Source organism: Ruegeria profundi (assembly GCF_020171505.1).
Lineage (GTDB): Bacteria > Pseudomonadota > Alphaproteobacteria > Rhodobacterales > Rhodobacteraceae > Ruegeria > Ruegeria profundi.
In genome coordinates this window covers 57,672-170,255 of sequence record NZ_JAIUZS010000008.1, presented here as the reverse complement: position 1 = coordinate 170,255, position 112,584 = coordinate 57,672, and the positions used below count along the sequence as shown (strand labels likewise).

At 56.5% G+C, this 112,584-nt stretch carries 113 protein-coding genes and 2 tRNA genes (2 of these 115 running past the window's edge); 72 read left to right on the top strand and 43 right to left on the bottom strand.

All coding sequences use genetic code 11. The annotated features are described in order from the left end of the window. The 5 genes in view from bluB to trmD are tightly spaced (at most 2 nt apart) and all read left to right on the top strand, a layout consistent with a single transcriptional unit that may run on beyond the window. Positions 1-231 carry the final stretch of a 5,6-dimethylbenzimidazole synthase gene (bluB, locus tag LCM21_RS17605; protein ID WP_224891768.1) on the top strand. 405 nt of this gene lie to the left of the window's left edge, so the window shows 231 of its 636 coding nt (coding positions 406-636); its start codon lies beyond the left edge, outside the window; the stop codon is at positions 229-231. 2 nt (positions 232-233) lie between these two features. Beyond that, complete coding sequence (locus LCM21_RS17600; RefSeq protein ID WP_224891767.1) at positions 234-383, top strand: hypothetical protein; 150 nt, start codon at positions 234-236, stop codon at positions 381-383. Further along, entirely contained in the window at positions 376-879 is a 504-nt protein-coding gene (gene rimM / locus LCM21_RS17595) for a ribosome maturation factor RimM (RefSeq protein ID WP_224891766.1), read from the top strand. The genes LCM21_RS17600 and rimM overlap by 8 nt, the downstream gene beginning before the upstream one ends. Then, positions 879-1,694, top strand: a complete 816-nt coding sequence (locus LCM21_RS17590) for a hypothetical protein (protein WP_224891765.1) — start codon at positions 879-881, stop codon at positions 1,692-1,694. Before rimM ends, LCM21_RS17590 begins: the two co-directional genes overlap by 1 nt. Further along, positions 1,691-2,488 (top strand): tRNA (guanosine(37)-N1)-methyltransferase TrmD, encoded by a 798-nt coding sequence (gene trmD, locus LCM21_RS17585; protein ID WP_224891764.1) that lies wholly within the window; start codon positions 1,691-1,693, stop codon positions 2,486-2,488. The genes LCM21_RS17590 and trmD overlap by 4 nt, the downstream gene beginning before the upstream one ends. On the opposite strand, the gene LCM21_RS17580 is transcribed toward trmD, so the two are convergent. Beyond that, positions 2,485-3,285: a glycoside hydrolase family 25 protein gene (locus LCM21_RS17580; protein WP_224891763.1), complete on the bottom strand. Its 801-nt coding sequence runs from the start codon at positions 3,283-3,285 to the stop codon at positions 2,485-2,487. The genes trmD and LCM21_RS17580 overlap by 4 nt on opposite strands. 381 nt (positions 3,286-3,666) lie before the next feature. Here LCM21_RS17580 and rplS point away from each other — a divergent pair, with 381 nt between their 5' ends. The 4 genes from rplS (at position 3,667) to LCM21_RS17560 (ending at position 5,803) form a co-directional block, all read left to right on the top strand. After that, the gene (gene rplS / locus LCM21_RS17575; protein ID WP_068339209.1) at positions 3,667-4,050 is read left to right on the top strand and encodes a 50S ribosomal protein L19; all 384 of its coding nucleotides are present in this window, start codon (positions 3,667-3,669) and stop codon (positions 4,048-4,050) included. 11 nt (positions 4,051-4,061) lie between these two features. Continuing rightward, positions 4,062-4,283 carry a 50S ribosomal protein L31 gene (gene rpmE, locus LCM21_RS17570; RefSeq protein WP_068339212.1) on the top strand — a complete coding sequence of 74 codons (222 nt, stop codon included), beginning with the start codon at positions 4,062-4,064 and terminating at the stop codon, positions 4,281-4,283. Between the two features lie 179 nt (positions 4,284-4,462). Then, positions 4,463-4,690 carry a hypothetical protein gene (locus LCM21_RS17565; RefSeq protein WP_224891762.1) on the top strand — a complete coding sequence of 76 codons (228 nt, stop codon included), beginning with the start codon at positions 4,463-4,465 and terminating at the stop codon, positions 4,688-4,690. Between the two features lie 303 nt (positions 4,691-4,993). Next, complete coding sequence (locus LCM21_RS17560) at positions 4,994-5,803, top strand: division plane positioning ATPase MipZ (protein ID WP_224891761.1); 810 nt, start codon at positions 4,994-4,996, stop codon at positions 5,801-5,803. A 92-nt stretch (positions 5,804-5,895) separates the two neighbouring features. Here LCM21_RS17560 and LCM21_RS17555 read toward each other — a convergent pair whose 3' ends face one another. Further along, a complete protein-coding gene (locus LCM21_RS17555; protein WP_224891759.1) occupies positions 5,896-7,131 on the bottom strand; it encodes an adenylate/guanylate cyclase domain-containing protein in 1,236 nt (411 codons plus the stop codon). A gap of 311 nt (positions 7,132-7,442) precedes the next feature. Here LCM21_RS17555 and LCM21_RS17550 point away from each other — a divergent pair, with 311 nt between their 5' ends. The 3 genes from LCM21_RS17550 (at position 7,443) to LCM21_RS17540 (ending at position 9,737) form a co-directional block, all read left to right on the top strand. Then, entirely contained in the window at positions 7,443-9,053 is a 1,611-nt protein-coding gene (locus LCM21_RS17550; RefSeq protein WP_224891758.1) for an FAD-dependent oxidoreductase, read from the top strand. A gap of 5 nt (positions 9,054-9,058) precedes the next feature. Further along, on the top strand, positions 9,059-9,256 hold the full coding sequence (locus LCM21_RS17545) for a DUF2783 domain-containing protein (RefSeq protein ID WP_068339226.1): 198 nt from the start codon (positions 9,059-9,061) through the stop codon (positions 9,254-9,256). A gap of 139 nt (positions 9,257-9,395) precedes the next feature. Further along, positions 9,396-9,737, top strand: coding sequence for a DOPA 4,5-dioxygenase family protein (locus LCM21_RS17540; protein WP_224891757.1), 342 nt, complete (start codon positions 9,396-9,398; stop codon positions 9,735-9,737). On the opposite strand, the gene LCM21_RS17535 is transcribed toward LCM21_RS17540, so the two are convergent. Further along, positions 9,734-11,362: an acyl-CoA synthetase gene (locus LCM21_RS17535; protein WP_224891756.1), complete on the bottom strand. Its 1,629-nt coding sequence runs from the start codon at positions 11,360-11,362 to the stop codon at positions 9,734-9,736. The two genes, LCM21_RS17540 and LCM21_RS17535, sit on opposite strands and share 4 nt — an antisense overlap. A 222-nt stretch (positions 11,363-11,584) precedes the next feature. Here LCM21_RS17535 and LCM21_RS17530 point away from each other — a divergent pair, with 222 nt between their 5' ends. Then, positions 11,585-12,976, top strand: coding sequence for an aminotransferase family protein (locus tag LCM21_RS17530; protein WP_224891755.1), 1,392 nt, complete (start codon positions 11,585-11,587; stop codon positions 12,974-12,976). A 98-nt stretch (positions 12,977-13,074) separates the two neighbouring features. Here the strand turns inward: LCM21_RS17530 and LCM21_RS17525 are convergent, their stop codons facing one another. The 6 genes from LCM21_RS17525 to pyk all read right to left on the bottom strand — a co-directional run bounded on the left by LCM21_RS17525 (position 13,075) and on the right by pyk (position 18,449). Further along, on the bottom strand, positions 13,075-13,758 hold the full coding sequence (locus tag LCM21_RS17525; RefSeq protein WP_319003926.1) for a methyltransferase domain-containing protein: 684 nt from the start codon (positions 13,756-13,758) through the stop codon (positions 13,075-13,077). A gap of 245 nt (positions 13,759-14,003) precedes the next feature. Beyond that, complete coding sequence (rplT, locus tag LCM21_RS17520; protein ID WP_039523695.1) at positions 14,004-14,369, bottom strand: 50S ribosomal protein L20; 366 nt, start codon at positions 14,367-14,369, stop codon at positions 14,004-14,006. A 14-nt stretch (positions 14,370-14,383) separates the two neighbouring features. After that, positions 14,384-14,584: a 50S ribosomal protein L35 gene (gene rpmI, locus LCM21_RS17515; RefSeq protein ID WP_010443552.1), complete on the bottom strand. Its 201-nt coding sequence runs from the start codon at positions 14,582-14,584 to the stop codon at positions 14,384-14,386. A 182-nt stretch (positions 14,585-14,766) separates the two neighbouring features. Then, on the bottom strand, positions 14,767-16,317 hold the full coding sequence (locus LCM21_RS17510) for an alanine/glycine:cation symporter family protein (protein ID WP_068339238.1): 1,551 nt from the start codon (positions 16,315-16,317) through the stop codon (positions 14,767-14,769). A gap of 14 nt (positions 16,318-16,331) precedes the next feature. Continuing rightward, entirely contained in the window at positions 16,332-16,769 is a 438-nt protein-coding gene (locus tag LCM21_RS17505) for a universal stress protein (RefSeq protein WP_224891753.1), read from the bottom strand. 234 nt (positions 16,770-17,003) lie between these two features. Beyond that, complete coding sequence (gene pyk / locus LCM21_RS17500) at positions 17,004-18,449, bottom strand: pyruvate kinase (protein ID WP_224891752.1); 1,446 nt, start codon at positions 18,447-18,449, stop codon at positions 17,004-17,006. A 133-nt stretch (positions 18,450-18,582) separates the two neighbouring features. On the opposite strand from pyk, the gene LCM21_RS17495 reads away from it, so the two are divergent. The 3 genes from LCM21_RS17495 to LCM21_RS17485 all read left to right on the top strand — a co-directional run bounded on the left by LCM21_RS17495 (position 18,583) and on the right by LCM21_RS17485 (position 20,028). Further along, positions 18,583-19,320, top strand: a complete 738-nt coding sequence (locus LCM21_RS17495; RefSeq protein WP_068339247.1) for an N-formylglutamate amidohydrolase — start codon at positions 18,583-18,585, stop codon at positions 19,318-19,320. A gap of 76 nt (positions 19,321-19,396) precedes the next feature. Beyond that, on the top strand, positions 19,397-19,636 hold the full coding sequence (locus tag LCM21_RS17490) for a DUF6868 family protein (protein ID WP_068339250.1): 240 nt from the start codon (positions 19,397-19,399) through the stop codon (positions 19,634-19,636). 77 nt (positions 19,637-19,713) lie between these two features. Next, on the top strand, positions 19,714-20,028 hold the full coding sequence (locus tag LCM21_RS17485; RefSeq protein ID WP_224891751.1) for a DUF1244 domain-containing protein: 315 nt from the start codon (positions 19,714-19,716) through the stop codon (positions 20,026-20,028). A 43-nt stretch (positions 20,029-20,071) separates the two neighbouring features. Here LCM21_RS17485 and LCM21_RS17480 read toward each other — a convergent pair whose 3' ends face one another. The 3 genes from LCM21_RS17480 to dgcN all read right to left on the bottom strand — a co-directional run bounded on the left by LCM21_RS17480 (position 20,072) and on the right by dgcN (position 22,973). Next, a complete protein-coding gene (locus LCM21_RS17480; protein WP_224891750.1) occupies positions 20,072-20,932 on the bottom strand; it encodes a D-amino-acid transaminase in 861 nt (286 codons plus the stop codon). Positions 20,933-20,942: 10 nt separating this feature from the next. Then, complete coding sequence (gene dgcA, locus LCM21_RS17475) at positions 20,943-21,908, bottom strand: N-acetyl-D-Glu racemase DgcA (RefSeq protein ID WP_224891749.1); 966 nt, start codon at positions 21,906-21,908, stop codon at positions 20,943-20,945. A gap of 63 nt (positions 21,909-21,971) precedes the next feature. Beyond that, positions 21,972-22,973, bottom strand: coding sequence for an N-acetyltransferase DgcN (dgcN, locus tag LCM21_RS17470; RefSeq protein ID WP_224891748.1), 1,002 nt, complete (start codon positions 22,971-22,973; stop codon positions 21,972-21,974). A 296-nt stretch (positions 22,974-23,269) separates the two neighbouring features. On the opposite strand from dgcN, the gene LCM21_RS17465 reads away from it, so the two are divergent. Beyond that, entirely contained in the window at positions 23,270-24,232 is a 963-nt protein-coding gene (locus tag LCM21_RS17465; protein ID WP_068339262.1) for an L-malyl-CoA/beta-methylmalyl-CoA lyase, read from the top strand. A gap of 29 nt (positions 24,233-24,261) precedes the next feature. On the opposite strand, the gene LCM21_RS17460 is transcribed toward LCM21_RS17465, so the two are convergent. Together LCM21_RS17460 and LCM21_RS17455 are read right to left on the bottom strand one after the other, a co-directional pair. After that, positions 24,262-24,837, bottom strand: a complete 576-nt coding sequence (locus tag LCM21_RS17460) for a PA14 domain-containing protein (protein WP_068339265.1) — start codon at positions 24,835-24,837, stop codon at positions 24,262-24,264. 117 nt (positions 24,838-24,954) lie between these two features. After that, entirely contained in the window at positions 24,955-25,407 is a 453-nt protein-coding gene (locus tag LCM21_RS17455) for an Lrp/AsnC family transcriptional regulator (RefSeq protein ID WP_224891747.1), read from the bottom strand. Between the two features lie 73 nt (positions 25,408-25,480). Between LCM21_RS17455 and LCM21_RS17450 the strand changes: the two genes are divergently transcribed. Both LCM21_RS17450 and LCM21_RS17445 read left to right on the top strand, forming a co-directional pair. Next, positions 25,481-26,077, top strand: a complete 597-nt coding sequence (locus tag LCM21_RS17450) for a LysE family translocator (protein ID WP_068339268.1) — start codon at positions 25,481-25,483, stop codon at positions 26,075-26,077. 168 nt (positions 26,078-26,245) lie between these two features. Continuing rightward, positions 26,246-27,208 (top strand): acetyl-CoA carboxylase carboxyltransferase subunit alpha, encoded by a 963-nt coding sequence (locus LCM21_RS17445; RefSeq protein ID WP_224891746.1) that lies wholly within the window; start codon positions 26,246-26,248, stop codon positions 27,206-27,208. Between the two features lie 4 nt (positions 27,209-27,212). Here the strand turns inward: LCM21_RS17445 and LCM21_RS17440 are convergent, their stop codons facing one another. The 3 genes from LCM21_RS17440 to LCM21_RS17430 all read right to left on the bottom strand — a co-directional run bounded on the left by LCM21_RS17440 (position 27,213) and on the right by LCM21_RS17430 (position 29,825). Further along, complete coding sequence (locus LCM21_RS17440) at positions 27,213-28,340, bottom strand: lytic murein transglycosylase (protein ID WP_224891745.1); 1,128 nt, start codon at positions 28,338-28,340, stop codon at positions 27,213-27,215. 111 nt (positions 28,341-28,451) lie between these two features. Further along, a complete protein-coding gene (locus LCM21_RS17435; protein WP_068339278.1) occupies positions 28,452-29,099 on the bottom strand; it encodes a GntR family transcriptional regulator in 648 nt (215 codons plus the stop codon). A gap of 30 nt (positions 29,100-29,129) precedes the next feature. After that, positions 29,130-29,825, bottom strand: coding sequence for a M48 family metallopeptidase (locus LCM21_RS17430; RefSeq protein ID WP_224891743.1), 696 nt, complete (start codon positions 29,823-29,825; stop codon positions 29,130-29,132). A 100-nt stretch (positions 29,826-29,925) separates the two neighbouring features. Between LCM21_RS17430 and LCM21_RS17425 the strand changes: the two genes are divergently transcribed. The 15 genes from LCM21_RS17425 to LCM21_RS17355 all read left to right on the top strand — a co-directional run bounded on the left by LCM21_RS17425 (position 29,926) and on the right by LCM21_RS17355 (position 46,679). Next, positions 29,926-30,252 (top strand): TIGR02300 family protein, encoded by a 327-nt coding sequence (locus LCM21_RS17425; RefSeq protein ID WP_068339284.1) that lies wholly within the window; start codon positions 29,926-29,928, stop codon positions 30,250-30,252. A 141-nt stretch (positions 30,253-30,393) separates the two neighbouring features. After that, positions 30,394-30,469, top strand: a tRNA-Ala gene (locus tag LCM21_RS17420). Between the two features lie 155 nt (positions 30,470-30,624). Beyond that, a complete protein-coding gene (locus LCM21_RS17415; RefSeq protein WP_224891742.1) occupies positions 30,625-31,839 on the top strand; it encodes a tyrosine-type recombinase/integrase in 1,215 nt (404 codons plus the stop codon). Continuing rightward, positions 31,836-32,384, top strand: coding sequence for a hypothetical protein (locus LCM21_RS17410; RefSeq protein ID WP_224891741.1), 549 nt, complete (start codon positions 31,836-31,838; stop codon positions 32,382-32,384). The genes LCM21_RS17415 and LCM21_RS17410 overlap by 4 nt, the downstream gene beginning before the upstream one ends. Before the next feature lie 153 nt (positions 32,385-32,537). Beyond that, a complete protein-coding gene (locus LCM21_RS17405; RefSeq protein ID WP_224891740.1) occupies positions 32,538-32,792 on the top strand; it encodes a hypothetical protein in 255 nt (84 codons plus the stop codon). After that, positions 32,789-33,067: a hypothetical protein gene (locus LCM21_RS17400; protein WP_224891739.1), complete on the top strand. Its 279-nt coding sequence runs from the start codon at positions 32,789-32,791 to the stop codon at positions 33,065-33,067. Before LCM21_RS17405 ends, LCM21_RS17400 begins: the two co-directional genes overlap by 4 nt. Positions 33,068-33,111: 44 nt before the next feature. Further along, entirely contained in the window at positions 33,112-33,426 is a 315-nt protein-coding gene (locus tag LCM21_RS17395; protein WP_224891738.1) for a hypothetical protein, read from the top strand. Then, on the top strand, positions 33,419-35,917 hold the full coding sequence (locus tag LCM21_RS17390) for a TOPRIM and DUF927 domain-containing protein (protein ID WP_224891737.1): 2,499 nt from the start codon (positions 33,419-33,421) through the stop codon (positions 35,915-35,917). The genes LCM21_RS17395 and LCM21_RS17390 overlap by 8 nt, the downstream gene beginning before the upstream one ends. Positions 35,918-37,440: 1,523 nt before the next feature. After that, positions 37,441-38,949: a type I restriction-modification system subunit M gene (locus tag LCM21_RS17385; RefSeq protein ID WP_224891736.1), complete on the top strand. Its 1,509-nt coding sequence runs from the start codon at positions 37,441-37,443 to the stop codon at positions 38,947-38,949. Further along, positions 38,939-40,144 carry a restriction endonuclease subunit S gene (locus LCM21_RS17380; protein ID WP_224891735.1) on the top strand — a complete coding sequence of 402 codons (1,206 nt, stop codon included), beginning with the start codon at positions 38,939-38,941 and terminating at the stop codon, positions 40,142-40,144. The genes LCM21_RS17385 and LCM21_RS17380 overlap by 11 nt, the downstream gene beginning before the upstream one ends. 33 nt (positions 40,145-40,177) lie before the next feature. After that, the gene (locus LCM21_RS17375; protein WP_224891734.1) at positions 40,178-41,635 is read left to right on the top strand and encodes an anti-phage deoxyguanosine triphosphatase; all 1,458 of its coding nucleotides are present in this window, start codon (positions 40,178-40,180) and stop codon (positions 41,633-41,635) included. A gap of 3 nt (positions 41,636-41,638) precedes the next feature. Further along, positions 41,639-44,917 (top strand): type I restriction endonuclease subunit R, encoded by a 3,279-nt coding sequence (locus LCM21_RS17370; RefSeq protein WP_224891733.1) that lies wholly within the window; start codon positions 41,639-41,641, stop codon positions 44,915-44,917. Further along, positions 44,917-45,645, top strand: coding sequence for a M48 family metallopeptidase (locus LCM21_RS17365; RefSeq protein WP_224891732.1), 729 nt, complete (start codon positions 44,917-44,919; stop codon positions 45,643-45,645). Before LCM21_RS17370 ends, LCM21_RS17365 begins: the two co-directional genes overlap by 1 nt. 496 nt (positions 45,646-46,141) lie before the next feature. Next, positions 46,142-46,414: a hypothetical protein gene (locus LCM21_RS17360; protein WP_224891731.1), complete on the top strand. Its 273-nt coding sequence runs from the start codon at positions 46,142-46,144 to the stop codon at positions 46,412-46,414. Between the two features lie 73 nt (positions 46,415-46,487). Beyond that, on the top strand, positions 46,488-46,679 hold the full coding sequence (locus LCM21_RS17355; protein WP_224891730.1) for a hypothetical protein: 192 nt from the start codon (positions 46,488-46,490) through the stop codon (positions 46,677-46,679). Between the two features lie 148 nt (positions 46,680-46,827). Here the strand turns inward: LCM21_RS17355 and LCM21_RS17350 are convergent, their stop codons facing one another. Together LCM21_RS17350 and LCM21_RS17345 are read right to left on the bottom strand one after the other, a co-directional pair. Next, entirely contained in the window at positions 46,828-47,304 is a 477-nt protein-coding gene (locus tag LCM21_RS17350; RefSeq protein ID WP_224891729.1) for a hypothetical protein, read from the bottom strand. A gap of 154 nt (positions 47,305-47,458) precedes the next feature. Further along, positions 47,459-47,674, bottom strand: a complete 216-nt coding sequence (locus tag LCM21_RS17345; protein WP_224891728.1) for a hypothetical protein — start codon at positions 47,672-47,674, stop codon at positions 47,459-47,461. Between the two features lie 445 nt (positions 47,675-48,119). Here LCM21_RS17345 and LCM21_RS17340 point away from each other — a divergent pair, with 445 nt between their 5' ends. Then, positions 48,120-48,857, top strand: a complete 738-nt coding sequence (locus LCM21_RS17340) for a hypothetical protein (protein ID WP_224891727.1) — start codon at positions 48,120-48,122, stop codon at positions 48,855-48,857. Here LCM21_RS17340 and LCM21_RS17335 read toward each other — a convergent pair. Continuing rightward, a protein-coding gene (locus LCM21_RS17335) for an IS5 family transposase (RefSeq protein ID WP_371813448.1) occupies positions 48,788-49,542 on the bottom strand; the annotation gives its coding sequence in 2 pieces (ribosomal slippage) (positions 48,788-49,204 and positions 49,207-49,542; 753 coding nt in all). The two genes, LCM21_RS17340 and LCM21_RS17335, sit on opposite strands and share 70 nt — an antisense overlap. 42 nt (positions 49,543-49,584) lie before the next feature. Here LCM21_RS17335 and LCM21_RS17330 point away from each other — a divergent pair. Continuing rightward, positions 49,585-49,833, top strand: coding sequence for a hypothetical protein (locus LCM21_RS17330; protein WP_224891725.1), 249 nt, complete (start codon positions 49,585-49,587; stop codon positions 49,831-49,833). A 25-nt stretch (positions 49,834-49,858) separates the two neighbouring features. Here LCM21_RS17330 and LCM21_RS17325 read toward each other — a convergent pair whose 3' ends face one another. After that, a complete protein-coding gene (locus LCM21_RS17325) occupies positions 49,859-50,602 on the bottom strand; it encodes a DUF3299 domain-containing protein (protein ID WP_224891724.1) in 744 nt (247 codons plus the stop codon). A gap of 22 nt (positions 50,603-50,624) precedes the next feature. After that, positions 50,625-52,253, bottom strand: coding sequence for an amidohydrolase family protein (locus LCM21_RS17320; RefSeq protein WP_224891723.1), 1,629 nt, complete (start codon positions 52,251-52,253; stop codon positions 50,625-50,627). A gap of 798 nt (positions 52,254-53,051) precedes the next feature. Between LCM21_RS17320 and LCM21_RS17315 the strand changes: the two genes are divergently transcribed. Both LCM21_RS17315 and LCM21_RS17310 read left to right on the top strand, forming a co-directional pair. Further along, complete coding sequence (locus tag LCM21_RS17315; protein WP_224891722.1) at positions 53,052-53,219, top strand: hypothetical protein; 168 nt, start codon at positions 53,052-53,054, stop codon at positions 53,217-53,219. A gap of 346 nt (positions 53,220-53,565) precedes the next feature. After that, positions 53,566-55,092, top strand: a complete 1,527-nt coding sequence (locus LCM21_RS17310) for a site-specific integrase (protein ID WP_224891721.1) — start codon at positions 53,566-53,568, stop codon at positions 55,090-55,092. Between the two features lie 47 nt (positions 55,093-55,139). Here the strand turns inward: LCM21_RS17310 and LCM21_RS17305 are convergent, their stop codons facing one another. The 3 genes from LCM21_RS17305 to LCM21_RS17295 all read right to left on the bottom strand — a co-directional run bounded on the left by LCM21_RS17305 (position 55,140) and on the right by LCM21_RS17295 (position 58,095). After that, a complete protein-coding gene (locus tag LCM21_RS17305) occupies positions 55,140-55,907 on the bottom strand; it encodes a DUF5131 family protein (protein WP_224891720.1) in 768 nt (255 codons plus the stop codon). After that, entirely contained in the window at positions 55,904-57,010 is a 1,107-nt protein-coding gene (locus tag LCM21_RS17300) for a three-Cys-motif partner protein TcmP (protein WP_224891719.1), read from the bottom strand. Before LCM21_RS17300 ends, LCM21_RS17305 begins: the two co-directional genes overlap by 4 nt. Before the next feature lie 212 nt (positions 57,011-57,222). Next, complete coding sequence (locus LCM21_RS17295; protein ID WP_224891718.1) at positions 57,223-58,095, bottom strand: pPIWI-associating nuclease domain-containing protein; 873 nt, start codon at positions 58,093-58,095, stop codon at positions 57,223-57,225. A 282-nt stretch (positions 58,096-58,377) separates the two neighbouring features. Here LCM21_RS17295 and LCM21_RS17290 point away from each other — a divergent pair, with 282 nt between their 5' ends. Next, positions 58,378-58,938, top strand: coding sequence for a recombinase family protein (locus LCM21_RS17290; protein WP_224891717.1), 561 nt, complete (start codon positions 58,378-58,380; stop codon positions 58,936-58,938). A 931-nt stretch (positions 58,939-59,869) separates the two neighbouring features. Here LCM21_RS17290 and LCM21_RS17285 read toward each other — a convergent pair. Beyond that, entirely contained in the window at positions 59,870-60,622 is a 753-nt protein-coding gene (locus LCM21_RS17285) for a nuclease-related domain-containing protein (protein ID WP_224891716.1), read from the bottom strand. Between the two features lie 44 nt (positions 60,623-60,666). Here LCM21_RS17285 and LCM21_RS17280 point away from each other — a divergent pair, with 44 nt between their 5' ends. Beyond that, positions 60,667-60,921 (top strand): cytochrome c, encoded by a 255-nt coding sequence (locus LCM21_RS17280; protein WP_224891715.1) that lies wholly within the window; start codon positions 60,667-60,669, stop codon positions 60,919-60,921. 237 nt (positions 60,922-61,158) lie between these two features. Here the strand turns inward: LCM21_RS17280 and LCM21_RS17275 are convergent, their stop codons facing one another. Next, positions 61,159-61,689, bottom strand: a complete 531-nt coding sequence (locus LCM21_RS17275; RefSeq protein WP_224891714.1) for a ZrgA family zinc uptake protein — start codon at positions 61,687-61,689, stop codon at positions 61,159-61,161. A gap of 250 nt (positions 61,690-61,939) precedes the next feature. Here LCM21_RS17275 and LCM21_RS17270 point away from each other — a divergent pair, with 250 nt between their 5' ends. The 8 genes from LCM21_RS17270 to speB all read left to right on the top strand — a co-directional run bounded on the left by LCM21_RS17270 (position 61,940) and on the right by speB (position 70,936). After that, positions 61,940-63,211 (top strand): imelysin family protein, encoded by a 1,272-nt coding sequence (locus LCM21_RS17270; protein WP_224891713.1) that lies wholly within the window; start codon positions 61,940-61,942, stop codon positions 63,209-63,211. Between the two features lie 136 nt (positions 63,212-63,347). Then, positions 63,348-63,641: a (2Fe-2S)-binding protein gene (locus tag LCM21_RS17265; RefSeq protein ID WP_082677527.1), complete on the top strand. Its 294-nt coding sequence runs from the start codon at positions 63,348-63,350 to the stop codon at positions 63,639-63,641. Continuing rightward, positions 63,589-64,074, top strand: a complete 486-nt coding sequence (gene bfr / locus LCM21_RS17260) for a bacterioferritin (protein WP_224891711.1) — start codon at positions 63,589-63,591, stop codon at positions 64,072-64,074. The genes LCM21_RS17265 and bfr overlap by 53 nt, the downstream gene beginning before the upstream one ends. Beyond that, the gene (locus tag LCM21_RS17255; RefSeq protein ID WP_263619045.1) at positions 64,034-65,575 is read left to right on the top strand and encodes a di-heme oxidoreductase family protein; all 1,542 of its coding nucleotides are present in this window, start codon (positions 64,034-64,036) and stop codon (positions 65,573-65,575) included. The genes bfr and LCM21_RS17255 overlap by 41 nt, the downstream gene beginning before the upstream one ends. 120 nt (positions 65,576-65,695) lie before the next feature. Further along, positions 65,696-67,585, top strand: a complete 1,890-nt coding sequence (speA, locus tag LCM21_RS17250) for a biosynthetic arginine decarboxylase (protein ID WP_224891710.1) — start codon at positions 65,696-65,698, stop codon at positions 67,583-67,585. Positions 67,586-67,609: 24 nt separating this feature from the next. After that, a complete protein-coding gene (locus tag LCM21_RS17245; protein WP_224891709.1) occupies positions 67,610-68,821 on the top strand; it encodes a saccharopine dehydrogenase family protein in 1,212 nt (403 codons plus the stop codon). Positions 68,822-68,927: 106 nt separating this feature from the next. Then, positions 68,928-70,097 carry a carboxynorspermidine decarboxylase gene (nspC, locus tag LCM21_RS17240; RefSeq protein ID WP_224891708.1) on the top strand — a complete coding sequence of 390 codons (1,170 nt, stop codon included), beginning with the start codon at positions 68,928-68,930 and terminating at the stop codon, positions 70,095-70,097. Next, on the top strand, positions 70,094-70,936 hold the full coding sequence (speB, locus tag LCM21_RS17235) for an agmatinase (protein ID WP_224891707.1): 843 nt from the start codon (positions 70,094-70,096) through the stop codon (positions 70,934-70,936). Before nspC ends, speB begins: the two co-directional genes overlap by 4 nt. On the opposite strand, the gene LCM21_RS17230 is transcribed toward speB, so the two are convergent. After that, positions 70,933-71,523 (bottom strand): HD domain-containing protein, encoded by a 591-nt coding sequence (locus tag LCM21_RS17230; RefSeq protein ID WP_224891706.1) that lies wholly within the window; start codon positions 71,521-71,523, stop codon positions 70,933-70,935. The two genes, speB and LCM21_RS17230, sit on opposite strands and share 4 nt — an antisense overlap. A gap of 101 nt (positions 71,524-71,624) precedes the next feature. On the opposite strand from LCM21_RS17230, the gene LCM21_RS17225 reads away from it, so the two are divergent. Then, the gene (locus tag LCM21_RS17225) at positions 71,625-72,452 is read left to right on the top strand and encodes a LysR family transcriptional regulator (protein ID WP_224891705.1); all 828 of its coding nucleotides are present in this window, start codon (positions 71,625-71,627) and stop codon (positions 72,450-72,452) included. On the opposite strand, the gene lptF is transcribed toward LCM21_RS17225, so the two are convergent. Then, entirely contained in the window at positions 72,449-73,588 is a 1,140-nt protein-coding gene (lptF, locus tag LCM21_RS17220) for an LPS export ABC transporter permease LptF (protein ID WP_224891704.1), read from the bottom strand. The two genes, LCM21_RS17225 and lptF, sit on opposite strands and share 4 nt — an antisense overlap. Before the next feature lie 108 nt (positions 73,589-73,696). Then, a tRNA-Trp gene (locus tag LCM21_RS17215) sits at positions 73,697-73,772 on the bottom strand. Positions 73,773-73,914: 142 nt separating this feature from the next. Here LCM21_RS17215 and LCM21_RS17210 point away from each other — a divergent pair. Next, the gene (locus LCM21_RS17210) at positions 73,915-74,622 is read left to right on the top strand and encodes a lysophospholipid acyltransferase family protein (protein ID WP_068339337.1); all 708 of its coding nucleotides are present in this window, start codon (positions 73,915-73,917) and stop codon (positions 74,620-74,622) included. Here LCM21_RS17210 and LCM21_RS17205 read toward each other — a convergent pair. From LCM21_RS17205 to LCM21_RS17185, 5 genes are all read right to left on the bottom strand, one after another. After that, complete coding sequence (locus LCM21_RS17205) at positions 74,619-74,864, bottom strand: MoaD/ThiS family protein (RefSeq protein ID WP_068339341.1); 246 nt, start codon at positions 74,862-74,864, stop codon at positions 74,619-74,621. The genes LCM21_RS17210 and LCM21_RS17205 overlap by 4 nt on opposite strands. Next, entirely contained in the window at positions 74,857-77,112 is a 2,256-nt protein-coding gene (locus LCM21_RS17200; protein WP_224891703.1) for a xanthine dehydrogenase family protein molybdopterin-binding subunit, read from the bottom strand. The genes LCM21_RS17205 and LCM21_RS17200 overlap by 8 nt, the downstream gene beginning before the upstream one ends. Beyond that, on the bottom strand, positions 77,112-77,591 hold the full coding sequence (locus LCM21_RS17195; RefSeq protein WP_224891702.1) for a (2Fe-2S)-binding protein: 480 nt from the start codon (positions 77,589-77,591) through the stop codon (positions 77,112-77,114). The genes LCM21_RS17200 and LCM21_RS17195 overlap by 1 nt, the downstream gene beginning before the upstream one ends. Further along, a complete protein-coding gene (locus LCM21_RS17190) occupies positions 77,588-78,454 on the bottom strand; it encodes an FAD binding domain-containing protein (protein WP_224891701.1) in 867 nt (288 codons plus the stop codon). The genes LCM21_RS17195 and LCM21_RS17190 overlap by 4 nt, the downstream gene beginning before the upstream one ends. A 126-nt stretch (positions 78,455-78,580) precedes the next feature. Beyond that, positions 78,581-81,793, bottom strand: a complete 3,213-nt coding sequence (locus tag LCM21_RS17185) for a reductive dehalogenase (RefSeq protein ID WP_224891700.1) — start codon at positions 81,791-81,793, stop codon at positions 78,581-78,583. A 76-nt stretch (positions 81,794-81,869) separates the two neighbouring features. On the opposite strand from LCM21_RS17185, the gene LCM21_RS17180 reads away from it, so the two are divergent. Then, the gene (locus LCM21_RS17180; RefSeq protein ID WP_224891699.1) at positions 81,870-82,772 is read left to right on the top strand and encodes a LysR family transcriptional regulator; all 903 of its coding nucleotides are present in this window, start codon (positions 81,870-81,872) and stop codon (positions 82,770-82,772) included. A 12-nt stretch (positions 82,773-82,784) separates the two neighbouring features. Here the strand turns inward: LCM21_RS17180 and LCM21_RS17175 are convergent, their stop codons facing one another. Genes LCM21_RS17175 through LCM21_RS17165 form a run of 3 tightly spaced genes read right to left on the bottom strand, consistent with a single transcriptional unit; the run spans position 82,785 to position 87,319 of the window. After that, positions 82,785-84,056 (bottom strand): NAD(P)/FAD-dependent oxidoreductase, encoded by a 1,272-nt coding sequence (locus LCM21_RS17175; RefSeq protein ID WP_224891698.1) that lies wholly within the window; start codon positions 84,054-84,056, stop codon positions 82,785-82,787. Between the two features lie 39 nt (positions 84,057-84,095). After that, positions 84,096-85,130 (bottom strand): ACP S-malonyltransferase, encoded by a 1,035-nt coding sequence (locus tag LCM21_RS17170; RefSeq protein ID WP_224891697.1) that lies wholly within the window; start codon positions 85,128-85,130, stop codon positions 84,096-84,098. Next, entirely contained in the window at positions 85,127-87,319 is a 2,193-nt protein-coding gene (locus tag LCM21_RS17165; protein WP_224891696.1) for a dehydrogenase E1 component subunit alpha/beta, read from the bottom strand. Before LCM21_RS17165 ends, LCM21_RS17170 begins: the two co-directional genes overlap by 4 nt. A gap of 161 nt (positions 87,320-87,480) precedes the next feature. On the opposite strand from LCM21_RS17165, the gene LCM21_RS17160 reads away from it, so the two are divergent. After that, positions 87,481-88,380: a LysR substrate-binding domain-containing protein gene (locus LCM21_RS17160; protein WP_224891695.1), complete on the top strand. Its 900-nt coding sequence runs from the start codon at positions 87,481-87,483 to the stop codon at positions 88,378-88,380. Between the two features lie 160 nt (positions 88,381-88,540). Here the strand turns inward: LCM21_RS17160 and LCM21_RS17155 are convergent, their stop codons facing one another. Both LCM21_RS17155 and LCM21_RS17150 read right to left on the bottom strand, forming a co-directional pair. Beyond that, positions 88,541-89,698 carry an acyl-CoA dehydrogenase family protein gene (locus LCM21_RS17155; protein ID WP_224891694.1) on the bottom strand — a complete coding sequence of 386 codons (1,158 nt, stop codon included), beginning with the start codon at positions 89,696-89,698 and terminating at the stop codon, positions 88,541-88,543. 109 nt (positions 89,699-89,807) lie between these two features. Next, on the bottom strand, positions 89,808-90,371 hold the full coding sequence (locus LCM21_RS17150; RefSeq protein ID WP_224891693.1) for a TetR/AcrR family transcriptional regulator: 564 nt from the start codon (positions 90,369-90,371) through the stop codon (positions 89,808-89,810). A 257-nt stretch (positions 90,372-90,628) separates the two neighbouring features. Here LCM21_RS17150 and LCM21_RS17145 point away from each other — a divergent pair, with 257 nt between their 5' ends. The 7 genes from LCM21_RS17145 to LCM21_RS17115 all read left to right on the top strand — a co-directional run bounded on the left by LCM21_RS17145 (position 90,629) and on the right by LCM21_RS17115 (position 98,953). Next, positions 90,629-91,039 (top strand): DUF1348 family protein, encoded by a 411-nt coding sequence (locus LCM21_RS17145; protein WP_224891692.1) that lies wholly within the window; start codon positions 90,629-90,631, stop codon positions 91,037-91,039. A gap of 11 nt (positions 91,040-91,050) precedes the next feature. Then, positions 91,051-91,671 (top strand): pyridoxamine 5'-phosphate oxidase family protein, encoded by a 621-nt coding sequence (locus LCM21_RS17140; protein ID WP_224891691.1) that lies wholly within the window; start codon positions 91,051-91,053, stop codon positions 91,669-91,671. 50 nt (positions 91,672-91,721) lie between these two features. After that, on the top strand, positions 91,722-91,883 hold the full coding sequence (locus LCM21_RS17135) for a hypothetical protein (protein WP_224891690.1): 162 nt from the start codon (positions 91,722-91,724) through the stop codon (positions 91,881-91,883). A 98-nt stretch (positions 91,884-91,981) separates the two neighbouring features. Continuing rightward, a complete protein-coding gene (locus LCM21_RS17130; protein WP_224891689.1) occupies positions 91,982-94,459 on the top strand; it encodes a heavy metal translocating P-type ATPase in 2,478 nt (825 codons plus the stop codon). Beyond that, a complete protein-coding gene (cueR, locus tag LCM21_RS17125; protein ID WP_068339383.1) occupies positions 94,456-94,845 on the top strand; it encodes a Cu(I)-responsive transcriptional regulator in 390 nt (129 codons plus the stop codon). Before LCM21_RS17130 ends, cueR begins: the two co-directional genes overlap by 4 nt. Beyond that, the gene (locus LCM21_RS17120; protein WP_263619043.1) at positions 94,796-95,815 is read left to right on the top strand and encodes an NAD(P)-dependent oxidoreductase; all 1,020 of its coding nucleotides are present in this window, start codon (positions 94,796-94,798) and stop codon (positions 95,813-95,815) included. The genes cueR and LCM21_RS17120 overlap by 50 nt, the downstream gene beginning before the upstream one ends. A gap of 72 nt (positions 95,816-95,887) precedes the next feature. Further along, positions 95,888-98,953 carry an aminotransferase class III-fold pyridoxal phosphate-dependent enzyme gene (locus tag LCM21_RS17115; protein WP_224891688.1) on the top strand — a complete coding sequence of 1,022 codons (3,066 nt, stop codon included), beginning with the start codon at positions 95,888-95,890 and terminating at the stop codon, positions 98,951-98,953. Between the two features lie 31 nt (positions 98,954-98,984). On the opposite strand, the gene hemP is transcribed toward LCM21_RS17115, so the two are convergent. Then, positions 98,985-99,152, bottom strand: coding sequence for a hemin uptake protein HemP (gene hemP, locus LCM21_RS17110; protein ID WP_082677529.1), 168 nt, complete (start codon positions 99,150-99,152; stop codon positions 98,985-98,987). A gap of 216 nt (positions 99,153-99,368) precedes the next feature. Here hemP and gph point away from each other — a divergent pair, with 216 nt between their 5' ends. The 12 genes from gph (at position 99,369) to LCM21_RS17050 (ending at position 107,705) form a co-directional block, all read left to right on the top strand. Continuing rightward, entirely contained in the window at positions 99,369-100,034 is a 666-nt protein-coding gene (gene gph, locus LCM21_RS17105; protein ID WP_224891687.1) for a phosphoglycolate phosphatase, read from the top strand. A 680-nt stretch (positions 100,035-100,714) separates the two neighbouring features. Then, positions 100,715-101,386 (top strand): urease accessory protein UreD, encoded by a 672-nt coding sequence (locus LCM21_RS17100; protein WP_224891686.1) that lies wholly within the window; start codon positions 100,715-100,717, stop codon positions 101,384-101,386. Between the two features lies 1 nt (position 101,387). Further along, positions 101,388-101,690 carry an urease subunit gamma gene (locus LCM21_RS17095; protein WP_068339396.1) on the top strand — a complete coding sequence of 101 codons (303 nt, stop codon included), beginning with the start codon at positions 101,388-101,390 and terminating at the stop codon, positions 101,688-101,690. A 14-nt stretch (positions 101,691-101,704) separates the two neighbouring features. Continuing rightward, positions 101,705-101,866, top strand: coding sequence for a hypothetical protein (locus LCM21_RS17090; RefSeq protein WP_224891685.1), 162 nt, complete (start codon positions 101,705-101,707; stop codon positions 101,864-101,866). Next, positions 101,863-102,168 carry an urease subunit beta gene (locus LCM21_RS17085; RefSeq protein WP_068339399.1) on the top strand — a complete coding sequence of 102 codons (306 nt, stop codon included), beginning with the start codon at positions 101,863-101,865 and terminating at the stop codon, positions 102,166-102,168. The genes LCM21_RS17090 and LCM21_RS17085 overlap by 4 nt, the downstream gene beginning before the upstream one ends. Next, the gene (gene ureC, locus LCM21_RS17080; RefSeq protein WP_224891684.1) at positions 102,168-103,877 is read left to right on the top strand and encodes an urease subunit alpha; all 1,710 of its coding nucleotides are present in this window, start codon (positions 102,168-102,170) and stop codon (positions 103,875-103,877) included. The genes LCM21_RS17085 and ureC overlap by 1 nt, the downstream gene beginning before the upstream one ends. Positions 103,878-103,894: 17 nt before the next feature. After that, positions 103,895-104,347: an urease accessory protein UreE gene (gene ureE, locus LCM21_RS17075; RefSeq protein ID WP_224891683.1), complete on the top strand. Its 453-nt coding sequence runs from the start codon at positions 103,895-103,897 to the stop codon at positions 104,345-104,347. Beyond that, positions 104,313-104,984 carry an urease accessory protein UreF gene (locus tag LCM21_RS17070; protein WP_224891682.1) on the top strand — a complete coding sequence of 224 codons (672 nt, stop codon included), beginning with the start codon at positions 104,313-104,315 and terminating at the stop codon, positions 104,982-104,984. Before ureE ends, LCM21_RS17070 begins: the two co-directional genes overlap by 35 nt. Then, positions 104,981-105,625, top strand: a complete 645-nt coding sequence (gene ureG, locus LCM21_RS17065) for an urease accessory protein UreG (protein ID WP_224891681.1) — start codon at positions 104,981-104,983, stop codon at positions 105,623-105,625. The genes LCM21_RS17070 and ureG overlap by 4 nt, the downstream gene beginning before the upstream one ends. A 169-nt stretch (positions 105,626-105,794) precedes the next feature. Next, positions 105,795-106,379 carry a TetR/AcrR family transcriptional regulator gene (locus LCM21_RS17060; RefSeq protein ID WP_224891680.1) on the top strand — a complete coding sequence of 195 codons (585 nt, stop codon included), beginning with the start codon at positions 105,795-105,797 and terminating at the stop codon, positions 106,377-106,379. 133 nt (positions 106,380-106,512) lie between these two features. Then, positions 106,513-107,079, top strand: coding sequence for a carboxymuconolactone decarboxylase family protein (locus tag LCM21_RS17055; protein WP_224891679.1), 567 nt, complete (start codon positions 106,513-106,515; stop codon positions 107,077-107,079). A 74-nt stretch (positions 107,080-107,153) separates the two neighbouring features. Then, positions 107,154-107,705, top strand: a complete 552-nt coding sequence (locus tag LCM21_RS17050; RefSeq protein WP_224891678.1) for a thioredoxin family protein — start codon at positions 107,154-107,156, stop codon at positions 107,703-107,705. A 441-nt stretch (positions 107,706-108,146) separates the two neighbouring features. Here the strand turns inward: LCM21_RS17050 and LCM21_RS17045 are convergent, their stop codons facing one another. Beyond that, positions 108,147-109,772, bottom strand: a complete 1,626-nt coding sequence (locus LCM21_RS17045; RefSeq protein ID WP_224891677.1) for a Na/Pi cotransporter family protein — start codon at positions 109,770-109,772, stop codon at positions 108,147-108,149. Between the two features lie 179 nt (positions 109,773-109,951). Beyond that, entirely contained in the window at positions 109,952-111,118 is a 1,167-nt protein-coding gene (locus tag LCM21_RS17040) for a cation:proton antiporter (protein ID WP_224891676.1), read from the bottom strand. A 212-nt stretch (positions 111,119-111,330) separates the two neighbouring features. Between LCM21_RS17040 and LCM21_RS17035 the strand changes: the two genes are divergently transcribed. Further along, positions 111,331-112,584, top strand: the 5' portion of a protein-coding gene (locus tag LCM21_RS17035; protein ID WP_224891675.1) for an adenylate/guanylate cyclase domain-containing protein. It continues 462 nt past the right edge of the window; only the first 1,254 of its 1,716 coding nucleotides appear in the window; its start codon is at positions 111,331-111,333; its stop codon lies beyond the right edge, outside the window.

Genomic DNA, 112,584 nt, shown 5'->3' with positions numbered 1-112,584 from the left:
GTTTGTGCCGTAACTCTTTTCTGGCTCGCCCTTCGGGCAGAGGGGCTGGGGCTTGGCTGGGTGTCCATTCTGAACCCCGAACAGTTGGCGCGTGACCTGCGCGTAGCCGATAGCTGGCGCCTTATTGGCTATTTCTGCATCGGCTGGCCCGAAGACTTTTCCGACACGCCAGAACTGGAACGTGTCGGCTGGGAAGACCGGGAAGACGCACTGCCGATCGAGGTGCGTTGAGGATGTTTGGCCTTATTCGACTTCCCATACTGCTGATGATCGCATTTATTGTGGGCGTGTTCTTTGAACGCTCGAACCAACGTGAAGCATGCGAGCTGCGCGGTGATTGGCAAGATGGGCTATGTGTGACGGTGGACAAGCCAAATGAGTGATCTGATTTGCGTGGGCAGCATTGCGGGCTCTTACGGTGTGCGCGGCGAAGTACGTCTTAAAAGCTATTGCGCGATCCCGGAGGATATCGAAGCCTATTCGCCCCTGACGGATGAAAGCGGGGCCGAACGCTATCCTCTGGTTTTGACCCGCCCGATCAAAAACGGCTTTGCCGCTCGGATGGGCGGTGTTGAAACCAAAGAAGAGGCGGACGCCCTCAAAGGGTTGCGCTTGTTCGCACGTCGCGCGCAACTGCCATCGCTGCCGGATGACGAATTCTATCACACCGACCTGATCGGGCTTGAGGTTTATGACACTGGCGGCATTCTGTTGGGCAGGGTTAAATCGGTGCAGAACCATGGCGCGGCGGATCTGCTGGAGTTGCATGGGCCGGGTATGAAAGCCACCGTATTGTTACCCTTCACACGTGACGCCGTGCCAACCGTCGATCTGGACACAGGCCGCATCATCGCCGACCCGCCAGAAGGGCTGATCTGATGCGGCGGGTTTTGCTGCATTTGGGGCTGCACAAAACCGGCACCACTGCGGCGCAATCGTTCCTCTACGACAATCGGGAACTTATCTGGCCGCATTTTTCGCTGGCACTGCCCTATCGCACCCGAAAGTCCGGCCTGTCGCAAGCGGCGATCAGCCATTCCATCTATGGTACGGTTGGCACCCTGTCCGAGTTCGGCGCGCGGCTGCGCGCGTTTTTCGACACGCTGGATTTCGCCACCCGGCGCGGGTTGATCGTCAGCGAGGAAAACTTCGCGGGCCTACGTCCCAGCCGCAACATCGAACAGGGCTATGCCGCCACTCCAGAGCTTGCCGCTTGTCTGGTTGATGCGGTCCGTCACCGCTTTGCCGGGCAAGAGGTTCAGATCACCATCTACCTGTCTTTGCGCCAGCGCGGCAGTTGGTTGCGCAGTCTTTGGGCGCATGATCTGCAGCGCATGCGTCAGGTGCTGGATTTTGAAACGTTCAGGTTGCGCATGGATCATCTGCCCTCTCTGCAACACACGGTGGATCAGATCCGCGATAGGCTGCCCACCGTTACCGTAACAACAGGCTGGCTTGAAGACTTGCAATTGCAGCGCTTTGGCACTGGCACGCCATTTGCCGAGTTTTTGAACCTTCCGCGCGACAAAGCCAGACTTTTGGTGCCGCCGTCCAAGGTCAATACCCGCCTGCCCGAAGACGTTCTTCTAGAACTGCTGGATCTAAACCGTTCGCGTCTGGACGAGGCCGCCCTGATCGCGCAAAAGACGGCGACAATTGAACGCGCAAAAAAGGCGCTGATCGGCACGACATGACAGAAAAGCCCAGCAAATCCCACGGTCGCAAGGCGATCCGCCCGACCCTGAAACCGCGTGAGCTCTTGACCCCCACACCAGACCTGCACGGCGTTTGGAAAGCGAAGGTCATCACCCTGTTCCCGTCAGCCTTTCCCGGGGTCCTTGGCGAAAGCCTGACAGGCAAGGCGCTGCAAGAGGGGCTGTGGCAGCTGGAAACCGTCGATCTGCGCCAGTTCGGCATCGGCAAGCACCGCAACGTAGACGACACCCCTGCGGGCGGTGGCGCGGGCATGGTGCTGCGCGCGGATGTCTTGGGCGAAGCGATCGAACACACGATGGCCGGTGTGCAGGGGAACTGGCCGCTGATCTATCTCAGCCCGCGTGGTCGGCGGATGGACCAGCGTATGATGCAAAACCTTGCCCGCTGTGATGGCATGACCCTCCTGTGCGGCCGGTTCGAAGGCGTCGATGAACGGGTGCTGGAACATTACGGCGTTCAGGAGGTCTCGTTAGGAGATTTCGTCATGACCGGTGGCGAGATCGCGGCCCAGGCACTAATTGACGCGACGGTGCGGCTGATCCCGGGTGTACTGGGTAATCAGGCCTCGGCTGAAGAAGAAAGCTTTTCCTCGGGCCTGCTTGAGCATCCACAATACACCCGCCCCGCCGAATGGAAGGGCCGCGCGATCCCTGATATCCTGATGTCCGGTCATCATGGCCGCATCGCCGAGTGGCGGCACGAGATGTCGGAACAGATCACCCAAGAAAGACGACCTGATCTTTGGGATAGCTATCGCAAAACGCGGGGCTAGCCCCCCGCTTTCCAGCGCGCCCAAGTCTCGGGCTGTCCGTTGAACGTGTTAATATCCACCCTGCCCTGCACGCCCGGCACCAGCCCGGTGCCGGTATATTGCCAGAACCGCCAGGATGCCTTGGGGTAGACATTGCGCGGATGCCCCGCGACAGAGCGCAGCCAGAATTCGGTTCCGCGCAGCCGATCAATGTCTGTGTCGGCGTGGAAATCCACGGTCGTATAGACAATCGGACGACGCCCGTAATGACGCTCGAGAATATCGAGGAACCGCTTTGCTTCGGCGCGGACCTTTGCCCCGTCAGGGCGTAGCCGACAGGTCTTGGAGTGCGGCGTCCATTCCATGTCAAGCACGTGGGGCAGATCTGCGCCCTTAGGAACGTTCTTTATGAACCACCGCGCCTGTTCATGCGCAGGGCGGCAGAAATAGTAATAGTGGTATGCACCCCAAGGCACCCCAGCGGCCTGTGCGCCACGCCGATGGTCATCGAACATGGGATCGGCGACGTCGCCGCCCTCGGTCGCTTTGATAAAGACGAAACTGACACCCGAGGCTTTGGCCTTGCGCCAGTCGATTGGCCCCTGCCATCGCGACACGTCCAACCCGTGTACCGGATAATAGCCGGGGTGCCGCCCATCCCAGGCGTGCGGATCAGCGTCACCGAAGGCCGGGTATATGACTGCCGGGGACGTTGTGCGCAAAAACGCTTTGGCCTCGACCTGTTGTGGCGGAGGGGTGCCGCGACCGCAGGACAGCACGGCAAAGGCGATAGCTGTCAGTATCAATGCTAAACGCATGATCTGTTCCTGTTTTAAATGTCTGCTCTTATAATTGCTTTTCAGAATGCCTGATCAGACCAATAAGGCAACGGGCCAGAGTCCAATCGGCGCAATCCCACCGCCCAAACCTGAAAAACGTGGCTTTTTTGTCTTGATCACTGATCGCAAAGCCCGTAAATGAGCGCAATCCGGTGCCGCGAGACGCGACTCCGGTGTTTTGGTTTGCATCGTGGCGCAGCGCCCGGTTTTCTTCAGCCATGGCGTGTCAGGGCGAACCGAACCAAAGGAACATTCGATCTGACCTCTGGCGGGCTGTTCGCAGGACCCGGTAGAAGACCAAGAGCTCTCAGGCCGTGCTTAACTTCGTGAACAAACCACGAGCATATAGGAGTAACTGCGATGGACCTGATCGCACAGCTTGAGGCGGAACAGATTGCCGCCCTGGGGAAAGACATCCCCGATTTCAAAGCCGGTGACACCATCCGTGTCGGCTTTAAAGTGACCGAAGGATCGCGCACCCGTGTGCAGAACTACGAAGGTGTCTGCATCGCGCGCAAAGGCGGCAATGGCATTGCCGGTTCGTTCACTGTCCGCAAGATTTCGTTTGGCGAAGGCGTGGAGCGCGTGTTCCCGCTGCATTCGACCAACATCGACAGCATCACCGTTGTCCGCCGCGGTAAAGTTCGCCGCGCCAAACTCTACTACCTGCGCACCCGCCGTGGTAAATCCGCGCGTATCGCAGAGGTTACCAACTACAAGCCCAAGGCTGGCGCCGAGGCGTAAGGAGCGGAAAGATGAAAAAAGACATCCATCCCGACTACCACTTCATCGACGTCAAAATGACCGATGGCACCGTGGTTCAGATGAAATCGACCTGGGGCAGCGAAGGTGACACGCTGTCACTTGAAATCGACCCCTCTTCGCACCCCGCCTGGACTGGTGGCTCGTCCCGCCTGATGGACGCCGGCGGCCGCGTGTCCAAGTTCAAGAAGAAATACGAGGGTCTGGGCTTCTAAGCCTGACTTGGTTCAGATGCCAAAGGCCGTCCTTGTGGGCGGCCTTTTTTTATGCACCGCTCCCGCTCAGACATTGAATGCTGGCGCGGATACTGTGGTCCAATCCTATCGCGACACCATGGTGCGTCGGATGCTACACTGGCCTGGAACATCCCCTCAGCCTCACGGAGATCCTGAAGATGCCTAGGTACAATGATATGTTCGAGCTTTCCGTCGCAGATATGGACCTGATCGAAACCGCATTGCGAGATACGGCAGCGTCTTTGTCGCTTGGGGTGCTGGAGGAAGCCGAAGAAAACAGGACTGAACGCGAAGATAGGCTTCGCCAGGTTCACGAACTTCTGGGCAAGTTGCACGACCAGAAGGTGTTCTACCGCCCTAAAGACGGGGTCTACCTTGGAGGATAACGAAACCCGGTCCGAGGCACAGACCTACCTCAAAGTGAGGACGTATCAGCATCAGGAGTGTGGCAGTTTTCTGACCGATCGCTGCCAAAAGCTCCAACCGGTGCTCCAGCTACACCCTCCTGCGGCCAGCATTAAACAACTCTGCCTGTGTGTCATACATGCAGCCAAACCCGGTTCCGGGCCTTGGTTTTGCAACTAACAGCCTTAGTTCACTGCTTGAGGTCCTTCCCTTCCCGGCTTCCACAACATATAGTAGCTCACAACAACGTGTGGATAAACACGGCGGGACATGGGAATACAGGCATGGCACATATCATCGTAGTGGGGAACGAGAAGGGCGGCGCAGGCAAATCGACCGTCTCCATGCACGTGGCCACCGCGTTGGCGCGATTGGGGCACAAGGTCAGCACGCTGGATCTCGATCTACGGCAGCGCAGCCTTGGTCGGTATTTTGAGAACCGCGCCAATTTCCTGAAAAACTCGGGCCTGAGCCTGCCGAGCCCCCGCCACCACGACCTACCCGAAATTGATGCGACCAAGCTGAAACCGGGCGAGAATATCTATGACCATCGCCTGTCAGCCGCCGTGTCCGAATTGGAAAGCGACAGCGACTTTATCCTGATCGACTGCCCCGGGTCCCATACCCGTCTCAGCCAGGTGGCTCATTCGCTGGCGGACACGCTGATCACACCGCTTAACGACAGCTTTATTGATTTTGACCTGCTGGCGCGGATCGACTCAAAGGGCGAAAAAATACTTGGGCCCTCGGTATATTCAGAAATGGTTTGGAACGCACGCCAGTTGCGTGCGCAGGCGGGGCTGAAACCGATCGATTGGGTAGTGGTGCGCAACCGTGTCGGCACACAGCGTATGGTCAACAAGGAAAAGATGCAGCGCGCGATCGAGATGCTGTCGCAGCGCATCGGTTTCCGCGTGGCCTCGGGCTTTTCCGAACGGGTCATCTTCCGCGAGCTGTTCCCACGTGGCCTGACCCTGCTGGATCTCAAGGATATCGGCGTCAAGCAGTTGAACATCTCGAACATCGCTGCCCGGCAAGAGTTGCGCGACATGATGAAAGAATTGAACCTGCCGGGCGTGGAGATTGATTTTTAGGATCTTCTTGACCCGACATGCCCCTGCCCGGGCTGAGGGCCCCCCAGATCAGGTTGAAGGCACAGCCTGGCAACTGTCAGGAATACCAACTTTTATTGTCGGCCGTTATAGACCGTAAACAGCTCTTTCGGTTCCTGCACACCCCGAAGCATGTAACGCCCGACAGATACCAACTCCTGAGCGCACGGTTGGGCCGCGCGTGCCACGTCATCCGAGATCAGGATGCGCTGCCCCAGCGACCGGTGCATGCCGGCAATTCGCGCGGTCTGGTTTACTGCCGGGCCGATGACTGTGAAGTCCAACCGGGTTTCCGACCCGATATTGCCGTACAGAATTTCCCCCGCGTGCAAGGCAAGGGTAAAGCTGGCCACCGGCAGACCCGCGGCCTCACGCTGGGCATTCAGCGCCTCCATCCGCTGCTGCAGAACCGGCACCGACTTCAGCGCGGCGTGGGCGTCCTCATCAATGTCACCGACATCGAACATCGCCATTAGCCCGTCACCCATGAATTTCAGGATATTGCCGCCATTGTCATGCACGACACTGACAGCCACCGCCAGATAGTCGTTCAGCATGTCGATGATTTCGTTTCCCGGAAGGTCTTCTGACAGGCTGGTGAAACCTTCCAGATCAAAGTTCCACATCACGGCATCAATTTGTTGCAGCGAGCCGCGCCGGATTTCCCCCGACAATACCCGCCGCCCCGCGTCCCGGCCCAGATAGACCCTCATCAAGTCCTTTGACACCCGTGCACTGGCAGCGGATTTCAGCGCCAGCCCCAGATGCGGCAGTGCTGCATTGATAAGGTCCAGATCCGTATCCGCGAACCCATCGGGCGCATTAGACGTCCACGACATCAACACGCCGTCCACAGCCTTTTTTGCGGCTTTGGGTTCACTGTGTGTCGGGGCGTCAAAATTGACCCCAGTCGCGTAATAATCAGTCGCCCCGATCTGGCGCAGGTCGTTCAGCAGCGGAAAGCGGCTGGCCTCGTTTTGATCGATCAGACGTTCGCGGATGACCTCGATATCCTCGTTGAGGATTGCGTAAAGCGGGCTTTGCCGCCACTGTTCTATAGGCTCGTCAGAATACTCAAAAGACTCGGTTCTACCGCCCTGCCCCTGATACCAGCTAAACCCTGTGCCCCCATAAACCGGATGCAATGCGGATTGCGCTGCATGAAAACGCATCAGTGGCACACCCAAGTCCAACAATTTGTTGCAATACCCGTCCAGAAGCTCTTCTTTCGAGGCACCTTCCAGACCGCGTTCCACCAGCCAGTCACTTAGATCAATTGATTTTACCGTTCTGGCATTAGGGCTTGTCATGTTTTCTTTTCCAGTGTCCGCTCTGGGTGTCATCTGGGGACAGTATGCAGGAATTACCAGTCCCACCCCATGCGCGCCAGCTACCGCAAGCACGCCTTCATCGAATATGGAGCATCGGCACTCTTTCTACGTAAGCGACTTAGCCGCATCTTGGAATCAGAGACATTTTTTAAGAACAGAGAATTTCCACCGCATTTGATCCAGATCGTTTTCCGGCGGCTTTTTCGATGAAATTATAGGCAAAACCTCTGGCGAGAGGCTGCCAAGATCTTGCGCATTACCAGCGCCGGAAAATCAGGGGGGGGGAGCCGATGAACAAGATTTTCGAAGTCCCGGCTTATGCTTATGAACGCAGCCCAGATCAGGATTCGGCCAGTGCCGTACGCCACAAGGGAATCGTGATCGGCGCGGGTCCGATCGGGCTGGCCACGGCGATTGACCTTGCCCAACAAGGGGTCGAGGTCGTCGTTCTGGACGACAATGACAAGGTCAGTTTCGGCAGCCGCGCCATCTGTTTCTCGCAACGCACGCTGGATATCGCTGATCGTCTGGGCGCGGTACGGCCAATGGTGGACAAGGGTGTGCAATGGGATAAGGGCAAGATTTATTTCCACGACCGTCAGATTTATGAGTTCGATCTGCAACCGGATACCGGATATGCACATCCGGCTTTCATAAACCTGCAACAATACTATTTTGAGATGGCCCTTGTTGACCGAGTACGCGAATTACAGGCCAACGGCGCGTCGATCGAAATTCGTGGACGCAACAAGGTCGAAGCCATCGGCACGCATGACAGCCACGTCACGCTTGAGGTCGAAACACCCGAAGGTCCTTACAACATCGAGGCTGAATGGCTGATCGCCTGCGATGGGGCAAGCTCGCCCACACGGCGGATGCTTGGGTTGGATTTCGAAGGGCAAATCTTCGAAGATAACTTCCTGATCGCGGATGTGGTGATGGAAGCCGATTTCCCCTCAGAGCGTCTGTTCTGGTTCGATCCGCCCTTCAATCGCGGTCAGTCGGCGTTGATGCAAAAACAACCCGACAATGTCTGGCGGATTGATCTTCAATTGGGCTGGGATATTGACAGGGAACGCGAAAAACGGCCCGAGAATGTCATTCCTCGCCTCAAGGCAATGCTGGGCGACGACGTAGATTTTGAGTTGGAGTGGGTTTCGATCTACACTTTCCAGTGCCGCAGGATGGAGCGGTTCCGCCAAGGGCGTGTGCTGTTTGCAGGCGACAGCGCCCATCAGGTCAGCCCGTTCGGGGCGCTGGGGGCAAACTCCGGCATGCAGGACGCTGACAACCTGTGTTGGAAACTGAAGCTGGTTATTGATGGCAAAGCGCCCGAACTGCTGCTGGACAGCTACAGCCTTGAACGGACGCAGGCCGCAGATGAGAACATCACGAAATCCAGCCAGTCCACGAGTTTCATCACTCCGAAATCCGAAATGTCCCGGCTGCTTCGCGACGCGGTTCTTGACCTTAGTGCGCGGCATCAGTTCGCCAGGCCTCTGGTCAATTCCGGACGGTTGAGCACACCGTGTACCTACCACCGGTCGTCCCTGAATTCAGCGGATGCACTGAACGGGCCAGAATTCACACGACCCGGTTCAGCCTGCCCTGATGCGCCTTTGGGTGACGAATTCCTTTTGCCGAAACTGGCGGGCAAGTTCACCTTGCTGACGATTGACGCCGACGCGCCTGAACGAATCGAGGAAGACGGTGTCGAAGCCACGCGGCTTGCCCTTTCGGTCAAAGATGACGTGACACTGGATCTCAAGCGGCGGTATCTGGGCGACGCTACCAGCGCGGTCTATCTGATACGGCCTGATCAGCATGTCGCCGCGCGTCGCGATACATATGAAGAAAACGCATTTCGGCAGGCCATTCGTCGGGCCACCGGTAAGGAGTAGGCGATATGGCTGAACTGACCCTCATCCCAAATCTCGACGATGCCGATGGGTTTTATGCCCGCCTGCTGGCGGCCCATGACGGGTTGGAGAAATCAGACAGCGATGCGTTGAACGCGCGCCTTGTGTTTGTGCTTGCCAACCATATCGGCGACGCGGACGTTCTGGATCAGGCAATAAAACTGGCAACGCTTCGCGACGCATAGCCCGGTTGTCTTGATCTAACTCGCGAACCCTGCGGTTTTTTCTGATTGGAGGGTCCAGTACCGGAAATCGCAGGAGTATTTTGCGTGGAATAGCTGTAGGATAAGCGAAGATCATGCAGAACGGTTTGATGAGGTCGCCATGCCCGAGATCACTGGCTATCACGCCCATGTCTATTTTGACGCAGACACAGTTGATCTGGCGCGACAGGTGTGTGCCGAGGCCGCGCGCCTGTTCCCTGTTGAGATGGGCCGTGTGCACGAACGCAATGTCGGTCCGCATCCGCGCTGGAGCTGTCAATTGGCCTTTGCGCCCGATGCCTTGGATCAGGTCCTGCCCTGGCTGATGTTAAACCGGCGTGGGCTGACGATTTTCACCCACCCCGAGACCGGCGAACACCTTGAAGATCACCGGGACCGGGCCGTTTGGATGGGTGAGATGCTGGAGCTGAACCTGTCAATATTTGACAAGATGGGCGCCTAAGTCAGCGCCCGAGCCTGATCTCGCAGAACGAATTTCTGAATCTTGCCTGTCGATGTTTTGGGTAATGCCCCGAACACAACCGTTTTCGGGGCTTTGAAATGGGCCATGTTGTCCCGGCAAAAGGCAATCAACTCGGATTCGGTCACAGTCGCCTCTGGCTTGAGCTCAACAAAGGCACACGGGGTTTCGCCCCACTTGTCGTCTGGGCGCGCCACGACCGCGGCCTCCATCACGGCCGGATGTTTGTAAAGGACGTCTTCAACCTCCACGGATGAGATATTTTCGCCACCCGAAATGATGATGTCCTTGGACCGGTCTTTAAGCGCGATATAACCATCGGGATACATCACCCCCAGGTCGCCGGACGCAAACCACCCGCCCTTGAATGCCTTGTCCGTCGCGTCCGGGTTTTTCAGGTAACCCTTCATGACGACGTTGCCCTGCATGAAAATCTCACCCATGGTTTCGCCATCCGCAGGCACGGGCTCCATCGTCTCGGGGTCTGCCACCATCAGACCGGACAGCGCGGAATAAGGAACCCCCTGCCGGACTTTCAGCGCGGCACGCTCTTTCGCGTCCTTAGTGTTCCACTCGTCCTTCCAGGCGCAAACCACAGAGGGTCCATAGGTTTCGGTCAGGCCATATACATGGGTCACTTCGACCCCCATCGCCTCCATCGCTTCAATCACGGCAGCGGGCGGCGGAGCACCGGCTGTCATCACCTTAATCTGATGGTCGAAGTCTTTCAGGTGGTCCGGTGCATGGGCCAGCATGTTCAGCACAATCGGCGCGCCGCAGAAATGAGTTACCTTTTCATCGCGGAACGCAGCATAAATCGGCTCGGCCCGCACCGCGCGCAAACAGACTGAGACACCCGCATTGGCCGCCATCGCCCAGGGAAAACACCAGCCGTTGCAGTGGAACATCGGCAGTGTCCACAAATAGACGGCGTGTTTGGGCATGTCCCAGTCCAACAGATCGGACTGAGCGTTCAGCGCTGCCCCACGATGATGATAGACCACGCCCTTTGGGTTGCCCGTGGTGCCCGAGGTGTAGTTCAGCGTGATCGCGTCCCATTCATCTTGGGGCAAAGACCATGCGAAATCCGGATCGCCCTCTGCCAGCAGCGCATCATAGGTCAGGCTGCCCAGCTTTTCGCCCCCCTCAAAGCTGGAATCTTCGATGTCGATCACCAAAAGGTCGTGATCAACCTCTTTCAGCGCCTCTTTCACAACGCCCGAAAACTCGGGATCGACCATCAAAACCTTGGATTCCGCGTGTTTCAGGATAAAGGCGATAATCGGCGCGTCCAACCGCGTGTTGATCGCGTTCAGAACCGCCCCGGCCATTGGGATGCCAAAATGGGCCTCATACAGTTCAGGGATGTTTGCGGCGATGATCGACACCGTATCACCTCGCCCGATACCCCGCGCCGCCAATGCGCCGGCTAGTCGCCGACACCGGGTATAGGTTTCCGCCCAGCTATAGCGGCGATCCCCGTATACGACCGAAGGGTAATCCGGATACACCTGCGCCGTTCGCTCAATAAAGCTCAGCGGTGTCAAAGGCGTATAGTTTGCGCGGCATTTATCCAGATGACGCTCGTATATCTGCGTGGCTCCCATCCGCCGATCCTCCCAACTCGTGCTGTGCGCGACTTGATCATAAAGATGCGCGGGTGACAAATCCGTATTAATACGGCGCAGGGATGGACTGGTCATACGGGATGATGCAATCTGGCCCTATCTCCGGCAGGCCATTCGCGGTGATCTGTGCCATCGAAAACACCTGCCGGTTCGGGCATGAACCCGCATTCCGCGCACCGCATTTGACTGAAAGGACATGTCATGGACGGCACGTTCAACGAAAACGATCTTTCCCGCGTGGTCGAAGCCGACCGCGCCCACGTCTGGCACCACCTGATCCAGCATAAACCTTTTGAAACCAATGATCCCCGCATCATTGTCGAAGGCAAGGGCATGCGTGTCTGGGACCAGAAGGGCAAAGAGCATCTGGACGCCGTATCTGGCGGGGTTTGGACTGTGAACGTGGGCTATGGCCGCGAATCGATCTGCAAGGCGGTCTATGACCAGTTGATGAAGCTGTGCTATTTCGCCAATTCCGCGGGCTCGATACCGGGATCTATCTTTGCCGAGATGCTGATCGAAAAAATGCCGGGGATGAGCCGCGTCTACTATACGAACTCGGGGTCCGAGGCCAACGAGAAGGCGTTCAAGATGGTTCGTCAGATCGCACACAAGCGGTATGGCGGTAAAAAGACCAAGATTCTGTACCGTGACCGCGATTATCATGGGTCGACCTTGGCCGCCATGTCGGCAGGCGGTCAGGATGAGCGCAACGCACAATACGGACCGTTCGCGCCAGACTTTGCGCGCGTGCCCCATTGCATGGAGTACCGCAAGCACGAGCTGGACGGTGCGCCCAAAGAAAACTTTGGTGAATGGGCCGCAGATCAGATCGAACAGGTCATCCTGCGCGAAGGTCCTGACACTGTCGGCGCCCTGTGTCTTGAGCCGGTCACAGCAGGCGGCGGTGTGATCGAAGCGCCCGAGGGCTATTGGCAGCGCGTGCAGGAGATCTGCAAGAAATACGATATCCTGCTGCATATTGATGAGGTCGTCTGTGGCGTGGGCCGCACCGGCACCTGGTTCGGCTATCAGCAGTATGGCGTCAAGCCGGACTTCGTGACCATGGCAAAAGGCGTTGCCTCAGGCTATGCGGCGATTGCATGCATGGTGACGACCGAAGAAGTCTTTGACATGTTCAAGGATGATGCGTCCGATCCGCTGAACTATTTCCGCGACATCTCGACCTTCGGCGGTTGCACCGCCGGTCCGGCCGCGGCGATCGAGAATATGCGCATTATTCAGGATGAGAACCTGCTGCAAAACTGCACCGATATGGGTAACCGAATGGTCGGCAACCTGCAGGCGCTGATGGAGAAACACAAGGTCATCGGCGACGTACGCGGCAAGGGCCTGTTCCTTGGGGCTGAACTGGTGATGGATCGTTCGACAAAAGAACCGGTGGACGAAAAGATGGCGCAGGCTGTTGTTGCCGACTGCATGGCGCAGGGTGTGATCATCGGAGCAACCAACCGATCGGTTCCCGGTAAAAATAACACGCTGTGCTTCTCACCCGCGCTGATCGCAACTGCGGATGACATCGACCAGATCACCGACGCAGTCGATGGCGCGCTTGGGCGTGTGTTTGGGTAGACCAATCGTCGGTTTGATCTAAGAAACCGGTGCCCACCGCGCCGGTTTCAGTTTTTGTGAGTATCCCTTTCGAGGAAAAGGCCAAGCCAGGTCGACTGCTATAGCTTGCGACCGGTGATAACGAAATGCGTTAGCGAAAAGAAAAAGTTCCCTTTCTTTGCCAACAAGCTTTGCTCTTCCGCCCACTCCATGGCTTCCCGGTCCGGAACAAACCCGTTGGTTTCGGCGAACTTTTTCATCAAAATTATCATCATATTGGCTAGCCCATCTGGCCGGAGCTGGGTATCGCAAATTGTTATTGGCGTTACGCTTTCTACGGTGAACCCGGCCTCACGTAGAATTGGGGGCAAGACTGCAGGCACTGCTCTTTCTACAAAATGATTGTCCCAAGCTCTTATCATTCGCTCCATCCTCGCGGGGTCCTGGCTGAACCACACGAGGCTACCGAAATGGATGTCGCCTATGACAAGCCGACCGCCTTGCTTTAGGCTACGATAAGCCTCTGCCACAGCGCCGGGAATATCCTCCAAATATTCATAAACCTGTACTGATACAGCCTTATCAAACGCAGCGTCGTCCACAGGAAGTTGCCCGGCCTCACCGTCGATTATTTCGACCCAGTCATACGCGCGACAACGGCTTTTGGCCGAACGCCGCATGGGTTCACTGGGATCAATGCCCAGTATGCGACCAGTTGAACCTACCGCACGGGCAAGCTCAGCCGTCAAAAGGCCGTTTCCACATCCTATGTCCGCAATGACCTCTCCGGGTGCTGGTCTCAAGGCTTCGAATGATCCTTGGCGCCTCCGCGTGACGTCGGCACCTTCATATACGGTATCTAATAAACGAGTTGTCTCAGTATCAAATTCGAGCATGCCAACAACAAAGTACTAATTGATCAGTTTCGTACTTAGCATTTTTTAGCATGTATGTCTGCTTTGGGTTCCAAACCACAATTTTCGAATTTGCCAAAAAAAGGCCGCCCCAAACGGGACGGCCCTTCTTTCACTGTCTCTCTGAAAGAGGATCAGGCAGCCAGGGCGGCCTGTGCTTTGGCGACGATCGCGCCGAACGCTTCCGGTTCGTGCACGGCCAGGTCAGCCAGAACTTTGCGGTCTACTTCGATACCGGCCAGGTTCAGGCCGTTGATGAAGCGGGAATATGTCAGAGCCTCGTCATGGCTACGCACAGCTGCGTTGATCCGCTGGATCCACAGTGCGCGGAAATTGCGCTTGCGGTTCTTGCGGTCACGAGTTGCGTATTGGTTGGCCTTGTCGACGGCCTGTGTTGCAACTTTGAAGTTGCTCTTACGGCGACCATAATAGCCTTTTGCGGCTTTGATGATCTTCTTGTGACGGGCGTGAGTTACGGTTCCACCTTTAACGCGGGACATCTCTTAATCTCCTCTTAGCGGTCGTAGGGCATGTAGCCCTTGACGATCTTTGCGTCGGGGGCGGACAGTGTGGTGTTGCCACGGGCGTCGCGGATGAATTTCTTGGTCCGCTTGATCATGCCGTGCCGTTTGCCGGCTTGGCCAGCAAGGACCTTACCGGTTGCAGTCACCTTAAAGCGCTTCTTGGCGCTCGACTTTGTCTTCATCTTAGGCATTTCCGTCTCCTTTCAGGGTTCGGTACAAAACGCGACTCGGCATGCCATCTCGGCCGGTCACGCGATCAGATGCGCCGTTTACGCAAGTTCGTTCATACTGGCAAGGGGGTTTCGACCGGAATCTGCGCTTTTCGTACAGCGGTTGGGCGCCGGGGCAACCGCAGCTGCCCCGGTAGATTATTCTAGTGGCTGAATTTGCGGATCTCGCCGCTTTTCAGCCGCCCTGCATAGCTGGCCAGCTCTTGCCGCACCACTTTCATCAGGAAGTAAAGCGCAAAGACGTTCACAACCGCCATCGCAAAGATCGCCGCATCCGAGAAGTCGATGACCGGGCCAAGGTTGGCCGCCGCACCAATAACCACGAAGACGCAGAAGATGACCTTGAACACCAGTTCGGTAGTGTGACCTTCGCCAAACAGGTAGGTCCAGGCCTTCAGCCCATAGTAGGACCAACTGATCATGGTCGAAAATGCAAACAGAACGACCGCGACCGCCAGCACATAGGGGAACCAGCCAAAGGCGCTGGCAAAGGCGGCAGAGGTCAGACTAACACCCGAGTTACCATCGACGGTGGCAATCGCGTTGCCTGCTTCGTTCAGCATGTAATTGCCGGTTTCCGGATCAACGATCAGCTGTTGCGTAATGATGATCACCAGTGCGGTCATGGTACAGATCACCACCGTGTCAATGAACGGTTCAAGCAAGGATACGAACCCTTCGGTGATCGGCTCTTTGGTCCGAACGGCAGAGTGTGCAATAGCTGCTGAGCCAACGCCCGCCTCGTTCGAAAACGCCGCACGACGGAAGCCCTGGATCAGTGCGCCGACCATGCCGCCAGCAACTCCCAAACCTGTGAAGGCACCTGCGAAGATTTGACCGAATGCCCAACCGATCTGATCGGCGTGCATGATGATGATCACCAACGCGGCCAGCACATACATGATGCCCATGAACGGCACGACTTTCTCAGTCACACGCGCGATGGACTTCAGCCCGCCGACGATCACTGCAAAGACGATACCGGCAAAGATCAGACCCGTGATCCAGCCGGGAAAATCTCCAACAATGCCCGCAATCTGCTGGTGCGCCTGATTGGCCTGGAACATATTGCCGCCGCCCAGCGCGCCAAGGATACAGAAGATCGAGAACAGGACGGCCAGAATCTTGCCGCCTGGCAAGCCCAGCTCATTAAAGCCTTTGGACATATAATACATCGGTCCGCCCGAAACGGTGCCGTCTTCGTATTCGTTGCGATATTTCACGCCCAACGTGCATTCGGTGAATTTCGACGCCATGCCCAGCAGGCCCGCGACGATCATCCAAAAGGTGGCACCTGGTCCACCAATGCCGACAGCCACTGCCACACCAGCAATATTGCCAAGGCCAACAGTGCCCGACAGCGCCGTGGCAAGGGCTTGGAAATGGCTAACCTCTCCGGCGTCATTTGGATCGGAATAATCGCCTTTTACAAGGCTGATGGCGTGACCGAAAAAGCGGAACTGTACAAAAGCGAAATACAGCGAAAACACGGTTGCCGCGACGACCAGCCACCCAACGATCCAGGGAAAGCCGGTGCCCGGAAACGGGGCGAAGATAAAGCTGACAAACGGGCCGGTGAAATCGGCGAAGGCCTGATTGATCCTATCGTCCAGACCCGTCGCGTCTTGCGCGAGCACGGGGCTGGCGAACATGGACGCGATGGCAGCAAGGCTCAGATTGCGAAACATAGTCATTCTTGTCCCTCCCCTTAATTCACGACTGTGACGGGTACATCAGCGTGCATCACCAGATTCTGGGTTGAACTGCCAAACAGACGTTTCTTGAAACCGTCTGCAGAGGCGCGCCCAACGACGATCTGGTTGCCGCCATTTTCCACCGTGATTGCATTCAGCGTCTCGGCGACGTCGCCATGACGTACAATGCCATGAGCCGTGAAACCGGCGGCGTTCAATGCGTCCACCGCAGGGGTGACGATGCGCGTTGTAGCCAGTTCGATTTCTTCTTCGCGCCGCTTGTGCCGCTGCGCGTTTTCTTCGGGTGTCTGGAAAGTGAATGGGGACCATTCAATCACATAAACCACAAGCAACTCACATGAGCTGATGCGCCCGGCCAAATCCTTGGCAAATGCGATTGCGCGTTCCCCGGTTTCTGTCCCGTCCAGTCCAATGACAATCTTGGTTGTCATGACGTTCCTCCGTTTTTGTAGATTATACCGGAGCCCGCACTCCGGCGGGGCAGCCGGAACCTGGAACTTGTTGAGTAGACTGCCCCTACGGCGCCAGTATCGGGGAAAAACGCCAAAAAATAGAGGTAAATCTGAATAATTCACCCACTAACATCATAATTTATTGATATTACTGTTTTTATTATGCCTAAATTTTAATCTCAGCCAAGATTCAAGAAACCAAACTGACCCGGCTCAACCCGGATCAGTGTTATAGATCAGGCGCTCATCGCATGGCGCGATGCGTAGAATATTGGTCGTTCCGGGAACGTTGAACGGCACACCGGCTGTGACCACGATCTGGTCGGTCTCGGCCGCGAAACCACCGGAACGGGCGGCGCGGGCAGCATTTACCACGGCGCCTTTGAAACGCTCAAGCTCGGGCGTCATCACGCAATGGCACCCCCAGCTTAAACACAGACGCCGCGCGGTTCCGGTGGCGGGCGTCATTGCAATGATCGGCACACCGGGCCTTTCCCGCGCAGTCAACAGCGCCGTGGTGCCGCTTTGGGTAAAGCAGCAAATCGCCTTGATGTCGGTCTTTTCCGCGATCTCGCGCGCCGCTGCCACAATGCCGTCTGCGATCGTTGTCCCCTGTGCCGTCCGCGACGCCGCGATGATCTGCGTGTAGGTCGGATCAGCCTCGACCTCGATCGCGACCTTATTCATGGTTTGCACGGCCTCAATCGGATAGGCACCGGCCGCAGACTCGGCGCTGAGCATGATGGCGTCGGTGCCCTCGTAAATGGCGGTCGCCACGTCCGAAACCTCGGCCCGTGTCGGCATCGGGCTTTCGATCATGCTTTCCAGCATCTGAGTGGCCACGATAACGGGCTTGGCGGCACTTCTGCATTTGCGGACCAGGCGTTTCTGGATCGGAGGCACGGCAGAAACCGGCAACTCAACCCCCAGATCGCCCCGCGCAACCATGATCCCGTCCGATGCGTCAAGGATGTCGTCAAACGCTTCGACCGCTGCTGGCTTTTCGATCTTGGACAAGATCGAGGCGCGGCCATCAGCCAGCGCGCGGGCCTCAAAAACATCCTTGGCGCGCTGAACGAAGCTAAGCGCCAGCCAGTCAACACCCAGTTGGCAGACAAACTCCAGATCGTCGCGGTCCTTGGCCGATAGCGCCGCTAAGGGCAGTACGACATCAGGAACATTCACACCTTTGCGGTTCGAAATCGTTCCGCCGACCTCGACCGTGCAGCTGGCGAAGTCATGGCCGCAGTCCTGAACAATCAGGCGGATTTTCCCGTCGTTAACCAACAGACGCGCGCCCGGCTCCAGCGCTGCAAAAATCTCGGGGTGCGGCAAACACACACGACCCGCGTCACCCGGCGCCGGATCAAGGTCGAGGCGGAAAACAGCGCCCTCTTCCAATTCTTCCGCGTCATTTGCAAAAACACCCACTCGCAGTTTCGGCCCCTGAAGGTCCGCCAGAATCGCAATTGGGCTGTCGAGGTCCTTTTCCACCTGCCGAATGATCCGATGCCGTTCACGAATCTCATCGTGGCTACCGTGGCTCATGTTCAGGCGAAACACATCGGCACCTGCCTCGTGCAGGGCGCGAATGGTGTCATAGTCATTGGACGCCGGTCCCAGCGTCGCCACGATTTTTACATTTCTCAGGCGTCGCATTGGCGGTGCACTCCTTGGGTGTTTTCTTGATTTTGCAAAATTGTTACCGCAAACATTTCTTCCTGCCGCTTATTGCGCAATTCCATTTTCGAAGCAACTGCCCTAAACCTGCGACAAACAAGATGACAGGCTTATGACGTATTCTCCGTTTTTTATCCATGGGGCTGATCGCCCTTCGCGTTGGCTCATCACCTGCGACCACGCTACCAACACGGTGCCACCCGAAGTCAATGGCGGAGACCTTGGCCTGCCACGCGAGGATATGGAGCGCCACATTGCCTATGACGTGGGTGCGTATGAAGTGTCAAAGCATCTGGGCGAGATTTTGAATGCGCCTGTGATCGCAGCCAATTTTTCGCGCCTTGTGATTGATCCGAACCGGGGTGAGGACGACCCGACCCTTTTGATGAAGCTCTATGACGGCTCGATCATCCCCGGCAATCGCCATGCCGATGCGGTTGAGCGTGAACGGCGTCTGAACATGTATTACCGCCCCTACCACGCGGAATTGGAGCGTATGGCAGGTCTGCCGCACGCGGTGATCGTTTCAATGCATTCATTCACCCGCCAATTGCGCGGCCGCGACCCACGGCCTTGGCATGTTGGGGTTTTGCACACCCGGGACGAACGGTTCTCGCGCCCTTTGGTCAACCGACTAAAGGCTGAACCCGATCTGTGCGTAGGCGTCAACGAACCCTATACAGGCGTTCTGCCCGGGGATGCCATTGATCGGCACTGCACCGCCCACGGGCGGCCAAACGCCTTGATCGAACTGCGAAATGATCTGATCGCCGACCACACGCAACAACGCGCTTGGGCTGAACGGCTTGCTGTTATCCTGCAAGACGCCTTGGCGGATAGCGGTCTATAAGCCGAGGTGCCGCCAAGGCCGAAACCGTTGAGATTCAGGTCTGGGCTCCCCAGATATCAAAAGAAAGGAGGCGACGATGACACAAGAATTACTGACCTCTTTCTTTGGTTGGATGGCCGTGCTCAACATCGCTGTTCTGCTGTTTAGCACAGTAATGATTTTACTGATGCGGGACTGGATCGCAGATGTTCACGGCAGGATGTTCCAGATGGAGCGTTCAGATGTAAGACGAACGTATTTCCGATATCTTGCCACCTATAAAATCCTGACCCTGATCTTCTGCATCGTGCCTTGGCTGGCCTTGAGGCTTGCCTAACGTGCTGATTATTGAAACATCGCCTCCGGACCGCTAGGTCAGGTGCAGACCCTAGCAAAATCACCCGGAGCCAGCCCATGGACAAGCAAACCGAAATCGAACTTCAGGCCGCCGCGTTCCGCCGGTTGCAAAAGCACCTGATGGAAGATCGTACCGACGTGCAGAATATCGACATGATGAATCTGGCTGGGTTCTGCCGCAACTGCCTGTCGCGCTGGTATCAGGAAGCCGCTAATGAAAAAGGCATCGAGATGGGCAAAGAAGAAGCGCGCGAAATTTTCTATGGCATGACCATGGATGACTGGAAAGCCAATTACCAAACGGATGTCAGCCCGGAAAAGCAAGCCGCCTTCAAGGTTGCATTTGAAGAGAATGTCGGGAAAGCCGACTGAAGCCCCAGAAGGAAAAAGGCCCGCTGATCCGCGGGCCTGTTCTTTAGATCGCCGCCTTGCGGCTTTCATCCAAATAGATTTCGCGCAGCCGTTTGGCAATCGGGCCGGGCGCACCGTCACCCAGCGTGACACCGTCAATTTCAATTACAGGCATGACAAAGGCGCTGGCAGAGGTGGTAAAGGCCTCATCGGCCTCTTTGGCTTCGTCGATGGTGAACAGGCGTTCTTCGATTTCCATCTGCGCTTCGGCTGCCATGCGCAGCACAGCCTTACGCGTAATGCCGTGCAGGATGTCGTTTGACAGCGGGCGGGTAACGATCTTTCCGTTCTTGACGAAATACGCATTGTTGCTGGTGCCTTCGGTGACATAGCCGTCTTCGATCATCCACGCGTCGTCACACCCTGCGGCTTTAGCCATCATCTTGCCTAGCGAGGGGTACAGCAACTGCGTTGTCTTGATATCCCGGCGGCCCCAGCGGATATCGTCGATCGAGATGATCTTGGCACCCGTTCTTGATGCCGCGCTGTCGGCCAGACCCGGCTTGTTCTGAGTGAACAGAACCATCGTTGGTTTGGTGTCCGCAGGTGGGAACACGAAATCCCGGTCGCCGTCGCTGCCGCGGGTGACCTGTAAATAGATAAGACCCTCGTCGATACCGTTCAGTTCCACCAGCTTACGGTGAACCTCTAGCAGTTCATCCTTGCTGCAGGGTTCGGCCATCTGAAGCTCATTCAATGAACGCTTCAGTCGCACTGCATGCCCGTCGAAGTCGATCAGTTTGCCATCCAGAACGCTGGTGACCTCGTAAACGGCATCGGCCATCAGGAAACCGCGGTCGAAGATCGAAACTTTTGCCTCGGTCTCGGGCAGGTATTCGCCATTCACGTAAACGGTGCGGGTCATGTATGTCTCCTCAACCCCAGAGCGCCGCACTTGGCGGATGCACTCCGGCGTCATCAAAAATCAGCGGGGTGTCGCGGTCTTCGGCCAACAGAAGCGGGCCGTCAAGGTCCGTTACCATCGCACCCTGCGCCAACAATGTCGCAGGGGCCATGGCCAGAGAACTGCCAACCATGCATCCGACCATTACTTTATAGCCCTCGGCCAATGCCTGACTGCGCAGGGCCAGCGCCTCGGTCAAGCCGCCAGTCTTGTCGAGCTTGATGTTAACCACATCATATTTGCCCTTCAAAGCGGGCAAGCTTGCCCGGTCGTGGCAGGATTCGTCGGCGCAGACAGGCACAGGGCGATCCATCCCGATCAACGCGTCATCTTCCCCTGCGGGCAAAGGTTGCTCGACCAGTTCGACACCCAGCCGCAAAAGATGGGGCGCAAGATCGGCGTAAACCTCTGCCGACCAGCCTTCATTGGCGTCTATAATGATCTTGGCGCCGGGGGCACCTGTCCGGACAGCTTCGAGCCGTGGCATGTCGTCTGGTGTGCCCAGCTTGATCTTTAGCACGGGGCGATCCGCATTTGCTGCGGCCTGAGCCTGCATCGCCTCGGGCGTGTCCAGCGACAGGGTGTATGCAGTAATCTCCGGGCCGGGCACCGGTAGACCAGCCAGTTCCCACACCCGCTTACCCGCGCGTTTGCATTCCAGATCCCACAACGCACAATCCACGGCATTCCTGGCGGCACCGGCGGGCAGAAGGTCCATCAGCGATTGGCGGGTGAATTCTTCGGGCAAACCTGCGATCTCGGCCTCGACAGACCCGAGCGTTTCATCGTAGCGCGCATAGGGAACACATTCACCCCACCCCTGATGCGCACCACTTGAGACTCGCACGGTCAGCACCTTCGCTTCGGTCCGCGACCCGCGCGAGATCGTAAAGACCTGCGCCAGCCGGAACACATCACGCGTGACGTCAATCTTCACACAACCGCTCCTTCATCATTCCCTAAAAAGACCGCCAGACACATGTCGGGCAGGGCCTTTTCATCACATCGCAGCCAGCGCGTCGACCAGTTTGCCCGCACCGAAGCGGAATGGATCGGTCGCAGGCAGACCCATGTCGGCTTCCAGCTTGGCCAGATAGGCGGTCGCATCCTCGTCGCTCATGTGCTGAGTGTTAACCGAGATGCCGACGACCTGACAGTCCGGGTTGGCGACTTTCGCCAACTCTAGCGCGGTGTCACGCAGCGCCTCCAGCGACGGCAGTTGATAGGTCGGCAGGCCGCGCATGTGCTCTCGCGTCGGCTCATGACACAGGATCAGCGCATCTGGCTGACCGCCATGAACCAGCGCCATGGTCACGCCCGAAAACGACACGTGGAACAACGAACCCTGCCCTTCGATCAGGTCCCAGTGGTCGTCGTCATTGTCCGGTGTCAGCCACTCGATCGAGCCAGCCATAAAATCCGCGATCACAGCATCCAGCGGGACACCGTCGCCGGTGATCAGGATGCCGGTCTGACCAGTGGCACGGAACGTGGATTTCATGCCGCGCTTGCGCATCTCGGCATCCATCGCCATTGCCGTGTACATCTTGCCGACCGAGCAATCGGTGCCGACGCCAAGGCAACGCTTGCCCTTGCGCTTGATGCCGTTTGCAATCGGATAGTCCACTTCGGGCACGCGTACATCATGCAGCTTGCGACCGGTCGCCTCGGCCACGGCAACCAGATCGGGCTCATCGCGCAGCAGGTTGTGCAAGCCCGAGGCCAGATCGAAGCCCTCCTCCAGCGCCATCACCAGAACCTTTTTCCATTCCTGGCTGATGACCCCGCCACGATTGGCCACACCTATAACCAGGGTCTTTGCCCCGGCCTCTTTCGCTTCGGTCAACGACATGTCCGTCAGACCCAGATCAGCCTTGCAGCCGTCCATCCGGTATTGACCCACGGCATTTTCGGGACGCCAGTCTTTGATGCCAATTGCCACTTTGGCCGCCAATTGGTCGGGCGCATCGCCTAAAAACAGCAGGTACGGTGTCTCGATCATCGCGGTTTGCTCCTTTGTTTCCATCGCAACCTATGGGACATACCCGACGAGTGTTTCGCGTTTTCCTCTGGCATCTCCGGGTCATGCGGGAAAATTTTGCGTCAGATTTGAGTCTTTTGAAATTTTCTCTCAAGTTTTCAGAGCGATTAATCTTTAATCACCAGCCAAACACTCACTTCGCCGCAAATGCTGCAATTGCATTGCCGCACCTGCATATAGGCGCTTGCGCATGGTCGCGCAATTTAATACCTCAATGAGTGACAAAATTGTAATTTCATGTCTCGGAAGAGGTCCAGATGAGTTTTCGCCTTCAACCCGCCGCACCTGCGCGCCCCAACCGTTGTCAGTTGTTCGGGCCGGGATCCAACACCAAGCTGTTTCCGAAAATGGCAGCATCGGCTGCGGATGTGATCAACCTGGACCTTGAGGATTCGGTCGCCCCTTCGGACAAGGACATCGCCCGCGCCAACGTGATCGAGGCACTGAACAGCGTCGATTGGGGCACAAAATACATGTCGGTGCGGATCAACGGCCTCGACACGCCTTATTGGTACCGGGATGTGGTGGACCTGCTGGAACAGGCTGGTGACCGTCTGGATCAGATCATGATACCCAAGGTCGGCTGCGCGGCGGATGTTTACGCGGTTGACGCGCTGGTCACTGCGATCGAGCGCGCCAAAGGTCGGACCAAGCCGATCAGCTTCGAGGTTATCATTGAATCCGCCGCCGGTATCGCCCATGTCGAGGAAATCGCGGCCTCGTCCCCCCGAATGCAGGCGATGAGTCTCGGTGCGGCTGATTTTGCGGCTTCGATGGGGATGCAGACCACCGGGATCGGCGGAACGCAAGAGAACTACTACATGCTGCGCGAAGGTGAAAAACACTGGTCCGACCCATGGCACTGGGCGCAAGCCGCCATCGTCGCCGCTTGCCGGACCCATGGCGTGTTGCCGGTCGACGGGCCGTTCGGCGATTTTTCGGATGATGAGGGCTATATCGCCCAGGCCAAGCGTTCGGCCACGTTGGGCATGGTCGGCAAGTGGGCGATCCACCCCAAACAGATCGCCTTGGCCAATCAGGTTTTCACTCCATCGGACGAGGCCGTATCCGAAGCGCGCGAAATTCTCGCTGCAATGGAACAGGCCAAGGCCAATGGTGAAGGTGCCACCGTCTACAAAGGTCGTCTAGTCGATATCGCGTCGATCAAACAAGCCGAGGTGATCGTCGCACAGGCCGAACTGATTGCTGCAAATGGATAAAAAAAGGCGCCCTGCGGGGCGCCTTGCTGCTAACGCCCGAAGACGTTGTTTGGTGTCCAGGTGAACCGTTCACCTTTCTTGCCCGACTTCATCATCAGGCAGGATGTTCCAAGCTTTTGAAAATAGTATATTTTCAAAGGGTACCATCCGGCCTGCGGCACCTCGACCTCGGTTCTTTGGTTGGCTTCGCATCCCTGAATGCCCCGGACAAGGCCAATCTGCTGGCCACCAACCCACGCCTCGATCCCGTCATTCGACCAGGTTTCAATTTCATAGACTCCGGGGGAGTCGAACTTCATGTAACCGGTAATCTCGGCCGCGACATTGTAGGGGTCAGTGAAGGTCAGGACCGGCTCACCCTTGTTGGTGTCCCTGTAGTCCAACCCAATAAGCGGTTGCCCCGGCTTAGCGTCAGACAGAAGGCTTTTTGCCTGGCTTAGATCGCGGATTTTTCGCTGCGTTCCCTTGCCAATGTACTTCACATCCAACCCGGCCTTTGGGTTAGGCTGCGGATTGGCAGGCTGCAGTTTAAGCGGCGCGGAAAAAACTGCCCCGGCCAATAACGAAATGGCTGCGGCAATCACTGCGGTCCTAACAAATGTCATGGTCACCTCCCTGTGTGTGGCGTCGGTGGGGTTTGTCCTTTTTCGCGAGCCCGTTGAGATGACAGTAAGACCTGAGGATTTCACCCGCAAGTCGGTTAAAGGCGACATTTCCAACCTTCAGGCCCGCATATCCTTGGGCGATCCCATCACCACGTAAGATGTGATCGAAGTCACATGCGGCAGCGTACCCAGCACGTCAGTATGGAACGTTTTATAAGCGGGAAGATCGGCACACTCCACGCGCAACAGATATTCAATCGTTCCGGTTATATTGTGGCATTCGACGACTTCCGGCGCACGCTGCAACGCGCGTTCGAACCCCTCCTGCGCAGCCTTGGTATGCTCCCCCAGACCGACGCCGATGTAAGCCACAAACCCCACGCCCAGCGCGGCCGGGTTCAGCACCGCGCGATACCCTGCGATAACGCCTGTACGCTCAAGCTCCTGCACCCGGCGCAAACAGGCTGACGGCGACAGGCCCACACGATCCGCAAGTTCAAGGTTGCTGATACGCCCATCCCGCGTAAGTTCACGCAATATTCGTTTGTTTATCGGATCCATCTTCGTCATTAATTGCAAGATTATCGCAATCATGCACTAAAACGCAATTTCATTTGGCCAAACAGCGGTAAGTATCCGCACCATGACCTATGATATCCTACTGGCCCTAATCGCCTTTGCTTTTGTCTCTTCGATAACACCGGGGCCGAACAACCTGATGCTGATGGCGTCAGGTGCCAATTTCGGATTCCGTCGGACCATCCCGCATATGCTGGGTATCGGGCTGGGGTTCAGCTTTATGGTATTGCTGGTCGGCACTGGATTGGCGCAAATGTTCGACCGGTATCCGGTAAGTTACACAGTGCTGAAGGTCGTATCGGTCGTCTACCTGCTGTATCTGGCATGGAAAATTGCGCATGCGGCCCCCGTAAGGGGCGCGAATACAACAGGCAACCCCATGACCTTTCTGCAAGCTGCTGCGTTTCAGTGGGTGAACCCCAAGGCATGGGCAATGGCGCTGACGGCCACCACGGCCTATACGCCGGATCACACGCTGCAGGCTATTCTTGTTGTGGCCTTGGTTTTTGGCGCGGTGAACCTGCCGTCGGTCAGCACATGGACTGTGCTTGGGCAACAGATGGCGCGGGTCCTGACAAACCCGCGCCGGTTGGTGGCTTTCAATTGGACAATGGCCGCCTTGCTTGTCGCCTCGCTCTACCCCGTTGTATTGCCGAACTGAATTACGCCAAGGGTGGGCAGAATTTGGTCCGATAGCTGTTTGCCGCTGGCATCTCATCCTTCTCTTTGCGCAATCGTGGTCGTATATTCCACGCGCACAAATCTTGCTGAGTTGCATCCCGGGCGACGTCAGGTCATATAGCAGGGTAATTCCGCGTTAAGAGGCGTCATGACCCAGTATCTGGATTTCGAGAAACCCCTGGCCGAGATCGAAGGCAAGGCCGAGGAGTTGCGCGCGTTGGCCCGTGCCAACGAAGAAATGGATGTGTCCGAAGAGGCTGCGGCCCTGGATGCCAAAGCTGCCAAGCTGCTGGACGAGCTTTACGGCGATCTGACTCCGTGGCGGAAATGCCAGGTGGCGCGCCACCCGGAACGCCCCCACTGCAAGGATTATGTCGAGGCGCTGTTTACCGAGTTCACGCCCCTTGCGGGCGATCGGAACTTCGCCGACGATCTGGCAGTGATCGGCGGCTTGGCCCGGTTCAATGACCAACCTGTCATGGTCATCGGACACGAGAAAGGGTCAGACACGAAATCGCGCATCGAACGGAATTTCGGCATGGCCCGACCCGAAGGCTATCGCAAAGCCGTACGCCTTATGGAGATGGCCGGGCGTTTTGGCCTGCCCGTGATCACCCTGATCGACACGGCAGGTGCCTATCCCGGCAAAGGTGCTGAGGAACGCGGCCAGTCAGAGGCCATCGCACGCTCGACCGAGATGTGCCTGAAGATCGGTGTGCCTTTGGTATCAGTCATCATCGGCGAAGGCGGTTCAGGCGGGGCTGTGGCCTTTGCCACAGCGAACCGTGTCGCGATGCTGGAACACTCGGTCTACTCTGTGATTTCGCCCGAAGGCTGCGCATCGATCCTGTGGAAGGATGCAGAGAAAATGCGCGAGGCCGCCGAGGCGCTGCGCCTGACAGCGCAAGACCTGCACAAGCTGGGTGTTTGTGACCTTATCATCAAGGAACCAAAGGGCGGCGCCCATCGTGATCGCCCCGCCACTATGGACTCTGTCCGAGACGCAGTTACCCGGATGCTGAAAGAGTTGGACGGCAAAGACGCGGCGGCCCTGATCAAGGACCGCCGACAAAAGTTTCTGGATATCGGCTCAAAAGGGCTGGCGGCGTAACCCGTCAGCCGCCCAAACTGCGCAACAACGCGACCGAAGGTTCGCCAGTCACCGGAAGACCGGAGGCACGTTGATAGGCGCTGATGGCCGATTTGGTGTTGTTACCAATCACCCCGTCTGCACCCTGCGTGTCATAGCCAGCCGAAGTCAGGCGGCGCTGAAGGTCCTTACGATCTTCTAGCGTCAGACCCGTCGCATCCGGTCCGAACGAGGCTTGAAACGGCGGGCCACCGGCGATGCGGTCAGACAGATGTCCGACGCCTATCGCGTAGCTGTCCGAATTGTTGTAGCGCTTTATCACCTGGAAATTACGGAACACTGCAATGCGTGGCCCGGGCTTCTGTGGTTGCAACACTGCGGCAGGCGTGCCCGAAACCGTACCAACCTCGCCCCCCCAGGGCTGTCCGCGCACCCAACCCGCGCGGGACAGATAGGCGGCGGTCGAGGCCAGCGAATCTGTCGGGTCCTCAGACCAGATGTCGCGCCGCCCGTCACCGGTGAAATCCACGGCATAGGCCAGATAGGATGTCGGAATGAACTGCGTGTGCCCCATCGCCCCGGCCCAGCTACCGGTCATGTTCGCGGGGGTGGTGTCTCCGTCCTGAATGATCTTCAGGGCAGCCACCAACTGCTTTTCGAAAAACGCACCGCGCCGCCCATCATAAGCCAGCGTCGAAACTGCCGATACCACAGGCACATCCCCGCGCCGGGCGCCATACCGGCTTTCCAAACCCCATACGGCTACGATCACCTCTTTGTCGACGCCGTATTTCGCCTCGATCTGCGATAGGGTTCCGGCATGCCGCACCAGCATTTGTTTGCCGGTCTCGATCCGCTCATCCGAGGCCGCGATGGCCAGGTAATCCTCAAGCGATCGTTTGAATTCGACCTGATTGCGGTCCCGCTCGATCACATCGGGCAAATAACCAGCGCCCCGAAAGGCGGTGTTGATCGTTGTTTGCGAGATCCCCTGCGCCGCGGCCCGGCCCTTGAACCCGGCCACCCAAGCGTCCCATCCGGCGTTGGGAACGGCCTGCATCCGCGTGGCTGGTGTATTGGTTGAGCTTCCGGTGGAACAGGCGGCCAACAGGGTCGACCCAAGTCCCAAAGAAAAAATCCGTCGATTGATCATGGCTGAAATCTGCTCTTGTTTTGATTTGGTACAGCGTAACTCAGACCCGGCCTTCAAACCAGAACCACGACGCCAAACAGACGCAATCTCAGAGCTTCGGCAACAAGCCGCCTAGCTGACCAGCAAGCGCAGGCCCTGGGTCACGTCCGAACGGACCGCCAGACGCAATCCGGGCTCATCCCCGGCCTGAAGGGCGGCGATGATCAGCTTGTGGTTATGCGGCGGTTCGGTACGCCGCAACCGGCCGTAAAGAGCGCGCATCGTGGGGCCAAGTTGCAGCCAGACAGTTTCCGCAATCGCCAACATCGCTGGGGCTTGCGCCCGCAGATAAAGCGTGCGGTGAAACTCCAGATTGCTGCGGATATAGCCGACGGCATCCCGTTTGGTGACCATCTCAGCCACGGTTACGTTGATGCTTTGCAGGCGATCGATCAAAGCCATATGCGCCCGTGGCAGGGCACGGCTGGCCAGTTCGACCTCAAGCAGCGCGCGCAGGGCGGCAAGTTCTTCGATCCGGTCATTGGTCAACTCGGGCGTCGAAACACGGCCCGAGGAGGACAGGAACAGAGCCCCTTCGGCGGCCAACCGACGCACAGTCTCACGCGCCGGGGTCATCGACACGCCGAATTCCTTGCCGATCCCACGCAGCGTCAACGCCTGCCCCGGTGCAATCTCACCATGCATGATACGCGCGCGCAGGGTGCGATACACGCGGTCATGTGTGGCGGTCTGGGATTCAGAAGTGCGCGTGGTCAACATCCGCTTATGTGATCACAAATGACGGCAGGGTCAACTCATGACCGCGTCGAATCTGTATTGATGCAGCTTTGCCCCGTTGTCGCGCAACCATCGCCGCTGGGTGCTGTAGTCGCCGAAAAGCCGCTCGACCTGCGCCCAGAATGCGGGTGAATGATTCATCTCAATCAAGTGCGCGACCTCGTGCGCCGCCACGTAGTGCAGGATCTCGGACGGTGCCAGGATCAGACGCCATGAGAACATCAGCCCCCCGGCTGAGCTGCAAGACCCCCAGCGCGATCGCGTATCGCGGATGGTCAGGCCAGAGTAGGACCGGCCCAGCATTGCCGCATAGTCATCGCAGGCCCCGGTTAGACGATCCCGCGCCAATTCCTTGAGAAAACGCGCCAGACGCCGCGCTTCCGCGCCTTTCGGAACCGCAATCTCGTCGCCTTGCAGTTGGACACGTCGTCCCTGTGCGGGAACGATTCGTCGCTCCAGACCCTCAATGGGGATGGTTTGACCGAACTGAACCACAGCCGGGTCGGGTCGGTCGTCCAAATGTCTGCGTATCCACTCTTCTTTCGTGCGCGCAAAACTCAACGCTTCTGACTCAGGAACGCCTTGCGGATAGGTCAGCGTAACCCGCCCGTCCAATTGGGAAATCCGAAGGCTGATCCGCCGCGCTCGCGCCGATTTACGCAGCGTCAGCGGCACCGGAGGCGTTCCCGGCAATGCGTGATCTCCCATATGCCTGTTTCTCCTGCTCAAAGGCTTTGACAGTGCCCGCCGCATGTGGCACGTGACCTGAATCATTATTACGACTCACCTGATATCAAGGGGATTTGACATGCCCAAGGAAGAATGGGGCGTAAAGCGCGTTTGCCCGACCACTGGCAAGCGGTTTTACGACCTGAACAAGGACCCGATCATCAGCCCCTATACCGGCGAGATCGTGGAGCTTGAGACCGGCAAAAGCCGGATGATCGCCGCTGACGCGGAAGACGCCGCATCGGCCAAGGCGCGCAAAGAATCATCGGACGACGATCTGGTTCTGGATGATGACGACAATGTTGATGTCGATCTGGACGACGATCTGCTGGACGATGATGACGACGACAGTGACAACGTCTCGCTGGACGATATCACCGACATGTCGTCGGAAGACGAGAACTAAAACCGGTCAGAGGCGGCGCCTTGCCGCCTCATACCCACCCACGGACGCACAGCGGAAAGTTTTGCGGATTTCCATTTTTGGACTTGCACTCGTAGCCGCCGTCTCATAAACGTCCGTCCACTGCTTCGGCAGTACTTAAATGGGGCCTTAGCTCAGTTGGGAGAGCGCTTGCATGGCATGCAAGAGGTCAGGGGTTCGACTCCCCTAGGCTCCACCATTTTTCTCCTCAGTTCGAATTCACTCGCAGTCACAGGGCTTTGTAAATAAGGCCTTTGACGTGCCAGTCTTTCTCAACCCCAAGGAAACTTGGGCTTCGCCTGAATTCCCATTGTGGGGGTCTGTGTGGGGTTCTCCAATGAGAAAGTATGCAAGATGACCAAACTGACAGACAAACAGATCAAGGCTGCGAAACCCGGCGACAAGAAGATCAAGCTGGCAGATGGCGGTGGCCTGACGCTGATCGTTCACCCAAAGGGCAGCAAGACATGGGTCTGGCGCTACAGGGTCGACGGCAAGCAGCGTGAGATGACTTTGGGCAAATATCCCGCTATCAGCCTAAAAGCAGCGCGCCAGCGCGTCGAGGCGCAGAGAAACCTGCTTGAAGACAACATTACCCCTGACGTGGCAGAGATGCGCGCAGAGGTACAGGCTCGGTCAGGTCTGACGGACACCAACTTCACCGGGGTTGCGCGTGCATGGCTGGCAGAGGAGCGTCCGCACTGGGCAGAGAAGACTTATGTCCGTGCCCGCAACCGGATCGAAAAGGATGCCATCCCTCTACTGGGAACCGTGGAGGTCGCGGACATAACCGCAGTCGATATCAAGGCCGTTGCGCTCAAGATCGCGGATCGTGGGAGCCATGAGACTGCGCGCCGGGTCATTCGCATCCTGCGGCAGGTTCTGGGTTTCGCGGAGGCCGAGGGCCTGATCTCTGTCGTGCCGGGTGCGAACGTGATCGACCGCTTCAAACCCCAGCCCAAGAAGCATCACCCCGCCATCGTTGAGCCGGAGCGGTTAGCGCTGTTCCTGCAGGCGCTGGATGCGTGGCCACATCAGACGCTGGGTAAGCCTCTGGTGCAGATCATTGCGCATACGGGCCAGCGTGCCGGTGAGGTGCGCCGAATGAAGTGGAGCGACATCAAAATGGGCGAGCGGGTCTGGAACAACGTGGTGACCAAGACAGGTATCACGATTGCCATACCCCTTACGGACCCAGTGATCGATATCCTGAATGAGATGTACAAGTTGAACGGCCACCGCGAGTTCGTTTTCGCATCGGAGAACGGACCAGTGTCTGAACCCGCCACAATGAACATGATCCGCAGGATCGGATTTGCCGGTGAGACTGACGCCCACGGCCTGCGGGCAACGCTGCGCACGCTGGTGACCGAGCATCTCGGGTTCGAGGAAAAGCTGGCAGAGGCACAGTTGAGCCACGCGTCGAAGGAACAGCATGGCCGCGCATATGACCGCACCAACTTCCTCGCCCAGCGCCGCGCGATGATGGAGGCCTATTCGCAGTTTCTGGTTAAGCTTCAGGAGGGCCGTGCTAACGTGGTGCCGATGATTGCGGGGACCAAGTTATGAGCAGTGAAGAACTGATCCGGAACGTACTGGGAAGCAGCCAGATACAGTTGGTCCACAGGCTCATAATGATTGAGCAGAACAAGGACATGTCGGCAGAGGCACGGCAGATTGCCGCGTTAAAAGCGGTTCTCGCGCACCTTCATGACATCCCCATTCTCAATGCCCGAGGAAGTTTGCTCAATCCACTGCAATTGATCCTGAACAGCTTGGTCGGAAATGTTGTTTCGGGCGGCAAAGACGCACCACATTACGAACTGAAAATGATGTCCGAGGCTGTTGTGAATGTTATGCATGCCAACGGTACGACCAAAAAGGAAGCGCGAAAGTTTGTGGCGGATACACTGACGACAAATGGCAGGCCGGTCACACCCGAGACAGTGCGGGACTGGGCGACCGGGGGGAAGTCAAGGGACCATATTGTCATCGTCAAAGGCTACGAGGCCGTAATGGTGCAGCACGTTCCTCTGAAGCAAGATCCCGACCTGACGCCGATGGGTCGCGCAAAGGACTTCTTCACCGAACAGGCCGCGTTCTTCGCAAGGTAAAGCGGTAACGCGCGACTGGTATGAGAAACCTCGGATTTCGTATCCGGGGTTTTTTTTCCGAATGATGCAGAATGCGGAACCCCCCCTATTGCTTTCCGCACACGAGGGGTGATCGTTATTTGAGCCAAAGAGATCACCTGCTCGGAGGCCCGTATGTCAAGTGCCCAGACATTGCTGGATCAGAAGCCGTACATCACTGGCGGACGGATCATTCCTGATCGCTTCTACACCCATCGTGAAGCCGCCATCATGTGTGGCCTGAAGGGTCCGGAGTACCGCGAGTTCATGATATATGCTGGAATTGAGCCGACTGTCGTCAAAGGCCGCGAATACTGGCTTGGCCGGGAAATCCTGCTAGCACAAAACGTGGATGTGCTGAACGGCCTCATTCTTAAGGTGCAAGAATGAGTGTAGCCCGTATGCCCATCTCACCTGACAGCTTCCCGAAGACAGGTCTCGTAACCCTGAAGCAGCTATCCACCCACAGCGGTCAGTTGGGCATGTTCCCCGGATCGCCCAGCACGTGGCTGAGGATGGTTGATAGCGGCGATGCACCTGAGCCAACCAAGATCGGTCGGCAGCACTTCTGGCGCTGTGAACACATCCGCGCCATCGCAGCAGGGATCGATTGGCGGCTGGTTCGGATCGACACGCCCGGTCTTAAGGCTACTGCAGCGGAATAGCCAAAAGAGAACCCCCTTCGTACGGAGTGCGCAACGAGGTGAGCATGGCAAGATTTGATAACGACTTCCTGTTCCAGCGCGTCAACGATGCCGCGCTGCCAAGGATCACGGTCATACTCGACCGGCTAGGTATCACGTACCGGCGGCGTGGTGCAGAGATCGAAATGCTCAACCCCATCCGCAACGACCAGAGTTTTGGGTCATTCCTGATGAACATGCGTACCGGACGCTGGTCCGAGTTCGCCACCGAAGACAAGGGTGGTGATGTGATCAGCCTTGTTGCCTACCTGCGCGGATGCAAGCAGATCGAAGCTGCCACGGACTTGGCCGAGATGCTGGGGGTGATCGTCAATGGCTGACTGGAATAATGCGCCCATTACTTGTGAAGAAGAGGCCCGCGCTTCACGTGATGCAAAAGACGTCGATGACCACAAGCGCTGGGCGCGGGATGAAGTTGTCGAAAACTGGAACAAGGCCAGTCTGGATCGCGGCCTTCTCGCCAACGGCTACATGGAGCAGCGTGGTCTGGATATCAGTCTGATCGACACGGACGAGATGCGAACAGGACATCACCAGTCCAACAAGAAGGCCCAGAAACACTCGGCACTGTTCTTTCCCGCAACCAATGATGAGGGTGAGGTGACGCGGGTGCAGGCGGTGCGGTTCCGCGCCAAGGCACTGGCTGAGGGTGTGGTCGAACGCTTCGCGCCCGAGTTCCAGCCCAAGATCACCAACGGTGGAGGCTACGACCCGGTTCGGTTTAAGGCGCTCCGCGACAACACCGATGATCGCATTCTGATCTGTGAGGGACCGGAGGACGCTCTGACGCTACGACAGGTAACCGGCTGCGAAACTTGGGCCAGCCTGTCAGTATCCTGCCTGAAGTATATGCCGGTGCCGGAAGGGCGCACGGCCATCGTATTTGCAGATCGTGGTTCAGAAGACGAAACTCTCAAAGCCTGTGCAAAGTTGGCTGATGCCGGTGCAACGGTCTTTGTCGCTCAACCCCCTGAGGGGCACAAAGACGTCAACGATGCCATGCGTGCAGGTGAGGTTGAAAAGATCAAAACGGTCATGGATCAGGCCGAGCGTGTGCAGTCGGTCTATGACACGTTACCCAGCGGATACATCCGAAATGATGGAGGATGGGTGTGCAAGATCGACAACCCTGATAAAAACCACAATGACCCTGAAAACCAGACACCCATCTGCAAGGGTCTCAAGATACTCGGCCTTGCCCGCAGCCGCGATGGCGGCGGATGGGGCCAACTTGCAGAAGTAGAAGCCCCTGACGGACGCATCCTGCGATGGGTAATCCCCGCACGCGCATTGATCGGAACCAGCATGGAAGCGATGAAAACGCTCGCAGACATAGGGCTAAGGATTGCCATCAAACGGGAAGAGGAATTGCGCGTCCTGCTGGGGTGCTGGCGTCCGACAGAGAGGTATATGAGCGTGGACAAGCTCGGCTGGACATCACAGGACTTTACTAGCTTCACCGTTCGCGATGGCAGCCTTATCACTTCCGTTAAATCCGAGCCTGTCACGCTTGCCGACACCGTGCCCATATCGACAATCCAGACGTCGGGATCGATGGAGGGATGGAAGGAAGAAGTGGGTGAACGCGCACGCGGCAACCCTCTCTTGATGATGGCCATCAGCACGGCACTCGCAGGGCCGTTGCTGGAGCCGATGAACGAGGATGGTGGAGGCATTCACCTCGTGGGAGAAAGCAGTCGCGGCAAGACAACGGCCCTGCGGGCCAGTGTATCGGTCTGGGGTATGCTGGACCTGATCGAGACATGGCGGGCAACGTCCAATGGACTTGAGGGCCGTGCCGCCGTCGCCAACAGCACCTGCCTGTATCTGGACGAGATGTCCGAGGTCTCGGCAAAGGAAGCAGGCGAAACCAGCTACATGCTCGGCAACGGTCAGGGCAAGGCTCGTGCCAATCGTGCTGGTGGGTCTCGCCCCATCCAGCGCTGGAAGGTCATCTTTTTATCGACAGGTGAAATCGCGCTGGGCGACAAGCTGGCAGAAGGCAAGTTGCGAAAGCGTGCAGGTCAGGGTGTTCGCTTGCTGGATGTGCCTGCTACAGGTCAAAAGTACGGTCTGTTCGATAACCTTCATGGCGAGGAAACCGCGTCCAAGTTTGCAGACCGGGTCAACTGGGCAGCGCGAGACAACGCGGGACACGCAGGCCCGGCCTTCGTTCGCATGCTGATGGGGGATTTACAGGCGGCAACAGACGCCGCTCGGGCAACCATTGACGGCTTTACCAAGATGGTCATCAGCAAACACGCGAAGATAGACGGTCAGGTCCAACGCGCAGCCAAGCGGTTCGGCCTCATACTGGCAGCAGGCAAGCTGGCCATCGGCTGGGGTATCCTGCCTTGGAAGGAAGAGGAACTGGGCGCGGCCATCATCATGGCCTTCGATCTGTGGATCGGTAAACGCGGCGGTGTCGAAGCTGCCGAAGAAGCCGAGGCCATTCGCATGGTGCGCAGCTTCATAACCAAACATGGCGGGTCACGGTTCGAAGAGATTGAAAGATCACAAAACGGACAGTGGATGATCACGCCAGATCAGCCGATCATTCGCGACCGAGCCGGGTGGATGGTAAGAAAAACACAAGCCCAGTCGGGAATGTTCATGATAGCAAAGGACGTATGGGAAACCGAAGTTGTTGCAGGGCTGGACCCAAAGCGCGCCCTTCAGGTGATCAAGGACATGGGATGCTTGGATACAGAACGAGACCGCCTCGACAAGAAAGTCCCTCGCTGCATTGATCCTAGCCGAAATATGAGGGTCTATATGGTGTCTGAAGACGTTTTGGGGCTGAAGACATGATGCTGGGCCAAGGGAAAACGGCCAGAATTTGGGGGCTGGGGCCAGCCGGGGCCAGCACTGGGGCCAGCTCTGGCCTCGCGAAAAACCCTTCAAAATCAATGCTGGGGCCGTTGGGGCCACTGGGGCCAGCAAAACAAAGTCTGTCGGGAAAATGGAGGGAAAATTCGGGGCCACTATAGTGGTTAATATGTAAGGGTAACGATACACAACCTATAGTAAGAAAAAATGAAAGACGGTAATCACCTTTACTTGTATTCCGTGCTGGGGCCACCAGCCGACACACTAAAATACATTGGCCCCACCGGCCCCACTGGCCCTACCGTTGAAATCATTGAACTTTTCCACTGTGGAGGGTTGGCCCCACTGGCCCCAGCGTTTAGCCCCGGCCATTCCGTTGGTGGGGTATCATTTTTTTATGTGGGGGATACCAACGGCCCACGCGCCGCCCGCCGCCACCGCCAGCAACCACTGTTAGAGGAGGATTGAGCATGCCGCAGACCTGACAAAATGGGGTTTGATGGAGGCGACCTCTACCCAACCCCACATGCCACTGCCTTTGTTTCAAAGGGCCTTTGTATTCAGCGATAGGTATAACCCCCACACTCACCCCCACCGACACCCAGATGAGGAGGGCTGACGATGAGCAATAAGCAGCAGGCAGGCGGCGCTATGCGGCGGTTTCCTCGCAAGATCGCTCGCACAGACGGTCAACTCGACGACCTAGAAAGACAGCTCATCGACGCAACAAAGGTTAACTTGTTGCTAACCGAATTGGTTCGTAGGTTTTCACTGTAGTTGGGGATCGTGTCACTGTCGGGAAACTGCTCGAACGTTAGGACCGTTGACTTGGAGCCACAGCAAAACGGTCTGCATGGCGTTTCTTTTGGCAATACCACGCAGCTCCCCATTTGAAAGTCGCTCGTAAAGTTGGTTGATTTCCAGTGTTGGACGGCTCACCCTCTCAATGGCCCTTCGACGGTTGTTGTCGGTCTTTCGGGCGCAAGAACCTCGGCGGGAACAGAACATTGCGTTGGCTTGACGATCTACCGGTATTGGTTCGCCGCAGACCACACAACGCCTACCATCAAGGTCTAATCTCAATTGGATAGATGCGGCTCTTTCACGGCGGTGTTTGTGCAGATGAGCTTTAGAAGGATTGCCGTTTGTCTGCTCGCACTTTGAGAGCGGGGAAGCGACAAAAATCATTCCATCGAACTTAATAAGTCCATTTGGGTCGGGCCGGGCCATAATGCGATAATAACTGAAAATCATGCTTTGGCGACCACGAGGTAGTCAAAACTCGCAAAAGCTACTGGATGCGCGCGACGCGGCTACGGGCTTGATCAGAAACTAGCGCTCTGAATGCGATCCAAAGCCTCCAGACTATTCTGAACTAGGTTCATAAGAAACGCTTGCTGTTGACCTTTTTCCCAGCACAGGAAATGGTAACGAAAAACCGCGACCCTGAAGTTGACTTTTTCTGGCGAAGTAAGGCCAGCGGTTGCAGAAAAAAGGCTTAAGCAGTGAACCCAATAACCCAATCTGAAATCAACAAAGCCGCATGGGGCGCTTGTGATACCTTCCGTGGCGTGGTCGATCCGTCGATTTACAAAGACTACGTCCTCACGATGCTATTCCTGAAATACGTCTCTGACGTATGGAAGGACCACAAGGCGGGGTATGAGACGCAGTACGCCGACAACCCCGAATTGGTTGCCGCCATGATGGAGCAAGAGAGCTTTAAACTGCCAGAGGATGCCTCATTCGATGCAATCCACTCCCGTCGTCATGAGGCTGGCAACGGCGAGCGTATAGACAAAGCTCTTCATGCTGTTGAAGAGGCCAATGGCGACAAGCTGCGGGACGTGTTCCAGGACATCAGTTTCAACTCCAACAAGCTGGGCGATGAAGAGCAGAAAAACGATATCCTCCGCCACCTGATGGAAGATTTCGCCAAACCCGCGCTCGACCTGCGTCCATCCCGTGTGGGCAACCTCGACATTATCGGCGGGGCGTACGAATACCTGATCTCACGCTTCGCCGCGACGGCTGGGAAAAAGGCAGGTGAATTCTACACCCCCGCCGAAGTGTCCGAACTCATGGCCCGTCTGGTGCATCCTCTAAAGGGCGACGACATCTGCGACCCAACCTGCGGCTCTGCATCCCTGCTAATGAAATGTGGCCGCCAGGTGCGCGAGGCCACCGGGACCAAGCAATATGCGCTTTATGGGCAAGAGGCGATTGGCTCCACCTGGGCCTTAGCGAAAATGAACCTCTTTTTGCATGGGGAAACCAACCACCAGATCGAATGGGGCGACACCATCCGCAACCCCAAACTGCGCACCTCTGATGACATGCTGCGCCACTTTGATGTGGTGGTTGCCAATCCGCCGTTCAGCTTGGACAAATGGGGTGTTGAGGCGGCCGAGGCAGACAAGTTCTCTCGCTTCCGCCGAGGCATTCCGCCAAAGACCAAGGGCGATTACGCCTTTATATTGCACATGATAGAAACCCTGAAACCCCGCACGGGTCGCATGGCCGTTGTGGTGCCTCATGGGGTTTTGTTCCGTGGCTCGTCTGAGGGCAAAATCCGCCAAAAACTGATCGAGGAAAACCTGCTCGACGCAGTTATCGGACTGCCAGAAAAGCTGTTCTTTGGCACAGGTATCCCCGCCGCGATCCTGCTGTTCAAGAAGGCCAAGACAGACGACACGGTGCTGTTTGTGGATGCATCGCGCGAGTTCGAGGCAGGAACCAACCAAAACACCCTAACCGAGGATCATCTAACCAAGATTATCGCCACCGTCACAGCCCGCGAAACCGTGGACAAATACGCCTACGTGGCATCAGCGGATGAGATCGCAGAGAACGACTTCAACCTCAATATTCCCCGCTACGTGGACACGTTCGAGGAAGAGGCCGAGATTGACCTGATGGGGGTACGGGCCGAGCGTCAGGAATTGGTATCAGAGATGGCCGAGCTGGAAACCCGCATGGCGGCATATCTCAAGGAGTTAGGCTATGGTGCCTGAGGGGTGGGATGTCTCAAAGCTGAGTGATCTCTGCCAAAAGACGATTTCTTATGGGATCGTACAGACTGGCGAAAAGGGAATTGGAAAGATACCTTGCGTTCGAGTGGTTGATCTTGCCAAGTCGAAAATGTCGGCTGAAGCCATGATCACAACAACCGAAGAGATTAGTGCATCTTACAAGAAGACGGTCCTTGAAGAGAATGAGATCATGTTTGCCCTTCGTGGGGAAATCGGATTGGTCCGCATGGTTCCCGCAGACTTGGCTGGAGCGAACCTAACCAGAGGCTTGGCACGCATTTCTGCAAAAGTGTCCGCGATTACACCTGAGTTTCTGTTCAGGCAAATTCAATCAGAGGACTTTCGTCGCGACCTTTTGAGAAGGGTAAACGGTTCGGCACTGCAAGAAATCCCCTTAAGCGAACTTAGAAACGTTCGTGTTGCTGTCGCCCCCCTCGCCGAGCAAAAGAAGATCGCGGAAATTCTGTCCACATGGGATCGGGCGATTGAGGTGGCTGAGGCTCAGTTAGAAGCTGCCCGCACCCAAAAACGCGCCCTTATGCAGCAGTTATTGACTGGGAAACGGCGCTTTCCTGAGTTCGAAGGGGACGAGTGGAAAGAGGTCAAGTTGGGGGATGTGCTAGGCCTTGTTGCAGGTAAATCCAAACGAGAGTTTCTGGACGATGAAGGCGACAAAATCGTTTTAGATATGGGGTCCGTTTCCAGGGATGGCGGAGTAATTGGCAAGAAACGCACTTTCGTTGATTTCGATGTTTTAAAAGTCGGCGACTTGGTGATGCCTAAGGACGACATTGGTGGAGGCAACATCATAGGAAAAGTCGTCCTTGTTGATCAAGAGAACGCCTTTGTCTTGGGTGATCACGTTTATCGTTTGCGTGTCATACCGGGTGTAGCGGCTAATCCTTCATATCTACGGTATGCGATCAACGGGACGACAATAAATCGTTGGTTTCGGCGAAAGGCAAATGGAACTGCCCAGTTGGGCCTAAACAGAAAGGATGTTGAGCGGCAGGTCGTTTTTTTGCCCAGCATTGAGGAGCAAAAAAAGATTGCAGCCATTCTCTCTGGGTCAGAAGCTGAGCTTGCCCAATTCAAAGCCCAAATCCAAAAACTCAGCACCGAGAAGAAAGCCCTGATGCAGCAACTCCTGACCGGCAAACGGCGAGTATTGGTTTGATCTGTGAGAAATAAAATTTGAGGGTTTACTTGGATGGGCAGCTATTGGGAAGATCGCAGAGATAGTTCATCTCGCGAAGATCATCGGACACCGTGGGAACGCGACTATGCCCGCGTGATACATTCAGCTGGGTGCCGTAGACTACAAGCCAAAACTCAGGTTTTGGGTATGGGTGATGGAGATTTCTACAGAACGCGCCTGACACACTCGCTTGAAGTCAGTCAGATAGGTGTTTCGATCACGAAGCGTTTGTATCGGCTGGCCAAAGCAGCCAAAGAGCGCGGGAACCAGACTAGTCTTGATGAAGCTGCGCTGAATTACCTGCCTGATCCAATGCTCATGAGTACGATCTGCATGGCGCACGACCTTGGCCATCCGCCATTCGGCCATGGTGGTGAGATTGCGTTGAACCGGTGCATGCTTCCTTACGGAGGCTTCGAAGGTAACGGCCAGACGCTTCGGATCATGACAAAGCTGGAGAGGTACCCAGAAGGTCATGGAATGAACCTGACGCGGCGGGCTATCTTGGGCGTCATTAAGTATCCAGCCCCCTATCGAGACGTGGTGGACTGGGACATCGTTCCAGCCGGTGAACCAGCGGAACCTATGGCAGAACTGCTAAAAAATGAGCAGCCTATTGATGCGCCCTTTAAACTAGCACTCCCCGAAGGTTCGGTCTTTGTAGCGACTGACTTCAAGCCACCGAAGTGTTATATGAATGAGGAACATGACGACGTTGTCATAGGCTGGATAGCCAAAGAACTGGATGATTGGGAAACCATCTCAACTGCCCGGAAGGAGCGAGACCCCACGAAACATCCAAAGACCAAATACAAATCCCTCGACACGTCAATCATGGAGTTGGCGGATGACATCGCCTACGGCGTTCATGATCTAGAAGATGCAATCGGTTTGGGGCTAATTCGTCGCAAGGATTTCGTGGACTGGTTTAAAAAAAAAGAGGGCAATATGCGTATTTCAGCCATCCAACCACTCTTGGATGTCTTTTTTGATGGTAGCTTCGATACGTTTCAAAAGCGCCTATTTGATGAAGGTTCAGGTACACGAAAGCACGCTATTGGACGTATGGTTGGGTTCTGTGTAGAAGGGACGCAGTTCGTCGAGAGCAACCCCAATTTCTCTGAACCATTGTTCCGATATCAAGCTATCTTCGATCACGATGCTGGCGTGAAGAGTGCCTTGGGTGTACTTCAAGAAGTCGTCGTTGATCTTGTTATTAAGAGCACTCCAGTCCAGCAACTTGAATTCAAAGGCCAAAAAATGGTCACAGAATTATTCAACGCGTTCGCCACTGATCCGAAGAGACTGCTGGACCCGAGAGACTTTGCTCAGACGATCCAAGACGGTGGAGAAACAACAACTGCCCGCGTGATTTGTGACTACATCGCTGGGATGACCGACGAGTATGCCACAAGGCGTTATCAGCAACTGTTCGAACCTAGGGTGGGTTCGGTTTTCGATAGACTGTGAGCCATGGCAAGTCATACCCCAGATACCCGCGAAGAAGCAGCTGCCAAACTGCCTGCGCTGCACGTGATGATGGCGATGGGGTGGCTGTACTTGCGCCCGTCTAAGGCGCTGACACTGCGTGGCTCAGAACGTGGGGTGCTTCTGCTCCCTGTGCTAAGGGAATGGTTGGAAAAGCATCGCTTCTACTTCAAAGGTAGGGAACACGCCTTGTCACCGGCTGGCATCGATGCGGTCATCCGAGAAGTCACATCAACGGGGCTGAGCGAGGGTCTGCTCGCAGCCAACCGTGCGCTCTATGTCAAACTGACCAAGGGCGTGACCGTCACTGAGTTTGTCGATGGTCAGAAAACATCCGTCACCGTACCGCTGATTGATTGGTCGAATGTTGAGGCCAATGCGTTCCATGTAACCGAGGAAATGTCGGTTGAGCGTCCGGCCAGCAAGGGAATGTACCGACCCGATATTGTGGGTTTTGTGAACGGCATTCCGCTCACGGTAATTGAGGCCAAACGCCCGGTATCTTCAACCAAAGACAAGGCGATGGTTGACGAGGGCATCAGTCAAAGTCTTCGTAATCAAATGGGTGATGGCATCCAAGACCTTTATGCCTATTCCCAAATACTCTTGTCGATCTCGGCCAGCGATGGGCGCTATGCGACGACCAACACACCCAAGAAGTTTTGGTCGATCTGGCGGGAAGAAGGTCTATCAGATGCTGAGATGGCCGCAATCCGCAACACTCCCCTCACAGAGGCTCAGAAAGCCGATCTGTTCTCCGATAGGGCACCGCATGAACGTCGGGGCTACGAAACCCTACACAGCGGTCCTGTGGCGCTCACAGAGCAGGACAGGTTGATCATCGGATTGCTAAGACCGGATCGTCTGCTCGATATGGTTCATCGGTTCATCTTCTTCGATCAGAAAATCGGCAAAATCATTGCTCGGTATCAGCAGGTGCAAGGCACAAAGTCCATCGTGGACCAAGTCTCGAAACAGAAATCTGACGGGAGCCGTGAGGGCGGAGTGATCTGGCACACCACAGGATCGGGTAAATCCAACCTGATGGTGCTGCTGACCAAGGCATTGCTGCTCGATCCATCCCTTGCAGACTTCCGCATCATTATAGTCACTGATCGCGTCGATTTGGAAAAGCAGTTGGCAAGCACTTTCCTGACAGGTGGTGCCTTTGGATCAGCTGTCGCAACGAAGAAAGATGGCGAAAAGGCCAAGGTGCAATCGGGGCGTGATCTGGCACTGCGGATTGGTCAAGGAAATGACCGCATCACGTTCACGCTGCTGCAAAAGTTCAACTCTGCGACCAAGCTGCCAGAGTGCTACAACCCATCTGACAAGCTTTTGGTGCTGGTCGACGAAGGACATCGCTCCCAAGGGGGCGAGAACCATGAGCGGATGCGCAAGGCACTGCCCAACGCCGCCTTCATCGCGTTCACGGGAACGCCGCTGCTGAAAGATGACAAAACCCGCAACAAATTCGGCCCGATCCTGCACGCTTATACAATGCAGCGGGCTGTGGAAGATGGGGCCGTTACACCACTTGTCTATGAAGAGCGAAAGCCCGTCGTTGATATCAACGACAAGGCCATTGATGCGTGGTTCGACAAGATCACCGCAGGTCTCAGTGAAAAGCAGAAGGTCGATCTCAAAAAGAAATACTCGACACGGGGGCAGATTTACGGCGCCACCAATCGAATTGATCTGATTGCGTGGGATATTGCCGAACACTTCAACACCAACTTCAAATCACTGTACTTGGGCCTGAAGGGGCAATTGGCGACAGACAGCAAACTATCAGCGATCCGCTACAAAGAAGCCCTTGATGCCACTGGAATGGTCTCAAGTGCTATTGTCATTTCCGCCTCTGACACCCGTGAGGGGCATGAGAGCACCGATGAGAGCAAAATCCCCGAAGTGCAGGCTTGGTGGAAGGAAAACGTTGGTAGCGACGAGGAGGGCTATCTGACCCGCGTTATCGAAGGCTTCGCCACCGATGGTGATCCAGACATCCTGATCGTGGTCGACAAGCTTCTGACTGGTTTTGATGAACCGCGCAATGCTGTTCTCTACATCGACAAACATCTCAAGAGCCACAACTTGTTGCAGGCGATTGCACGGGTGAACCGATTGCATGAAGCCAAACAACACGGCGTACTGGTGGACTATCGCGGTATTCTTGCTGAGCTGGATACTTCGATCCAAGATTACCAAGACCTTGCTGCCCAAACGCAGGCTGGTTTTGACATTGATGACCTTACAGGCACCATCACCAACGTTTCGACCGAGTACAAAAGGCTACCATCCCTGCATGACGCGCTATGGGCCATCTTCGCAGATGTGAAAAACAAGGCTGACATGGAACAATATCGTCAGGTGCTGATCCCCTCATTCAGGACCGACGACAGTGGCGCGAGTGTCGATGATCATCAGAAGATCAGAGAAGACTTCTACGACGCGCTAACTCGGTTTGGTATGTGCTTGAAACTCGCCCTGTCATCCCGTGCATTCTTTGAGGATGGGTCGTTCGATGAGACAACCATTCAGAAGTACAAAAGCGATCTGAAATTCTTCACCCAACTTCGTGCCCAAGCCAAACAGGATGCGCAGGAGACTGTGGACTTCACCGTGTATGAAGAACAAATCCGCAAACTTGTGGATAAGCAAGTCGTCGGACAGGACATCACGGACCCTGAGGGTGTGATACTCGTCAATACTCTGGGTGGCGATGACCCTGAGGATTGGTCCGAAGAGAAAACCCGTTCAGAGGCGGATGTCATCAAAACTCGTCTGCGCAAGACTATCGAACAAGACCTGATTGATGACCCTCATGCCCAGAAGGTATTCTCGGAGATGTTGAAAGAAGCCATTGCAAATGCTGAAGCTTTTTTTGATCATCCGAACAAGCAATACACCCTTTTCAAAGACCTCGAAGAGATGGTGGACGCTCGTGCAACGCCTGACGTACCGGATAGGTTCACGGATCGCCCCCGTGCTCAAGCCTACTTTGGGGCATTTCTTGATCATCTAGGGGACAAGGCAGGTGAGCGGTTAGAAGATGATTTGGTCACTGAAGCTCTGTGGATCGATGATGCGGTCAATGATGCTGTGCAATCCCATTCTATCAATCCCGCCAGTATCGAAGAAGAAATCCGAAGAACCATGTTGCCACGATATTTCAGTTTCTTTGGCGGTCTCGACAATGCCGAAGGTTTGATTGAAGGTGTAATTGGGATTGTGCGCGCGGGTGCATCCAAGGGTGGGTCGTGATGACCAAGCATAAGATCACCTATGGTGATCAGGTCATACCCTACACAATAAAACCTGACCCAAAGCGTCACACAAAGATTGCGATCCATGTTGAACCCAATGGCACAGTCGTTGTGGATGCGCCACCCGAGTTTGATCTCGCTGTAATTCACACAGCAGTCCAAAAGCGTGCCAGATGGGTGGTGGCGCATGTGGGGGAGGCATTGACCCGTTTCGCGCATGTGCGGCCCCGAGAATACGTCTCAGGCGAGCAGATCATGTATCTCGGCCGCCGCTATGTTTTGAAGGTGATCACGACGTGTCAGAAGCCCCGAGCGGTTCGGTTGAAAGGCAGCAGATTAGAGGTTGAAACGAAGTCCGGTGATGCTGATGACATCAAAGGTCGGATACGCGCTTGGTATCGGGTAAAAGCCCGAGATTATTTTGCGAAGAAAATTGCGGAAACTTCTGATCGATTGCCATGGATCACAGAAGCACCACCCTTCCGGTTGATGGACATGACTAAGCAATGGGGCAGTTGTTCACGCGAAGGGCAAGTGATCCTAAACCCACATCTCATTAAAGCTCCTCGGAACTGTATTGAGTACGTCATCATGCACGAACTGGCTCATCTGAAGCACCACGATCACAGCGCTGAGTTCTGGAGGCTCATTGATATCCACCAACCTAAGTGGCGGAAGGCCAAATCAGAGTTGGATGCGTTGGTTGAGATATTGACTGCGGAGTGAAGAATACTGCCGGATCATGCGCTGCTTTGGTCTCAACGTGATCTGATACGCTTGATCACGGTGCACCGAGCGCGCTACTTTGCGATCAAATCGGTTTCGTTTGACCTGTAACGCGAGGTTTTCCCACTGCAGTCAAACCAGCTGCCATACGCCTTTTTCTTAAGGCTGTAACGCGAAATTTGCTCCCGCAGTATGTCTTGCGGGAACCACCTAAAAACGCTGCGCCACAGTTAATGCAGCTTGCCATCAAACACCTTCCGTTACATGCTCCTGAAACGGAAAATGTTCGACTAGAGCACTAGCAACCAGTCTAAATTCTGTAGTCAGCAAAGAAGGTGAGATTGGGCAGCAAACGTGAAAGAAGACATGGCGTCCTCCTCTTGACGCGCCCTGAAATCTTTAGACCGAGACAAGATGCTATAGACTTGCTCAAGCAACAAGATGTCTGGAATGAGCAGTGGCACTAAACGAAGAGAACGACGGGCGGATTAGCAATATGAGTAAGAAGGGAAGCTACATCGGCGGGGGTAGCATCATAAACGTTGGTGTCGACACCAGCCACTACGGTAGAAACACCTCAAAAAGCAAAAAGACCAAGAAGGGACATAAAGGGGGTAAAGGGCTAGAGCCGGGGTACGAGCCGATAAGAGACCGCAAAACACAGAAATGGTTACAGGAGGCTAACAAACGAAAAGGCAACAACGCCGGAACGCCTTTCGGCACTTTCTCAAAACCGAAAAGATCAAAGAAAAAGAGCGGTATATCGTGAATAGACGTAGCAGATTGACCACAAACGCAGAGCTAATCGCCTTCTACATGCAGACCGTGAAAGACTAAAGCCAATGGACTGGCTTGGATGGATTGAGTGGAAGTATATAGCCACGGTTGTGGGCTTTTTGGGAGTGATCCTAGTTTTAGGACAAGCGCACGCTGCATTGCAGTGGTGGGGAAAACAGGTCCTGAGAGAGATGATAGACATCAAAAACGAACTTCAAGAAATCAAAGAGGCACTAGAGGGAACACAAGAGCAGTGACCATCAAGGGTTGCCCTGATCTGATCACCGTCAGCTTGGATAGGATGCAATAGTTCGACACCCGTCAATTGGGTGTGATCCTCTATCGTTGGACGAGGCGACATCGCGGCCCGCATTCCCTCAAACAGTGGTTTCCACGATATGGCTGTTACTCCAGACACGTATTAGGCGAGCCATTTGCGACGATTGCTTGCCATTCAGGTCCAAGCGCAGCACGTGCGTCAATTGCGTTGGCAGCTTCTGGGTCGCTCGCTTTGAACATCACAGCAACGATGGCTGCATCCTGCGATCCGCCTATAATGGGTGTTGAGGTGGTATATCCAGAGTATGAGGCGGTATTGCCAAAGGTACTCACTGTACCTGTAGTGTTGTAGTTCGCGCCAATTGCGCGGACGTTGTTTTGGGCGTCCATACCGGCAATGTAATACTTGTCATAACCAAGCCGAATTGTTTCAACTGCAGCCATCTTAGTAACAAGTTTTCTTGCTCCCGAAGCGCCACAGGCTGGTGCCGCGCTTGCGTCAATACGAACGATGTTACTTACAAGTTGCGTGGTAGATGTTGAAGCACATGCACCAAGAATGGCAAGCAGCGACAATCCGGCGACAAAGCCAGCTGATTTCATTGTTTTTCTCCCGTGAATACTGCGTAGCGGTTTTCAATTGGATGCTACTCGTGGTTGTGGAATTTGGCCAAAGTTGGGTGAAATCTGGCCATGGCGGTGTTTGTGCTCGTAAACCTTCTGTGTAGTTGGCATCTGTTGAACAAGAGACACGCCGTCAAAGAAGAGGTGAAAGGTTCAGCTGCTTCCATGCCTCCGGGTTCGCCGCCTCCAGTTGCATCAGGTATCCCTGCTGCGCGGCGGTCACTGTTTCGTCTGCTTGCGCCTCGGTCAGGCCGAAACGTTTAATTAGTACAGGCACTATCTCGTAGCGGCGATCATCCCACAGGACCGCTGCCTGTGCGTACTCGAATGGTGTTTCTAAGTTGGTCATTTCTCTTTCTCCTTAGTTTGGTTGTTTCAAAAATACGGAAGGCCCGCGCATTGCAGGGCCTCAACACCCTTCCATTTAGGGGCTGGAGAGTTTTCAGCTCGGCCTTCGCTCAAAGGGGAAGGATTTGCGTAACTCAGCGAGAAAGCCCTGTGGCAGCGGGCGATCCATATAGGCTCCTTTTTATTCGGAGTGCTTTCTTCCGAGTGGTCAGATTGTTTGATAACTGGCCCCTTCAAAGGGGTCCGCTCACGGGACAGACCGCTTTCGTCAGGTGCCCAAAAATTAATTCGAGCAGTTCGCTCAATATAGGTGCACGCCAGTCTGTGGTCATATAGTTGGCAGTATTATGCTCTTTGGTCGAATAGCTATGTACTTAAGGTTTTTTTTGCCAGCGAAACCTTCGGTCAGCTATGAAGCTCAATTATCGGATTTAGGAGTTTGGAAGATGTTCGCAAAGTCTATTGGAACCGCGTTGCTTCGTTGCGCTGCATTAAGTATTGCTCCACTTGCTGTGTGCTCGTTCTCCACTAAATCACATTCTGCTGAGATAACAGCTGTTAGTTATGAAAACAGCGACATAGCTGTGTTTGTCTTGATCGAAGGTCCGTTTGAGGCGGGAGACGCAGACTTTTTAGAAGCAACGATCAAACGCCAAAATTCAAGAAACAGATTTGTGCCTACGGTTGGCCTCAAGTCGCCCGGTGGATTGGTTGACGAGGGAATTGCGATTGGTCGAATACTTCGGAAGTACCGCATTCATGTCGAGGCCCCAGTGGACGTTGGCGAAGCGGCTGGCTTTTGCGGAAAGATGGATCACTTAAGTAGGCGAAAACAGCTTCAACCGGGAGACGATCCTGAATGTATGTGTAACTCTGCCTGTGCTCTTGCGTGGTTTGGTGGTGTAACGAGGAGTGGAAGGGTCGGGCTTCATCACAGTTACTTAAAATCAGACAGCGCTACAAACTTGGACGATCTTGAAGAGGTATTGGTTCATTCACGTCAAAAAATCAGCGATTACCTCCGAGAAATGAGGGTTCCGTTGGAGGTCAGCGAAAGAGTGTTTGCGACGCCTTCCGCACAACTTGATTATATTGATGCTTTTAGGGTCAGGACTCATAACCAAAATATGACGCTCGCGGCGATGCAGATTGCCGACAGGAACAGTTCACCACATCGGTCATAGCGGGTCGCGATGCGACGCCAGTCTTTTAGTCGAGCAAACAAGTTCTCGACCCGGTGCCGCTTGCGATACAGTTTGGTATCATGATCGGCAGGGTTTCGTCGTCCTCGGCGCGGCGGAATACACGCATTGATGCCGCGCTCGGCCAGTGCCTCCCGGAACCAGTCTGCGTCATACCCCTTGTCCCCTAAAAGCACCTTGGCCTGTGGCAAGCTGCCCAGCAAAGCCAACGCACCTTTGGCGTCACTCATCTGCCCGGCTGACAGGAGGAACGTCAGCGGTCTTCCCCGGCCGTCACAAACCGTGTGCAACTTGCTGTTCAGGCCGCCTTTGGTTCGACCGATGGCCCTCGGGCGAGTCCCCCTTTTGAGAGGCTTGCCGCCGTTCGGTGCGCTTTCAGGTGGGTGCTGTCGATCATGATGGTTTCGCCGTCCGGTCCCGGTTGTGCCAGTTCCCGGAAGATACGAGCGAAGACACCAAGTCGGGACCACCTGACAAACCGATTGTAAAGTGTCTTGTGCGGCCCATACTCAGCCGGAGCATCTCGCCAGCGCAGGCCATTGCGAATGACGTGGATAATACCACTGAGAACCTTACGGTCGTCGGAACGCGCCACCCCGCGCGGTTTGGGGAACAGGTGCTGGATGCGTTTCAGGTGCTGTAGGTCGAGCCAGAACAAGTGCGACATAGACAATCCTCCTGCCGCCCTTGAATCACGACGGTGTTGCGGATGGAATCGGCCAATGCAATGGCCGCTCAGAACGGCGAACCGGTCATCCGACGAAAAGCCTCAGATGACCGAGTCGAGCCCATACCGGAAGTGCAGCGCGCCGCTTTGCGACTGGCTTGGCTGAAAGCCAAAGCCTCAGGAGATGGCACGGTCGGTGTCGTCGGCATTTGGGCTGGTTTTCTTGTTGAGCTTTACTTTCGGGGTTGCAACGCCCGTGCAACCGGTTTCGATATCCCGTTGGGAACGTGACGCTGTGTCCAAAATGTGAATTCGATCAATTCAGGTTGGCATTTGGGTGATCCAAGTCAGAGGCCCGCAATGGATCGCGCGGAACGCTCGGAGCACTTGTGAAGCGTGGCGCTGCCATCGGCGTAACACTCAACGTATCCAGTCGCCACAGACTAAGCATCCGGACCTTGCCATCCAACAAATGAATGGTTTCATCGTTGTTTTCCGTTCGCAGCGTCCCGGACAAGCGGACCGGCATATACATGGTCTCCTTCATCACAGCAGAATCGTAATGGACCCGAACCAATTCATTGGGCGGGGGCGCTGGTATGTGGCTGCACATGCCAACGACAGGCACGAGGTACCCGATGGCTCGTCCGTCCGCGCTGGACTCGGTCGGGATTAGATAGCCTGCGATTTCCACCTCGGCGCCTTCCAGGACAGGGTTTGTCGCGATCAGCGCGCGCCTGCGCTTTTCGGCAACCTTCCAGCGCTGGGTCAGTAGTTCATCGATGTCGAAGCCGCTCTCCGTTAGCGACTGGCGCGCGACGTCACGGCGCGCTTCAAGGCGCTGCCGGACCTCCGGGGACAGGTCGGCCTCAAGCCGCGCGTCGATCCGGACGACCGTCCTGAGGTCGTTTAATCGCTCCGGCTCCATCTCCAGGTACGGGTCGACGAAGGCGCGGGCCGCAGGGTCCGCCAGATCATCAAAGCCAATCTTGGCCGGCTCGGAGGCAAGCCCGGCCATTCCCACAGAAATGGCCATGACAGTTACGAGGATCAGACGCATGCTTTGACTTCCCCGTGTTGGTTCAATTTCCGCCCTGGGGTGGCAGGCCGGGGGCGACGTCGGGCATACCGGTGGAAAACTCGAGGTTCCAAGCCTCTTCGGTTACCGGCTCGAAGCGCGGCACGGCCTGGGGCTCGAAACGGATCGGCTGGCCCGGAAAGACGCCGAGCAATTCATCGTCCCGCACCGTGACGGTACCGTTGACCACAACCGCCTTGAACCCGGTGGACGGCACCAGCCCCTCGGCATAGGTCGAATTGTCCGTCACCGTCTCAGGATCAAATACGACGACATCGGCGACCATACCTTCCTGCATCCGGCCACGCTCCTGCATTGCTTTCAGCCCGGTTTCGCCGAGGTGCTTGGCGGCGTTGTAGCTGAGGATCGACATGATCTGCATCAGCGGGATGTCGTTCTCGCGGGCCAGCCGGATCGCCTTGGCACGCGCGCCCGAAGTGCGGGGGTGGGTGTTGCCAATCTGGTCGGCTGGCGTGTCCCAAGGGCCGAAAATCGGTGTTCCGGCCATTGCGTCGCTTGCCATCGTCGTGCCGCGCAGCGTCAACCAGCGCGCCGAGTCCTCCTCGGGCATCTTGAAAAGGATGATTTCGCGGGTTGGGTCGTCCTTCAGGGCCTGTTCGAAAGATGCCGTCGTGTAGAAGTCACCGGTGATTGGGTCCTGGACCGTGTCCTCGTATTTGTGACCCAGCCTGTCTACCCAGTTTTCAGGCTGCATGAAGCCGGCGTTCAACGTTGTTGCCCCTGCGGAGTACGGATAGATCTCGCCCCAGACGTTATGACCCTGTTCGGAAAGCCGTGTCAGCAACTCATGCGTCAGGCGCCAGCCGGGATTGTTAAAGTGCAGGATCGAAACTGGTGCGCCAAGCGCCAGACCGTTGGTCAGGGCCTCCTGCGCGCCGATATTCTCGTGGGTCGCATCGTCCGGGGTGAAGCGCGTGTGCACGCCTGTGTGTCGGCCGTAGCGGGCGGCGACCTTCTGCACCTCGAAAAGCTCGCGCGAGGTGACACCGTTGCGCATGTAGCCCAGCGTGCTGCCGATGCCGACCGCGCCGTCCTGAAGCCCCTTGTCAAGGATACGCAGGATCTCGTTCCCAGTGTCGTAATCTGCCTTGGTCTCACTCCAGCCCGACTGTTTGCGGGTTTCGAGAACGGCAACCGGGCCGCGCAGTAGGTTGTCTCCGCTGGCCCCGTCGATGGCGATGGCACGCGCGATCTCATGGCTCGCCGCGCATCCGTAGTTGGACTGCGTGACCCCTTCGCGCGCCGCGTACCATTCGGGTATGAGGGTTGCGGCACAGCCCATCTCGAGATCCATGGGCGTGGTCAGTCCGTCGCGCAGCCCGAACCTGTAGCCAAGCGGTGCCTGCCAGTGAAAATGGGTGTCGATGAAGCCGGGGGCGACGACGTGGCCCGTGGCGTCAATCTCGTCCGCGCCGGTCAGTGTGTCCTTCGAGATTTCGACGATCCGCCCGTCTTTGATTCCCACGTTTGCAATGCTGTCATAAAGTGTCTCGGGATCCATAACCCGGCCATTGCTGATGACGAGATCATAGTCCTGCGCTGAGGCTCCAGTTGCCGCAAGAAGGGTTGCCGACAGGCACGCCGCAATCGCGTAAGTAGATTTGAACTTCATTAACCGTCCTCCCTATTGTGATGTCCGGTTTCGCAGCCGACATATCCCAAATGTAAATGTTTGACCCGTTGACCGTTCGTTCCTGAATGACCCTCGTCAAGCGTTTCGTAGCGCGCAAAAGCACGCGCTTGCCGGCCGATCTTGCGTTTCCCAAGTGGATTCAGCAAACACGCTTAGGACCAATTCTTCCCGCCCTGAGACTCATTCTTCCCAAACCGCTTGAGGCGTCAAGATATCTCCAATGCAAATGACGTGGCTTGAAAATTGCATACATGACTGCTTCCTTGACCAAATGCCCGTCAAGCCAGCCGAAGTCGTTCAGATTGCACCGGGTTAGATGAACTTTCGCACGATTGAGATTTGGCGCCGCTAGGCTTTCATAAACGGCAGAAAAGTCCGCACTGTGGTCCTTGCCCCGTTTTCGGCCAACGTCCGCTGTTTAGAGAAGCGGTCGTTCGTTTATAGGTCCTGACCCTAGTACTGGTCTGGATAACGATCAGGTGTTTCTGGAGTGGCTTTTGCAGCGTTGTGGTACGGGGCTTTCAGCTGCTCAGGAGGAAAAAATGTTGAAACTCCTTTATCAAAAAGAACTCGGGAGATTGGATCGAACGGAAGAAAATGAGCTGGAAGCTCTGCGAAGCCAAGATCAAAGTCATTTTAGTTGTAAACGAATAATGCAGTGGAGCAGTGCTGACGATGCCCAATTGCGGAGGGACTAATTTCCCTTTTTAGTTACAACGCACAACATTTGATCTGACGTTGCTGCTCTTATGGAGCGCAAGCAACGAGGGTCGATCAATGACAAGCATTCAGGAAAGGAACATCAAACCGAGGCTGGAGTTTCTGGAACTGGCCAAGCAGCTTGGCAGCGTTTCGCAAGCCTTCAAGGTGATCTATTCGAGCCAGCTACGACAGCAGTTGATATCACTCGAAGTCAGCATTATGTGGGGTTACATGTGGGGGTGAGATGTCCCAACTGGCAGAAAGCGCAGTGATTTCAAAGAGGGTATGGTGGCCCTAGGCTCCACCAGAACCCAACAATACAACTAGATAGCAAGCATTAGAGCGGTGTGACACACAGGTGTGACACAAAATGAAGCTGCATGCGTATCTTTCACTGTCCCGACACGGCATCTACTACTTCCGTTGGCCACTGCCCGACACAAGACCAAAACCCCACACTAGACCAAGCACCACACGTAGGACCCTTCGGGTGTCTTTGCATACGAGATGCCCTAAAGAGGCTGGTACTCTGGCACGGCGTCTTGCAGTGTGCGGCGACACAATAACAAAGCACATAGAAGCATCGGGCATGAACCACGGCGAACTGCGCACCAAAGTGCGTGAGCACTTCAAGGCAATACTGGAAAAGGCAAAGGCAAGTAGGGATGAGATCGGCCCCTATACCGAGCTAGAGAAGGAACGCATCGTTGACACCATCCGCCTTCATGAGACGAACAACGAGGACTTCTGGAACTTGCTCGGCAGAGACTACGCGCGCTCGGAGCTCGATAAATTCTGCAGCTGTACCGGGGTTAAGCAGCCCAAGACGCGTGAAGACGCCTTTCTGATCTTAGGGGAGATTAAAAAGGCACAATTGGCTCAAATCAAAGCCCTGCTGGAACACGATAAGACTTTTGAGACATACGATTTTAGCACGCTGCCCAGCGCGCCTGTGAACGTCACAGAGAGGCCGGAAACTACTTCCGGCAATAGAGCCACCAAAGTTGAAAGGAAGCCTCCAGAGGTGCCCTCCAGCCCACTCTTATCCGATCTGTTCGCCGAGAGAAAGGCTGAGGCGGAACAGACCGGCCAATGGTCAGCCAAACTGGTGAACGACTATCAGACTTGGACCGACCTTTTCATCGAATTGCAAGGCGACCGTCCTGTTCTAGACTACAATAAACCGGACGCGCGCGACTTTAAGAACGTGCTGCTTGAGCTTCCTAGCAACAGGAATAAACTGCCGCAAACGATTGGCTTATCTCCGAGAGACGCCATACAAGCTGCCAAAGACCACGAATTGCCAACGCTATCGGTAAGTACTGTCAACAAAGCGTTGGGAAGGCTGCAAGGGATATGGAAGTGGGCTGACAAACAGTTGGACGAAGAGGTTGCAGACATCTTTGGGCCGATGAAGGTAGATGACAACAACAAAGCCAGAAACCAACATGACCCGTTTAGCAAAGAGCAACTTCAAACAATCTTCAAAAGCCCGCTGTTCACCGGATGCAAATCTAGACGGTTCCGCACGATGCCGGGAGATACAGACCTGAGCGATACCAGTTGGTTTTGGCTTCCACTGCTCGGCTTATGGACTGGCGCACGACTGAACGAGTTGTGCCAACTGAGCGTTGAAGACATCGACCAAGAAGAGGGCATTCCCCTAATCCGGGTCCAAGAGGGGGACGAAGACCAACGTGTCAAGTTCGGCAAGAGCAGGATCGTTCCTATACATCCCGAGTTAGTTCGACTTGGTTTCTTACAGTTCGTTCAGGCGCAACGAGATGCAGGCGCGACGCGGGTGTTCCCAGAACTAAAAGTCGGGGCCATGGGCTACCACTCAGAGCAGGCCAGCAAGGACTTTAGCCGCTACATCAAAAGTATAGGTGCAAAGACGCGTAAGACTTCGTTCCATTCTTTTCGCCACACCTTCAAAGACGCCTGTCGTCATTCTGGCATGCAACCAGACATCAATGACATCCTATTAGGCCATACGTTGCCCGGTATGGCGGGACGCTACGGCGACGGCAATGTACCCGTTCAAGTGCTTTTCGAGGCAATGTGCAAGGTTAAACATAAGGACCTGTCCCTGCACCACATCAAGGGTTATCCTTAGAAATACCCCGGCTTTCTGCATGCCTTCTTAACTGTATGGAGGTCTGGTTACGCTGTGACGCTTGCAGCGGGCTCGTTGGGAAACTCATCCCAAGTCCGCCCTTCGAGAGTGCGACCAGCCTTTTTCTTGTTAACACCGCCCCACTGTTTGAAATGAAAAGCGACTGACGCACTTGTGCACTGGTCTCTAATCTCTGTAACCCAGCCCTCTTCCATGGCACGCGCGCCGGGACCACTTTCGCCTCCAGCTATGACCCAGTCGATCCCGTCCAAGTCCAAGTTTGGTAAGGGGCCAAGCAATGGCTCTAAGCTCAAGAACTTTGTTCGGGCAGGCGACGCCCTCAGCAGATCAATACGAAAAGCATAGTCCACACTCTCTACACTGACACCCATCCAAACATTGTCAGGCCAGAAAGCTTCGTCGGAAAACTCAGATAGTCGCTCAGGGCGCTTGGTAAGGACTTGGTAGGTATGCTGCTGAGTGTTGCGCATCGTTTCAAACACTGAGGCGATAAACTCTGCAGGCACATCTTCGTGAAACAAATCCGACATTGAGTTAACAAAGATCATACGCCCAACTTTCCATTTTTGGGGCGCCTTGAGCGAATTTTGGTCCACTCTTATCTTACCATTCCACTTTGCTCGCCCCCCAGTCACTCTGGTCAGCCCGGCGTATTTCGGTTGTCCCATCGCCTCAAGCCTTCGCGCCATGCGCATAGCATAACAATTTGTGCAGCCTGGAGAGATCACCGTGCAGCCCGCCACCGGGTTCCAAGTGGCTTCTGTCCATTCTATTGAAGAGTTGTTTGCCATCATGTCACCTGTGGAAAGTGTATTGTTACGTGCTCTGCGTAGGTCCCAGGCCTGCGGTTGCTCTTATTTGTGCTCACAGTTATTTGCCCGTCTGCCTCCAACTCCTTCAAAATCAGCCGGTAGTGTTTTTCCATATAGGGCCTATCAACGCTATGCTCCTCGTAGAGCCCTTTGAACTTAATAGAACGGCCTGCAAAGTAGCGTGGTAGCTCAGTCTTGAGCTTGCTCATAGGCTGGTTCAAGGAGAACAAAAGCGGCATGGAAGCATCTGCCAGAGAATAGGCAAAGGACGCAACACCTTGGTCTTCCGTGGAACTGGCGCTTGCCATTATTGACTTCATCACATTGTAGCCCCGAAAGTGCTTAGACACGAAGATGAGTTTGTGTGTTGTCCTGTTCCCGGTCTCGTTGCGGAAGGTGAATGGCAGGACGAAGGTGCCTCCCAAACTCTTTATCTCGTTTGCCAGTTCTTCGAGTATCGCCGCTTCCCTTAAAGCGGGCTCCATTCCCGGCAAGATACTACGCAACTTGTCAGCCCTTGCTTCGCTAAAGAGGCTGTCCATGTGCTGTTTGACTTTAGCATTGGTGATGCCAGCGTTAATCCGCGCGTAGTTAAAGAAGAAAACGCAGTCGCAACCCCAGTCTTTTATTACGCCCCTGATAATGTTGCGCGACAAACCCCGGTATCCGAACGGATCAATGAATGAAAAAGTCGGCTCCAGCTTTACTTTATTGTAGTGTTTGGCTGCTTCCTCATCGACATCGCCACAGGTAATAATCGGAGGGTGGCGAAGTTTCTGGATGCCGGGGAGCTTTCTGATCTCCTCAGACAGCGTTGTCGTGTTACCGACCTCCACATCATTAAAGAATGACACCAGATTGGCCGCAATTTTGTGATCCTTGATTGCCGTCTCTAGCACCAATAACGGGGTTGACGCAGCGCCGTCTCTGTACCGGCCCGGTCCGGCGTAAAGGTCAATGTAGTTGATATTGTTGCCAAACTTTTGAGCAGAAGGGATGATCACGTTTGCCCAAGCAGCAAAGTAGCTCGACACAATTTTAGCCTTTATCTCTGACGCCTCGCTACGCTCTTCAAAAAATTTCATTCAAAATACCCTATATCTTCTTTCATTTGATGTTGGGACAGAAGGGGAACAAACGCAACCCTCGGATGGTATCGATTTGGAAGCAATCTACTTTTTCGGGATGGAATTTTTCGGCACATTTTTTTGAGCAGATACTTACCTATTACCCGATTATCGTTTCCCCCGTGGGGGTGGCCTTTGAAAGCTTCGACCAAGCCTGCACTCGCGCAATATCAGTTGCCGTACCAACCGCTGGTATCTACTCCGAAGGACACTTCTGCGTCTGCAATATTGGAAGGGTCATCAACTGGAACATCGAAGGTACATACAAATGGAAAGCTGTGTCCTAGTTCCGCTCCATCGCCTTTACGTCGATCAGAGTTCGATCCCCATTGCAGGGTGACCTCAATGTCGCCGGAAACTCTGTAGTGAACAGTCGCGTGATCAATGCTGTCGACTGTCGTGCTCATCGGGCATATGTCATCTATGGTGTGGTGTGTGGCGAGCTCATCGACATCTAAGATAGTCTCCGAGAGCATACTTTGCACCGCACTCTCATCTAGGCTGTCAACTAACGGCACAATGAGTGCGCGGCGGCTTTCATGGTATGTTGTTAGTAGTTCCTCGACTGCGTCCAGCGTAGCTTTGGCCTCTGCCTCTTGCGCTGCGATGTCGACTATCAGGGTGTCGGAGCGACCGTGTACATGCTTGCTAAGGTTGTTGAACGCTTTGACTAACCGAGCACGCATTTCCTGTGGCTTCAGTTGGAATTCTTCCGTTACGTATTCATCAGACAGACCTCCCTGTAACCAATATTGTATTCGTTGCGCTCGCACTGGCCCGTTCGTGTTTGGTACCGGTTCGTACCAACTACAATTCACTACCTCTTCTTTTGGCGCTAGCGGTCCCATGATGTGTTCAAACAGCATGCGTACACTTGTTGAAAAAAGGTTGAGACGCAGCGGGTTATTGGTGTCGCCTAAAACCCCTGCGGCCCCTTCTAGCGTAACGTGAACAAAGGGGTCTGGTGCGATGGCCTTTAGACCAATCAGTCGCTGCTCAAGCGTTCGAGAGCCCCAATCCGACCCGTTAACACTGCCGCTCATATCTGTGCCTCTATTCCGATTTTCTGTTGATAGCCGACCAGCAGGCCAACTTTCCGATCAAGTCGCACACTTGGGTGAGGAATTGAAGCCGCAGTCTGCCAATAGTTGTGCAAATGTTCTCCGAATACTTGCGTCCCGTGGTTCGGACCCACGTCCGTCTCACTGAGCCCTGCCTCAGCGACACGACTGGCGCACATGCAAATTTTGTCTCACAGATATTGACTTTGCTTTTTGAGACAGTATGTATCCCAATATTTAAAACTTTGTGAGACGGGGCAGATCATGCTTGTTGGCTATGCTAGGACTTCCACTTTGGATCAAACGGCTGGGCTTGATGCTCAACTACGGGAACTGGAAAAGGCCGGGTGCGAGAAGGTATTTACCGAACAGGTATCCTCAGTGGATGTGAGAGCGCGTGAGAAGCTCACAGAGGCGCTCAACTTCATCCGAGAGGGTGATCACCTAGTAGTCACCAAACTGGACCGTCTGGCGCGCTCTATGGCCCACCTGATGGAAATCCGCAGCCAGCTTGATGCCATTGGGGCGCACCTAACGATCTTGGGGTTAAGTCTCGACACTTCCACTGCCCAAGGCAAGCTGATGTTGAACCTGCTGGGAAGCGTGGCCGAGTTTGAGCGTGAGATTATGCTGGAACGTCAGCGTGAAGGAATTGCCAAGGCCAAAGCTGCTGGGAAATACAAAGGGCGTAAGCCAACCGCGTTGGCGAAGTCGGGCGAGGTGCTTGCTCTGGCAGGTAATGGCATAGGCGCTACAAAGATAGCTCAAGACCTCGGTATCAGCCGCGCATCGGTTTACCGGATATTAAGTAAAGGCCCACGCTGACGGCCTGCATTCCGGGGCAAGATTGTCCCGATTTTTTATGGGTGGACTATTGCCCATCTGAAAATGCAAATGTGTGCGCTCATGTAAGATAATCTATCTTCTTTGTAATCTTGTGTGAATTTATGCTTACCTTGGCTTATCCCTCCCTCCATTGACAATAAAACCGGACAGATTGCATTTACTGAATGTGTCATCTGTCTGCCGCTGCACGGTTATGTATTAGATTATATCAGATGTATATACAATGCGGTCCGGTATAGCTTGTGTATATACTTAGTATAGATGCTTAGTTAATACCTTAGTATAACCCTTAGTATGCTGTACTTAGTATATCATCTGTATTCACACTCTGTGGCTCTGGATAGATGATCTAAAGTTGATACATGGATACATACAAAAGCTGTGCAAAGAATAACTTGGCGTACTGTACAGCATGATACCTAGTATGCTTTCCAGAGCATAGCACATTAAGACTTTCATAGTATGCTTCGTAGTAAACTATCCGGTGTGTTATCCGGTATATTATAGATTACCAAATCACTTGATACTTGCCGTTCAGTTACTGAATAGGTTAGCTCAGCAACAAATAAGTTTCATTGCATAGTACGTACACCTTACAGATAGTTAACTCATCTATCTGTTTTTATTAATATTAATAGTACACCCGATAATGAATTGCAGTCAAAGACGCGCAGTCATCAGCAGCCTCCCAACCACACCAGATTGTCTGCATTGAGTATGATCCTCGGTGTCCAGTACGTCACTCATCCTCCTCGCCATTGTTATCTGCCTGATGTGCACTGAGCCGCTCTGATAGAGTTTGACAGTCTAATCCCCAGTATTGCCAGAATTGCACACACATTAGATAGCTTAGTGTAGCTAGACAGATATCTGCAGAGAGCCTGTACACCAGTATACGTAATTCAATGAACTATGCGAGTTGACGTGTACCCTTACACATTGGGTAGCGTGTGCAACCCAAGAAACGCTCGCCCGTTCGGCGGTTTTGCCGCTCTACCATGGGACTGCGACAACGCGGGCAGGCGTTTTCTACGACTGCCAGCTTCTTCTTTATGTGTTTTGTGTGTTTGACGTGGGTGATTACACCCGGCTTGAGGCGTTTGCTGTCGAGTAGTTGAGCGAGTTCATCTACTTCACTTTGGCTAAATACTTCGATGGTTCTGAAGCGTATCAACCCGACAATCGGACGAACACCGCTGACGACATTCGCTGGCATTGCTGTTTTAAACGTGCTGCTACCGACGAAAGCCACGATACCGTGTATCTTGTATTCCTCGATATTCAGTGAACTTTGAACTGCTTTTATGTGAGCATGGTTCTGGCGAAGCGGGTTCTGTATGCGCCATTTTTTACCATAGATTACTTGGGTCCATCGAGCTTGGTCGGCATCTCCGAAAATCCAACCCTTTAGATTTTTCGTCTCGATTACAAAAACTCCAAAACGAGACAAGACTAGATGATCGATCTGCGTCGTTCCGGAACGTGTCGGCAGGGTAACATTTTTTAACACTCGGTATTCGTTGGCATCCAACATGCGCTTCAGCACTAAATTGACTTGAAATTCTCCAAACCACCCCTTGAACCTTGCCGAGGTTAGGAGCCAATAAACGAGAACCAGTGCCAGCGGCCACAGGTTCAACAATTCAGTTTGCGAAGCTTGCATTCACCACACCTTGTGTCGTCGCTCACGCACCCGATGATAACGGAATGTTTCCTGCGCCACCACATGACGTGATAGGGCACACATGGCACCATGATAGTCAGCTACTGTTCGATTACACCAAACTGGATGAGGCAGACGCGCTTGCCGCACACTGCACCAAAGGCTTCAACAGTGGTATGCCGGGCTTGGAGCGCACCCTGACCAATGAAGACATATGGCACGTACTCGCCTATATACGCTCCACTTTGCCCGACGGTGTTCAGCAAATGCGGACCAGTCGCAACCTTCCCCAACAGTAGAAGGCTGTAGGCCTATTGTAGGCTTGGATATACACAGTGCAACGTAGGAGGTTGTGCACTTCAAAGTGTGACACTATGGTGAGGCACACTACAAACCAACACACTACAATAGCGTTTACTATCAGTGCATTAGGTGCTCGGCGGCGTTTCCCCTAGGCTCCACCAAAACCTTTCACGATACTATCGGCGTAGTTGACGTAAGACTTCGATATGCGGCCAGATGTAGTTGCGCGCACATCAGAGCGACAAGTCAGGCGCAGTCCGCGATACTTCATGAGAACTGCGGTGACCGGATCGATTGAAATCAACAAGCAGTTTTTCAACATTCGGGAAGCGATCAAAGAATGCAAAACGCATGGTCTCGACTGCTTGGATGTTCTGGCATCGTACCTGGTATTCAGCCTGAAAATCGTTTTGGTTTCCACTTAAATCCTGCGCGGTGTCATTGGCCTGCCCCAGCCCGACGGCTGACAGCGTGACATTGGCCACCGCAGTGAAACATCCCGCTTCATCAGCAACCACAAACAGTTTCAGCGGTTCGGACAGATCGGAAATCGCCACTGCAATCGACGTCTGGGCTGCACTATTTTCTGATGGGTTTTCAGGCCCGAGAATCTCTGTGGCTGGCAGGTTTAGTGACACCGAAAAAGCCGTATCTGAAAACACGATTTCCATGCGGCCTGTGCCGGTTTCCTGCGTAAAAGCCTCATCGGGAAGCGACAAAACGACCCCAGACATCAGGGTCAGATAGACAGCAGGACTTCTCATAATCGGACACCGCCCAACAAGGAATCACGTGTTATTTACTACGAAGTTTAAGGTCAGGCACAGTCTTGGCCCTTGCGCGCAATCTTAGCTCAATTTGGCCGAAAAGCCGAGATTGAGAAAAGCGATTGGGCGGGTCGTTCCGAGTAAAAAAACTTGGATTGACATAACTGACTAATTCACTCAGTTATTGCGCCGGACGCGTCGCCGACGACGCCTGTGAATTTGTTTCTGACAGGAAGATGTCACCCAAATGACCCGATTTTTTACCGCCACCAGCATTCTGACCTTCGGCATAGCCTCTGCAGCCAGTGCAGCGGATGCGCCGTCGAAGGCTGATGTTCTGAACACCTACGCCAACATCGCCGAAGCGAAATACGATGACAGCCTGATCGCGGCCAAAGCGCTGCAAGAAGCCGTGAACGCCCTGATCGCTGAGCCGTCGGATGCCACGCTGAATGCAGCCCGTGCAGCCTGGATTGCCGCTCGCGTTCCGTATCAGCAGACCGAGGTTTACCGTTTCGGCAATGCGATCGTCGATGATTGGGAAGGCAAGGTGAACGCATGGCCACTGGATGAAGGGCTGATCGACTATGTCGACGCCTCGTATGGCGGTCCGACCGATGAAAACGAATTCGCCGCGCTAAACGTGATCACCAACCCCTCGTTCGAACTTTCAGGTGTAGCTATCGACGCCAGTCAGATCACCCCGGAATTGCTGGGCGAGACATTGCACGAGGCCGACGGGATCGAGGCGAACGTTGCCACGGGCTATCACGCGATTGAATTCCTGCTGTGGGGACAAGACCTGAACGGCCACGGTCCGGGCGCAGGCAACCGTCCTTACACCGACTATGTTCAGAGTGACGACTGCACCGGCGGCAACTGCGATCGCCGCGCTCAGTACCTGAGTGCCGCAACCGACCTGCTTGTCAGCGATCTGGAGTGGATGACCACGCAATGGGCCGAAGGCGGCGAAGCACGCGCAGCGCTGACCGCTGATGAAACTGCGGGCGTCTCGGCCATCCTGACCGGCATGGGATCACTGTCTTATGGTGAACAGGCTGGCGAGCGCATGCGCCTCGGCCTGATGCTGAACGATCCCGAGGAAGAACATGATTGCTTCTCGGACAACACCCATAACAGCCACTACTACGATGGCTTGGGCATTCAGAACATTTATCTGGGAAGTTACACGCGCATCGATGGCACCCCGGTGTCCGGTGCCTCGTTGTCTGACCTGGTGATCGCATCTGACCCGGCACTGGACGCCGAGATGAAGACCAAGCTGGCCAACACGATGCAAGCTTTGGGGCGGATCAAGTCAACCGCCGAGGCCGGTTTTGCCTATGACCAGATGCTCGAGCGCGGCAACGCAGGCGGCGAACAATTGATCATGGGTGGTGTCAACGGTCTGATTGATCAGACCCGAAGCATCGAGCGCGTCGTGACCACTTTGGAACTGGATCAGATCGACTTCGAAGGATCCGACAGCCTCGATAACCCAGACGCGGTATTTCAGTAAGGACCACGTAGGCGCTACTAAGGCCGGATGCATAAGCAAAATCATGCGTCCGGCCTGCCGGTCACTGCAATTTCGACTGGACCCGGATTATAAAACTGACTAATTAAGTAGGAAATATTCTGAGCACAGATTCGCCATGATCGTATGCCACTGCACAAACATAACTGATCACGATATCCGGGCCGCAATCGACTGGATGCGGACCTCGGACTCGGAGGCGATCATCACCCCCGGCAAGATCTACCATGCCCTTGGAAAATCAGCGGATTGCGGCGGATGCATGCCGCTTTTTCTGGACACGATGAGATCGAACGATAATCTGGAAGTACCCATCCAGCTTCGTGCGTTGCGCACCGAGGCATCACAGGAGAGTGCAGATGAAGGGCGATCCCAAGGTCATAGACTATCTCAACAAGTCTCTGCGGCATGAGTTGACAGCCGTCAGCCAGTATTGGTTGCACTATCGCTTGCAGGAGGACTGGGGCCTAGGCCATATGGCCCAGAAAAGCCGCGAAGAATCCATCGAAGAAATGGGGCACGCAGACAAGCTGATTGAACGCATCATCTTTCTGGAAGGCCATCCCAACCTGCAGAAACTTGACCCTCTGAGGATCGGTCAGACCCCCAAGGAAACGCTGGAATGTGATCTTGCCGCCGAACATGACGCGCGAACCCTGTATGTCGAGGCACGCGAATACTGCCGTGAGGCAGGTGACTATGTATCGATGTCCCTGTTCGAGGAACTTATCAGCGATGAAGAGGGCCATATTGACTTCCTCGAAACACAGCTCGACCTGTACGAAAGGATCGGCGAAGCCAATTATGCGCAACTCAACGCATCGAAAATGGACGAGGGCGAGTAGTCTCGTTGCCCTATCGGTGGCCGCTCTTGCGGCCACGCAATCCCCCGCAGCAGAGCTGCAAGATCTCCACCTGAATTTCGAACCCCGCACCAAGGATGAACGCGCGCGTATCGCCGGCGTCGTCGCTGCGCCCACCGATTTCAGCACTCCGCAACCCTACGAGGAACTGTCTGCCGGGGCCGCCACCGTTCGCGCCCGGACCGATGCGGATGCGTTCTCTCAGCCCTCAGCCAACCTGAGTTTTGAGCAAGAGCTGGACTTCAAGGTCGGCAACGGATTGTTCAAGAAAATCTGGGTATCTTCTCCGGCGTCGACACTCGCGTCGGATGGTCTGGGGCCGCTTTACAATGCGCGATCATGCCAGCGCTGCCATATAAAGGACGGGCGCGGGCATACGCCCAACGGCCCGAATGAGAACGCGATCTCGATGTTCCTGCGCGTGTCGATCCCCGGTGGCGCAGACTACGCCGAGATCGAAGATTACATCGCCACACAACCCGAGCCGACCTATGGCGGTCAAATGCAGGATTTTGCCCTGCCCGGCCACCCGGCCGAATACCGTTTGGACATAGTGTACGAAGACGTGCCCGTTACCCTTTCAGATGGTGAGGTCGTCACACTGCGCAAGCCGACCTACACCGCGGCTGACCTGGGCTACGGCCCGCTGCACCCCGAGGCGATGCTCAGCCCGCGCGTGGCGCCTCAGATGATCGGCCTTGGGTTGCTTGAAGCCATCCCGGTTGAAGATTTGCTGGCTAATGCCGACCCCGAGGACGAGGATGGTGACGGGATTTCAGGTCGTCCGAATATAGTGTGGGCGATCGAATATGGCGCGCCGATGATCGGGCGGTTCGGGCACAAGGCGGGAATGCCCACGATTATGGATCAATCTGCCTCGGCTTTCGCTGGCGATATCGGAATCTCCAACCCGCTTTATCCTGCAGCCCATGGCGATTGTACCGCAGCACAGATTGAGTGTGTTGACGCAGTGCATGGCGATGGTGATGACCGCGTGTTTGAGATCGGCCATGAGGGGATGGACCTTGTCGCCTTCTACAGCCGCAATCTGGGTGTCCCGGCGCGACGTGATGTGGATGACCCGCAGGTGCTGCGTGGAAAGCAGGTTTTTCACGACTCAGGCTGCGCATCATGTCATACGCCCGCCTTTGTCACCCATCGTATGCCGGACCGGTCGGAACACAGCTTTCAGCTGATTTGGCCCTATTCGAATCTGTTGCTGCATGACATGGGCGAAGGATTGGCCGACAACCTCCCCGAGGGCCGCGCGACGGGCCGCGAGTGGCGCACACCCCCGCTGTGGGGCATTGGGTTGACCAAGCAGGTCTCAGGTCATACCCAGTTTCTGCATGACGGCCGCGCGCAAACGCTGCTGGAAGCCATTTTGTGGCACGGTGGCGAAGCACAGGCAGCCCGCGACAAGGTGGTTGCCATGCCCAAACCTGACCGCAACGCCCTGATCCGTTTTCTGGAAAGCCTTTGACCTATGCCCGCCCAGCGTAAATTCGGCAAATCCTGTCACATAGATTACACTTGGAAGAATCAAACTGCTGCCGTATTGGCGGGCGCTGAATTGGCACCCTCACTTTAAGGACCAACTTGATTGAAACAGACGCCCGACGCACCGCATTCCATCTACGGGGTTGATAAATGGGGCAAAGGCCTCATTGAGGTAACCGAACATGGGGAAATCGGTCTGCGCAATCCCATGGCACCCGAAGCGGCGGCGATCAGCCTGCCCGGTATCCTGCGTGATCTGGACCAGCGCGGCATCAAGGCACCAATGGTTTTGCGTGTGTCATCCTATCTACAACACGAGATCGCACACCTGAACGAAAGCTTCAGCGACGCCATCGCGCGCGTCGGCTACAAAGGCAACTATCGCGGCGTCTTCCCGATCAAGGTGAACCAGCAGGCGCAGGTCGTGGACCGCATCGTCGAATTCGGGAAAAAGTACAATTACGGTCTGGAAGCTGGTTCCAAACCCGAACTCGTGGTTGCGCTGGCCCACCGTCTGGCCCCTGAGGCGCTGATCGTGTGCAACGGTGTAAAGGATGCCGAGTTCATCCAACTGGCAATCCTCAGCCGCAAGATCGGTTTCAACACGGTCATCGTTCTGGAAAGCCCGAAAGAGGCCGATACGGTGATCGAGGTCTATAATGAGCTGGGCATCGAACCCCTGATCGGGGTACGAGTGAAGCTGACCAACCAGATCAGCGGTAAGTGGGAAGAAAGCTCGGGCGACCGTTCGGCCTTTGGCATGAACACAGACCAGCTTGTCGCCACGATCGACAAGCTGCAAGCAGCAGGTCTGCTGCATTGCCTGAAATTGCAGCACTCGCATCTTGGGTCTCAGGTGCAGGACGTCAACGATGTGCGCCGCGCGGTGGGTGAGGCGTGTCGCTACTACACCGAAATGACGCGCGAGGGCGTGCCGCTGACGCATCTGGACCTTGGTGGCGGCATGGGTGTCGATTACACCGGCGAGAAAAAGGCGGCCGAGAACTCAATCAACTACACGGTCGAGGAATACTGCGCCAACGTGGTCGAAACCGTGGCCTATGCAATGGATGAGGCCGAAGTGGACCATCCCACGCTTGTCACCGAAAGCGGGCGCGCCGTGGTGGCGACATCTTCGATGCTGGTCTTCAACGTGCTGGAAAGCACCCTTTATGATGCACCAAACGGCCCTAGGGTGGAGGCCGAAGATCATCATCTTGTTTCCGATCTGGCGGCTGTTCATGGGTACCTCAGCAGCGACCGGCTACAGGAATGCTGGAACGATGCCACTTTCTATCGCAACGAATTACGCGCCCTGTTCCGGCGAGGATACGTAGACCTGCGCCAGATGGCCCGCGCCGAACGCATCTACCTGTCACTCATGGCCCGTCTCAAGGCGCTGGCTGCAACCGATGGTCTGGAAACCGATGTGGACGAGCAGCTTGAGAAAGTGGCCGATATCTACCACTGCAACTTCTCGCTGTTCCAATCGCTGCCCGATGTCTGGGCCATCGACCAGTTGCATCCCATCGTGCCGCTTCAGAACCTGAACCAGACACCTGATCGCCGTGCAGTTCTGTCCGACATCACCTGCGACAGCGATGGCAAGATCGACCGGTTTATCCTGGCCGACGGTGTGTCGCCCAGCCTGCCGGTGCATTCCCTGCCCGAAGACGATGAATACTTCATGGGCGTCTTCTTTGTCGGCGCCTATCAGGAAACGCTGGGCGATCTGCACAACCTGTTCGGTGACACCAACGTTGTCACCATCGACCTGCGCCCTGACGGTGGCTTTGACCTGCTGCATGAACAAGAGGGCGACACGATCAGCCAGGTCCTGTCATATGTCGAATTCGACCCACAGGACTGTGTTGCAGCTTTCCGCAAAATGGTGGACGAGGCGATCTCGACCGGTACTCTGATGGCCAAGGATCGCAAAACCCTGATGGGCGCGTATCGCGACTCGATCAACGGGTACACCTATTACGAATAACCCCGGCGAAAGGAGATTTTTCCCATGGGTAAAACACTGGTTGTCGGCGCGGGCGGTGTATCGCACGCCGCCGTGCATAAGATGGCGATGAATTCGGACATCTTTACCGAAATCACTCTGGCAAGCCGAACCAAGGCAAAATGCGACGCGATCGCCAAATCGGTGAAAGAGCGCGTGGGCGTGGATATCAAGACCGCCGAACTGGATGCCTACAAAGTTGCCGACACGGTCAAGCTGATCAAGGAAACAGGCGCCGAAATCCTCGTAAACCTCGCCCTGCCCTATCAGGATCTGGTGCTGATGGACGCGTGCCTTGAGGCCGGCATCCACTATCTCGACACCGCGAACTATGAGCCCGAGGATGAGGCCAAGTTCGAATACCACTGGCAATGGGCCTATCAGGATAAGTTCAAGCAGGCGGGCCTGACCGCCATCCTAGGGTCGGGCTTTGATCCGGGCGTTACATCCGTCTTTGCGAAATGGCTGAAAAAACACAAGCTGGACACGATCCGGCAGATCGACGTGCTGGACGCCAATGGCGGCTCGAACGATCAGGAGTTTGCCACCAACTTCAACCCGGAAATCAACCTGCGCGAAGTTCTGGCCGAGGTCCGCCACTGGGAAGGTGGCGAATGGAAACACTCCCCCGCCATGACCCACAAGGTCGAGTTCGACTTCCCCGCCATCGGCCCCAAAAACATGTACCTGATGTATCACGAGGAACTGGAGTCGCTCTCGACCCACTTCCCCGAGATCGAGCGCGCCCGCTTCTGGATGACCTTCGGGGACGCCTATATCACCCACGCCAAAGTGCTGCAGAATGTTGGCATGACCCGCATCGATCCGGTGATGCATGACGGCAAGGAAATCATTCCGATCCAGTTCCTGAAAACCCTGCTGCCTGATCCGGGCGATCTGGGCGCGGAAACCAAGGGCAAGGCCTGCATCGGCGATATCGCCACGGGTCAGGCCAAGGACGGCTCGGGCGAGAAGACCTATTACATCTACAACATCTGCGACCACGAAGAATGCTATGCCGAAGTCGGCAGCCAGGCCGTCAGCTACACCACCGGCGTCCCCGCTATGATCGGCGCGGCGCAGGTGCTGAAAGGCAACTGGACCGAACCAGGTGTGTGGAACATGGAACAGCTCAACCCCGATGATTTCATGGATATGCTGAACGAACATGGTCTGCCCTGGCAGGTCCACGAGCTCGACGGCCCGGTCGAATTCTGATCGCCCAGGACGGTCTGCACGACCGCCCTGTTTCATCTGGCCAAAAATATCCCGGGGGGTTCGGGGGCAGAGCCCCCCGGCCTTTCCACAATCGGAGACGCCGGACATGTCCGACATGATGACCACACAGGCCGGAGACGCCGGCGCCTTCCGCAATTTCGACCTTGGCCGCGTGCCCTCGCCTTGCTTTGTGGTTGATGAGAAAGCTGTCGAGCGGAACCTACGCATCCTTGCAGATGTCGGCACCCGCTCCGGTGCGGATGTCCTGAGCGCGCTCAAGGCGTTTTCGATGTATTCGCTGGCCCCTTTGGTGCGCCAGTATTTGGGCGGAACCTGCGCCAGCGGCATCTACGAGGCTCGCTTGGGTCGCGAAGAATACGGTGGCGAAGTCGCAACCTTCTGCGCCGGGTACAAAGACGCCGATATAGATGAAATCCTGTCGCTGTCTGACCACATCATCTTCAATTCTCCGGCCCAGAAGGCGCGCTTTCAGGCCAAGGCGCATGCGGCGGGCGTTCAGGTCGGTCTGCGTATCAATCCGGAACATTCCGAGGGCGAGATTCCAAAATACGATCCCTGCGCCCCATGCTCACGGCTTGGCACACCGGTCAGCCAATTGACCGCCGAGGTGATGCGAGGCGTCGACGGTCTGCACATGCACACGCTTTGTGAACAGGGATTTGACCCCTTGCAGCGCACGTGGGCGGCCGTTGAACCCAAAATCGCGCCTTATATCGGACAGTTGAAATGGCTGAATTTCGGCGGCGGCCATCACATCACCCGAGATGACTATGACCGCGACGGGCTGGTCGCCTTTATCCAGACCATCCGAGAGAAATACGGCGTCGAGGTCTATTTGGAACCCGGCGAGGCCATCGCGTTGGACGCAGGCATTCTGATCGGCGAAATCCTCGACCTGCCGACCAACGGCATGAACCTTGCGATCACCGACATTTCGGCAACCTGCCACATGCCCGACGTGATCGAAGCCCCTTATCGCCCCGCCCTGATGGATGAGGCCCACGCGGGCCACACTTATCGGTTGGGTGGTCCATCCTGTCTGGCGGGCGACGTGATCGGGGATTACACATGGGACAAACCGCTGGAAATCGGTCAGCGCTTTGCCTTCCTAGATCAGGCGCATTATTCGATGGTCAAAACCAACACATTCAATGGTGTTCCCTTGCCAACCATTGCGCTGTGGAACAGCGAAACGGACGAACTGAAAATCGTCAAACAATTCGGCTACAACGACTTTAAGGTCAGACTCTCATGAACACCTTCCTCGATAGTGAACTGACCGCATCTGAGCGTACCGAAGGCGCCCGGTTCCGGGTGATCCCTGTGCCGCTGGAGCGGACCGTCTCTTACGGGTCTGGCACCGCCAAAGGCCCAGGCGCGATCATCGAGGCCAGCAATGAACTTGAACGCATCACCGGCCATGCTGAACCCTGCGTCGAGGGGATATTCACCGAAAAACCGCTGGATTGCACCGGCCCCATGCCCGACGTGATGGCCCGCCTCGCCCAGCGGACCGAGGCTGCCGTTCGTGCGGGCAAAGTCCCTGTAACACTGGGTGGAGAGCATTCGCTGAGCTACGGTGCGGTAATGGGCGTTGCGCGTGCCCTGACTCAACCGATTGGTATTGTCCAGATCGACGCCCATGCCGACCTACGCAACGCTTATCAGGGCGAAAAACACTCGCACGCATCGGTGATGCATCTGCTGGCCGAGGAAGGCTTCCGCCTGGCCCAGTTCGGCGTCCGCGCATTTTCAGCCGAAGAGGCACAGAGCCGCCTGAAAAACCGCGTCTTTAATGTAGATGCCGAAGAACTGGTCACAGGCAGCATCCATGCCATCGACCTGCCCGAGGACTTTCCCAAGCTGGTTTACGTCAGTTTCGATGTAGACGGTTTGGACCCGTCACTGATGCCTGCCACTGGAACCCCTGTACCGGGCGGCTTGGGGTACTATCAGGCGCTGCGATTGGTCGAACACGCTCTGAAAGGCCGCACATGTGTGGGCTTTGACGTGGTCGAACTGGCCCCCGACGGCAATGCCGCCTGGGACTTTACCGCAGCGCAGATCGTGTATCGCCTGATGGCCGCCTGTTAATCTTCGGCCGTTTCGTTCAACTCCATATGCCCCTCGCCCTTGTTCAGGACGCGGCGGAGCATGGGTTCGAAGAAGTCCAGCGGTTTGGTTGGATAGTTCGGGTCAAAGGCTTTCTGATCGTATTCATGGCAGAAATGGCGGCAATCCTCCCAATAAGGACTGTCGCGATACTTGTCGCGGGCGTTGCGATCACCGCCCAGATGATGGTTGTAGTAATACCCCTGAAACACGCAGTGGTGCTTTAGAATCCAATAGGTTTTCTCGCTGACATACGGCTTCATCATCGCCGCCGACAGTTCGCCGTGATTGTAGGGTGAAAGGATGTCGCCAGTGTCGTGGATCAGGGCTGCGACAACCAGTTCCTCATCCGCACCATCCTCATAGGCTCGCGTGGCGGCCTGCAAGCTGTGTTGATAGCGGTTCACCGGGTAGGGCGTCCAGTCCTCATCCAAAGACCGGATCGCGTCCAGAATTCGATCGGGCAAAGCGGCATTGTAAGCCTCTTCATACTCCATTACGGCGTCCCAATCGGCCCTCGTTGCCTCTTCAAAACTGGTCCAGGTGGGTTTGTGGCTTTTGTCCAGCATGGCGTGGTCCTTTGGCTAGTCTGCTGGCGACAGCATAATGCAGATCGAATACTCAAAAAAATGAATTGATTTTATCAGAACGATGAAAAAATACTTTCAGTATGCAACTCAAAGCAATTGAAACCTTTCTGTGCGTCGCTGATACGGGCGGTTTCCACGCCGCCGCGCGCAAAATGAACGTAACTCAGACAGCGGTCAGCGCGCGTATTCGGCAGATCGAAGAAGAAACCGGCAAGCCCCTGTTCACCCGCGGCGCAGGCGGTACCAACCTGACCGAATTCGGCAGGCAGTTCCGGCCCTATGCAGAGCAAATGGTGTCGCTGTGGTCCTTTGCAGCACGCGATCTGCCCGCGCAGACACAGAACCGGGTGGCTTTACGCCTTGGCGCACAACTGAGTATCTGGGACCCATTGCTGGTCGATCTTGCCGTGCAGTTTGAACATAAGCTGGGCCAACTTCTGCTGACGCTGAACTTTGATCACGACCTGAATATGATCGACGCGGTTGCCACCCATGTTCTTGATGCCGCTCTCACTCACGAACAACCAAATGACTCGCGCATTGAATCACATGAACTGAACCCCGAGCGTCTGTTGCTTGTGAAAACCCCGGCGACGGACGATCCCGTTTTCGTCAATCTGGAACTGGGCGAGGTCTATCAGGACCACGTGCGCACTGCCGCGCGGCAGGCAGCCGGCCAAACCGTGTTCTTGGGGAACTGCCTGATGGCTTTGCGCTATGTTCTGCGCCGGGGTGGCACCGGCTATTTCCCCGAATACGTGATCAGAGACCACTTGCGCTCCAACAATCTGATCCCTGTGGCAGGCAGCGTCGACCTCATGCTGCCGCTCCACCTCGTGACGCGACGGGGCAGTTCTACCAGCAACGATATCCTGACCTGTCTGACCGACCTGCGTTCAGGATCCTAAACCTGCGCAACCGTACCTTGCGTGTCCCGGTGGCGCCTTCGCATCAAGGGCCGCCCGGCCACCAACAAAAACAGGCACGAGATGCCAATGCCCATAGCCGCTGGCAGGTACAAAAGCATCCATAGCTGCGGTTCATCAATCACGACCGGGGAAACAAAGCCCCGAACGCCTTCAAGCAAGACGAGAATGGTGAAGGCCACAAGAACCTGCGGCCAGAGGCCAAAGCGTGAAAAGCTTCCCAACATCAGGGTTGCATAACCGACAAGCGCCACGGCGACGCAAATGGCAACCCATGAGAACCGCTGATGCAATTCATCGACCAATTCGCCCGTGGTAAAGCCTTCGGCCGTACTAATCGCATCACGATCCCGCAGGAGTTCGATAGTTGGGATCGCCTCAAGGCTACGCTCGGACATTGTATTCGTTTTGGCAAGCGCGGAGATGTCATAAGACGCGTCTTCGAACAGGGTCGAGGACAAGGTTCGGTCTTGCCGATCCAGCCGCAGTGCGATCCCGTCCAGCATCACCAGGTGAATACCGGTTTCATTGTTCACCAGATAGGCCGTTTTCGAAGAATAGCTGACCGGGTTCAGCGCGTCCCGCCGATCCGAGACAAACACCTCGGACAGTGTACCATCCAGATCTATGCCACCGATATAGACCGTCACGCCGAAGGTAGGGTGCAGGAATTCCCCTTCGTTGAGTAGTTGCGCCGTTACGTCCCCGGCGACCTCGGCTTGACGCTGTTCAAGCTGCTCAACCGATGCCGGGCGCAGAAAGACGCTGATGACCGCCATCATCAGGCCCGCCACAAGACCGAACAGAAACACCGCACGCGCCAGACGCCAGGGGCTGGAGCCGGTGGCCAGCATCACCGTCATCTCGCTTTCGCGGCTGAGGCGGTTGGTGGCATAAACAGCCGCGGCGAAAACCGCCATGGGCATTACGGTCCGGATCAGCGTCGGCAGGGTCAGCGCCGAAAACTCAAGGAACACCATGGCGGACTGTCCGCCACTGATGACACGGTCAAACAGGCTGACGGATCGGGTAATCCAGAACACGCCGACCAGAACCAGTGTGAAAAAGCCAAACAGAATCAGCAATTGCCGCAGGAAATATCCATCGAAGCGCGACATGGGTCCTCTTACGCGTGTTCGTAATACACAGAACCATATGCCATTCCGCCGCCGTAGGAAACCGAGATCGACCTATAGGCTGGCGCCGATTTTTGTGATTGGTTGGAATGGCAGGGGCAGCAGGGTTCGAACCCGCGACCTACGGTTTTGGAGACCGTCGCTCTACCAACTGAGCTATACCCCTAAGATGCGCCTCAGATATGCCAGCCGCGCGGCGGACTCAAGAGGCTTTTTCAGATTCTGCCCGACTTCTGCATGTGACAAACAAGTTGCGCCGCGCGTTGAGTTCTATAAGACACGGTCCGGTCAGTACGAGGGACCAATCTGTGAGTATCCGTAAAAAGATTGCCGACAGCGAAGCCGTTCTGAACTGGGCCGCGCGCCGGATTGCGGGCTATATCCGGCTGGTCAATCGCAACACCAGTTGGCAGCGTATCGGCTATGAAGACCTGGACCAGCTTGTTGAACAGGGTGAACCTGTCATCGTGGTGCTGTGGCATCAGCGACTGGCGCAGTCGCCCTATTTCTTTCCGCTGGATAAAGGGCGCATCTGCTCGATCACCTCATCCGCGCGGGCGGGCAGTATGGTGGGGCGGGTGCAGAAACTGTTCGGCATGGACACGATCGCCATGGCCAGCAAACACAAAAGCAATGTTGCTGTGTCGCGCGAAGTTCTGGGCAAGATGAAAGAGGGGATTTCCATCGGGATCGCCGCAGACGGACCACGCGGACCTGAACGGGTACTGTCCACGGTGCCTCTGGTTTGGGCGCGCACCTCGGGCAAACGCATTTTCGGGATCACGTTTTCTGCGCAGCATGCCAAAGAAGCCGGGACATGGGACCGTTTGCTGTTGCCGCGCCCGTGGCGGAACAAAGGTGTTTTTCTGTGCCGGGAATGGACGGAAACCGTACCGCGCAAGGCGTCAGACGAGCAGATCGAAGAGCTGCGCCTCAGCCTTGAGCAGCATATGAACGACATCACCGCCGAAGCCGACCGTATGGTCGGCCGCGAGCCGTGGTCACCAAAGGCTTAGCCGCCTCGCAGCCGCTGCATAAGATAGACTTCGCTGCCTTCGGGGATGGTTTCCGTCAGCCCGCTGGCAATAACGCGGCCGTCGATCGCTATTGAGACGCCCGCATCAATCGGCCCTTGCAGTTGCGGATGCGCCCTTACCAGCTCGCGAAGCAACTCACCGGTGGTTTTGGCCTCAACCTCCACCACCTGCTGGCCCCCGGTCAAAGACCGGAGACCGGACCAAAGGTGGACCTCAACCATTGTCCTTGAGCGCGGCCAGAATACGCGGCGGCGACATTGGCAATTGCTTCATCCGAACGCCCGCCGCGTTGGACACCGCATTGGCGATGGCGGCCAAGGGTGGCACGATGCCCGTCTCACCCACGCCCCGCACACCAAACGGATGGCCGGGGTTTGGCACTTCGACTATAACCGTGTCGATCATCGGCAAGTCACTTGCGACCGGGATGCGATAGTCAAGGAAGATCGAGTTCTGCAGTCGACCGTCTTCGCCATAGATGTATTCTTCATTCAGCGCCCAGCCGATGCCCTGCGCGGCACCGCCCTGAAACTGACCCTCGACATAGGTCGGGTGAATCGCCTTGCCTGCATCCTGAATCACAGTGTAGCGCGTGATCGAGGTTTTGCCGGTTTCTGGATCAACCTCAGCATCGACGATATGAGTGCCAAAGGACACGCCCGCACCTTCCGGGGTGGCCTCAAAATGGCCCGAGATCGGACCCCCGGTGCGGCCCATATCGGCCGTAATATCCGACAGCGGCATTGGATCGAAATCGCCTGCGTTGGGGCCAGAAGGCACCGCGCAGCCATTTTCCCACTTCACCGCTTCAACCGGAATATCCCATTTGGCGGCCGCGCGTTCGCACAGTTTCTCAACCGCGTGTTTCGCAGCCTTGATCGTCGCCAGACCCGACGCGTATGTCACGCGTGAACCGTGCGAGACATCGTTGTAGCCCAGCGTCGCGGTGTCTGCGATGGTGACGCGGATGTTTTCGTAGGGAATGCCCAACACTTCAGCCGCCATCAACGCCATAGAGGCGCGCGAACCGCCAATATCAGGCGTGCCGACCATCAACTGCGCCGAGCCATCCTCGGACAGTGCCAGTGAAACAGATGTCTCACCACCATGGTTGAACCAGAACCCGCATGAGATTCCGCGCCCCTGCCCCGGTTTCAGCGGTGCCGTGTAATGGGGATGCGCCTTCGCGGCCTCAAGCGTTTCGACCAGACCGATCCGCTCGTATCGCGGGCCATAGCTGGCCTTTGTACCCTCATGAGCCGCGTTTTTCAGGCGGACGTCAACGGGGTCAAGGCCCAGCTTCTTGCACAGCTCATCAAGCACGGATTCCACCGCGAACGCCCCCATCGGCGCGCCGGGTGCCCGGTATGCGGCCTGTTTTGGGCGGTTCGACATGACGTCATAGCCAATCTGCTTGACGTTGGTCAGGTTGTAAGGCGCAAATGCACACATCGCGGTCATGTCACCCGGCGCCCCTGGAAACGCCCCGCCCTGAAGGCGGAACACGCCTTGAGCCGCCGAGATAGTGCCATCCTTCTTCATGCCGATTTTGACATCCATCGAGGCAGACGCGGTCGGGCCGGTTGCCCGGAAGACTTCGGACCGGGTCATGACGATCTTGACCGGCCGGTTGGCCTTGCGGCTGAGCGCTAGCGCGACAGGTTCTATGAACACGGTTGTCTTGCCGCCGAAGCCACCGCCAATTTCCGAGGCCGTCACGCGCAGTTGCGACGTCTCGATCCCCAGCAATGCAGCGCAGGTTTTTTGCGCAATCCAGTGGCCCTGAGTGGTGCACCACAGCTCCCCCTTGCCATCATTGCCCAGCATGCCGAGACAGGCGTGTGGTTCGATATAGCCTTGGTGGGTCGCCTCAGTGATAAAGCTGTCTTCGATGATCAGGTCAGCCTCGGCAAAGCCCGCCTCAACATCACCGTGGCCGCTTTCGTGATAGCGAACGACGTTTGGGTGCATCCCTTCGGGGACAGAGTAATCTGCCGCACCTTCGCGGATCACCGGCGCATCGGGGGCCATCGCTTTGTCAACATCCGTGACGTGCGGCAGGACCTCATATTCAACCTCAATTAGCTTTAGCGCATCACGCGCCGCCAGCGCAGAAGATGCCGCCACAGCCGCCACCGCGTGCCCGTCATACAGCGCCTTTTCGCCTGCCATGACGTTTTCCAGAACGTTCCAGAATTCACCTTCCAGACCGGGTTTGAAAGGCACGTCAGCGAAATCTGCGCGGGTGACGACGGCTTTGACGTCCTTATGCGCCTCGGCCTTCGATGTGTCGATCTTAACGATACGCGCATGCGCATGAGGCGACCGCAGGATCGCACCGTGCAACATACCGGGCGCGGACATATCCGCCCCGAACTTGGCGCGACCTGTGACCTTGTCCAGCCCGTCAGGACGGTCGGGACGGGTGCCAACGAATGTGAATTCGGATTTGCGATCGTCGAGTGCCATTACGAAGCCTCCCGCAGTTCTTCCGCCGTTTCCATCACGGCGCGAATGATCTTGTCATAACCGGTACAGCGGCAAAGGTTTCCCGCCAGCCAGTACCGGGTTTCTTCCTCGGTCGGGTTGGGGTTTTTCTCCAACAGCGACTTGGCCGCCACAAGAATGCCCGGCGTGCAGATACCGCATTGAAGCGCGGCGTGTTCGATGAACTTCTTCTGCAGCGGATGCAGGATGTCGCCGTCCGCAATGCCCTCGACGGTTTCGATACTCTTACCGTCCGCTTCGACTCCCAGCACCAGGCAGGAGCAAACCAGACGGCCATCAACAGTGACCGAGCAGGCACCACAGTCGCCGGTGCCGCATCCTTCTTTCGCGCCAGTCAGGTTCAGCTTGTCGCGCAGGCAGTCCAAGAGGGTTTCGCGCGGATCGCATAGGAATTCGACCGCGTCGCCGTTGACGGTGGTGGATACATGGAGCTTGCTCATGCTTGTTCTCCCTTGGCGCGGGCATAGGCGATTTTCGCGGCGCGCTTGGCCAGAACGCCAGCGACCTCGGTGCGAAATGCGATCGTGCCGCGCTTGTCATCTATTGGATTGCAGGCGGCAGAGGCCGCAGCGGCCAACGCATCCAGCGCGGCGTCATCCAATGCGCTGCCAATGATGGCCTTGGCGCAGTCTTCGACCAGCAGAACGGTCGGCGCGACCGCCCCCAACGACACGCGGGCTTCGGTGATTATGTCCCCATCCAGACGCAGGTTCACAGCAACACCAACGACGGCGATGTCCATCTCGGTCCGCGGGATGAAGCGTAAATAGGCGTCGCCGCCATTCTCGCCCCGCGCGGGGATATTGATGGCTGAGATCACTTCACCCTTTGCCAGTGACGTTTTACCGGGGCCGGTTGGAATGTCTTCTACAGCCACCTCGCGGTCTCCACTCGGCCCGGTCACCGTGACAGTCACGCCTGCCGCAATCATCGCAGGCACCGAATCTGCCGCCGGAGAGCCATTGCACAGGTTGCCGGTCAGCGTTGCGCGCCCCTGCACCTGGGTCGATCCGATCAGGTCCATCGCTTCAACCAGACCGGGCCAGTCACGGCCAAGATCGGCATGCTCGGTCATCTCGGCACCGGTGGCGGCAACACCCAGAGTCCAACTGCCATCGGCGTTACGGGTGATATCATGTACACCGTCAATTTTCTTGATGTCGATCAGCGTATCAGGCGTCACAACGTCCGAGCGCAGCTGCACCAGAACATCTGTGCCGCCCGCCAGAAACCGCGTGATGCCCGTCGCGTTCGCGGCCAGAGCCGACGCCTCGGCAAAGCTGGCTGGGCTGTGATAGTTCATGAATTTCCTCGCACCTGTTAATCAGGGTTCACTGGGTCCAGGGGGACGTTAGAGCAGCAAGCTACCGGCGTCCATGGCAGGAACGACCAAATTTTGCGTTTCAGAATGTCGTTTCCAAACCTTGCGTCAAAGGTCAAGCTCAATCACGCCATCCGGCTGTGCTGCACGGCTCTGACACAGGATGACTGCGCTTTCGCGTTGCTTGTTGGACAGAACAAAATCGCGGTGTTCGATTTCACCGGATAACACACCACATTTGCACACACCGCAAATACCGTCTGCGCATTTTACATCCACGTGAATACCTGCATCGTTCAGGACCTGTGCCGCATCTTTGTCGGCAGGCACCTTCAATTCCCGGCCCGATTTCGCCAGTTTCAGAATAAACGGATGGTTTTCATAATCCGGCTGTTCCGGAACCGAGAAATACTCCAGATGTCGCGCATCCTCGGGGAAGCCCTGCCGGTCTGCAGCCTGCATCACACCGTCCATGTAACGGTCCGGGCCGCAGGTATAGACGTGCCAACCCGCCCGGTAGCCCGACAGGATTTGATCCAGATCGGCCCGTGTCCCTTCGTCCGAGACGTGGAAGTGCACGCGATCTGCCCAGGGCATCGCGACCAGATCGTCCAGATAGCCAGCGCCGGCGCGGGTGCTGGCAGAATAGTGCAGCTCAAACTCTTTTCCCAAACTGTGCAAACGGTGGGCGAAAGCGATCATCGGGGTGATGCCGATTCCACCGCCCATCAGGAAGGTTTTGGTGGCCGTCTCATCCAACTCGAAATGGTTGATGGGTTTCGAGATGAAGACTTTGCGCCCTTCGGTGAAAATCCGGTGCAGCAGGGCTGAACCTCCGCGCCCTTCATCCTCGCGCAAGACGCCGATTTGATAAACGGACGGATCAGACGGATCGCCGGACAAAGAGTATTGCCGCAGAAATTCCGGGGCAACCAGCACGTCCAGATGTGCTCCAGCGGTCCATGCGGGCAAGGGCGCGCCATCCAGGGTCGAGAATTCATACTTGGTCACATCCGCTGTCATCTTGTCGACCTTGGAAACGGCAACCCTCATGACTGGCGCGTCCCCGGCGATGGTATAGCGGTGGATGACCGATGAATCCCCGGCTGCCTTGCGGGCTTTGTACTCCTTGGCTGACACCATCGCCTGATACGCAGCAATCCCGGCCTCGCGGTCCATGGCAAATGGATAGGGCCACGGGTGCGGCGCCAGATAGGCAGGATACACGGCCAGTGTCTGGTCCTCGTATTTCAGATCCAGATCCTTTTGCAGATCACGCCGGTTCAGCGGGTGAGTTGTCGGGCGGTATGACCCGTCTGGCTGAAGCTCGATATCCCACCACCATTTCTTGGTGTCGTTCAGCCCACCGTTCCCAACGGCATCGTCCAGCCGCGCCAAAGCAGGTGCAGCCTGCGGAATGTTCATGGCCGCCCAGCGGAAGGGACGTTCCTTGAAGATGCCCTCAAGGTTCCAGGGGCATGTCTTCATGCACCGGCCGCACATCGCCCCACCTGGTGTGGTCACACGGTACGTCGCGCATTTCTGGCTATCGGACTTCCAGATTTCATAGCCGTTGAACATAAGCTTCGGCCCGGCAGTGATCGCGCCCGAAGGACATTCCCGCGCGCATTTGTTGCAGCTTTCGCAAAAGCTTTGCAAACCAAAGTCAATCGGCTTGTCGTGCGCCATTGGCATATCGGTCGTGACCGCACCGGATTTCAGGCGCGGGCCAAAATAGGGGTTCAGGATGACCTCTCCGATCCGGCTGACCTCACCCAACCCAGACAGCAGCAGCAGGGGCGGTTGCAACACCTCTCCGTCCATCACGGTATGAGCTTTGGCCTTGTACCCAAGGTTGCGGATCTGCTGCGCGATCACCCCGCCCAGAAGCGAGAACCGCAGATAGGCGCGCATGGATTGGGCGACGCTGATCCAGTCGTCACCGCTGGCGCCCTCCATCGTTTCATACCCCTGGTCGATGATCATGCTTATGGCCTGATCATGTGGTGGAATGATCTCTTCCCCCGTGGCATCGTGGGAATACCATGCCCAGTCCGGACACCGGCTGAGACCCACGGCGTCGACGCCCAGAAAATAGGTTGCTGCCTTGATATTCGCCGCGTTGCGTGCGGCGTCAGACGGGCGCGCGGTGTCCGCACTCTCTCCGTCCTGCAACAGAACAAACGCGCCCAGCGCGCGGCGCTGTGCAAAACTGGGGGCGGCTTTTCGTACGTAATACCCGCCCTTGGCGGCGTTCTGTAACGGCTTGCCCATGTCACCGAACTGCGCGCGGGCGAACATATCCGCGCGCTTGGGAACGCGCGCAACATTTTCTTCGTCGATATAGGTTGTTGGGCTAGCAACACGCTTGAGCTTTTCGAACGGATGCGCCCCATCCATATAGCGCCGCTTGGCATAGGGATCGCGATTCAGCGCGTTCTTGGCAAAGCCTGCCCCCACCCACCACGCCGGCCCCTGCGTGCGAAACCACTTCTGTTGCGCCATAGGCTGCAAAGGTTGATCATGCGCGATGTCCATCTCGGTCGTCACAGCAGCCAGTCCGAACCGTTTGCCTAGCCAAGGCGCGACGATGTCGTCACCCTCGACCGAGGCGAGACCCGCCGCCACAGCCAGCCGACCCAGATCAACCTCGGACGACATCACCGTGTGCGCCCGCGCGTCAAAGCCCAGCAAGCGGATATAGTTTGCGATCACCACCGCGTTTTCAGCGGCCAGCAAACAGGCACGGTGATCCTGCGCGTCCATGATCCATTCGGCTCCGGGCTCGTCCGGGTCCGGGTCGCGGTTGTGTTCGTACAGGAAGACGATGGCATGCTTATGCGCTTCCATCGGCCTGGGCGCGGCCTCCATGCTTTCCTTCAGGTCGGCCATGATCAGATCAATCCCCGAGGCCAGCGTCTTGGTCTGCCGCGTTTTCAACGCGTACGCCAAACGGTCGATATCAGGGTTGCGGCGCGGTTCCGACAACAACGCCTGAGGCGGAACGGGGCCGCACCCCATCATGGACGCGTCGTTGAAGTAGCCAAACGCCTTAAGGTGATTGGAGCGTTCGGACGGGTCTTGCGGAATTTCCGAGACGACCGGGTTCACGAACCCATCGCGGATCGTGTCCAGCATCGCCTGAAACTCACCCATCGCGTTGACAATGCTATGCGGTTGATCCGGTCGGTGAAAACTAAGCTCTGGCATGGCGCGCGCATGAGACAGGTCTGGCATATGGGCCTGTCGCGCCAACCGCTCTAACGGATACTGGCCCATATGGACCGGCCGGTTCTTGTCCGAGAAAAAACGGACCCCCATCGCGTGCCTCCTGCTTGCTGAATGTCACCTAATGCGCCATGAACAGTAAATCCACTCATGAATAGTCATAGACGGTATGAGCAAAATTGATTTCACTGACCTGGACGGCAAGGTCTTGCGCACATTCCTGATCATTCTTCAGGAAAACTCGGTTTCAAAAGCTGCCGACCGGCTTGGTGTGACGCAATCGGCGATAAGCCACACGCTGGCCAAGTTGCGGCGGGTGCTGGGTGATCCCCTGTTTGTACGTTCGGGTCACGGGTTGATGCCAACCGAGCGCGCCTTGTCGCTGAAAGAGCCGGTACAGATTGTGCTGGACGGGATGCGCGGCCTTACCGATGACCGCCCGTTCGACCCGCTGGCAGAAGAAATCAACATTCAGATCGCAGCCAACGACATGCCGCGCGAGCTAATTTTTCCATCGCTGTTGCAAACAACTCGGCGCGAAGGCGTGCGCCTGCGGTTGAGCTTTATTCCGTCGGGTGTTCCCCATGCGGACCTGCTGCGCAATGACCGGTGCCAGTTGATGTTGACCCCGCTGCCGCCAGACGGGCCGGATATCTTTCAGAAACGCGTTCTGATCAGTCCACTCATGATCTATTACGACGCCGATCAGCGCAGCCCGCCAGACAGTTGGCGCGCCTATTGTCAGGCAGATCATGTCGAGGTGCGCTTTGCCGACGGGCGCAGTTCCCGCGCGGTCATGCGCGGTGTGGATCAAAGCCAGATCAGGTCACCCACCGTCATTCTTCCTCATTTCAACGCCATCCCGTCATTTGTGAAAGGCAGCGACCTGATCTCAACCGACACGGCGCTTATGAAATGCGGGCCGCTAGCGGCGCTGGAGTGTGCCCCACTGCCGTTCGAATGTGAGCCCGTTGCGATCTACATGGTGTGGCATCAGCGCTCGGCCAATGATCCGGCCCATCGCTGGTTGCGCAATCGGATCGAGGCTATCGCGGGCAAGCTTCAAGAGTAAACGCGCGGCTAGTCAGAAGCGCGTTTTGACAAGATGCATCAATGTGGCACCCGCCTCGAAATAGGCACGGCGCAGGCCGGTCCAGTTTTCGCGATATTCTGATGCCACAGGCACGGGCAGCTTGGACAGGTCGTTTTGCAACAGGCTCTCGGCCATCAATCGGCCAAAAACGGTGCCGGGCGCAATTCCGCGACCGGAATAGCCGTGCACCGACAAAGCACTGGGACCGATTTGCGTGATCTTGGGGATGTGGTCCAAGGTCATGGCAATCCGCCCGTGCCAGCCCTCAGTCAGCGGCTGCGCTGCAAGCTGCGGATAGAGCTCGGCAAGTTTGCGCCTGATCCATGCCCTATGCACAGAACGGCCTGCATGCCCCAGATCGCCCATGGCTCCGATCACCAAGCGTCCCTCGGTATCCAGACGGAAAGAAGTCATGATCAGCCCGGTGTCCCAACACCCCTCACCCCCCGGCAAGATGCCCGCGCGTATTTCTTCCGGCAGAGGAGAGGTTGCAAATTGGAAATAGTAAATTGGTACATAGTCCGGGGATGAGGCCGTAAGACCCTGATGATACGCGTTGGTAGCCTGGATCACGGATTTGGCGCGGACTGTACCCTGCTGCGTTTTTAGCGTCCAAATCCCTCGGTCGAATTGCATGGTTTCAACCGGGCAGTGCGAAATAATTTGCGCCCCTGCCCCAGCAGCGGCACGCGCCAGACCACGGACGTAGCCAAGCGGTTGGATCGTACCGGCGCGTGGATCGAACAACGCTCCATGGAATGCTGCGCTGCCGGTACGTCGCCCCGCCTGTGGCGCCGACAGGAGTTCAACCGGTGCGCCGGTCGCACTGAGTTGTCCGTGGCGTTTCTGCAAGTCACGCAGCCCCAAAGCGGAATGCGCTAGGTTCAGTGTCCCGTTGCGCACGGGCGCACAGTCGATGCCGTTTTGTTCGATCAGGTCAAAAACCTCTGCCGGAGCCGTTGCCAAAAGGGCGATCAGACGATCCCCGGCTTCATCACCCAGCCGCGCGCGAATATCGGCAGGCGGCAGCCACAGCCCCGCGTTCACCAAGCCAACATTTCGACCTGACCCGCCATGGCCGATATCCTGCGCCTCAAGCAAACACACCGATGCTCCGGAGCGCGCCGCCGTCAAGGCCGCAGAACACCCAGTGTAGCCGCCGCCGATCACGGCCAGATCAACCGTCAGATCATCGGTCAGGGGGTGGCTTTCCACATGCTCTCGGCAGGTTTTCAACCACAGGGATTGGTCGTGGTCAGGCACGCTGAACTCCTTGAATTGGCGCGGATCATCAGGGCTGGATCAGCCGGTGGCAAGGGCTCTTTGATCCTCGCGCCCCATCGATATCAGGAAGGGCTCTGCCTCTTGCAGCGCCTGAAAAGCCGGTTTGTCGGACATCCCGCGCCAATCAGCCAGAACCAGAGACTGCGCCACCGCCCCGCCCAAAGTCGCGCCGGGACCGGTGACGATGAACAGATCTGGCGCAAACTCGCGCGCGGCCGTCTGAATGGCGCGCGTAAAGTCATATGTTTTAGTCACTTGATGGCCAAGCGTATAGTCCCAAAGCGCCCCCGTATCCGTCGCGCCCGGCCACCAGATTTTGCCGCGCCCGTCGATCAGGGGAAGGTCAGGCTGACCAAACATATCGGGCTTCAGACGCGATCGGCCTTTTGCCGCAACCGGGGTCTGCAATGAGGTGTGGAATGCTGCGTGGTTGGCAAGCCGCATCGGAAAGCGATCCTGCACCGTGGGGTGCGCGGCCTCAAAGGCTTTCAGCCCCGCCTCATTCCCGGCAAGCACAAGCATCCCGCCCAAATCAATGGACAGGGCCAGATCACACCCATCGGTTGCGTCTATATCCGCCACATTTGCCAGAAGTTCGGCCTTTCGGGTGGCATCCGCCTGCCAGGTGTCGCCAACGAAGGGATAAACCAATTGCCCGCCGATCAACTGCTCTTGCATCAGCGTTCCCATTGTATTCACAACACGAAACCCGTCTTGCGGAGACAAGGCACCGCCTGCCGCCAGCGCGATGTACCAGCCCATCGAATTGCCCGTGACAGCGACCACATCGATATCTTCGCCCAGCGCCTGAGCGTCCGCCAGCGATGCCGCATAGATCAGGGGTGAGGCCACATCCCCGCGGGAATACTTGCTCACCGTATAACGATCCGCACCATCAAGCGCGGTCACGGTCTCTTGCCCCGCCTCGGCACGGATGGCGTCGAAGCTTTGGAACAGGTCCATCCGCTGCGCGTGATGGCGGTGCAGATAGCCAAGTTCGCGCTTGTTGTAAGTGCCCCGACCGGGACAGATGACGACGGCAGTGCGGGTCATGCGCGGCCTCCGGTTAGCGTGAGCGCGGCCGCGACGATGCTGTCCTTGGAGGGCAACGGGGCGGCATAGGCCGGGCCGGTTGCGATAAAACTATCCTCGGCCACGACACGCGCGATGGGGGTCGATGGGTTTTCTTCCGTAAAGAATGTCATCAGCGCCTCGGACTGACTGCCGGTTCTACGGCATTCATCTACGATCAGAACATGCGCGCAGGGCTTAACGGCCGCACGCAGAGCATCAACCGGCAGCGGCGCAAGCCAGCGCAGGTCAATAACACGGGCTTTTACACCGGCCGCTTCCAGTTCAGGCAGCGCCTGCTTGGACAAGTAATGCCCGTTGCCATAAGTCACGATGGCCAGATCGTTTCCGTCTGCGTGCACGCCTACCTCGCCCAACGCTATACGTTGATCCGCCGAGGGATAGGTCGTCATCCATCCACCATCCTGCGCCTCATGCAGGTCGCGCATCGGATAAAGGGCGATGGGTTCCAGAAACACCACAACCCGCTGCTCCTCACGTGCCAGCCGCACGCATTCACGCAGCATCCGGGCGGCGTCCGCGCCAGTCGATGGGCAGGCGATGACCACACCGGGAATATCGCGCAGCACTGACAGAGAGTTGTCGTTGTGGAAATGCCCGCCGAACCCCTTCTGATAGCCCAGCCCGGCAATCCGCAGCACCATCGGGTTGGTGAACTGCCCGTTCGAGAAAAACGGCAAGGTCGCGGCCTCGCCCCGGATCTGATCTTCGGCATTGTGCAGATAGGCAAGGAATTGGATTTCGGGGATCGGGATGAACCCGTTGTGGCCCATACCAATCGCCAGACCCAGAATGGACTGCTCATCCAGCAGTGTGTCGATCACCCGGTCCGGGCCAAACCGCTGTTGCAGTTTCTGGGTTACGCCATAAACGCCGCCCTTGCGACCAACGTCTTCGCCCATGCAGACAATCTCTGGGTGTTCCAGCATCAGATCGGTCAGAGCCCAGTTGATGAGGCGGCTCATGGATTGAGGGTCGTCCATCGCGCGCATGTCTCCGCCAAAAGCCTTTGCGCGCGCCTCGGGACTTGGGCCGTTGGTCGGTTGACAGGCGCGTTTTGGTGGGATCAGGCTTGCGATCACCTCGGCGGCATTGGCCAGATGCGGGCGTTTTGCTGCCTGCGCCGCAACACGATCGGTGCGTGTACAGGTATCCTCGTAGATTTTCAGCGCCTGCTCGGGCGACAGCGCGCCTGCTTGATCCAGAAGGCGGACCGAGTGCAGCAGAGGATCATTGGCCTCATCGGCCTCGACCTCCGCCTTGGAAAGATAGGTGGTCGGAACATCCGCGCCAGCATGGCCGTAAAGCCGTACGGTTTTCAGGTGCAGGAACGCGGGCTTTCGGCGCGTCCGCACATATTCGGACGCCTCACGCGCAACGGCATAGGTTTCATAGATGTCCAGCCCGTTGGCCTGAAAGTACTTTATCCCCGGTCGATACTCCATCGACGCCTGTATCCAGCCTTTCGGTGTTTTGACCGAGATACCAATCCCGTTATCTTCACACACGAACAGAAGGGGCAGCGGTGTCGACTGCACACTGGTCCAACCGGCGGTGTTGATCGCCCCTTGGGCCGTCGAATGGTTGGCTGATGCGTCCCCAAAAGAACAGATCGCAATCCCATCCTCTGGCAACTCCCGATGCTCGGGGTCATGCCTCCGGGCCGCACCCAGACTATAGGCCGCACCAACCGCCTTGGGCAGATGACTGGCGATGGTCGAAGTCTGCGGTGGGATCATCAACGCTTTGGACCCCAGCACCTTGTGCCGTCCGCCCGAGGTTGGGTCTTCTTTCGAGCATGCAAAACTCAGCAGCATGTCCCATGCAATCTTCTGACCGGGCACCTGTTCGGCCCGGGCGATCTGGAACGCCGCATCCCGGTAGTGAAGAAATGCTATGTCCGTGGGGCGCAGCGCATGCGCGACCGCGGCCATCCCCTCATGCCCGGATGAGCCGATCGTGTAAAACCCCTGCCCCGCTTTTTGCATTGCGCGGCTGGTGCGATCCAATGCCCGGCTGAGGACCTGAGATCGATAGAGCGATACTGCATCCGGGTTGGTCAGACCCGGCCTTGGGGCAACTCCGTCCGGGAAATCGCGTTTTGCGACACGGGTCAGGAAGTTTTCGTGAACGATCTGAGCGCGATCCATGGCCTGTCCCCCGTTCTACTACGGCATGAGTACGGCAATTCTATCTTGGATACCGCCTGCATTCTCAACCGGCCAGCCAAAAGAAAAACCTGTGTTTGTATCGGGCTGGCACCCGGCAATTGCCAGTGATATTCCATTCGAAAGGTATGAGGATTCATCATATGATTGCCCCCCGTCGGTTTCTGCCTTCGATCCCCTCTTTGCTCGCCCTTGAAGCCGTTGACCGCCTTGGTAGCGCCTCAGCTGCCGCCGAAGAGCTGTCGCTGACACAAAGCGCGATCAGCCGGCAACTCAAGTCGATGGAGGAACAGTTGGGGGTGGATCTGATCCAGCGCAGCCAGATGCGTCTGCATCTGACCCCGGCAGCGAAGGAATATGTACAAGTCGCCCGGACAGCACTGACCCAGCTTGCGCAGGCTTCACTGAAACTCAAGGCCAACCCGACCGGCGGGTCCTTGAACCTGTCGATCCTGCCCGCATTTGGCATGCACTGGCTGGCCCCGCGTCTTCAGGATTTTGCCCGCCGCCACCCCGAAGTCACCGTAAATCTGAATACAAGGCTTCGGCCTTTCGATTTCGAATCCGAGCGTTTCGACGCTGCAATTCACTTTGGTCAACGAGACTGGGCCGGAGTGAATTACCTTCCGATAATGCGTGAAGATGTGCTGCCGGTCTGCTCACCCGAACTGCTGCCTGATAACGCGGATGACATCGGCTGGCTGACAACAGCCCCCCTGCTGCACCTTGAGACACGCCCAGACGCCTGGGAAAAATGGTTTGCCGCACAGGGGCGCGCGGTGAGCGGAATACATGGCATGTTGTTCGATCAATTCTCAACCATGGGGCAAGCCACCATCCACGGTCTGGGTGTGGCGCTTCTGCCCAGCTACCTGATTGAGGCCGATCTTGCAGCCGGACGGCTTGTTCCCGCATGGCATGGTCCGGGCGTCAGTCTAGGGAATTTCTATCTTGTCTGGCCACAATCCCGCGCAGAATCCGAACCGCTCCGCTCTTTCCGCACGTGGCTGCAAGGTCAAATTGAAAAGGCCTTGGTCTCGTAAATCTAAGATCGCCTAAAACACTGCGCGGCCTTCGGCCTTTCGTCCTGCGGACGGCAGGCGGGCCAGGCAGGCGCGGGCTTTGCCCGCGCCTGCCTGGCCCAACGGGAGGAGGTGTTTCGCAAGAAACAGTGACGACGGGCGGGAGCATCACCCGGCTTAATCACGCATCCAAGGACCGGGCGATAAGCTCTTTCATGATTTCGTTCGTACCGCCGTAGATCATCTGAACGCGCGCATCCGCATAGAGGCGAGCAATCGGGTATTCCATCATGTAGCCATAGCCACCAAAGAGCTGAAGGCACTCATGCATGATCTCATTCTGCACCTCCGACCCCCAGTATTTCACCATCGACGCCGTCGCTGCATCAAGCACTCCGGCCTCAAGCCGCGCGATGCAATCATTGACAAAGCTGCGCAGGACCTCCGCCTTGGTTTTGCATTCTGCCAGTTTGAACCGGGTGTTCTGGAAATCCATCACCCGCTGCCCGAAGGCCTTGCGCTCTTGCGTGTATTTCACCGTCTCGGCAATTGCGAAATCAATTGCGCCCAGCGCGCCGATGCCGATGGTCAGACGTTCCCAGGGCAATTGGTTCATCATCTGATAAAAGCCCTGACCCTCTTCTGCGCCCAGCAGATTGGTCATCGGGACCTTCACGTCCTCAAAGAACAGCTCGGCGGTGTCATTGGCTTTCATACCCAGTTTCTTCAGGTTGCGCCCCTTACGGAAACCCTCAGCACCTTCGGTTTCGACGGCGATCAGCGAAACACCCTTAGAACCCAGCGTCTTGTCGGTCTTACACGCCACAAGGATCAAGTCCGCGGATTGTCCATTGGTAATGAAAATCTTGGACCCATTTAAACGGTAAGAGTTGCCATCTTTGTCTGCGGTCGTACGAATGGCTTGTACATCCGAACCGGTTCCGGGCTCGGTCATGGCCAGTGCGCCGACCATCTCACCTGATGCGAGTTTTGGAAGCCATTTCGACTTTTGATCCTCGCTGCCATAGGCATTGATGTAGTGGACGACAATGGACTGGATCGCGTATCCCCAGCCCGAGTCGCCGTGAGAAGACTGCGCGTACATCGTGACAGCATCAAAGCCGATTCCGCCGCCTACACCGCCATAGGTCTCGGGAATCGCACCGGCCATCAGACCCATGTCACCGGCCTTGCGCCACATGTCGCGGTCCACCGCTCCGTTTTCGATCCAGCGGTCGATATTGGGAACCAGTTCATCTTCCATGAACCGGTCTGCCATTTCGGTGAACATTCGGTGTTCGTCGGTCACCCAACTTGCGGTCGCGGTAAACAGCGTCATACGGCTTTCTCCCCAAAATCTTGTTGCGGTCAAATTAGCGTTGAAGGCGGCGCAATCCAATCCAACCAACGCCCGGAAACGCAACGTTCTTTCAGAGATATTATCCGGTTCAGGCCAGGGCGGCGTTCAGCAAAACCTCAGCGGCGGCCTTCGCATGCTGCGCCGGTTCATAGGACTTCAGAAAAACCGCCGTCACAATTGCGCCTTCCTGCAACAGAAAAATCTGGCAGGCCAAGTCGTCCGGGTCGCGCGCCCCGGTCTTGCGCGCCAGATCAGTCAAATAATTCAGAATAATTTTCTTATGCTCAGCCGATTGCTTGTGGATCGGATGAGCCACATCCTGAAACTCTGCTCCGGCCTTGATGAACATACATCCGCGATATTCTTTCTCGTGGAACCACTCGTTCAACGCGTCAAAACTGGCAAGCAACTGACCGGCAGGCGTGTCCGCAAGCTCGTTCACGCGGCGGAAAAGGTTTTCGCAAAACTCTTCATCGCGCAATTTCAGAACCGCGAGAATCAGGTCCTCTTTGGTGCGGAAGTGTTTGTACATCGAGGTTTTGGACACGCCCGTTTCAACCACAAGTTTATCCATGCCGGTCGCGTGAAAGCCGTACCGGTAAAAAACCTTCAAAGCCTTCCTAACCAGTTCATCACGTTTGTTTGGGCGCATTTACGGGCTCCTGAGTGTACAGATCAGTACATAATACGCTAGGGCCGTTTAGACAACCTTCAAGGGAACACGGAAATACATCCAAATAAGACTTGCAAAGGTTTACCGATCTGTACATATTAATACCAGGATGTACCGATCTGTTAACCTTGGAGCGATCAGATGAGACGACATGCCAGCCTTTTCTCCCCTCAATACGTCCCCTTTCTGCTGACCGTCGCCATGATTGCCGCCGCACTCACATAAAAGACCACAGGATGACTCGCCCCCCTCTCCCCCCCTCCACGTGGGACGGTGCCATGCAAAGGGTTCGCATGGCAGAAACCGCGTGGAACGGCCGCGATGCGGATGTGGTGACACCGGATGTTTCGGACGACAGTGAACTGGGAAACCGGACCGAATTCCTAAGCGTGCACAAGGCCGCCCAAGCCCTTTTGCCCCGCGTTTGGAACACGGAACAAGACGACCGGTTGATCAAGGAACTGTGGGACAATTCCGGTAACCGCATCGCGGCACGTATTCTTTACGAGTTGCCCGGTAAGAACGAACAGCGGTTAAGGCATTGCGGCAGTGAAGAGTGCGAACTTGCTGCGAAGGGCCGCCCCCACCACTGGACGCAAAATCCCAGACCCGAAGACCGCCCCAGCTTTCATGCGCTGGGTCACTAAAAGGAAACTACATGCCGCGCGCTTTCTCGGAACTCACCTTCACTCCCGCCGTCCGGGCGCATCAGGAAAGGATGGGTTCGGCCAGAACCTACGCAAAGTTCATCGAGGGCGGCCCGCAACAGGGTCACCAGATCGGTGCGGCAGAAAAGGCATTTATCGAAGCGCGCGACGGGTTTTACCAGTCTACCGTTTCTGAAACGGGTTGGCCGTATGTCCAGTATCGCGGCGGGCCGGTTGGGTTTCTCAAGGTTCTGGGTTCGCAGACCATCGGGTACGCTGATCTTTCGGGAAACAAACAATATATCTCGCGCGGGAATCTGGACGGCAATGATCGCATTGCCATGATCCTGATGGACTATGCCAACCAGCAGCGCCTCAAGATTCTTGGGCGCGTGGAATTCACCGAAGGCGAAGCCGCGGCGACCAGCCTTTACCCCGAGGGTGCTGAAACCCCCGCCGAACGCGCCGCGATCATCCGGGTCGAAGCCTTGGATTGGAACTGCCCGCGCCACATCACGCCCCGGTTTACCGAAGACGAACTGCGCCCTCACCTGAATGCGCTTGGACAGCAACTGCAACAGCTTCAGGTCGAGAACGAAAAACTAAAGCAACAACTGGCACAACGGTCCTGACCCCATCACGCCTTCGGGAAACGGCCACAACAGACAAAAGGAGCCTCATCATGCTGCGTTCTGCGATAAATGCCGCCAGCCTCTTTCTGATTGGATCGTTGCTGACGGTGGCTGCCCTGATGGTTGCGTTCTTCGCCTCACCCGAAGCGGTGCGCACATCGCCGCCCATTCTGTATGACTCGCTGTTGCTCGACCAACTGACACAGAAATAATCCGCAACCACATTTGACAGAAAACTGACGCGGCCCCTTGACCTTCCTGTGACTGGAACCCCCATGTGGAGGGTGAACGTGACAATAGGATGAGTCGGATGGCCGCGCCGCAAACAACGCAATTAAAAATCTCCGGTATGGGCTGCGCCTCTTGCGTGGGGCGGGTGGAGTCCGCATTGCAGACTGTGCCCGGTGTGTCCGGCGCATCGGTCAATTTCGCGACGGAAACCGCTCAGGTCACCCATGACGGTCAGATCAGCGCCTTGATTGATGCTCTGTCGGGCGCGGGCTATCCTGCGGCAACGCGGCAAACGACCCTGAATATCGATGGGATGAGTTGCGCCTCGTGCGTGTCGAGGATCGAACGCAGCTTAAAGGCCGACCCGGCCGTGATTGACGCCCGTGTCAACCTGGCCACGGAAAGCGCCCAGATTACCTTTGTTGAAGGGGCAACAGAACCGAAAGCCCTCGCGCAACGTTGTAAGGATGCAGGGTATTCGGCGCGCGTGGCAGAGGGTGCCGATGTCCAGACTGATGACGCCAAATCCGAAGAAGCCCGCGCGCTGAACCGGTCTACGATAATCGCCGCCGCGCTGGCCTTGCCTGTGTTCGTGCTTGAGATGGGCGGCCACATGATTCCCGCTTTCCACCACTGGATTCACGCGACCATTGGCACTCAAAACAGCCATTTGATTCAATTTGCGCTGACATCGGTGCTGTTGCTGGGGCCGGGGCGTGTGTTCTACGAAAAAGGCATCCCGTCCCTGCTGCACAGATCACCGGATATGAACGCGCTGGTGGCGCTGGGGACCGGGGCGGCTTACCTGTTCTCGGTCACCGCAACCTTTGCGCCGCAGATCTTGCCGGAAGGCAGCGCCAACGTGTATTTCGAGGCCGCCTCGGTCATCGTCGTCCTCATCCTTCTGGGCCGCGCGATGGAGGCCCGGGCGAAAGGCCGGACCGGGGCCGCGATCCGCAAGCTGGTGGGGCTGCAGCCCAAGTCCGCGCGGGTCGAGGTGGACGGCGCGTTTATTGATCGTCCAATCGCTGACATCTCGATCGGTGACATCCTGCAAATCCGTCCCGGTGAACGGGTGCCCGTGGATGGCGACGTGCTGGAAGGTTCCTCCTATGTTGATGAAAGCATGATCACGGGTGAACCTATTCCCGTCGGAAAAGAGCGCTCGGATCAGGTCGTCGGCGGCACTGTAAACGGGACCGGCGCATTGCGGGTCCGCGCCACGCGGGTCGGGGCTGATACAGTGTTGGCCCAGGTCATCCGCATGGTGGAACAGGCGCAGGGGGCCAAGCTGCCGATCCAGGGGCTGGTCGACCGAATAACCGCGTGGTTCGTGCCAATCGTAATCGCCATATCTCTGTTGACGCTCATGGTTTGGCTGGTCTTTGGCCCCGCACCAGCGCTGCCAATGGCGCTTGTAACCGGAGTTTCCGTTCTGATCATTGCCTGCCCCTGCGCGATGGGGCTTGCAACACCAACTTCGATCATGGTCGGAACTGGGCGCGCGGCAGAGCTTGGGGTCCTGTTCCGCAAGGGCGACGCGTTGCAACAGTTGCAACAGGCCAGAGTGATCGCGCTGGACAAGACCGGAACCTTGACGCTGGGGCGGCCCGAACTGGAGCATGTGTCCCCTGTCAATGGATTTAACCGCGAAGACGTCCTGCGATTGGCTGCCGCGGTCGAGGCCCGGTCAGAGCATCCCATTGCCACGGCAATCACTCGCGCAGGACCAGCGGATTTGCCCAACGTGTCGGAATTTGAGTCCCTGACCGGGCTGGGCGTCCGGGCCAAGGTCGCAGGGCGCGACCTGCTGATCGGCTCGCCCCGCCTTATGGCACAGAACGGCATTGATCTGGCCGCATTGACGGCGGAGGCCGATCACAGGGCCAGCGAAGGGGCGACCCCCCTGTTTGTTGCCATTGACGGTAAGGCGGCGGCGCTGCTGACGGTATCGGACCCGATAAAACCCGGTACACGGGACGCGCTGGAACGGCTGCACGCGATGGGTCTGAAACTGGCGATGATAACAGGTGACAACGCACGTACTGCGCAAGCGTTGGCAGAGAAGCTTGGTATCGACGATGTCACGGCCGAAGTTTTGCCAGATGGCAAGCTGGCCGCAATCACTGCGTTGCGCGACAGGTTTGGTGCACTGGCTTTTGTCGGCGACGGGATCAACGACGCCCCGGCGCTGGCAGCGGCAGATGTCGGTGTGGCCATCGGCACCGGCACTGATGTTGCGATTGAAACAGCGGATGTCGTTCTGATGTCCGGCGATCTTCGCGGCGCAGCCAATGCGGTTGAAATCAGCCGCCGCACGATGCGCAACATCCGCCAAAACCTCGGTTGGGCCTTTGGCTACAACATATTGCTGATCCCTGTGGCAGCTGGGGTGCTTTACCCGCTCAGCGGACAGCTTTTGTCACCCGCGTTAGCCGCCGGGGCGATGGCGTTGTCCAGCGTTTTCGTGGTGTCCAATGCGTTGCGTCTACGTCGTGTCCGGGCCACCTTACCGGTGGCAAAACAGGACCAAGCTTCGCAAGCGGTGGCGACATGAATATTGGAGACGTTGCAACCCAAACCGGCCTGCCCGCCAAGACCATCCGGTATTACGAGGATATCGGTCTGATCAAACCCCTGCGCGACGAAAACGGCTATCGTCGATTTCGCGAACAGGATGTGCACAAACTGAATTTCCTGGGCCGCGCCCGCGCACTTGGGTTCACGATCGAAGATTGCCGCACCCTGCTTGCACTCTACGAGGATGAAACCCGGGCCAGTGCGGATGTCAAAAAGGTTGCCCGGGCGCATCTGGCACAGATCGAAGCCAAGATTTCCGACCTGAACGCCATGCGCGACACGTTGGGGCATCTGATCGACGCCTGTGCTGGCGATGACCGTCCCGATTGTCCTATCCTGCAGGATTTGGGCGGCAAGCCATAACGCGGGGTTGCTCTTTGCGCGTGGCTTTGATTTGTCTCGGGCGGAAAATCTAGCCTTCTTAACCAGATGGGCTTCGGATAGCAAAGAGGATCGACAAATGGCAAAAGTCGCGTTTTTGGGTCTGGGTGTCATGGGCTATCCCATGGCCGGGCACCTTCAGGCCGCCGGTCACGACGTAACCGTGTACAACCGCACGACCGCGAAGGCCGAAGCCTGGGTCGCGGAACACGGTGGCTCCATGGGCAAAACGCCAGCCGAGGCCGCCCAGGGTGCTGAGATCGTTTTTGCCTGTGTCGGCAATGATGACGATCTGCGCGCTGTGTGCACGGGCGAGGCAGGGGCTTTTGACGCCATGGCAGAAGGCGCGATTTTTGTCGATCACACCACGGTTTCCGCGCAGGTGACGCGGGAGCTCTATGCTCAAGCCAAGGCACAGGGGCTGGCGTTTGTAGACGCCCCGATATCCGGCGGACAGGCCGGGGCCGAGAATGCGATTCTGTCGATCATGTGCGGTGGTGATCAGGCGACCTATGAAGCGATAGAGCCGGTGATGGCGGTTTATTCGAAAATCTGCCGTCGGATCGGCGAAAGCGGTGCCGGGCAGCTGACCAAAATGTGTAATCAGATCGCCATCGCGGGCGTGGTTCAAGGTCTCAGCGAAGCGTTGCATTTCGCCGAAAAGGCCGGGTTGGACGGCCGCGCGGTGATTGAGGTCATCAGCCAGGGGGCCGCTGGCAGCTGGCAAATGGTAAATCGGCACGAGACGATGCTGGACGACCATTTCGACCATGGCTTTGCAGTGGACTGGATGCGCAAGGATCTTGGAATTTGCCTGGATGAGGCAAACGAGAACGGTGCGTCTCTGCCGCTGACGGCGCTGGTCGATCAATTCTACAAAGACGTGCAGAAGCTGGGCGGCGGACGGTGGGATACATCCTCGTTGATCAAACGGCTGCGCGCGGTGGGGTGATGGCACTCGGGGCGGTAAGGCCCCTGAAGTGCTCACAGTAAGGTTCAGGGCCAAAAGAGGACAGCAAAGCGTATGAGCGACATGACTGCATTCTGGGCGGATGCTCTGCGCGCCCATTGGGGGCTGGACGCCAAATTGACGCGGCTGGATGGCGAATATGACCTCAACTATTTGGTTCGGGCCACCAACGGCCAGGACTATGTGCTGAAGGTCATGCGCCCGGGATGCGCGGAAGAGGTCGTCGACCTGCAAATCAAGGCCTTGGCCCATATCGCCACAGAGGCGCCGGGTCTGCCGTTTCCCCAGGTTTACCCGGACCTTAACGGATTATTGCTGCCAGAGATTCCTGATGCCGAGGGACAGACGCGGTTGGTCTGGTTGCTCGAATGCTTGCCGGGGCGGTGCTATGCCACCGCTGCGCCAAAGTCTGAGGCATTGATCCTGAAACTAGGCCGCGTCTTGGGTGCAACCGACAAGGCGCTTGAGCGGTTCGCGCATGACGGGTTGCATCGCGCCGATTTCAAATGGGACCTGACGCAAGCGGGTTGGATTTCTGATCATCTTGATGCGATCAACAATCCTGCCCGCCGGTCTCTGCTGTCAGACATTTGCGACAGGTTCAATGCGATTTCGGATGCGTTGGAGGGATTGTCCAAACAGGCCATCCACAATGATGCCAATGATTACAACATCCTGGTTGACGGTGAACTGGGTCAGCGCCAAAGCGTGTCGGGCCTGATCGATCTTGGTGACATGTGCGCCGCACCGCGTGTCTGCGAACTTGCAATTGCGGGGGCCTACATCGTTCTGGATCACCCCAAACCGGAACGTGCACTTGCCGCTTTGGTGCGCGGATACCATGCCGCCAATCGGCTGCGACCTGATGAGGTCGACCTGATATGGCCGCTTCTGCGGATGCGGCTGGCGGTATCCGTTGTGAATTCGACCCTGATGGCGGCAGAGAACCCGGACGACCCATATGTGATTGTCAGTCAGGCCGCAGCTTGGCGCTTTCTTGAGAATACGGGTGTGAATGGCGACCTCATGGCGGCGCGGCTGCGCACGGCCTGTCATTTGCCTGTGACGGACGGTGCGCAGCGTATCCACGCCTATCTGTCCGAGCATCGTGGCCAATTTGCCCAGATGTTCGGTCAGGATCTGAATGATGCGCCAATGGGTTCCCTCTCTGTCGAAAACTCAACCTGGCCGCAAAACCCGTTCCACATGCCGCTGGACGAAGCCGCACACGTGGGTGAGGAATTCGGCGACGGTCTGTGGCTGGGCTATTACAATGAACCGCGACTGATCTACACCGAAACCGGCTTTCGCAAGGGGCCGTGGAAGGCCTCGGACCGGCGCACCGTTCACCTGGCAGTGGACGTGTTTGCGCCCGCAGGAACCGTTCTGCACGCCCCGATGAGCGGTCGCGTCGAAGCGGTTGAGAACCGCGATGCGCATCTGGATTATGGCGGCGTCGTGATCCTGCATCATGAGACGCCGGAAGGTGATCCTTTCTATACGCTCTATGGCCACCTTGACCCAGAGGTCTGCGGCAGGCTGAAACACGGTGATCCGGTAGCGCAGGGTGCGGCTTTTGCCCAGCTTGGGGATGCCAGTCAAAACGGAGGCTGGGCACCGCACGTACATTTTCAACTGGCGCTGACCACAGATGGAATGCAGGCAGATTGGCCGGGTGTTGCTGATCCGGATGAACTGGACCTGTGGCACGCGGTTTGCCCCAATCCGGCGGCGTTGCTGAACCTGCCGGACGACAAAGTGTTCTATCAGCCGACCGACAAACAGGCGATCCTGCAAGGGCGGCGGGACCATTTCGGCGGCAACCTCAGCCTGACCTATGACGAACCGGTCATGCTGGTACGCGGTTGGAGGCATCACCTGTTCGACGAATGGGGTCGACCTTATCTCGACGCCTATAACAACGTCCCCCACGTGGGCCACGCACATCCGCGCATTCAGGCGGTGGCGGCGGATCAGCTAAAGCGGATGAACTCCAACACCCGGTATCTGCACCCCGCGCAAACGGCCTTTGCCGACAAGGTGCTTTCCAAACTGCCCGATCACCTCGAGGTCTGCTTCTTTGTCAACTCCGGGACCGAGGCGAACGAGCTGGCCCTGCGCCTGGCCCGCGCCCATACCGGGGCCAAGGGGATCGTTACACCGGATCACGGCTATCACGGCAACACCAACGCAGCCGTTGCGATTTCGGCTTACAAATTCAACAAGCCGGGCGGGATCGGTCAGGCCGACTGGGTCGAACTGGTTGAGGTCGCCGATGACTATCGCGGGTCGTTCGAACGCAACGATCCGGAACGCGCCGAAAAGTTTGCGAACCTTGTGGATCCGGCGATTGCCGCATTGCAGGCCAAGGGGCACGGGGTTGCGGGTTTCATTGCAGAAACTTTTCCTTCGGTCGGCGGGCAGATCATTCCTCCGACAGGCTACCTGCCCGCTGTCTACGAAAAAATCCGTGCCGCTGGGGGTGTCTGCATTGCTGACGAAGTGCAGACAGGACTTGGACGTTTAGGCGAATACTATTTTGGCTTCGAACACCAGGGCGCGCTGCCGGATATCGTTGTTTTGGGCAAACCCATTGGCAACGGGCATCCGATGGGCGTGCTGGTTACAACAAAAGAAATCGCGCGGAGTTTTGACAACGGGATCGAGTTCTTCTCGACCTTCGGCGGTTCGACCCTTTCCTGCCGGATCGGCAAAGAGGTTTTGGACATCGTGGATGACGAAGGCTTGCAGGACAACGCATGCATTATGGGTACGCGCCTGATGGACGGGTTGCGCCAGATTGAGGCCGATTTCGGATGTGTCGGCGATGTTCGCGGGATGGGTCTGTTTCTTGGGGTCGAATTGATCAACCCCGATGGATCAGAGGGCTCCGAGATTTGCAAATACGTCAAAAACCGGATGCGCGATCACCGCATTCTGATCGGCAGCGAAGGGCCGAAAGACAACATTCTGAAAATTCGACCGCCCTTGACCATCGAGAGCGAAGATGTGGATATGATCCTTTGGGCCTTGCGTGACGTTCTCAGCGAGGTTGGTGACTACGCGCCCGCCCCGGCCTGCGATCATGACCATCACCATTCAGGTTGTGGATGTTGCTGAAGAACAAACCCACCCCGCGAGGAACGTGCGCTTACTTTGTCAGGATCAACTTACCGGCGCGGGTGATGCGCAGGGTGTACAGCTGGTCGCCCAGTTCAATATGGGCCAGCTTGCCGCCTTTGGTCAGATCTTCTGCTTTGTGGGCAGGCAGCATTGATACTGCATAATGTTGGCCGGGATTCGGGTTCTGTACATTCATCAGGACAACTCCAGAGATTCTCAGGCGAAATGCCTTGGTCTGTTCGCGTTACTGTTTCTGGCTGACCCTGATGGGTTGGCTGCGGTTTGCCGCTAATCTGATTAAATTAGTCAGGTTAGTCAAGACCTGCTTCTGATAATTCCCACGCCCAGTGCGATTGTGCCGGGATATCAATCAGGATACGTCTTGGCCCGAGCAAAATTCACGAGGACTCTGATGACTGCAACAATCATGTTCGATCTGGACGGTACACTTGTCGACAGCCTGCCGGACATCGCGGCAGCCGCAAACAGTATGTTGCAGGATATTGGTGTCGAACCCCTGCCGCAGGACCGTATCAAGCAGTTTGTAGGCAAGGGCCTGCCCAACCTAGTGGAACGCGTAATTCACCATTGCGGGTTGCCGATGGAAAATCACGGCGATCTTACCCAACGAACCCTGGCGCATTACAACGCCGTCTCAAGCGATAAAACCGTCACATATCCCGGGGTGCTGGAAGCCCTTGGTCAACTGCGCGACATGGGTTGTGTTATGGGAATCTGCACCAACAAACCCGAGGGCCCGGCGCGCCACGTGCTCGACGCGCTGGGGCTGGCCCCGCATTTCGATACTGTCATAGGGGGGGACAGCCTGCGTACACGCAAACCGGACACTGCCCATCTTGAGGCCAGCTTTGCGGCAGTCACGTCTGCCGGCCCCAGGATATTTGTCGGCGACAGTGAGGTGGATGCCGAAACTGCGCAGCGCGCGCAGGTGCCGTTCCTGTTGTTTACAGAGGGGTATCGCAAATCTCCGATCTCCGAGATTCCGCATACCGCAAGCTATAGCGACTCATTGAAACTGCCAGCGCTTGTCATGCAAATCCTCGCCTCGACAAAGTAAAACGCACAGGCATTTTCGAGGGGATATCGAAACGGGTCTCGGCCGGTAACTGAGGGGCTGGCCGAGGGGGTAAGTAGCCAACCCCTCATAGGGGAAAAGTGATATCGTCCGATATGACCCGTTCGATAAATTACAGTTAATGGCTCCTGCCAGGACGCGATATAGGGGGTTTCCCGTAGCCCGGCAGATAAGCTTGAAATCAAAGAATTTTTTATTGCCTCGATGAGCGGGATCGGCCAAAAACGCGCCAAATATTTCCTACCAAGCCAACAATCAACGTCAAATTCACCAAGTGGCACGATCACTGCACGGATCGGACGTGGCCCTGGCGAAAAGACCAGGCACAGGAATTCGCATACCCGGCCTATCTCGCTTAAATTTCGCGCAACCTGGGCGCATTTGCTTAAAATTTGATCATAACAGCAGGAAATCCCATCTGTCAGCACGTTGAAGAATAGAGTTCCAACGCGGCACCGTTGAAACAAAAGGCACATCACATACGCCGCAGGTCCGCCATCACCCACCTTGCCTCGATATTGCCCAAACAGGGCGACGCGCCCCCTCGTGCACACGGCACCGTACGCTTAAGCACGAAGATCAGGGGTGGAAGGACGGTACTGGATGGATTTCGCCAGTCAGGTTCATTCAAATGCCTCTTTCCGCGCACTGACGAAAACGGGTTGGACGCGGTTCTACTGAACACCGCAGGCGGGATCACTGGCGGGGACGCGTTTCGGTTCAGTGGTACTGCCGCTGAGGGTACAACCCTCACCTTGACGACCCAAGCCTGCGAACGGGCCTACAGGGCACAGCCAGGCCCATCTGGGCACGTCATCAATCAACTGCGCGTCGACTCCGGTGCTCGGCTGAACTGGTTGCCGCAGGAAACCATCTTGTTCAACGGCAGCGCGCTGGAGCGACGCCTGATCATTGACCTTGCACCAACCTCATCTGCACTGATGGTTGAACCGCTTGTCTTTGGGCGCGCGGCTATGGGCGAGACGCTGGCCGATATCCGCCTTCACGACCGGATCGAGATTCGCCGCAACGGCCTTCCTGTTTTCCTGGACGCCACCCGTTTCGCGGGCGACCTTACCACGCACCTGTCCAAACCGCACATTGCTGATGGTGCCGGTGCCATGGCGCTGGTCGTATTCGCCTCGTCCACGGCTGCGGGACATTTGCGCCCGGTTCGGCAGATGTTGCCTGATAACGCTGGCGCAACGTTGATCCAAGACGACCTGCTTGTGGTCCGGATGCTAGCAGACAACAGCTTTGCCCTGCGCCAGGCGCTGATGCCGGTTTTGCACCACCTTAACAACTCTTCTCTGCCTCGATGCTGGATGATCTAAAATGAACCTGACCCCCCGCGAAAAAGACAAATTGATGGTCGCTATGGCTGCGGAGGTTGCCCGCAAGCGGCTGGCCCGTGGCGTCAAGCTGAACCACCCGGAAGCGATCGCGCTTATCACCGATGCCGTGGTCGAAGGCGCGCGTGACGGGCGTTCGGTCGCTGACATGATGCAAGCCGGGGCCGAGGTAATTACCCGCGCGCAATGCATGCAGGGCGTCCCCGAGATGATTCACGAGGTCCAGGTCGAGGCCACCTTTCCCGACGGCACCAAACTGGTGACCGTCCACAACCCCATTCGCTGAAAAGGAATCCCGAAATGACCCGCATGTTGTTCCCTGCCCTGATCCTGGCTGGCCCTGCGACGGCTCATACCGATACGCATATACATGCGCATGGGTCTGACTACGGCACATTGGGCGTTGGCCTTGCGGTGATCGCCTTGATTGCAGCGACCTTCGTTTTGAAGCTGCCAAAATGATCCCAGGAGAGCTTTTCCCAGCCAAGGGTGAAATCACCCTGAACGCGGATGCTGTCAGGGTCACCTTGATGGTTGCCAACACCGGCGACCGACCGGTGCAGGTGGGATCGCATTATCACTTTGCCGAGGCCAATCCGGCGTTGGAGTTCGACCGCACTGCGGCCTACGGTCTGCGTCTGGACATCGCGCCTGGCACCGCCGTGCGCTTTGAACCCGGCCAAGCCCGCGAAGTTTCGCTGATCCCGATAGGCGGGGCACGCAAAATTTATGGGTTCAATCAAAAGGTCATGGGGCCGCTCTGATGCCAGCACGAATCAAACGCTCTGACTATGCCGCAATGTTCGGCCCCACCACCGGCGACAAGCTGCGACTGGCCGATACCGATTTGATTATCGAGGTCGAGCGGGACCTGACCACCTATGGTGAAGAGGTCAAGTTTGGCGGCGGCAAGGTGATCCGCGACGGCATGGGGCAATCACAGGCGACCCGTGCTGAAGGTGCTGTGGATACTGTCATCACCAATGCCCTGATCGTGGATCATACCGGCATCTATAAGGCCGATGTGGGCCTGAAAGACGGACGCATTGCCAAGATCGGCAAGGCCGGGAACCCCGACACGCAGCCAGGCGTCGACATCATCATCGGCCCCGGCACCGAGGCAATAGCTGGCGAAGGGCGTATCCTGACTGCGGGCGGCTTCGACAGCCATATCCACTTCATCTGCCCGCAACAGATCGAAGATGCGCTGCATTCCGGCCTGACCACCATGCTGGGTGGTGGCACCGGCCCTGCACATGGAACGCTGGCCACCACCTGCACCCCCGGCCCCTGGCATATCGGACGTATGCTACAGGCGGCCGATGCCTTTCCGATGAATCTGGCCTTTGCGGGCAAAGGCAACGCCTCGCTGCCCGCTGCGCTAGAAGAACAGGTCAAGGCCGGGGCTTGCGCCCTCAAGCTGCACGAGGATTGGGGGACCACCCCTGCCGCCATCGACTGCTGCCTCTCGGTCGCTGACGCGATGGATGTGCAGGTGATGATCCACACGGACACACTGAATGAATCCGGTTTCGTCGAAAACACTGTGGCCGCCATGAAAGGCCGCACGATTCACGCCTTCCACACCGAAGGCGCAGGCGGGGGCCACGCCCCGGACATCATCAAGATTTGCGGCGAGACCCACGTTCTGCCTTCATCCACCAACCCGACGCGTCCCTTCACCGTAAACACGGTCGAGGAGCATCTGGACATGCTGATGGTGTGCCATCACCTCGACAAATCCATCCCCGAGGACGTGGCCTTTGCCGAAAGCCGCATCCGGCGTGAGACCATCGCAGCTGAGGACATCCTTCACGACATGGGCGCCTTTTCGATCATCGCAAGCGACAGCCAGGCAATGGGTCGGGTCGGAGAAGTACTGATCCGCACCTGGCAAACCGCAGACAAGATGAAGAAACAGCGCGGGCGGTTGGCCGAGGAAGCCGGCGACAACGACAACCTGAGGGTTCGTCGATACATCGCGAAATACACCATCAACCCGGCGATTGCGCACGGATTGAGCCATCAGATCGGCAGTATCGAGGAAGGCAAACGTGCCGACCTTGTGCTCTGGAGCCCAGCCTTTTTCGGCGTAAAGCCCGAGATGGTTTTGCTGGGTGGCACCATCGCCTGCGCTCAGATGGGCGATCCGAATGCGTCGATTCCCACGCCACAACCCGTTTACAGCCGTCCGATGTTTGGCGCCTATGGCCGCTCGGTCGAGCAGTCAGCGATCACTTTTGTCTCTGCCGCCGCGCAGGCAGATGGGATTGGTGATACACTGGGATTGGCGAAACAAACCGTCGCCGTGCACAACACGCGCACTATCGGCAAGCGCGACCTGATGCTGAACGATGCGACGCCCCAAATCGACGTCGACCCCGAAACCTACGAAGTGCGCGCCGATGGCGAATTGTTGACTTGCCAGCCCGCCGAAGTGTTGCCGATGGCGCAACGCTATTTCATGTTCTGAGATTTAAGGAGGCCCAGATGACCACCGCGATCAAAACCGCCCGCATCTATCACGATCACCACCACGCTCAGGCCCATGCTCAGGTCTCGCTGGACTATGACGGGCGTTTTCTACGCCGCAAGATGCTGGCCACAGATGACGGCGAGTCCTTTCTGGTCGATCTGGCGCAGACAAAGTCGTTGGACCACGGCGGCGTTCTGGTTCTGGAAGACGGGCGCGAGATCGAGATCGTCGCCGCGCCCGAAGACCTGCTGGAGGTGACCGGAGATAATCTTTTGCGCCTTGCCTGGCATATCGGCAACCGTCACACGCCCTGTCAGATCGAAGGCAACCGCCTGCTGATCCAGCACGATCACGTCATCCGCGATATGCTTGAAAAGCTGGGTGCAAGCATTCGGGAAACCCTTGAACCTTTTACCCCTGAAGGCGGCGCATATGGCCACGGCAGGACGCATGGCCATTCCCACTAACGCGGATATCTTGACCCTGACACAATGGCTGTCCCCTGCCTATCCGGTGGGCGGATTTGCCTATTCACATGGGTTGGAATGGGCGATCGAATGCGGCGCTGTGGGTACCGTCGCAGAGGTCGGCAGTTGGATCACAGACGTGATCCAACACGGATCAGGCCACAGCGACAGTGTGTTCCTCGCAGCCGCCTACCGGGCAGAAACACCAGAGAAGCTGGGTGAAATCGACCAAACGGCGCGCGCGTTCTGCGCCTCGTCAGAACGGTTGTCCGAGACTGTTTTGCTGGGCGACGCTTTCTGTACCGTCACCTCGGATGTGTGGGCGCTGGACCTTAGGAAGCTGACCTACCCGGTCGCCATTGGCCATGCTGCTGCGGCACAAAAACTGCCCCTTGGCCTGACGGCGCAAATGTTTCTTCAGGCCTTTCTGGCCAACCTTGTCGCATGCGCAACCCGTTTGGTGCCTTTGGGGCAAACGGATGCGCAACGGTTGATCTGCGATTTGACCCCATTATGCCAGCGGATAGCAAACGATGCGATTGAAACCGGCCTGAACGAACTGAGTTCAACCGCGTTCCTATCGGACATCGCGTCGATGAAACACGAAACCCAATATTCAAGGATATTCCGAACATGAGCAGTATGAACGGCCCTCTGCGCGTGGGCATCGGTGGACCTGTGGGCGCTGGCAAGACAACACTGACCGCTGCGTTGTCCGAGGCATTACGAGACAAAGTCTCGGTCGGCGTGATCACCAATGACATTTACACGCAAGAGGACGCCGAGGCGCTGATGCGCATGCAGGTTCTGCCGCAGGATCGGATTATCGGCGTCGAAACTGGTGGCTGCCCACATACGGCCATCCGCGAGGATGCGTCGATCAATCTGGCAGCCGTGGCCGAGATGCAGGCCCGCCATCCCGATGTTGAGGTTGTATTGATAGAAAGCGGCGGCGACAACCTGTCCGCCACGTTCAGCCCGGAACTGGCAGATGTGACGCTTTATGTGATCGACGTGGCAGCAGGTGAGGAAATCCCCCGCAAAGGCGGCCCAGCGATCACGAAATCCGACATATTGATCATAAACAAAACCGATCTTGCCCCGCATGTCGGTGCCTCGCTTGAGGTGATGGACCGCGATGCGGCGCGCATGCGCAACGGTCGGCCCTTTGTTTTCTCATCCTTGCGGCAAAGAAAAGGCATTGATGAAATCGTGGAGATTCTGGCACAGATCGGGGGGCTGGATATCGCGCAAAGGGCGACCTCGGGCGCTGCCTAGTTACCCTCGTATGACACGCTGAAAGATGTAACGGCACGTGCCAAGATGGCTTGTTTCGGGTCATCGCTGCAACCTTGATGCGGAAAGTTTTGTCATAAACTCTCACTGCTTGCATTTTCACCATTTCAAGGGGCTTGTATATTTATGTACGGATGTACATATAGTCGCCATGACACGCATCGGCCGACCCAGATCATTTGACGAAAAGACCGCTCTGACCGCGGCTTTGAATGCCTTTTGGGCAGGCGGCTATAGCGGGACAACGTATCTTGACCTTGAAAAAGCAACGGGCCTCAGACGGCAGAGCTTGACCTATGCCTTTGGCGAAAAGCAAGATCTGTTCCGCCGCGCCCTATCATTGTATATCGACCAACGTGTTGCCAAAGCCACTGACTTGCTTGCGTCAGATGCGCCGTTCAAAGACAACCTGCGCGCACTTCTAAAGGCTTGGGAAGAGGACGCGTCATCGGGCAACGGTCGCGGATGCCTCTTGGTACGCGCCACCGCAGAGGTCGGTGCAGATGCACATATGACGTCAGAGTTGCAACGCGGGGACACCATGCTGTTGCACGCTCTCACGCAAGCTTTCCGTCGGGCTAAAAGCAACGGAGAGCTGACGTCAGAGACGCCGCCAGACGCACTCGCCCGGCTTGTCATTTCGGTTGGTAACGGCGCAATGATCCAAGCCGTTGCGCGCAAGAATCCAAAGATATCACAAACCGCGCACGAGGCGCTTCTGTCACTTATCACCTAGTCATGCCTTGACTGCCACCAGTCGAGGTCACCATCACTCGGGCAATTTATGTCTGCTTGTTCATAATCTTTCGGGTTCCGGTCTCGATTGATTTTCTGGCAACCGCCACCACCCACCGGATTGGAGAATACGAATGTCAACTTTCACCCACCACTCGATCGAAACCGCCCCAGACGCGGCAAAACCGATGCTTCAGCAAGCTGTTAAGGACTATGGCATGCTGCCCGGTCTCTATCAGGTGATGTCGTCGTCACCAGAACTGCTGGAGAGCTACTTCAAGCTGCACGAACTGTTCGAGCGCACAGCGCTTTCCGTGGTTGAACGCAATGTCGTTTGGCTGACGATCAATGTTGAACATGCCTGCCACTACTGTGTTCCGGCACACACCGCGATCGCAAAGATGCAAGGTGTCGATGACGCCATTATTTCAGCACTTCGTGACGAGCGCCCCCTTGAGGATTCCCGGTTGGAAGCCTTGCGCCAGTTCACTCTGACCCTGGTGCGCGCGCGTGGAAATGCCCCCAAAGAGGACGTGGATGCCTTTCTCGCTTCCGGCTTCGAACCAAGAGCTATTTTGGACATCCTCGTTGGTCTGGCGCAGAAGGTTCTGTCAAACTATACTAACCATCTTGCTGAGACACCTGTTGATGCGCCTTTCAAGCCATTTGCCTGGCAGAAAGTCGAAGTCGCGGCCGCGTAAGCGCGATCACTGTTTTCCAGACGGCCTCGCGGCGAAGCGCGGGGCCACCTTTTTCAATTCTTAGGAAGCCAACAATGCTGCTCGACACCCCCATTTGCGATTTTGGATGGAAGGCGCCTGACTTCACCTTGCGCGATCCGGATGGCCATGCATTCACCATGTCCCAACATTTAGGAGAAAACGGCCTGCTGGTTGCTTTTCTCTGCAACCATTGCCCATACGTCCAGGCCATCGCGGACCGTTTAGCGGAAGACACCAGCACTTTGCTTGACGAAGGCATTGGTGTTCTTGGTGTCATGTCTAATGACTACCGAGCCGTACCAACGGACGGACCCGCATACATGCGGTCATTCGCGGCCCGGTCAGGCTGGCGTTTTCCGTATCTGATCGATGAAGACCAGTCCGTTGGCAAGGCTTGGGGTGCCGTCTGTACGCCAGATTTCTTCGGATTGAACGCTCAAGGTGAACTGCAATACCGCGGTCGATTGGACAACACCCGGCTTGGCTCAAGTTCGAATCGCACCCGGGAACTTGTGGAAGCCATGCGCCAGATATCACAAAGCGGTCACGGACCGGAAAAACAAATGCCATCCATGGGATGTTCACTCAAATGGCGAAAGATGTGATCTACGGTTTGCAATCGGCACCAAAATTTTCCCGCATAGAACAGGGCTAAAACATCGCGTTGGCGGTTGGTATGCACCAGACTGCGGCACCCGCTGCTATACGAACCCAAGCGTAGGGGATTGGTGCCTCAATCGGGAAGTCGTCTAAAATCAGGTAGGCATCCCCGGATACCGACGGAAGTTTCAGAAGCGGCGAGATTGGTCTTTACTGTAACAGAATGAGACCGATCTCTTGCACGCAAGTTTTGGCGGATAGCCAACATAAACATTTTGTGGTGGCCAACACTTAATCCTCACCAAGGTATTGTTAGGTTCCGGAGTGAGTGGCTTTTGGATACGGCAAGCGGCTACCATGAGCTCATCACCTACTAGAATTCGCGAGCAACGTGTGTAGTCGCATCAAAAAACTATCTTGTAACCCAGCAGGCAGATTGATTTCGGCTAATCGTCTTCAATTTCAATCCGGGCTTCTTTGTGCATCGACAGCGAAGTTGTACCGGCCTCGATCGCATTCAAATGAACCCGTATGCGCCAGAGGTGATAAGCAACGCGATGCAACCATCGCATGGCGTCCACTTGTGTGATCGCATCTTCATCTGAAATCTTGCCGTTAATGGCAGCTTCGAACAGGTGGACTCTCAGTACCTTACGCTGCTCACGGAACAAGGTTCTGAGCCGATTGAAAAGGTCCTGCAAAACGGGAAAATCATCTGGGCTGTTTGGGCGCGCTTGCTTGGAGGTGGCGCCTGCCAGGATACTGCGGCACCGACGCAATCTGTGTGAAGCACCAAGAGCGGACGTGCGATCAAATTGCCCACATCGGTACAAAAGGCGAAAGAGGTGGTCCAATGCGTGAAGTACCGACGCGACGATGGGGCCGAGCTCTTGGTTTCCTGCCAACGGTGGCATTTTGTCCAGGTAGGATTGAAGATCCAGAAGCGCCTCTTCCAATTCTTCGTGATCCGGTGGTCGTGAAGGCCAGTGAGTCAACATTCCCATTGACTGATTCAAGTGGTCACAGACCGCTGTGTTGAGCTTGAACAGCGTGTGCGTGGCCGCCTCGACTGCAAGAGTGGGTTCGGCAAACAAGGACGGATCAAGTTCGTTGGACAAAGTCGTGCCACGCTCGGGAACCAACCACTCGATGAGTCGGGCAAACGGCCGCGCCACGGGGAGTACAAGCAGAACTCCGAGCGCGTTAAAAAAGGTGTGAAACGCAACAAGTGCGATCTGACCATTGCCGTCGACGGTCCACGCTGTGACCCAGGTCGCAAATGGGCCAAGTATAAAAAATGCCAGAACTCCTGTCATGAAGTTGTAGATCACATGAGCAAGACCCGTTCGGCGTGCCATCGTGCCACCACCGACCGAGGCTAGCAGGGCAGTCAAGGTCGTGCCGACATCCATTCCAATGACGAGTGCTGCCGCTTGGGGAAAACTGATGGCACCGGCACCCAACGCCGCAAGCGCGGCAGCCACCCCGGCACTCGAGGATTGGGTGACAACGGTGATTGCAAACCCAATTGCGACCAGTTGCAGTCGCCCCAGCATCGTATCTGGCGGAAAGACTGAGGGGGTCACAACGCCTTCAAACGCGGCCATCCCATCTTTCATCAGATCAATACCGACAAAAATCAGGCTGAACCCTGCCAGCGCCTGGCCGGTGAGCGCCACGTTCTGTCGCCGGGACAGGCGCAGCAGCGCGCCAAAGAAAATGAACGGCAACACGACTTCACCCAAATCCAGTTTGAACCCAAGCAGCGCAACCATCCAACCCGTGATTGTTGTTCCGATATTTGCGCCGAAAATGATTCCCAAGGCTTGAGGAAAAGTAAGAAGGCCAGATGCGACGAAGCCGACCGCGGCAACCGTTGTCGCGCTAGAGGATTGAATGACCGCGGTTGTCAGGGCGCCCGTTGCTGCTCCACTCAAAGGCGTTCGCGTAAACCTTGCCAGGAAGGAGCGCATTGATTTGCCGGCAAGTCCTTTCAGTCCCTCAGTAAGGAGAAACATCCCGAACAAAAAAATGCCGACGCCACCGAGCGCAGAAAGAAAACTCCATAACATCACTCAAACCTACCGCTAATTCGCATTCTAAAAAATCGCTTGGGTCCAATTTTGGTGGATGCAAAGATTGATCGCGACCCGAAAGGCAACTGCTTGTGATCCGCTGACAGCACTAAGTCCATGGTCGTCAGCCGGTCCGGATATGTCACTTTAACGCCCTGAAAATGACTGTTGAGGCCTCACTGTTTTGGCGATTGTTTTGAAACTTTTAGAATGGCCGCCAAGGTTACCGGTGGTCCGATGATCTCGAATACGACAGTGCTGGCTATTGTAAACGCCATAATGGTCGAGGCCCATTCCGGAAAACGCTCGCCAGCAACAAGTGCCATACCTATGGCAACGCCTGCCTGCGGCAGTAGCGCGGGACCATACCAGGGCACTTCCTGATGAGGCACACCGCCCAATCGTGCGCCAATGACCCCTCCGATAAGCCTGGAGAAGATTCTAAGCAGGATAAATGCGACGCCCGCCCATCCCAATAGCTTCAGCGCGTCTACCTCCAGCAAAGCACCAGCCAAAAGGAAGAAAACGATCATGAATGGCCACTGTATGTGTTCTATCTCGTGGAAAGCCCGGTCGTGATGCCGCGCGAAATTGCCAATGACGGCCCCCGTGGTCATTGCTGTAACCAGAAGAGACACTTCCAGCCACAATGCAAAACCGGCCGCAAGAAACACGATCCCGATTGCCTCTGCCTGTAGCGGCTCACCGGGTTTAAGCCGACCAGTCAAGTAAGCGGAAGGAGCACCCAACACGCAACCCAACACAATAGCGCCACCCAGATCCCATGCTGCGCCTGACAGAACGCTACTCCAACCGTTCGCTTGATCAACCAGGACAAGTGCCACGCTGAACACTATCAAACCCCACGCATCATCAATGGCGACGATCCCTTTGAGTGTGTCCGTAAAGTCATTCTTGACACCGGATTGATGGATGACATCCGCCATTGCAGCAGGAGCCGTCGCCGTTGCGATGGAGGCGAGCAGCAATGCAAGGCCTGAAGCCAATCCGAGAAGCGACAATCCGGTTGTCACAATGACAAGGGTGGCTAAAACAATCGCGATGGAGATCGTGAAAATGGCAAGCCCGTGACGTATAAGGTTCTTTCGGGTCAACGAGCCCCCCAATAGAAACGCCACCATCGTGAGGGCAACGATCGAAACCTCATCGAACCACTGCGCAACGTCGTCTGGAATGACATTTAGGCCCGCGTCCCCAATCGAAACCCCAAGCAACAAGAGCAAAGTTACCCGTGGCAGCCGCGTAGCACGCCCCAACTGGTCGGCTGCAAGTCCGGCCAGGAAAAGCACCCCCAAGGTTACGAGAAAACCAGCAAATTCCATATTCGACACTTGATCATGCAGAACGTGCTAAGACTTTGATCAGGATCATAATGGCCGACCGACGCTGCGCCTGATCTTTCCGGTCGGGCTCAATCCTGGCTCGGCGTGGTTGAACCTATGCCACCCGAACAAAGCAGCCGACCTGGATATGCGCGAGGCCCCCAAACACAAGATGTCTTTTCCACGTAACGCATTTTGCGCTACGAAGGGACATGAACGGAGACCGCAGACTTTCGGCAGTACTCTCGGCCGATGTAGTAAACTACTCGGGCCAGATAAAGGCGGATGAGAACCGGACTCTCAGTGAACTCCGTGTCCTGCGCCGCGAAATATTTGATCCATTGGTCAGTGATCATCGCGGCAATATCGTAAAGAAAATGGGTGATGGGTGGATAGTCGAGTTCAATTCGGTCTCTGACGCAGTGCGATGTGCGCTGGATCTTCAAAGCCAAGTGTCAACTCAATCCTTGCTTAAACTGCGAGTTGGCGTGCATCTTGGAGATATCGTGTTCGACGAAGATGACATTTTCGGCGATGGCATCAACATCGCTGCTCGGTTGCAAGAAGCGTCCAACGAAGAAGCCGTGTTAATTTCCGATGTCGTCCATCGAAGTCTTGACGAACGCCTCGCCGAGCAATTCCATCGCGCAGGCGAACGGCAGTTCAAGAACGCCCCGTCGCCGGTCGAAGTTTTTCAATGGTCGCCCCCCGGATCCGCCCCACCGCGCGTGACACCGGCTGGCCATGCAAAGTCTTTGCTGATCGGCGTCCTGCCCTTCGACAATCTTTCCTCTGACCCCGATCAGGAATTCTTTGCGGATGGTATTACCGAAGAAATCATTACCACCCTGTCAAAGCTACCAAACCTACTGGTCGTCGCGCGCAACTCGACTTTCGTTTACAAAGGGCGCTCAGTAGATGTGAAACAGGTTGGTCTGGAACAGGGTGTTGATCTTGTTCTTGAGGGAAGTGTCCGACAAAGCGGCAGCCGCGTTCGTATCACAGCACAGCTGATCGATGCAAAATCCGGAATGCACATTTGGGCGGACCGTTATGATCGCCTCATGGAAGATGTCTTTGAGGTGCAGGATGAAATTGCCCTCAGAATAGCAACCGAGCTCCAGGTAGAGCTATTAGCAGGCGAGATGGCCCGGTTCCGGGGTTCGGGGACCAAAAACCTGAATGCATGGGCGGCTCAACTTCAGGCCGTTGAAGCCTCGCGCAGGATAACAAAGGAAGCACAGGCTGATGCGCGCCGGTTTGCACAACAGGCCATTGCGCTCGATCCGGGATACTCTGCCCCTTATTGCACTTTGGGGTTTATATGTACCGTCGAAGCCCGGCATGGCTTTGCCGCGGACCGAAGCGCCACGTTGGCCGAGGCACGTGACTGCGCGCGGCGGGCTTTGGAAATAGACAGCTACAACCCCGAGGCGCATGCAATCGCGGGTTTTGCGGATGCAATA

What these genes read in the sequence shown, in the direction of transcription:
- LCM21_RS17600 (WP_224891767.1), top strand. Translation starts at nt 234, where the DNA reads ATGTTTGGCCTTATTCGACTTCCCATACTGCTGATGATCGCATTTATT.
- rimM (WP_224891766.1), top strand. Translation starts at nt 376, where the DNA reads ATGAGTGATCTGATTTGCGTGGGCAGCATTGCGGGCTCTTACGGTGTG.
- LCM21_RS17590 (WP_224891765.1), top strand. Translation starts at nt 879, where the DNA reads ATGCGGCGGGTTTTGCTGCATTTGGGGCTGCACAAAACCGGCACCACT.
- trmD (WP_224891764.1), top strand. Translation starts at nt 1,691, where the DNA reads ATGACAGAAAAGCCCAGCAAATCCCACGGTCGCAAGGCGATCCGCCCG.
- LCM21_RS17580 (WP_224891763.1), bottom strand. Translation starts at nt 3,285, where the DNA reads ATGCGTTTAGCATTGATACTGACAGCTATCGCCTTTGCCGTGCTGTCC.
- rplS (WP_068339209.1), top strand. Translation starts at nt 3,667, where the DNA reads ATGGACCTGATCGCACAGCTTGAGGCGGAACAGATTGCCGCCCTGGGG.
- rpmE (WP_068339212.1), top strand. Translation starts at nt 4,062, where the DNA reads ATGAAAAAAGACATCCATCCCGACTACCACTTCATCGACGTCAAAATG.
- LCM21_RS17565 (WP_224891762.1), top strand. Translation starts at nt 4,463, where the DNA reads ATGCCTAGGTACAATGATATGTTCGAGCTTTCCGTCGCAGATATGGAC.
- LCM21_RS17560 (WP_224891761.1), top strand. Translation starts at nt 4,994, where the DNA reads ATGGCACATATCATCGTAGTGGGGAACGAGAAGGGCGGCGCAGGCAAA.
- LCM21_RS17555 (WP_224891759.1), bottom strand. Translation starts at nt 7,131, where the DNA reads ATGACAAGCCCTAATGCCAGAACGGTAAAATCAATTGATCTAAGTGAC.
- LCM21_RS17550 (WP_224891758.1), top strand. Translation starts at nt 7,443, where the DNA reads ATGAACAAGATTTTCGAAGTCCCGGCTTATGCTTATGAACGCAGCCCA.
- LCM21_RS17545 (WP_068339226.1), top strand. Translation starts at nt 9,059, where the DNA reads ATGGCTGAACTGACCCTCATCCCAAATCTCGACGATGCCGATGGGTTT.
- LCM21_RS17540 (WP_224891757.1), top strand. Translation starts at nt 9,396, where the DNA reads ATGCCCGAGATCACTGGCTATCACGCCCATGTCTATTTTGACGCAGAC.
- LCM21_RS17535 (WP_224891756.1), bottom strand. Translation starts at nt 11,362, where the DNA reads ATGGGAGCCACGCAGATATACGAGCGTCATCTGGATAAATGCCGCGCA.
- LCM21_RS17530 (WP_224891755.1), top strand. Translation starts at nt 11,585, where the DNA reads ATGGACGGCACGTTCAACGAAAACGATCTTTCCCGCGTGGTCGAAGCC.
- rplT (WP_039523695.1), bottom strand. Translation starts at nt 14,369, where the DNA reads ATGTCCCGCGTTAAAGGTGGAACCGTAACTCACGCCCGTCACAAGAAG.
- rpmI (WP_010443552.1), bottom strand. Translation starts at nt 14,584, where the DNA reads ATGCCTAAGATGAAGACAAAGTCGAGCGCCAAGAAGCGCTTTAAGGTG.
- LCM21_RS17510 (WP_068339238.1), bottom strand. Translation starts at nt 16,317, where the DNA reads ATGACTATGTTTCGCAATCTGAGCCTTGCTGCCATCGCGTCCATGTTC.
- LCM21_RS17505 (WP_224891753.1), bottom strand. Translation starts at nt 16,769, where the DNA reads ATGACAACCAAGATTGTCATTGGACTGGACGGGACAGAAACCGGGGAA.
- pyk (WP_224891752.1), bottom strand. Translation starts at nt 18,449, where the DNA reads ATGCGACGCCTGAGAAATGTAAAAATCGTGGCGACGCTGGGACCGGCG.
- LCM21_RS17495 (WP_068339247.1), top strand. Translation starts at nt 18,583, where the DNA reads ATGACGTATTCTCCGTTTTTTATCCATGGGGCTGATCGCCCTTCGCGT.
- LCM21_RS17490 (WP_068339250.1), top strand. Translation starts at nt 19,397, where the DNA reads ATGACACAAGAATTACTGACCTCTTTCTTTGGTTGGATGGCCGTGCTC.
- LCM21_RS17485 (WP_224891751.1), top strand. Translation starts at nt 19,714, where the DNA reads ATGGACAAGCAAACCGAAATCGAACTTCAGGCCGCCGCGTTCCGCCGG.
- LCM21_RS17480 (WP_224891750.1), bottom strand. Translation starts at nt 20,932, where the DNA reads ATGACCCGCACCGTTTACGTGAATGGCGAATACCTGCCCGAGACCGAG.
- dgcN (WP_224891748.1), bottom strand. Translation starts at nt 22,973, where the DNA reads ATGATCGAGACACCGTACCTGCTGTTTTTAGGCGATGCGCCCGACCAA.
- LCM21_RS17465 (WP_068339262.1), top strand. Translation starts at nt 23,270, where the DNA reads ATGAGTTTTCGCCTTCAACCCGCCGCACCTGCGCGCCCCAACCGTTGT.
- LCM21_RS17460 (WP_068339265.1), bottom strand. Translation starts at nt 24,837, where the DNA reads ATGACATTTGTTAGGACCGCAGTGATTGCCGCAGCCATTTCGTTATTG.
- LCM21_RS17455 (WP_224891747.1), bottom strand. Translation starts at nt 25,407, where the DNA reads ATGACGAAGATGGATCCGATAAACAAACGAATATTGCGTGAACTTACG.
- LCM21_RS17450 (WP_068339268.1), top strand. Translation starts at nt 25,481, where the DNA reads ATGACCTATGATATCCTACTGGCCCTAATCGCCTTTGCTTTTGTCTCT.
- LCM21_RS17445 (WP_224891746.1), top strand. Translation starts at nt 26,246, where the DNA reads ATGACCCAGTATCTGGATTTCGAGAAACCCCTGGCCGAGATCGAAGGC.
- LCM21_RS17440 (WP_224891745.1), bottom strand. Translation starts at nt 28,340, where the DNA reads ATGATCAATCGACGGATTTTTTCTTTGGGACTTGGGTCGACCCTGTTG.
- LCM21_RS17435 (WP_068339278.1), bottom strand. Translation starts at nt 29,099, where the DNA reads ATGTTGACCACGCGCACTTCTGAATCCCAGACCGCCACACATGACCGC.
- LCM21_RS17430 (WP_224891743.1), bottom strand. Translation starts at nt 29,825, where the DNA reads ATGGGAGATCACGCATTGCCGGGAACGCCTCCGGTGCCGCTGACGCTG.
- LCM21_RS17425 (WP_068339284.1), top strand. Translation starts at nt 29,926, where the DNA reads ATGCCCAAGGAAGAATGGGGCGTAAAGCGCGTTTGCCCGACCACTGGC.
- LCM21_RS17415 (WP_224891742.1), top strand. Translation starts at nt 30,625, where the DNA reads ATGACCAAACTGACAGACAAACAGATCAAGGCTGCGAAACCCGGCGAC.
- LCM21_RS17410 (WP_224891741.1), top strand. Translation starts at nt 31,836, where the DNA reads ATGAGCAGTGAAGAACTGATCCGGAACGTACTGGGAAGCAGCCAGATA.
- LCM21_RS17405 (WP_224891740.1), top strand. Translation starts at nt 32,538, where the DNA reads ATGTCAAGTGCCCAGACATTGCTGGATCAGAAGCCGTACATCACTGGC.
- LCM21_RS17400 (WP_224891739.1), top strand. Translation starts at nt 32,789, where the DNA reads ATGAGTGTAGCCCGTATGCCCATCTCACCTGACAGCTTCCCGAAGACA.
- LCM21_RS17395 (WP_224891738.1), top strand. Translation starts at nt 33,112, where the DNA reads ATGGCAAGATTTGATAACGACTTCCTGTTCCAGCGCGTCAACGATGCC.
- LCM21_RS17390 (WP_224891737.1), top strand. Translation starts at nt 33,419, where the DNA reads ATGGCTGACTGGAATAATGCGCCCATTACTTGTGAAGAAGAGGCCCGC.
- LCM21_RS17380 (WP_224891735.1), top strand. Translation starts at nt 38,939, where the DNA reads ATGGTGCCTGAGGGGTGGGATGTCTCAAAGCTGAGTGATCTCTGCCAA.
- LCM21_RS17375 (WP_224891734.1), top strand. Translation starts at nt 40,178, where the DNA reads ATGGGCAGCTATTGGGAAGATCGCAGAGATAGTTCATCTCGCGAAGAT.
- LCM21_RS17370 (WP_224891733.1), top strand. Translation starts at nt 41,639, where the DNA reads ATGGCAAGTCATACCCCAGATACCCGCGAAGAAGCAGCTGCCAAACTG.
- LCM21_RS17365 (WP_224891732.1), top strand. Translation starts at nt 44,917, where the DNA reads ATGACCAAGCATAAGATCACCTATGGTGATCAGGTCATACCCTACACA.
- LCM21_RS17360 (WP_224891731.1), top strand. Translation starts at nt 46,142, where the DNA reads ATGAGTAAGAAGGGAAGCTACATCGGCGGGGGTAGCATCATAAACGTT.
- LCM21_RS17355 (WP_224891730.1), top strand. Translation starts at nt 46,488, where the DNA reads ATGGACTGGCTTGGATGGATTGAGTGGAAGTATATAGCCACGGTTGTG.
- LCM21_RS17350 (WP_224891729.1), bottom strand. Translation starts at nt 47,304, where the DNA reads ATGAAATCAGCTGGCTTTGTCGCCGGATTGTCGCTGCTTGCCATTCTT.
- LCM21_RS17345 (WP_224891728.1), bottom strand. Translation starts at nt 47,674, where the DNA reads ATGACCAACTTAGAAACACCATTCGAGTACGCACAGGCAGCGGTCCTG.
- LCM21_RS17340 (WP_224891727.1), top strand. Translation starts at nt 48,120, where the DNA reads ATGTTCGCAAAGTCTATTGGAACCGCGTTGCTTCGTTGCGCTGCATTA.
- LCM21_RS17330 (WP_224891725.1), top strand. Translation starts at nt 49,585, where the DNA reads ATGGAATCGGCCAATGCAATGGCCGCTCAGAACGGCGAACCGGTCATC.
- LCM21_RS17325 (WP_224891724.1), bottom strand. Translation starts at nt 50,602, where the DNA reads ATGCGTCTGATCCTCGTAACTGTCATGGCCATTTCTGTGGGAATGGCC.
- LCM21_RS17320 (WP_224891723.1), bottom strand. Translation starts at nt 52,253, where the DNA reads ATGAAGTTCAAATCTACTTACGCGATTGCGGCGTGCCTGTCGGCAACC.
- LCM21_RS17315 (WP_224891722.1), top strand. Translation starts at nt 53,052, where the DNA reads ATGACAAGCATTCAGGAAAGGAACATCAAACCGAGGCTGGAGTTTCTG.
- LCM21_RS17310 (WP_224891721.1), top strand. Translation starts at nt 53,566, where the DNA reads ATGAACCACGGCGAACTGCGCACCAAAGTGCGTGAGCACTTCAAGGCA.
- LCM21_RS17305 (WP_224891720.1), bottom strand. Translation starts at nt 55,907, where the DNA reads ATGATGGCAAACAACTCTTCAATAGAATGGACAGAAGCCACTTGGAAC.
- LCM21_RS17300 (WP_224891719.1), bottom strand. Translation starts at nt 57,010, where the DNA reads ATGAAATTTTTTGAAGAGCGTAGCGAGGCGTCAGAGATAAAGGCTAAA.
- LCM21_RS17295 (WP_224891718.1), bottom strand. Translation starts at nt 58,095, where the DNA reads ATGAGCGGCAGTGTTAACGGGTCGGATTGGGGCTCTCGAACGCTTGAG.
- LCM21_RS17290 (WP_224891717.1), top strand. Translation starts at nt 58,378, where the DNA reads ATGCTTGTTGGCTATGCTAGGACTTCCACTTTGGATCAAACGGCTGGG.
- LCM21_RS17285 (WP_224891716.1), bottom strand. Translation starts at nt 60,622, where the DNA reads ATGCAAGCTTCGCAAACTGAATTGTTGAACCTGTGGCCGCTGGCACTG.
- LCM21_RS17280 (WP_224891715.1), top strand. Translation starts at nt 60,667, where the DNA reads ATGTTTCCTGCGCCACCACATGACGTGATAGGGCACACATGGCACCAT.
- LCM21_RS17275 (WP_224891714.1), bottom strand. Translation starts at nt 61,689, where the DNA reads ATGAGAAGTCCTGCTGTCTATCTGACCCTGATGTCTGGGGTCGTTTTG.
- LCM21_RS17270 (WP_224891713.1), top strand. Translation starts at nt 61,940, where the DNA reads ATGACCCGATTTTTTACCGCCACCAGCATTCTGACCTTCGGCATAGCC.
- LCM21_RS17265 (WP_082677527.1), top strand. Translation starts at nt 63,348, where the DNA reads ATGATCGTATGCCACTGCACAAACATAACTGATCACGATATCCGGGCC.
- bfr (WP_224891711.1), top strand. Translation starts at nt 63,589, where the DNA reads ATGAAGGGCGATCCCAAGGTCATAGACTATCTCAACAAGTCTCTGCGG.
- LCM21_RS17255 (WP_263619045.1), top strand. Translation starts at nt 64,034, where the DNA reads ATGCGCAACTCAACGCATCGAAAATGGACGAGGGCGAGTAGTCTCGTT.
- LCM21_RS17245 (WP_224891709.1), top strand. Translation starts at nt 67,610, where the DNA reads ATGGGTAAAACACTGGTTGTCGGCGCGGGCGGTGTATCGCACGCCGCC.
- nspC (WP_224891708.1), top strand. Translation starts at nt 68,928, where the DNA reads ATGTCCGACATGATGACCACACAGGCCGGAGACGCCGGCGCCTTCCGC.
- speB (WP_224891707.1), top strand. Translation starts at nt 70,094, where the DNA reads ATGAACACCTTCCTCGATAGTGAACTGACCGCATCTGAGCGTACCGAA.
- LCM21_RS17230 (WP_224891706.1), bottom strand. Translation starts at nt 71,523, where the DNA reads ATGCTGGACAAAAGCCACAAACCCACCTGGACCAGTTTTGAAGAGGCA.
- LCM21_RS17225 (WP_224891705.1), top strand. Translation starts at nt 71,625, where the DNA reads ATGCAACTCAAAGCAATTGAAACCTTTCTGTGCGTCGCTGATACGGGC.
- lptF (WP_224891704.1), bottom strand. Translation starts at nt 73,588, where the DNA reads ATGTCGCGCTTCGATGGATATTTCCTGCGGCAATTGCTGATTCTGTTT.
- LCM21_RS17205 (WP_068339341.1), bottom strand. Translation starts at nt 74,864, where the DNA reads ATGGTTGAGGTCCACCTTTGGTCCGGTCTCCGGTCTTTGACCGGGGGC.
- LCM21_RS17200 (WP_224891703.1), bottom strand. Translation starts at nt 77,112, where the DNA reads ATGGCACTCGACGATCGCAAATCCGAATTCACATTCGTTGGCACCCGT.
- LCM21_RS17195 (WP_224891702.1), bottom strand. Translation starts at nt 77,591, where the DNA reads ATGAGCAAGCTCCATGTATCCACCACCGTCAACGGCGACGCGGTCGAA.
- LCM21_RS17190 (WP_224891701.1), bottom strand. Translation starts at nt 78,454, where the DNA reads ATGAACTATCACAGCCCAGCCAGCTTTGCCGAGGCGTCGGCTCTGGCC.
- LCM21_RS17185 (WP_224891700.1), bottom strand. Translation starts at nt 81,793, where the DNA reads ATGGGGGTCCGTTTTTTCTCGGACAAGAACCGGCCGGTCCATATGGGC.
- LCM21_RS17180 (WP_224891699.1), top strand. Translation starts at nt 81,870, where the DNA reads ATGAGCAAAATTGATTTCACTGACCTGGACGGCAAGGTCTTGCGCACA.
- LCM21_RS17170 (WP_224891697.1), bottom strand. Translation starts at nt 85,130, where the DNA reads ATGACCCGCACTGCCGTCGTCATCTGTCCCGGTCGGGGCACTTACAAC.
- LCM21_RS17165 (WP_224891696.1), bottom strand. Translation starts at nt 87,319, where the DNA reads ATGGATCGCGCTCAGATCGTTCACGAAAACTTCCTGACCCGTGTCGCA.
- LCM21_RS17160 (WP_224891695.1), top strand. Translation starts at nt 87,481, where the DNA reads ATGATTGCCCCCCGTCGGTTTCTGCCTTCGATCCCCTCTTTGCTCGCC.
- LCM21_RS17155 (WP_224891694.1), bottom strand. Translation starts at nt 89,698, where the DNA reads ATGACGCTGTTTACCGCGACCGCAAGTTGGGTGACCGACGAACACCGA.
- LCM21_RS17150 (WP_224891693.1), bottom strand. Translation starts at nt 90,371, where the DNA reads ATGCGCCCAAACAAACGTGATGAACTGGTTAGGAAGGCTTTGAAGGTT.
- LCM21_RS17145 (WP_224891692.1), top strand. Translation starts at nt 90,629, where the DNA reads ATGACTCGCCCCCCTCTCCCCCCCTCCACGTGGGACGGTGCCATGCAA.
- LCM21_RS17140 (WP_224891691.1), top strand. Translation starts at nt 91,051, where the DNA reads ATGCCGCGCGCTTTCTCGGAACTCACCTTCACTCCCGCCGTCCGGGCG.
- LCM21_RS17135 (WP_224891690.1), top strand. Translation starts at nt 91,722, where the DNA reads ATGCTGCGTTCTGCGATAAATGCCGCCAGCCTCTTTCTGATTGGATCG.
- LCM21_RS17130 (WP_224891689.1), top strand. Translation starts at nt 91,982, where the DNA reads ATGGCCGCGCCGCAAACAACGCAATTAAAAATCTCCGGTATGGGCTGC.
- cueR (WP_068339383.1), top strand. Translation starts at nt 94,456, where the DNA reads ATGAATATTGGAGACGTTGCAACCCAAACCGGCCTGCCCGCCAAGACC.
- LCM21_RS17120 (WP_263619043.1), top strand. Translation starts at nt 94,796, where the DNA reads ATGACCGTCCCGATTGTCCTATCCTGCAGGATTTGGGCGGCAAGCCAT.
- LCM21_RS17115 (WP_224891688.1), top strand. Translation starts at nt 95,888, where the DNA reads ATGAGCGACATGACTGCATTCTGGGCGGATGCTCTGCGCGCCCATTGG.
- hemP (WP_082677529.1), bottom strand. Translation starts at nt 99,152, where the DNA reads ATGAATGTACAGAACCCGAATCCCGGCCAACATTATGCAGTATCAATG.
- gph (WP_224891687.1), top strand. Translation starts at nt 99,369, where the DNA reads ATGACTGCAACAATCATGTTCGATCTGGACGGTACACTTGTCGACAGC.
- LCM21_RS17095 (WP_068339396.1), top strand. Translation starts at nt 101,388, where the DNA reads ATGAACCTGACCCCCCGCGAAAAAGACAAATTGATGGTCGCTATGGCT.
- LCM21_RS17090 (WP_224891685.1), top strand. Translation starts at nt 101,705, where the DNA reads ATGACCCGCATGTTGTTCCCTGCCCTGATCCTGGCTGGCCCTGCGACG.
- LCM21_RS17085 (WP_068339399.1), top strand. Translation starts at nt 101,863, where the DNA reads ATGATCCCAGGAGAGCTTTTCCCAGCCAAGGGTGAAATCACCCTGAAC.
- ureC (WP_224891684.1), top strand. Translation starts at nt 102,168, where the DNA reads ATGCCAGCACGAATCAAACGCTCTGACTATGCCGCAATGTTCGGCCCC.
- ureE (WP_224891683.1), top strand. Translation starts at nt 103,895, where the DNA reads ATGACCACCGCGATCAAAACCGCCCGCATCTATCACGATCACCACCAC.
- LCM21_RS17070 (WP_224891682.1), top strand. Translation starts at nt 104,313, where the DNA reads ATGGCCACGGCAGGACGCATGGCCATTCCCACTAACGCGGATATCTTG.
- ureG (WP_224891681.1), top strand. Translation starts at nt 104,981, where the DNA reads ATGAGCAGTATGAACGGCCCTCTGCGCGTGGGCATCGGTGGACCTGTG.
- LCM21_RS17060 (WP_224891680.1), top strand. Translation starts at nt 105,795, where the DNA reads ATGACACGCATCGGCCGACCCAGATCATTTGACGAAAAGACCGCTCTG.
- LCM21_RS17055 (WP_224891679.1), top strand. Translation starts at nt 106,513, where the DNA reads ATGTCAACTTTCACCCACCACTCGATCGAAACCGCCCCAGACGCGGCA.
- LCM21_RS17050 (WP_224891678.1), top strand. Translation starts at nt 107,154, where the DNA reads ATGCTGCTCGACACCCCCATTTGCGATTTTGGATGGAAGGCGCCTGAC.
- LCM21_RS17045 (WP_224891677.1), bottom strand. Translation starts at nt 109,772, where the DNA reads ATGTTATGGAGTTTTCTTTCTGCGCTCGGTGGCGTCGGCATTTTTTTG.
- LCM21_RS17040 (WP_224891676.1), bottom strand. Translation starts at nt 111,118, where the DNA reads ATGGAATTTGCTGGTTTTCTCGTAACCTTGGGGGTGCTTTTCCTGGCC.